The following is a 113,423-nucleotide window of genomic DNA, read 5'->3' as shown; positions in this document are numbered from 1 at the left end:
CGTCAATCAATTTGAACCGCAGATGAATACCAGTCTCAGAACCGGTTCAGAGGCATTCCGGCATTCTCTCCCGCATTGAAGGAGAGAGAAATGCTTGCCCGTCGCTTCGCAATCGTCTGCCTGCTGATGAGCCTGTTTGGCATGTTCTTCGCCATTCTCGTTGCGGAGGCCGGTCATTCGGCCCGCCCGTGGGAACGGCCGGTGCCTGCGTTGTCGGCCTCGTGAACCAATTCAAGCGTTGAAACGACCAAGCTGGAACGGGGACACCACTAAAATGAACCGCATCGCCGCCATCGCAACCAATGCCCTTCGGCTGCTGCCGCGGGCGACGCTCATCCTGATGCTGCTTGCCGCCCCCGTGTTGGCGGTGCCGATGATGCGCGCCGACACGGGCAACAGGATCGAGGCGCCGCCGCACAAGAACACCAGCGTCGGCTTCGTGCTGCTGATCAGCCTGCAGCGCGGATAAGGCAGCCGAAGAAAAACGACGCGCCGGACCGCTTGAGGCCTGGCTCCCCCTCCCAAGCGCTCTCCTGAGTCTCTATATTGAGCCATGGAAAAGCGAATCTACCCCCAAGCCATCGAATCGGTCGTCATGCCGGAGCCCTTCGGCAAGCAGAGCTTCCACGACGCCAAAAAGGCCGTTGCGGCGCTGCAGACGCTCTACGACCGCAACACAAAATTCCTGCGCGATTCCTTCGCCGCGCTTGCCGCTGGCGGGGACGAGAGCAAGCGCTACCGGGCCTTTTACCCGCAGATCGGCGTCACCACGACCTCGTTCAGCCAGGTCGACTCGCGCCAGGCCTATGGCCATATGCCGACGCCCGGGCATTTCGCCACCACGATCACCCAGCCGCAACTGTTCGAGAACTATCTCATCGAGCAGTTGAGGCTCATCATGCGCAATCACGGCGTGACGGTGACGGTGGCGGAATCGACTACGCCCATCCCGCTGCATTTCGCCTTTCTCGAAGGCACCTATGTCGACGGGGCGGCCGCCGAGCGCATCAAGCGGCCGATCCGCGACCTGTTCGACGTGCCGGATCTCGACGGCACCGACGACCAGATCGCCAACGGCACGTTCGAGGTGGCGTTTGGCGAGCCGCGGCCGCTGGCGCCGTTCACCGCGCAACGCATCGATTATTCGCTGCACCGCATGACGCATTACACAGCGACCAGCCCGCAGCATTTCCAGAATTTCGTGCTGTTCACCAATTACCAGTTCTACATCGACGAATTCGTGGCGCGAGCCCGCGAGCTGATGGCCAGTGGCGACAGCGGCTATGTCGAGTTCATCGAACCCGGCAATGTCGTGACCCGGAACGGGGCAACGGCATCGGAAGGCACGTCGCCGCAGCGCCTGCCGCAGATGCCGGCCTACCATCTGAAGAAGCCCGGCCATGGCGGCATCACCATGGTCAATATCGGCGTCGGCCCATCCAACGCCAAGACGATCACCGACCATATCGCGGTGCTGAGGCCGCATGCCTGGGTCATGCTCGGCCATTGCGCGGGCCTGCGCAACACGCAGGCGCTCGGCGACTATGTGCTGGCGCATGCCTATGTGCGGGAGGACCATGTGCTGGACGACGACCTGCCGGTCTGGGTGCCGATCCCGCCACTGGCCGAAATCCAGGTGGCGCTGCAGGAAGCGGTCGCCGAGGTGACTGGTTTGTCGGGCTACGACCTCAAGCGCATCATGCGAACCGGAACCGTCGCCACCATCGACAACCGCAATTGGGAACTGCGCGACCAGCGCGGACCGGTGCAGCGCCTGTCGCAGTCGCGCGCCATCGCGCTCGACATGGAATCGGCCACCATCGCCGCCAACGGCTTCCGTTTCCGCGTGCCCTACGGGACGCTGCTGTGCGTCTCCGACAAGCCGCTGCATGGCGAACTGAAGCTGCCCGGCATGGCGACCGAATTCTACAAGCGGCAGGTGGCGCAGCATCTCACCATCGGCATAAGGGCGATGGAGAAGCTGGCCGAGATGCCGATGGAGCGGTTGCATTCGCGCAAGCTGAGAAGCTTTTCCGAGACGGCATTCCAGTAGACGCGTGCCGGCCAGCCACCGGCGAGGCAATCGGTCGTCTTGCTTGAGCCGCAATTTGGCCGATAAGCGATCCGGGTGGAAGGCTGGGACAGTCGGAGCAAATGACAACGGGCGGCGCGCGCTTGAGCATGATGGCTCAACTGACATTCCTGGCGATGATGGCATGCTCGGCCGCGTTGCTGGCCGGATTCTTCGGCACGCTGCATCCGGCGTTCGATTCCTTCTCGCATTTCCGCATGCATCTGAGCGTGCTGACGGTCTTGCTCGCGCTGGCGCTGCTTGCCGGCCCCTACCGGCTGCAGGCGGTCGCCGCGCTGGTCTTCGCCATCGCCTGCTTCGCCACGACGACAAGCGCGCTGCCGAGATTGTCGACGCCGCAGGCGGTCGCAAAGCCGGCCGACAGGACCGTCTATAGCCTGCTGCAGATGAACTTGCGCTTCAACAATCCGACGCCGAAGAAGGTGCTGTCGCTGATCGGCCGGACCAATCCGGACGTCATCACGCTCGACGAAGTGTCTGGGATGTGGGCGAAGGAGCTCGGCTATATTGCCAGCGCCTATCCCTATCGGATCCTTTGCGACTATCCCTACGGCATATTCGGCGTCGCGCTGCTTTCGCGCCGCCCCTTCGCCGCCGGCACCGCGCCGCGTTGCGAGCCGCGCGGCGCGATGGCGACCGCCACGATCGATTTCGGCGGCATTCCGGTCAACGTCGCCGCGATCCATCTCAGCTGGCCGTGGCCGAAGGAGCAATACTGGCAGATCGGCGAACTGGCGGAACCGCTGGCCAGGCTCGGCGAGACCGCCATCATGGCCGGCGACTGCAACGCCGTGCCGTGGAGCGCGGCGGTGCGGCGGGTGGCGCGGCTCGGCGGCATGACGCTGATGCCGTCGGCCGGCCCGACCTGGATCCACCGCACGCTGCCCGACGTCCTGCGCCGCTATGCGGGCCTGCCGATCGACCAGGTGTTCAGCAAGGGCGGGGTGACGATCCTGTCGTCGGCCCGGCTGGAGGATACCGGCTCCGACCATTTGCCTGTGCTGGTCGAATTCACGCTGCGGTCCGACAGCAACGCGCCCGAGGACGAGCACAAGTCGGCGCTGGCGACGAATACCTCGTCCAGTGGGGCACGTGGCTAGACCACCTCGACAGGTTCCAAGTCGATCGGACTGTACAGTGTCTCAGTTTGAATTGACCGGATGATCGCCAGCGTCAATCGCCTGTCGCCACGAGCCGAACTTGGATATCCTTGCCGCAAAATCATGGGCCGGTGACATGGCGCGAGTTTGGAAGATTGTACGCCATGGGGCGGCCGACGAATGGGAAGACTCTATCCCAGAGAAGTTGCTGCCCGAAGGCCAGCTAGCTGTGCTTCTCTCGCGGCTAGTTTTAAGCCACCTGCCACCTGCCGCGACATTGCCACGAAACGCACCGCGCTACACGACCTCGCTTACAGTGAAGAATGACAGACTGGGCAACAAGAGCTTCGTCGTGTACGCGAGCGGCAGCCGAATACACTACATTGCGACCTTGGAGGACGCTTCGGGTGCCGACCGGACCTGAAGGCTGAGAAACCCACCGGACGTCGGCAACTGCGCGTCCGGCCAAGTAGACCACAGTTCAGCAGTGGCTTCTGGGCCTATTTCTTGATCAACGCATCGACCAGTTGCTCGACATGGCCGCCGTCGCGGTGCTCGCGCGCGTCGAAGGCGTTCTGCCTGGCCTCGTAATCGGCATAGATCGTGTCGATGCGACGCCTGGCGTCCCGGCGAAGACCGGTGCAGAACCAGTTATCCTGCCGCTTCAGCCCGGCAAGCGCCGTGTCGGTCGCCCGCATCATCTGCTTGGCTATGCGGCCATGGGTGTGCTCGTGCTGGCGCACGCCAGCCATGAAACGCTCCCAGCGCCTGCCCAGGGCCGGACCAGCCTGCGACATGCGGCGCGGAAACGTGTAGGTGATGTCGATCGTGCCGTTGGCCTGCCGCAGCCGGCAGATGCCGTTGTCGCGCGTCACATCGAGCTTCCAATGCACAGCGTAGCCAGTCTCGGCGATGGCGCGCGTGGCATGGCCGTGCCTCGGCCCCAGGCCGTCCATCGCCTCGATCAGTTCCGCGCCGGTCTTGCCGGCGACGTCGTAGGTGCGCACATGCACGGTCAGCCTGGTGCCGGCGGAGGCGGCCCCGCACAAAAGCACGCCGGCAGCAGCTAATATCGCCAGACTGGTCCGCCGCATGTCCGCCTCCTTGTTCGGGCGAAGCAGACCACACTCGGCGCGCGGCTTCAACGGCCTTGGCCGATAAGGCGCGGATCACACATGCGCCGGTAGACCGTGCCTTCGCCGGCTTTCTCTTTGGCGGCGGTCGAGACGGCCCGGTCGGGGCGATCACATCCCCTGATAAACCGGGCCCTCGCCGCCTTGTGGCGGCACCCAGTTGATATTCTGGTTCGGATCCTTGATGTCGCAGGTCTTGCAGTGCACGCAGTTCTGCGCGTTGATGACGAAGCGCACGTCCTTTGCCGCCGGATCGGCGGCGGCGTTGCCGTCCTTGTCCACCCATTCATAGACGCCGGCCGGGCAGTAGCGGGTCGAGGGACCGGCGAAGACATCGTGCTCGGAACGCTGCTGCAGCGCCATGTCGCCGACGATCAGATGGGTCGGTTCGTTCTCCTCGTGGTTGGTGTTGGAAAGGAACACCGAGGAGAGCCGGTCGAAGGTCAGCACGCCATCCGGCTTCGGATAGGCGATCTTCTGATGCTTGGAGGCCGGCTCGAGCGTCGCATAGTCGGCCTTGCCATGCTTCATGGTTCCGAAGGGCGAGAAGCCGAACAGCGTGTTCAGCCACATGTCGAGCCCGCCGATGCCGACGCCGACAATGGTGCCGAAGCGCGACCAGAGCGGCTTGACGTTGCGGACCTTCTTCAGGTCCTTGCCGATATCGGTACCGCGCCAGGCTTCCTCATAGGAAGCGAGCTCGTCATTGGCTCGGCCGCCGGCAATCGCCTCGGCCACATGCTCGGCCGCCAGCATGCCCGAGAGCACCGCATTGTGCGAACCCTTGATGCGCGGCACATTGACGAAGCCGGCCGCGCAGCCCATCAGCACGCCGCCGGGGAAGGAAAGCTTCGGCACGGACTGCCAGCCGCCCTCGGTGATGGCGCGCGCGCCATAACCGATGCGCTTGGCGCCTTCGAAGGTGCCGGCGATCGCCGGATGCGTCTTGAAGCGCTGGAACTCCTCGAAGGGCGAGAGATAGGGGTTCTTGTAGTTGAGGTGGACGACGAAGCCGACCGCCACCTGGTTGTCCTCGAGGTGGTAGAGGAAAGAGCCGCCGCCGGTCTTCATGTCGAGCGGCCAGCCGAAGGAATGCTGCACCAGACCCGGCTTGTGGTTCTCGGGCTTGACCTGCCAGAGCTCCTTGAGGCCGATGCCGAACTTGCCCGGCTCGCGGCCGTCGGCAAGCTGGTATTTGGCGATAAGCTGCTTGGCGAGCGAGCCGCGCGCGCCTTCGCCGATCAGCACATATTTGCCCATCAGCGCCATGCCCGGCGCGTAAGCCGGGCCGTGCGTGCCGTCCTTCTCGACGCCCATGTCGCCGGTGATGACGCCGGTGACGGCGCCGGCGTCGTTGTAGACAAGGCTTGCCGCGGCGAAGCCCGGATAGATCTCGACGCCCAGCGCCTCGGCTTTGGTGGCCAGCCAGCGGCACACATTGCCCAGCGAAACGATGTAATTGCCGTGGTTGTTCATCAGCGGCGGCATCAGGAAGTTGGGCAGGCGGAACGAGCCGGCAGGGCCAAGCACCAGGAAATGGTCCGCGGTCACAGGCGTCTTGAACGGATGATCGCCCTCCTCGCGCCAGCCAGGCAGCAGGCGGTCGATGCCGATCGGATCGACGACCGCACCCGACAGGATATGGGCGCCGACCTCGCCGCCCTTCTCAAGGACGACGACGGAAAGGTCCGGGTTGAGCTGCTTCAGACGGATCGCGGCGGCAAGGCCGGCGGGACCCGCGCCGACGATCACCACGTCGAATTCCATGCTCTCGCGTTCGATTTCGCTCATCGACCCCTCACTGGCTCGCCATGTTTTCGCATTGTGCTGGCTCACGCGCTGCATAGCGCATCAATTCGCGACGCGAAACCGGCGCCGACGTGACAACGCCGATTTCGACAAAAAGTCGCGGTTTTCCCTACGAAACGGTCGCGGCGCAGGCCATGGCCAAGCATAGGCCAGCGCCAAATGGATGAAAGGCCAGGCCGCGTCCGCATGTTTTTAATTGTTCGACGGCTTGGTTATCGGCAATACTTCGCACCATGCGCAGTCCAGAGCCAGCCGGCTTTCCATCAAAGCGCTTACTCTTCACGCCAGGCATGGCCTGGCGCGCGGTTCTTCCACTCCTCTTTTTATCCGTGCCGGCGCATACCGATCCGGTGAAGGTCTGGGCCACCGGCGCCTATTCCTTCTCCGACGAACTGGGCGGCTTCCGCATCACGGGTGCTTCCGGCATCGGCACCAGGGAAGACCCGCTGATCATCAGGGAGGAACTGAACACGGCGACGCCGGTGACGCTGACGATCCGCGCGACCAAGCCGATCGAGCCATTCGGCAAGGCAGGCCAGGTCGCCAACGGCGTGATGTATATGCGCATCGACGTGCTCAACAACAGCGCCCTGCCCTGGGTGGAATTCCAGTTCGAGCTGCAGGAAATCCTCGACCAGCCAAGCGTGTTCGGCGACGGCCTTTCCTTCGATCAGCGCAACAAGACGCCCGACAATATCTGGTCGAGCAATTTCGCCGATTTCGACCGCCGGTTCGAACCCTATGACCAGTTGCTGTTCAAGAACGGCAAGGTCGACCCGCTCAAGACGGCGACCTTCGACTTCCTGATCACCGACTACACGCCGCGCTGGACGTTTTACATCGTGCAGGATCCGCGCATCCCGACTGGGTGACCTCGACGAGGTTGCAAATCGGCGCCGCGCGGACGATGGTGGCGCGATGATTGCCGCCTCCCCCAGCACACCAGCCGAGATCGCCGAACTGCTCGCCTTTTATGCCAGCGCCGGCGTTGACGAGGCGCTTGAAGACGCGCCGGTCAATCGGTTTGCCGAAGCGGCGGCGAAGTCGGCCGAACGCAGGGCTGCCGAGCGGGCGCCAGCCGCACCGCCTCGCGACCCCAGATCCGAGAGCCGCCCGGTACCCGGGCAGGGCCCGGAGCGGCCCCAGGCGCCAGAGCCACAGACGCCATCATCCGGCCTCGACGCGCGCAATATTCCGGACGCTCCGGCGCGCATGCCGGCCGCCACCGTTCCCGACGAGGCGCAGGCGCTGCTTGCTCGGCAACTGGCCGCAAGCGCCTCGACGCTCGAGGAACTGCGCCAGCACATGGCCGGCTTCGACGGCTGTAATCTCAAATTCACCGCCAAGAACCTCGTCTTCGCCGACGGCAATCCGAAAGCCGACCTTATGTTGGTCGGCGAGGCGCCGGGCCGAGATGAGGACCTCGAAGGTCTGCCCTTTGTCGGCCGCTCCGGCCGGCTGCTCGACCGTATGCTCGCCGCTATCGGCCTCGACCGCAACTCGGCCTATATCGCGAACGTCATTCCGTGGCGCCCGCCGGGCAATCGCACGCCGACACCGCACGAGACCGAAATCTGCCGGCCGTTCATCGAAAGGCAGATAGAACTGGTCAATCCCAAGGTGCTGGTCAATCTCGGCGGTCCGTCGGCCAAGACGCTGCTCAACACGACCGAGGGCATCCTGCGCCTGCGCGGCAACTGGCGGGTGCACACGACGGCGTCGGGCATAGCCATTCCGGCGATGCCGACGCTGCATCCGGCGTACCTCTTGAGAACGCCGGCGCACAAGAAGCTGGCCTGGCGCGATTTTCTCGAGGTCAAGGCGAAGTTGAAGGGGTTGGCGATTGGCTAATCGCCCGCCCTTGTGGGGGAGATCGGACGTCGCCCCGGGCTTCGCCAATCTCCAACGCGGCAACCATAACCTCCGAGGTAATTGAAACGCTCCGCCCGCCGCCCTACTCATTCCCCCCATGACCATATCCGACCCTTCCGCCGGCAGCCTCATCCGCGAGTGGCGTACGCGACGGCGCATGAGCCAGCTCGACCTCGCCATGGAGGCCAATATCTCGCAGCGGCATCTTTCCTTCGTCGAAAGCGGTCGAGCCCAGCCGTCGCGCGACATGGTGCTGCATCTGGCGGAGCAGTTGTCGATTCCACTGCGCCAGCGCAACCAGCTGTTGCTTGCCGCCGGCTTCGCGCCGAGTTTCAGCGAGAGATCGCTTGGCGACGCAACGCTGGCGCCGGCAATGGCCGCGGTCGAGACCGTGCTCAAGGGCCACGAGCCTTTTCCGGCACTGGCGGTGGACCGGCACTGGAACCTCGTGTCAGCCAACGCCGCAATCGCACCGTTCCTCGCTGATATTTCCGAAGCGTCGCTGCTCCAATCGCCGGTCAATGTGCTGCGGCTCAGCCTCCATCCCGGCGGCGTGGCGCCGCGCATCGTCAATCTGGCGGAATGGCGCGCGCATCTGCTGGAGCGGCTGAAGCACCAGAACGATGCCACCGGCGATCCGGTGCTGATCGAACTGGAACGCGAACTGCGCACCTATCCGTCCGGCATGAGGAGCAGCCGGCCGGCGCCGGTCGAACCGAGCGGCATCGTGCATCCGCTGCGGCTCGCGCATGGCGATCAGGTGCTGTCGTTCATCAGCACGATCACGGTCTTCGGTACGCCGCTCGACGTCACGCTGTCGGAACTGGCGATCGAATCTTTTTTCCCCGCGGATGAGCAGACAAGGACGGTGCTGGTGCGATTGGCGAAAGAGCGGGCGACCGCTTCGTAGGCCTTCACCCCTGCGGCGGCGTGACGGTCCTGGTGCGCGTTCGCTCGAGGCCGAGCTGCCGCTCGCGCCAGATGATGAAGATGCCGGCGGCGACCACGATCACGCCGCCCGCAAGGGTGTTCAGCGAGGTCACGTCGCCGAAAACGAAATATCCGACGACGACGCCGAGGATCATCGAGGTGTATTCGAAGGGTGCCACGACCGAGGCTTCGGCATGGCGGTAGGCCGCCGTCATCAGGATCTGGCCGAGCCCGCCGCAGAAGCCCGCGGCAACGAGGAGCGCGGCCTGCATCGGTGTCAGCGCCTGCCAGCCGAAGGGCAGCGTGAAGAGCGACAGCACCGAAGCGGTCGAGGAGAACCACAGCACGATGGTTGCCGTCTTTTCGGTCTGGACGAGATTGCGCACCAGAAGCATGGCGACCGCCGAGATCGCTGCGGCGATCAGCGCGGCCATGACGCCCAGCACCTCGTGGTCGTCGAGGCCTTCATCGGAATTGAGCAGCGTCAGTTCGGGCCAGGAGATGACCAATACGCCGGCAAGACCGACCGCGACCGCGCTCCAGCGGTAGACGCGGATCGTCTCGCCGAGGAAGATCGAGGAGAACACGACGACCAGCAGCGGCTGGGCGTAGTTCAGCGTGATCGCTTCCGGCAGCGGCAGCCTGGTCAGCGCGAAGAAGCCGAGCCCCATGGCGCCGACGCCGACCACACCGCGCGCGACGTGGTTGAACGGCCGTCTCGTCGTGAATGCCGTGGCCAATTCACCCTTGAAGGCCAGGAAGGCGATGATCGGGAAGATGGCGAAGAAGGAGCGGAAGAAGACGATCTGCCCTGCGGGCACGTCGCCGGCCGCCTTGATGCAGGTCTGCATGCCGACGAAGACCGTCACCGAGACGATCTTCAGCGTAATGCCGCGCAGCGTGTTGTGGCCGATGGCATGATCGACGGTCATCTTGCCTCGTAAGGGTAGTCGGGAAACGAAGCCGCGAAATAGGCCAAGAGCAATTCCAGGAAAAGTGTGTAACGGTCTTCCGTCCGGAATTGCGAGACACAACCTATCCCGCAGTTTTGTCGAGTGGCCGTTTCGTGTAAAGAGCGCGCACCTCAGAATTCTTGGACCAGCCAAGCTGGCTGGCCGCCCGAAATCAACAGGAAAAGCCTAAGGAATGCGCACAGATACCGGCCATGTCTTCAAGCTCGAAGACTATCGCCCCTGCGACTATCTCATCCCGAGGACCAGCCTCGACTTCCGCCTGTCGCCGGACGCGACCCATGTGACCGCGCTGCTTACGATCGAGCGGCGCGCGGGCGTCGCCGCCTCGGCGCCGCTGGTGCTCGACGGCGACGGGCTGACGTTGCTCGGCATTGCCGTCGACGGGCATACGCTTCCGGCCAGCGACTATGAGGCGACGCCTGACCGGCTGACGATCCTGAAGCCGCCGGCGGCGCAGCGGTTCGAGCTGCGCCTGGAGACGGAGATCGCGCCTTCGCGCAACGAGGCGCTGATGGGCCTTTATCGCTCCAACAACGTCTATTGCACGCAATGCGAGGCCGAGGGCTTTCGCCGCATCACCTATTTCCTCGACCGTCCCGATATCCTGTCGGTCTACACGGTGCGCATCGAAGCGCCGCACAACGAGGCGCCGCTGCTGCTTTCGAACGGCAATCCCGTCGAACGCGGCGGGCTCGCCGGCGGTCGGCACTACGCGGTCTGGCACGACCCCTTCCCCAAACCCTCCTACCTTTTCGCGCTGGTGGCGGGCGCGCTTGGCAAGGTGGCGGGCAGCTTCACCACCATGTCCGGCCGCGAGGTCGAGCTCGGCATCTATGTGGAGCCCGGCAAGGAGCAGCTTGCCGGCTATGCGATGGACGCGCTGAAACGCTCGATGAAATGGGACGAGGAAGCCTTCGGTCGCGAATACGACCTCGACGTCTTCAATATCGTCGCCGTCTCCGACTTCAACATGGGCGCCATGGAGAACAAGGGCCTCAACGTCTTCAACGACAAATATGTGCTGGCCGACGAGGAGACCGCGACGGATGCCGACTTCGCCAACATCGAGGCGATCATCGCGCATGAATATTTCCACAATTGGACTGGCAACAGAATCACTTGCCGCGACTGGTTCCAGCTCTGCCTGAAGGAAGGGCTGACGGTTTACCGCGACCACGAATTCTCCGCCGACCAGCGCTCGCGGGCGGTGAAGCGCATCGCCGAGGTGCGCACGCTGCGCGCTCACCAGTTCCCGGAAGACCAGGGGCCGCTGGCGCATCCGGTCAGGCCGCGACGCTACCGCGAGATCAACAACTTCTACACCGCGACCGTCTACGAGAAGGGTTCGGAAGTGGTGCGCATGATCCGCACCATCCTCGGGCCGGAAACCTTCCGTACCGGCATGGACCTCTATTTCGAGCGGCATGACGGCGAGGCGGCGACGATCGAGGATTTTCTTAAAGTGTTCGAGGACGTCTCGGGCCGCGACCTGGCGCAATTCGCGCTCTGGTACCATCAGGCCGGCACACCGAACCTGACGGTGAGCTCCACGCACAATGCGGCGGCAAAGGAGTTCACGCTGGAGATCGAGCAGTCGGTGCCGCCGACGCCGTCGGAAAGCCGCAAGCGGCTGATGCATATCCCGCTGGCTTTCGGTCTTGTGGGCGCCAACGGCAAGCCCGTCACCTGGACTGCCGTCGAGGGTGCAATTGTGGATGACGGTGTCATCCACATCCGCAAGCGTCGGCACACGGTGCGCTTCTCGGGTATTTCGCAACGGCCTTCGGTGTCGCTCAACCGCGGCTTCTCGGCGCCGATCACGCTTTCGGTGCAGCAGAAGGCCGACGACCAGTTCTTCCTCGCGGCGCATGACAGCGACGCCTTCGCGCGCTGGCAGGCGGTCAACACGCTCTTGACCGATGCGCTGATCGCCGCCTTCCGCCAGATCCTCGGCGGCAAGGAGCCGGTGTTTGCGGCGCGGCTTGCCGAGCTTGCCGGCAGGATCGCCGGCGACGAAGCGCTGGAGCCGGCCTACCGGGCGCTCGCGCTGTCGCTTCCCGGCGAAGCCGATATTGCCCGCGACATCGGCAAGGGCATCGACCCAGACGCCATCTTTGCCGCACGCGAGGCGATGGCGCGGATGATCGCCGAGGCAAACCGCGAGGCCTTCCCGACGCTCTATGAGAGCCTCGCCGAGAAAGGTCCGTTCAGCCCGGACGCGGCGAGCGCCGGGCGCAGGGCCTTGCGCAACATCCTGCTCGACTATCTTTCGCTGCTGCCGGGCGGCGCGGGCCTCGCCGCAAGGCACTTCACCGCCGCCACCAACATGACCGACCGCGCCGCAGCGCTCGCCGTGCTGGCGCATCGCCATCCAGGCACGGCCGAGGCCGAAGAAGCTCTGGCCGCTTTCGAGGCCCGCTATCGCAGCGACGCGCTGGTACTCGACAAATGGTTCCAGATCCAGGCCGGTGTGCCGGGCGAGCGCACCGTTGACAAGGTGCGTGAGCTCATGCGGCACCCAGCCTTCTCGATCGCCAACCCGAACCGGGTGCGTTCGCTGATCGGCACCTTCTCAAGCGCCAACCAGACCGGCTTCCACCGCCCCGACGGCGAAGGTTACCGTTTCTTCGCCGAGACGGTGCTGGAAGTGGAGAAGCGCAACCCGCAAGTGGCCGCGCGTCTGGCCACGGCGCTACGCTCCTGGCGCTCGCTGGAGCCTGGACGTCAGGCCAAGGCAAGGCAGGCGCTGCTCGACATGGCGAAGGCCGAGAATCTTTCGGCGGATCTGCGCGATATCGTGGAACGGACGCTGGCGTGACTAGCAATCTACCCGATCGGCAGTTTCGACAAATTTCAATCAACTTTTAATCTTTTTCGCCCGCGCCACTGGACAAGGCGAATCAGCTTTGATTCTTTACTGACGATTCGGGCGTGCGGCGTAGCCGGATCATCCAAGTATGCGGCAGATCGGGGAGTGCCATTTATGGCCAAGGCGGACGCGTGGGGCGCGCCCGGAGGGAAGGCTTTTGCGCGTCGCAAGGCAAGGAGCGATGGACTTGCCGGCAATACGCGCCTGATCGCCGAACCCACTTATCAGCGGCTCCTGGCCGCCGAGCCGCTGCTGCGCCGGTCGATCCCGGCGCTGATCGTCGTTTTTCTCACCGTCATCGCCGCGCTGCGCTTCCTGTCGCTCATGAACGAGCATGACGAGATCGAGCGCGACGCCAAGGCCGTGCTGGCGCTGGCTGCCGGCCAGATGGCGCAGGCCGTCACCGCCGACCCCAGCGCGGCCGGCGTCAATGCCATAAGCCTCCTGGAGAACACCGGCCGCCAGGGCGCCATGAGCCGCGCCCATGTGCTCGCCATCACCGACGCCAACTTCAAGGTCATCGCCGTTTCGCCGCTGTCGACGGGCTGGCAGAGCCGCACGCTGGACAGCCTCGTGCTGGGCGGCCAGCCGCTGTTCATGTTCGGCGACCGCGCAGGCGTGATGGACGTCAGCATCTCGGGACAGGACTGGTTTGCCGCCGTCAGCCTCAGCGGCGACCGCAAACATGCGGCCGCCGTGCTGGTGCCGCAGGAAGCGGTGTTCGACAGCTGGCGCAAGTCGATGTCGCTCAACGTCACGCTGTTCGTGCTGACGGCGGGCGTGCTGATCGTCATCCTCTACGCCTATTTCGGCCAGGCGGCGCGCGCCCAGGCGGCGGACCGCATCTATCTCGAAGCGCATCAGCGCATCGACATGGCGCTGGTGCGCGGCCGCTGCGGGTTGTGGGACTGGGACATGGTGCGCGGCAAGATGTACTGGTCACGCTCGATGTACGACATGCTGGGCTATGAGCCCTGCGATACGATGCTCTCCTTCGGCGAGGTCGACGAGATCATCCACCCGGAAGACGGCGACCTGTTCGAGCTCGCCAACCGCATCATCGAACGCGAGATCGACCATATCGACCAGGTTTTCCGCATGCGCCATGCCGACGGGCAGTGGGTGTGGATGCGAGCCCGCGCCCAGGTGATCGACCCGGAGGCGCCGGAGATCCAGCTGATCGGCATCGCCGTCGACGTCACCGAGCAGCGGCACTTGGCGCTGCGCTCGGAAGCGGCCGACATGCGGCTCAGGACCGCGATCGAGAACATCAACGAATCCTTCGTGCTGTGGGATGCCGCCGAACGGCTGATCATGTGCAATTCGAAGTTCCAGAAGGACAACGGGCTATCGGACCGCGACGTGGTACCGGGCGCGACTCGCGATATGCTGGAGGAGCGCATGCTGGCCTTCGCCTCGGAGCGTAGGCTCGCCAATGCCAACGGGCCGCAGGGCGGCGTCAGCTTGGAGCGCCAGCTTGCCGATGGCCGCTGGCTGCAGGTCAACGAGCTCAGGACCCGCGACGGCGGCGTCGTTTCCGTGGGCTCCGACATCACGCAGATCAAGCTGCACCAGGAAAAACTGGTCGACAGCGAGCGCCGGCTGATGGCGACGATCCACGATCTCAGCCTGGCCCGCCGCGCCGAGGAGGAACGCGCCAGCGAACTGGTCGAGCTCAACCGCAAATACATGAAGGAAACCGAGCGCGCCGAGGCGGCCAATCGCGCCAAGTCGGAATTCCTCGCCAACATGTCGCATGAATTGCGCACGCCGCTCAACGCCATCATCGGCTTCTCCGAGCTGATGCAGCAGGGCCTGTTCGGGCCGCTCGGCTCCGAGCGCTACGAGGAATACGCGACCGACATCAACGGCAGCGGCAAATACCTGCTCGGCGTCATCAACGACATCCTCGACATGTCGAAGATCGAAGCCGGCCAGTTCTCGCTCGACCGCGAGGAGATCGACCTCTGCCCGCTGATCAAGGAGACGGTGCGCGTGATCTCGCTGCAGGCGGCGGAAAAGTCGATCAATGTCGAGACGCGCATCGCCGATGCGATGCGCGTCTATGCCGACCGCCGCGCGATCAAGCAGATCGCCATCAACCTGCTCTCCAACGCGGTGAAATTCACCGGACAGGGCGGCAAGATCACGGTCAGGGCTCGCAACACGTCCGGGGCGCTGCTGCTCACCATCGAGGACAATGGCTGCGGCATCCCCAAGCAGGCGCTGAGCAAGCTCGGACGGCCGTTCGAGCAGGTGCAGAACCAGTTCTCCAAGAACCACACCGGCTCGGGCCTCGGACTCGCCATCTCGCGCTCGCTGGCCGAATTGCAGGGCGGCGCGCTGAAGATCCGCTCGACCGAGGGTGCAGGCACCATCGTGTCGGTGCGCATTCCGCTGAAGAAGGCTCCGCCGACAGTGAAGGCGGCGGCCTAATTCATCCCGCGTTTCGACGCGCCCGCGCGAAGCAAGTGGCCAAAATCCTGCCTGACCTTCCGCGACGTCTCCTTGAGATGTGCTTCCAGCACGCCGAAATCCGGCAGGTCGGTGACCGCCAGCAGCAGATCCGAAAGTCCCGGCGGGACATCGTCGCGCTGGAACTCGCCGATGAGGCAAAGCCTGATCATCTGGGTCAGCGCCAGATAGAGCCGATAGGCCTCGCCAAGCTCTTCACGTACATCGGCTGAGGCGAAATCAGGAGAAAGCCGGGCCAAAATGTCGGCGGTCGCCGTGACCCGGCGACCGGGCTCGACATCGCCGGCGATGACCGCGACCTGGGCGATGAATTCGAGATCGATGAGCCCGCCCGGGATCAGCTTGATGTCCCAGAGGTCGCGCGGCGGCTTCTCCTTCTCGATCAGCGCGCGCATGTCCGAGGCCTCGGCTTTCACCTTGGCGGCATTGCGCGGCTGCGCCAGCACCACCGCCACCTCATCGTCGAGCTCGGCGCAGAGTACGGCATCGCCGCCGACGGCGCGGGCTCGTGCCAGCGCCATGTGTTCCCAGGTCCAGGCGTCCTGGCGCTGATACTTCTTGAACGCATCGATATGGGTGGCGACCGGCCCCTTGTTGCCCGAGGGGCGCAGGCGCAGGTCCAACTCATAGAGCACGCCTTCGGCCGTCGGCGCCGAGACGGCGGCGATCAGGCGCTGCGTCATGCGGGTATAGTAATGCGAAGGCGCCAGCGGCTTTTCGCCGTCGGAGTCCTCGGCATCCGCGTCGTGGTCGTAGAGCAGGATGAGATCGACATCCGAACCGGCCGTGAGTTCGCGGCTGCCGAGCTTACCCATGCCGAGCAGGGCCACCCTGCCGCCCGCGACCCTGCCGTGGCGCAGCGCGAATTCAGCGATCACCGCGTTCAGCGCCGCCTCGATGGTGAGGTCGGCGAGATCGGAGAAGGCGCGGCCGGCGCGCGCGGGATCGATCGAGCCGGCAAGCAGGCGCACGCCGATCAGGAATTTCTGCTCGGAGGCGAAGATGCGCAGGCGGTCGAGCACATCCTCATAGGCGCGGTCGCCCTCGATGAAGGCGGCAAGCCGCGCCGAAAGATAGGCGCGGTCCGGCAGTTCGGTAAGCAAGGCCGGGTCGAGCAGGCCGTCAAAGACATGCGGGCGGCGGGTGATGATGGCAGCCAGCCTCGGCGCCGCGCCCATGATGGTCGCCATCAGCTTCAAGAGCGCCGGGTTCGATTGCAGCAGCGAGAAAAGCTGGATGCCCGCCGGCAGGCCGGCGAGGAACTCGTCGAAGCGCATCAGCGCCTCGTCGGCGCGACGCGTCTGGCCGAAGGCTTTCAGCAGCGCCGGGGTCAGTTCGGTCAGCCTCTCGCGCGCCTCCGCCGACTGGGTGACGCGGTAGCGCCCGAAATGCCAGCCGCGGATGACGCGGCAGATGTCGCTCGGCCGCTGGAAGCCGAGGCCATGCAGCGTCTGCAGCGTATCGGGATCGTCGACATCGCCGGTGAAGACCAGATTGCCGACGCCGGCCGAGAGTTCGGGAGCGGTTTCGAAGAGCGCCGCGTAATGGCGCTCGACCTGCTGCAGCGAGGCGCGGAAGGCCTGCGTGAATTCCGCCTCGCCGGCAAAACCCATCATCAGTGCGATGCGTTTGAGCTCCTCGTCTTCTTCCGGCAGGATGTGCGTCTGCTCGTCGGCGACCATCTGGATGGCGTGCTCGACACGGCGCAGGAACCAGTATTGGCGGGTGAGCGCATCGCGGGCGTCAGCTGTGATCCAGCCGCGCGCGGCAAGCGCTGCGAGCATCGGCACGGTCTCGCGGCCGCGCAGTTCCGGGAAGCGGCCGCCGGCGATGAGCTGCTGGGTCTGGACGAAGAACTCGATCTCACGGATGCCACCGCGGCCGAGCTTGACGTTGTGACCCTTCACGGCGATCTCGCCATGGCCCTTGTGGGCATGGATCTGGCGCTTGATCGAATGAACGTCGGCGATCGCCGCGTAGTCCATGTATTTGCGCCAGACATAGGGTTGCAATTCCTTGAGGAAGGCGGCGCCGGCAGCAAGATCGCCGGCAACCGGCCGCGCCTTGATCATGGCGGCGCGCTCCCAGTTCTGCCCGCGCGCCTCGTAATAGCGAAGTGCTGCCTCGACCGGGATCGCCAGCGGCGTCGAGCCGGGATCGGGGCGCAGCCTCAGATCGGTGCGGAAGACATAGCCGTGCTCGGTGCGGTCCTGCAGGATGCGCACGAGACGGCGGGTGAGCCTGGAGAACAGTTCGGTCGCGTCGAGCGGATCGATGACGGCCGGCGCCTCCGGCTCGAAGAAGACGACGAGATCGATGTCGGAGGAAAAGTTCAGCTCATGCGCGCCGAGCTTGCCCATGCCAAGCAGGATCCAGCCTGAATCCCTGGCAGGCTCGGCCGGATGCGGTAGTTTGAGCTTGCCTTGCCGATGCGCGTCGAGCAGCAGGAAATCGACGGCGGCGCATGTGCAGGCGTCCGCAAGATCGCTGAGCCGGCGCACCGTCACGGAGGTCTCCGCCTCGCCTGAAAGGTCGGCCAGCGCGATCAGGAAATGCGCTTCGGTCTTCCATTGCCTGAGCGCCATCATCAGGCTCGCTTCCGAGGCGTCTTCCGCCTTGGCCGCGCCGCCGATCGCTTCGCCGATGGCATCGAGCCGCGCTTCGATCGTCAGGTCGAACAGCGTATCGAGGATCGCCGGCCGCCGGCGCGCCACATCGCGGAGGAAGGGCGAGAGGTCGAAGACGGCCGCCAGCAGATCCTGCAGCGGCCCCTGGCCCGCCAGGAACGCAGCGAGTCGGGAAAGCCCCTCCTCCTCGGCGGCGTCGGCGATTTCCGACAATTCGCGCCGGGCATGTTTCGCGTCCAGGGGGCGGAGCGCCAGTGTCGGGTTAAGCCGGAATTCGGATTCGATTTTCTTCTTCGCCATTTATCCGCGCCGTCAATGCGTCTCCCGCAATGGGAAACTCATGACCACGGACAATCCGGGATTGGCGGGCAAAAGATCAAGCCTTCCGTTGTGGAAAGTCATGATTGCCTTGGCCAGGCTGAGACCCAGGCCCGAGCCCGGCTGCGATCGGCTCTTTTCCAGGCGCACGAAACGCTCCGTGGCTCGGGCACGATCGGCGTCGTCCGGAATGCCGTGGCCGTTGTCGCTGACGGCAAGCTTGATCTCGTTGCCGATGCGCTCCAGCGCCACACGCACTTTCGGCGTCTCGGCGGCGTCGGTCGAGTATTTGATGGCGTTGTCGACGATGTTGGACAGCGCCTGGCCGATCAGCTCGCGGTTGCCGTTGATGGTAAAGGCCTCGGGCACTGTCGCTTCCAGCGCGACGCCCGCCTCTTCCGCCACCGGCTCGTAGAGTTCGACGACGTCGCTCACCGTCGCGGCGAGGTCGACGGGACCGGTCTGTTCCGAGGAATAGCCAGCCTCCAGGCGCGAGATCATCAGGATGGCGTTGAATGTCTTGATGAGCTGGTCGGACTCCGCGATCGTGCCTTCCAGCGCCTGGCGGTAATCTTCCGTCTTGTGCCTGCCGGCGAGCGTCGCCTCGGCGCGGTTGCGCAGCCTGGTCAGCGGCGTCTTCAGATCATGGGCGATGTTGTCGGAGACCTGCTTCAGCCCCTCGTTCAGCATGGCGATCCTGGCCAGCATCGAATTGAGGTTCGCCGACAGGCGGTCGAATTCGTCGCCGGCGCCGGTGACCGGCAGCCGTCCGGACAAATCGCCGCCCATGATGCGGCGGCTGGCGTCCGAGACGCTGTCGATGCGCTTGAGCGCCGCGCGCCCGACAAAGAACCAGATCAGGATGCCGCCAAGCCCCATCATGCCGAGCGCCAGGGTCAGCGCGCGGCTGATGACGGCGCGGAAGCGCTCGGGCTCGCCGAGGTCGCGGCCGACCAGCATGATCATCTGGTTGGGCAGTCTCAACACCAGCGCGATGGCGTTGTGGCCCTTTTCCCCCGTGGACTGGGGGCTGTTGCTGCTGTCGTTGGCCGGAGGCGTGGCCTGGTCCGAACCGCCGCTGCGCAGCCGATCGAGCTCGCCCTCGCCGAAGCGCTGGTAGGAAAACGGTTCCGTCGTCCAGCCCTCGGTCTCTATGACCCCCGGCTCCAGGCTCTGCACATTGCCGGTCAGGATCTGGCCGTTGGCGTCGGCGATCAGGTAAAGATTGGCGCCGGGCTGGCGCGAGCGGGCCTCGACGACGCGCACCAGCACCGGCAGGCCGCCGCGCTGATAGGCGCGGGCCAGGCCCAGCACCTCGTCGTTGATGGTCTCCTGCGTCTGCGCGGTCAGCATGCGCGCCGACAGCGACGTCATGTAGAAGACGAGCAGCACGGCGCAGAGCGCGAAAAGCAGAAGATAGAGCGCCGAGAGCCGGGCCGCCGTCGTCTTCATGATGGCCGGCAGGGAGAGAGCCATCTGTGGCTTCACCCGCCCTTCAGCATGTAGCCGGCGCCGCGGATCGTGTGCAGGATCGGCTTGTCGAAGCCTTTTTCGATCTTGCCGCGCAGGCGCGAGACGTGGACGTCGATGACGTTGGTCTGCGGATCGAAATGATAGTCCCAGACATTTTCCAGAAGCATGGTGCGCGTCACCACCTGCCCGGCATGGCGCATCAGATATTCGAGCAGGCGGAACTCGCGCGGCTGTAGCGTGATCTCGCGGCCGGCGCGCTTGACCGAATGCGACAGCCGGTCGAGCTCGAGATCGCCGACGCGGTAGACGGTCTCGGACTCGCGCGCGCTGGCGCGGCGGTTCAGCACCTCGACGCGGGCAAGCAATTCGGAAAATGCATAGGGCTTGGTGAGATAATCGTCGCCGCCGGCGCGCAAGCCCGTGACGCGGTCGTCGACCTCGCCCAGCGCCGAAAGGATCAGCACCGGCGTGGTGTTGCCGCGCGAGCGAAGTGCGGCGATCACCGAAAGGCCGTCACGGCGCGGCATCAGGCGGTCGACCACCATCACGTCATAGTCGCCGGCATCGGCGAGCGCGAAGCCGGTCTCGCCGTCGCCGGCGACATGGGCGGTGTGGCCCGCCTCGGCGAAGGCTTTCTGCAAATAATCCGCCGCCTCGCGATCGTCTTCCATGACGAGAATCTTCATGGAGCCGTTATACGCGATTTCACCGGAAGTTTGAGAGGCAGTCATTCTTCGTGCCTTGCCTTCATTAGTCGCATGTCTTCTTCCCAAAACCGGCAACCACTTTTGGGCGACATGCATTTCGTTCCGCATGTCGTGATCCCAAAACCGCTACCCACTTTTGGGCGACATGCATTTCGTTCCGCATGCCGTGATCCCAAAACCGGTACCCACTTTTGGGCGACATGCGATAAGCGGCAGCGGGTGATGGGAAACCCGCTGCCGCCAGGAGCGAAACACGGTGACTGACTTACGTGCTCGGCCCCATGTTTCCCGGCGGCGGCTCGGGGGTGTTGATACCGCCGCAGGGAAAAGTTGAAAGTTGAAGATCAGCCCTTGCCGACCGGCAGCGCGACGAAGCGGTTGGAGTCGTCGCGGGTGATCTGCATCAGCACGGCCTTGCGGCCGGCCTTGGCGGCATCGGTCATCGCCTTGGACACGTCGTCGGTGGTGTTCACGTCGTTCGAATTGATCGAGGTGATGACGTCGCCGGGCTGGATGCCGCGGTCGGCCGCGTCGCTGTCGGGATCGACGTCGGTGACCACGAGGCCCTTGCCGTTTTCCGCCTTGGTGACGGTCAGGCCGAGATCGGCCAGCGTGTCGGCCTTGGCGGCGGGCGCCGACTGCTTGTTGTTGTCGTCGTTCGAGGCCTGCTTGTCGCTTGCCGGCAGCGTGCCGAGATCGACCTTGACCGTCTCGTCCTTGCCGCTGCGCCAGACGGTGACATCGACGGATTTGCCCGGCGCGAATGCACCGATCATCCGGGCGAGTTCCTTGGGCGAGGCGACATCCTTGCCGTCGATCTGGGTGATGACATCGCCGGCGACGATGCCCGCCTTCTTGCCCGGACCGGAATCCTGGGCGCTCGAGACCAGCGCGCCCTTGTCCGATTTCAGGCCGAGCGACTCCGCGATGTCGGAGGTGACCGGCTGGATCTCGACGCCGAGCCAGCCGCGCTGGACGGAGCCGCTCTTCATCAGGTCCTGGACGACCTGCTTGGCGGTCGAGGCCGGGATGTCGAAGGCAATGCCGACGCTGCCGCCCGACGGCGAGAAGATAGCGGTGTTGATGCCGATCACCTGGCCGTTGAGGTTGAAGGTCGGACCGCCCGAATTGCCGCGGTTGACCGAGGCGTCGATCTGGATGAAGTCGTCATAGGGGCCGGCGCCGATGTCACGGCCGCGAGCCGAGACGATACCCGCGGTGACGGTGCCGCCGAGACCGAAGGGATTGCCGACCGCAACCACCCAGTCACCGATGCGGACCTTGGAGTCGTCGGCAAAGTCGACATAGGTGAACTTGTTGCCCCCGCCATCGACCTTGAGCACGGCAAGATCGGTGCGCGGATCGGTGCCGATCAGCTTGGCGTCAAGCTCCTTGCCGTCATTGGTGACGACACTGAAGTCCGAGCCTTCCGAAACCACATGGTTGTTGGTGACGAGATAACCGTCTTCCGAGATGAAGAAGCCCGAGCCCTGAGCGACCGGACGCGGCTCGCCATTGCCATGGTCGCGATGGTTGAAGCGGCGCATGCCGAACTGGCCGCCCTGACCCTGGTCGCCGAAGCCGCGGAATTCCTTGAAGAAGCGGCGCAGCTGCGGATTGTCAGGCAGGTTGTCGAAACCGTCCTGATCGTCCGAGCCGTTGTCGGCCGTCGGTTGGATCTTGGCCTTGACCTTGACGCTGACGACCGCCGGCGAGACGTGCTCGACGACATCGGCGAAGCTCGGCATCTGCGGGGCTTCGACGCGCACGGCATCAGCCAGCACGGGGGCGGTGCCGGTTGCGATCATGCCCGCGCCAACCGTGCCGACAAGGGCCAGGGAAGCGACGGCGGCCATCAGGCGCTTTCGGGTGCTGGAAAATGAATTGGGGGCGTTATTCATGGGGGTTCTTATCCTCTATCGACGTGGATGCGCTCAGGCGAAGCATCCTCGGGCAAGAGGATTAGAGAGCCGCACATTACGGCGCCATTTCCGGTACATGAAAGTTTTGTAATGTTGGACCGCAGGCGTGGTCTATTCGCGGCGCAGGATCGAGTCGAGAGCCGCCTGTTCCTCTGCCGAAAGCGCAGCTGTCGTCGAACGGCGCGAGCGGGCGCCGATGACGATGAAGGCTCCGCCAACGAGCAGCAGGAGCAGCGGCGTGCCCCACAACAGCGCGTTGCGCAGGCTGAACCGCGGCTTGAGCAGCACGAACTCGCCATAGCGCGAAACGATATAGTCCATCACCTGCTGGTCGGTGTCGCCGGCGACGAGGCGCTGGCGCACCAGGACGCGCAGGTCCCGGGCAAGGTCGGCATCGGACTCGTCGATCGACTGGTTCTGGCAGACCATGCAGCGCAGGCCTTCGGACAGCGCGCGCGCCCTCGCCTCCAAGGCCGGGTCCTGCAAGACTTCGTCAGGCTTCACCGCCTGGGCCGCGCCGGCGAAGAACAGCGCCAGCAGCAGGACCAGCGAGGCGAGTGAAAACCTTGCTTTCACGTCGGGGTCGCCAAGGCCGCGGCCGGCTTGCGCCGCTTCGCCGGCGCGCCGACGCGCAGGCGGCGGTCGAGCAGCGACATGGCCGCGCCCGCCATCATCACCAGGCCACCGCCCCAGATCAGCGTCACCAATGGCTTCCACCACAGGCGCACGACGACGGAGCCGTCGTTGTTCTCGTCGCCGAGCGACAGATAAAGCTGGCTCAACCCAATCGTCCTGATGCCGGACTCCGTCGTCACCGTCTGGCGCACCGGATAGAAGCGTTTCGCGGAGGTGATTGCGCCATCGGCGTTGCCGTCGGCGCCTATCATCAGGAAGCGGCCGCGATCCTCGGTGAAATTCGGACCTTTCTGCGGGGAGAGCCCTTCGAAGCGCAGCGTATGGCCGGAGAGCTCCACCGTCTCGCCGGGATGGATGGAGAGGATTTCCTCGGTGCCGAAGGAGAGCGTGCCGACGATGCCGAGCAAGGTCAGCCCAAGACCAAGATGCGCCAGCGCCGTGCCGAAGACCGAGCGCGGCAGGCCGACGAAGCGGCGCAGCATGACGGCCGGCGCCACCGAACCGAAACCGGATTTGACGGCAAGGTCGGTCAGTGCGCCGGCGACCAGCCAGACGGCGAGGCCGACGCCGAGTGCTGCGAAGACCGAGGCGCCGTCGATGAACAGGCCGGTGACCAGCATTGCGGCGATCGCCAGGGCGAAGGCCGCCATCAGCCGCTGCGAAGCGGCAATGACGTCGCCGCGCTTCCAGGCGAGCAAGGGGCCGAACGGCACGATCGCGAGCAGCGGCAGCATCAGCGGGCCGAAGGTCAGGTCGAAGAACGGCGCGCCGACAGAGATCTTGCCGCCGGTGATCGCCTCCAGCGCCAGGGGGTAGAGCGTGCCGACCAGCACCGTCGCCGTGGCGGTGGTGAGAAAGAGGTTGTTCAGCACCAGCGCGCCCTCGCGCGAGATCGGATGGAACAGGCCGCCCGCCGTCAGCCGCGAGGCGCGCAGCGCAAACAGCGCCAGCGAGCCGCCGATGAACAGCGTCAAGATGCACAGGATGAAGACGCCGCGCGCCGGATCGGTGGCGAAGGCGTGCACCGAGGTTAGCACGCCGGAACGCACCAGGAAAGTGCCCAGCAGCGACAGCGAGAAAGTCAGGATGGCGAGCAGCAGCGTCCAGATCTTCAGCGCCGAGCGCTTCTCCATGACGATCGCCGAATGAAGCAGCGCGGTGCCGGCGAGCCAGGGCATGAAGGAGGCGTTCTCGACCGGATCCCAGAACCAGAAGCCGCCCCAGCCGAGCTCGTAATAGGCCCAGTAGGAACCCATGGCGATGCCGCCGGTGAGGAACATCCAGGCGACCAGCGTCCAGGGTCGCACCCAGCGCGCCCAGGAAGCGTCGATGCGCCCCTCGATCAGCGCCGCGACCGAAAAGGAGAAGCAGATCGAGAAGCCGACATAGCCGAGATAGAGCATCGGCGGATGGATGGCGAGGCCGAGATCCTGCAGGATCGGATTGAGGTCGCGGCCCTCGATCGGCGCTGGGTTGAGGCGGATGAATGGATTGGACGTCGCCAGGATGAACAGGAAGAAGGCGGCGCCGATCATGCCCTGCACGGCCAGCACATTGGCCTTGAGCGTTGACGGCAGGTTGTTGCCGAAGACCGCGACCAGCGCGCCGAAGAAGGTCAGGATCAGCACCCACAGCAGCATCGAGCCTTCGTGGTTCCCCCAGGTGCCGGTGATCTTGTAGATCATCGGCTGCAGCGAATGGGAGTTCTCCCACACGCTCGCCACCGAGAAGTCGGAGCCGGCATAGGCGCTGGCAAGGGCGGCGAAGGACAGCGCGGTCAACGCGAAGCCGGTGACCGTCACCGGACCGCCGACCGCCATCAGGCGCTGATTGCCGGTGCGGGCGCCGACGAGCGGCACCAGCATCTGCACCAGCGACAGAGCGAAGGCCAGCACGAGCGCGAAATGTCCGGTCTCAACCATCAATTTGTGCTTTCCTGCCAGACGCCCTTGGCCTTCAGGCCGTCGGCGACTTCCTTGGGCATGTAACGCTCGTCATGCTTGGCCAAAACGCTGTCTGCGACGAACACGCCGTCCGGGCCGAAAGCGCCCTCGGTGATGACGCCCTGATCCTCGCGGAACAGGTCGGGCAGGATGCCGGTATAGGTGACCTTGACCGATTTCTGCTTGTCGGTGACCGAGAAGGCGACGGTGGCGCCCTGGCCGCGCACGATGGTGCCCTTCTCGACGAGACCGCCGAGCCGGATGCGTTGTCCGGGCGGCAAACTCGCCGTGGCGAGATCGGCCGGCATGTAGAAATAGGAGGCCTTCTGTCCAAGCGCATAGAAGGTGAGGCCGGCAGCGGCGCCGAGGAAAGCCAGCCCCGCCATGATCACCGACAATCGCTTCTGCTTGCGCGTCATTGCCTTACTCCGTCGCCGTTACGCCGAGCGAGGTGGCGAAGGCGGTGAATTTCCTGGCCTGTTCACTGTCCGCCCCGAAGGCGGCGACAGCGCGGCCGAGCGCGGCCCGCGCCTGGTCGGCCTTGCCAAGCACGACATAGGAACGGATGAGCCGCATCCATCCTTCCTCGTCACGCGGATTCTGCTTCAATTTGTCGTCCAACCCGGCGACCATGGTCTCGATCATCGCCTTCCGGTCCTGCGGCGACATCTGTTGCGCGGCTTCCACCTGCTGCGCGTCCGGCCCGTTTGCCGGCGCGGCCTCGGCGACAGCCGGTTCGCCGGCCTCGGCAAGCGCCTGCTGAACGGCGTTGCGCCAGGGCGAATCCGGCGCGAGCTGGCCGAGCATCTTTTGCCAGGCAGCAACTGCCTCGGCCTTCCTGCCTTCCTGGGCGAGGCCGACGCCCAAGTAGAAATTCGCCTTGGCGTTGGCCGGATCGAGCTTCAGGGCTGCCTCGAAGGCGCTTTGAGCGTCGGCCGAAACGATGCCGCCGGCAGCACTGGCGATCGCCTCGCCGAGACCCGACTGGCGCACGGCGCTGTCGCCGTCGAGGCGGATGGCGTTGCGATAGGCGGTCACGGCGTCAGGAAAGCGCTGCAGCCGAAGATAGATCGGCGCCAGCACATCCCAGCCCTTGCCGTCCGACGGATTGGCGGCGAGATGGGCTTCGGCGCGGGCGACCAGTTCGTCGACCGAGGCATCGGCCGGGTTCTTGGCCAGACGTTCGCCCAGCGGCTGCGAGGGCAGATCGGGAGAGCCGAGCATCCCGTAGAGTCCCCAGCTCAGCAGGGGAACCGCAAGCACGGCCACGCTGGCGACCCATCTGGCGCCGCGCGCGGGCCTGGGCGTCGCCGCGCCCGGCTCTGCAGCCGAGCCCAGACGCAGGATGCGGCGGCCGATCTCGGCACGCGCCTCCTCGGCCTCGCCCGGCTGGATCAGGCCGCGCGCCATGTCGCGGTCGAGCTCGGAAAGCTGGTCGCGATAGACTTCGAGATCATGATCGCCAGCCGGCGACGCGCCCTTCATGCCGCCGGTGAGCGGCAACAGCACCGCCAGGCTGGCGCCCAGCGTGAGGATTGCGGCTATGACCCAGAACAGCATGCCTATTCCAATAGCGGCAGAGCCCTGCCCTGCCAACACGACCATCGTGCGACGCTTTGACGGCAGGCGCCGTCGGCCACAGGCCTAATTCCGTTCGAAAGCCGTCAGGTCAGCGGCGTCCAGCTGCCATCGGCGTTGCGGCAGGCGGTGCCGCGCGCGGTGACGCCGGCGCCGCTGGTATAGACGGTGTGGGTGTACTGGCGGCAATCCTGCGAGCCGACCCGGTAGGGCTGGGCGGCGACGACCTCGCCATAATGCGAGGAGTTGTCGCTCTTCCACGTCACTTTCTGGCCACTGGTGTTGTATTCCAGCGCCTTGTACTCCGCTTCCAGGCCTTTGCGCTTTTCGGCATCGCTGAGGCCCGAGCCGACCGATCCGCCGATAAGCCCGCCATTCATGGCCGAAACGATGCCGGTCGAGACCTTGCCGCCGGCGGGCGGCGTGGAAACAGGCGTGACCGGAGAGGTTGGACCGCCCCTGCCGAGCGTCGTGCAGCCGGAAACGGCGAGCAGGGCGGAAACGAGCGCGACGCGGATCTTCATGCCAACAACCGGTTCTCTTGAGCGGGATGAGCTGGGGGCCGCGTCATCGGGGAGGACATCGAGCCCATAGTGTTGATATTTGTCGGAAATTTGGCCGCCAGCCCTTGCTCGAAAATCGATAAAAAACATCATTGAAGGCTCCGCAATCTCACCACCGCCCTCAAGCCGCCCATGCCGGACCGTTCCAGCGCCAGCCAGCCTCCATACTCGTTGACGAGGTCGGCGACAATGGCGAGCCCGAGCCCTGTTCCCGGCTTCGTCTCGTCGAGTCTCTTGCCACGCTTCAACACCTCCCGCGCACTGTCCTCGGGAATGCCCGGGCCGTCATCCTCTATAACGATTTCAAACAGGTTGCCGCTTCCCGAAATAGTGGCGATCGTCACGGCGACGGCGCCTTTGGCCCATTTCATCGCATTGTCGAGTAGATTGCCGAGCAGTTCCTCGAGATCCTCGCGCTCGCCGGCAAAGACGATCTCCGCCGGCGGCAGCGACAGCGTCAGCCTGGTTTGCGGGTTGAGTTTCCGCAGCACGCGCACCATGCGCTCGACCAGCGGCGAAACCGGCGTGCGGAAGACGACGCTGTCGCGCTGCGCGGCGACGCGGGCGCGCTGCAGATAGTGGTCGACCTGCCTCTGCATCGAGGCCGCCTGCTCGGCGATCAACTGGCCCTTGGCGCCGCCGAGCGCCCGGCCCTCATTGATCAGCACGGCGAGCGGCGTCTTCAGCGAATGGGCAAGGTTGCCGACCTGGGTGCGCGAGCGCTCGACGATGCGCCGGTTGTTCTCGATCAGCGCATTGGTCTCGTTGGCCAGCGGCTCGATCTCGGCCGGGAAGCTGCCGTCGAGCCGCTGGGCGGTGCCTTCGCGCACCATGGCCAGCGCATTGCGGACCCGGCGCAAAGGCTGGAGACCTAGGAGGATGGCGATGGCGTTGATGGCGATCATGCCGACGCCGAACAGCGACAGATAGGTGAGCAGGCGGCGCTGGAAGCTGGCGATCTCCTGCTCGAGCTCGCTGTGGTTGCCCATGACGCGGAAACGGGCGGCGCGGTTCTTCGCGTCCAGCACGAACTCGCTCTCGAAAACTTCGAGCTGCTCGCCCTTTATGCCCTCCATCGAATAGCTGCGCTGGAAGTTCGAGTTGAAGGGCACTTCAGCGACGCTCGGCGACAGGAGTGAAGTCGTCATCGAGGAGGAATGGATTTCGCCATGCACGCCTTCGGAAGCAGGCTCGACCGACCAGTACCAGCCGGAATTCGGCTCGGAAAAGCGCAGGTCGCCGAGGTCGGGCGAGCCGGTCAGCGCGCCGTTGTCGGAAATGCCGACGGAACCGATCAGGTTGAACAGATGCGCCGAAAGCAGGCTGTCGAAGCCGCGTTCGCTGGCCTGGCGGTAAAGCGTGGTGATGAGGGTGAAGATGACGACCAGCGTCAGGATCGCCCAGATGGTGGAAAAAGCGATGACGCGGAAGGTCAGAGAGCGCGGCCAAAGCCGCAGTCTCGAGAGCCGCGCGCCTGTGGTTGGCTTCAGCGGTTCCGCGTCACGCCTCCGGCTCACGCATGCGATAGCCCATGCCACGCACGGTTTCGATCATGTCGATGCCCATCTTCTTGCGAAGCCTGCCGACAAACACCTCGATGGTGTTGGAATCGCGGTCGAAATCCTGGTCGTAGAGATGCTCGACCAGCTCGGTGCGCGACACCACCTCGCCCATATGATGCATCAGATAGGCGAGCAGCCGGAACTCGTGCGAGGTGAGTTTGAGCGGCACGCCGTTGACGTCGGCCTTGGACGCCTTGGTGTCCAGGCGCAGCGGCCCGCAAGTGAGCTCGGACGAAGCATGACCGGCCGCGCGGCGGATCAGCGCCCGCACCCGCGCCAGCACCTCCTCGATGTGGAAGGGTTTGGTCACATAGTCGTCGGCGCCGGCGTCGATGCCGGCCACCTTGTCGCTCCAGCGGTCGCGCGCTGTCAGGATCAGCACCGGCATCTTGCGGTCGCCGCGGCGCCAGCGCTCGACGACGCTGATGCCGTCCATCTGCGGCAGGCCGATATCGAGGACCACGGCATCGTAAGGCTCGGTGTCACCAAGGAAGTGCCCCTCCTCGCCGTCGTAGGCGCGGTCGACGACATAGCCGGCGTCGACCAGCGCGTCGGCCAGCTGCCGGTTGAGATCCTTGTCATCCTCGACGACGAGCACGCGCATGGGTTGAAGCCTGTTGCTGGGAGACGTATAGGCCGATTCCGCCGGCCTGGGAAACGAGTGAGGTCAGCCCATCGGGACGACGATTTCCGAGCGGCGCGGACGCTGTCCGTCCTTGCCGGGGACCAGCACGACGATGACGCAGACCTGCTGACCGCCCCGCGTCGCCTGCGAGGCCTTGGCCAGCGTGCCGCCATTCTGCGCGGCGACCTGCTGGCCGATGGCATAGCAATCGCCGGCGGCAAGCACGACCGGTTGGTCGACCGACGGGTCGATGACCGGCATTGCCGTCGTCTGCGACGCAAAGAGGCCGGCTGCGGCAAGCGCCAGCACTGCTTTGCGGACATGGGAGCCAAGGTTGTTCATGATCACGGTTCTAGCCCATATGGGCTGAACGTGAAATGAACGGTGAACAATCGAAAATCCATGCCCGCCATTCCCCCTGCGCGAGACAAATGAATGCACTCTTGTGGACGCCAGTGCACTCGCCAGAGGCTCCCTGGTTCCGGATGCAAATTCATAGCCGGAAAATCAGTCGGCCCGCTACGCTTTTCGGATGCGGATTCTCCATCCAGCCCTAGCTAGTGCGTTTCACCGTTTCACGGAAACGGCGAACCGCCCTATCTCTCTAATTTAACGCAATTCCGGACGGAAAACCGATCACACTTTTCCTGGAATTGCTCCGGTGTGGGAACGCCGGACGACCATGGAGCATGCCATGATGCGCGAGGATATTGCCGATCTCTATCGGGGCTACATCGCCTGCCTGAACGACCAGGAGTGGGACAATCTCGGCCGCTTCGTCGGCGATGAGGTGCAGTATAATGGCGAGACGATCGGGCTTTCGGGTTATCGCCGCATGCTGGAAGGCGATTTCGAGGCCATTCCCGACCTGCGTTTCAACATCGAGTTCCTGATTTCGGAGCCGCCGCGCGTGGCGGCGCGACTGCATTTCGACTGCCGGCCCAAGGGCGTGCTGTTCGGCCTGCCGGTCCACGGAAGGCGGGTTTCCTTCGCAGAGAACGTCTTCTACGAATTCCACGACCGACGGATTCGCGAGGTGTGGTCGGTCATCGACAAGGCCGCCATCCAGGCGCAGCTCTGAGGTCCGCCAGCCTCTCAGGCGTCTTCCTGCGTCAAGGCGTGGAAGCGCAGCAATCCATGATGGACCGCAAGGTCCTCGTCATAGCGCGCCTCGGCGAATTCCAGCGACAGGCGCGTCTGACCGCGCGAGCCGATGGAAAGTGCTGCGCCATCGAGGCGCGCCTTGATGCTGTCCATGATGAGGCGTGTCTCGACCTCGCCTTGAGCTTTCGACCAGACGTGCAAGGTGATCAGTTGGTCGCCATCGTTGTCGGCGCCGGTGTCCAGGTCGAAGGCACTGGTACGGCCGTAGGTCACGTGTGGAAAGGCGGCCTTGTCGTTCGCCTGTTCGAGCAGGCCAGCGCCGCCGAGCAGCGCCGATAGCGACGCATCGGTCTTCAGCCTCAGGAACAAGGCCTGCATCAGATCGCCGGGCGCCGTCATCTACCGTCCATCGCCAACACATGTCTCCGTGCCGCGGCCCGACAACGTAGCCGCGCTCGCGATCCGATGCCAGATCGCGAATCGTCTTGACTATAGCGTGAAGGGCGAAGGTCTCGAATTTATTACGTTTTCGTCAAATCATGAGACCGGCGCCGCGCCACCCTCCTCGGTCCGCTTGGCAATGAACTCGTCGAGCACGCCCGCGGTGGCGGCAGCGGAGGCCGGCGGCTGGAAATCGGAAAGAATCCGCCTCCAGATACCGGTCGCGCGCTCCGTCGCGGTCTTCGAGCCGGATTGTGTCCAGTTGCCGAAATTCGACCAGTCGGCCACCACCGGCTCGTAGAAGGCGGTGCGGTAGCGCGCCATCGTGTGCGCGGCCGAGAAGAAATGGCCGCCAGGCTGCACTTCGGCGATCGCTTCGAAGCCGATAGCGTCGGCATCGCCCGGCGTCGTGGCGCAAAGCTCAGCGACCGTCTGCAGCGCTTCGATGTCGGTGATCAGCTTTTCCAGGGAAACGCTCAGGCCGCCTTCCAGCCAGCCGGCGGCGTGGATGCAGACGGTTGCGCCGGCAAGCACCGAGCCCCACAGCGCGAACTGCGTCTCGTGTGCCGCCTGTGCATCCGAGACGTTGGCGGCGCTGCCGCCGCCGGAGCGCCAAGGCAGACCGGTGAAACGCGCAAGCTGGCCCGCGCCGAGCGTGGCCTTGACATGCTCCGGCGTGCCGAAGGCCGGAGCGCCCGACTTCATGTCGACATTGGACGAGAAGGAGCCATAGACCACCGGCGCGCCAGGCCGCACGATCTGCGCGAGCGTGAGGCCGGCCAGCGCCTCGGCATGCTGCAAGGTCAGCGCGCCGGCAACCGTGATCGGCGCCATCGCGCCTGCCAGGCAGAAGGGCGTGATGATCGATATCTGGCCGGCGCGGGCGAAGTCGATGATGCCCTGCGCCATCGGGATGTCGAGTTGGCGCGGCGAGTTGGTGTTGATGACCGTGTAGCTATGGGCGCTGCCGGCAAACTCGTCTTCGGACAGGCCGCGCGCCAGCCGAATCATCTCGAAACTGTCCTCGACCTGAGGCGTGCCGCGGGCAAAGACGAAGGGCACCTTGTCGGACAGCGTCAGTTGCGCCCGGCCGGTGGCATAGTGGCGAAAGCGCGTGTCGACGTCCTGCGGCTCGACGCAGGGGCCGAGCATATGCAGCACGTCGAAATGCTGGATCAGCTTGATGAATTCCTCGAAGGCCTGGAGCGTGCCCGGCCGGCGGCCGCGCTCGAGATCGGTGACGTTCGGGGCGCCGGAGCCGGCCAGGAAGGTCATCGAGCCGAGCTCGAGCATCAGATCCCGCGAGCGGTCGCCGCCAAGGGCGGGAATCGCGCGCGGCGCCGCGGCAAGTGCTGCCTCGACCATGTCGCGGCCGATCCTGACCATCTGGCTGTCTTCGTCGACCAATGCGCCGGCCCTGGCGTAGATGGCGCGGGCCTCGGGCAGCAGCACCTTGATGCCGAGCTCCTCCAGCACGCGCAGCGCGGTAGCGTGGATCGCGGCGACCTGGTCGTCGGAAAAGATCGGCTGCGGCAGGAAGGGGTTCTTCAGCGACCGATAATTCGGATGCCGGCTAGACTCGCTGCCCGCCTCGCCGGTGCGTCCCCGCCGGCGCTCGCGCCTGAGATCACGTGCGGCCTCGTCAATCATGGCGGTTCCTCCTCATTGCCGCATCGCCTTGCCTTCAGCGTCGTAGGGCGAGGCCGCGATGACGCGCGCCGGCCGTTCGACCCCGACAATGTGTACGGAAAGCTCGGTGCCCTCCCCGGCGAAATCGTCATCGAGCAACGCCAGGGCGACGCTCTTGCCGAGCGTGTAGCCGTAGCCGCCGGAAGTGACGAAGCCGATGCGCCGGCCCTTGGACCAGACCGGCTCGAAGCCGCTGGCATCGGCGTCGACAGCGTCGACCTCCAGCGTCACGATACGCCTGGAAACACCGGCCTCACGCTCTTTCAGCGCCGCTTCGCGGCCAATGAAATCGCCCTTGTCGAAGGCGATGAAGCGGTCGAGCCCGGTCTGGCCGGGTGTGTAGCCTTGCGTGAATTCGCGCGACCAGATGCCGAAACTCTTTTCCAGCCTGAGCGAATTCAGCGCGTAATAGCCGATCTCGGCGAGGCCGAGGTCCTCGCCGGCGGCAAGCAGCGTCTCACGCAGGCTCGAATGCAGGGTGGCCGGGCAGTTGATCTCGAAGCCGAGCTCGCCGGCAATGGACAGCCGTGCGACCCGGGCGCGTGCCATGCCGATGTCGAACGCGCCGCAAGCCATGAACGGCAAGGCTGCCGCAGAGATGTCCTGATGGGTGGTGCGTTCGACGATCCGGCGTGCGTTCGGACCAGTGACAAGGAAGCCGGACATGGCGTCCGAGATGTCGGCGATGGAGACGCCTTCGGCGATGTGCGCCTCGAACCAGCGCATGTGGAATTCGCGCAAATAATAGGAGCCCATGATCCAGTATTCTCCGCCGCCCCAGTTGAGCACGGTGAGATCGCCCTTCAGCCGGCCGTCGGACCCAAGCATCGGCGCCAGCTTCGCGCGGCCGGGCTTCGGCAGCCGGCAGGCGAGCAACCGGTCGAGCCAGGCCTCGGCGCCGGCGCCCGACACGGCATAGCGCGAGAAGGCCGTGGTATCGACGAGGCCGGCGGCGCGGCGGACCTGCAGCACCTCGTCGCCGACAATCTCGAAAGCGTTGGAGCGCTTCAGCGTCGTCTCCTCGCGGAAACCCATCGGCGCGAAATAAGCCGGAATCTCCAGGCCCCACGACGCCGTCCATTCCGAGCCGGCGGCGCTCATGCCGTCATAGGCGCCCGGACGCTTCAGCGGCCGGCCGGCCGGCAGGCGCTCGTTGGGGAAGGTCATGACGAAGCGGCGGGCATAAAACTGGCCCGTGGTCTGCCGCAGATACTCGCGGTTGGCGGCGAAGGCGCCGTAGCGGGCGATGTCCATGCCGAAGATGTCGGCTTGCGGCTCGCCGTGGATCATCCACTCGGCCAGCGACTTGCCGACGCCGCCGCCCTGGCTGAAGCCGGCCATGACGCCGCAGGCGACCCAGTAGTTCTTCAGCCCCCTGACAGGGCCGACCAGCGGATTGCCGTCCGGCGTGAAGGTGAAGGCGCCGTTCACCCATTTGCGGATGCCGGCCTTCGCCAGGCAGGGAAAGCGCTGATAGGCCCTGGAGAGCTCCGGGCTGATGCGATCGATGTCCTCGGGGATCAGCTCGATGCCGTAATCCCAGGGCGCGCCGTCCATGTTCCAGTGTTTCGGGTTCTGCTCGTAGACGCCGAGCAGCACGCCTTTGCGCTCCTGACGCAGATAGGAGAAGCCGTCGAGATCGACGGCGAGGCCGAGCTCCTTGTCGAGGGCGGCGACTTCGGGAATGTCCTCGGTGACGAAATAATGATGCTCCATCGGCGTCACCGGCAGGTCGACGCCGGCCATCAGCCCAACCTGCTTGGCCCACAGGCCGCCGGCATTGACGACATGCTCAGCAACGATCGTGCCGTTTTCGGTGACCACGTCCCAGCCGCCATCGGCGCGTTGTTTCAGCTCGATGACGCGGTTGCGCAGGATCACATCGGCGCCGCGCTTTCTGGCAGCGCCAGCATAGGCGTGCGTGGTGCCATAGGGATCGAGATGGCCCTCGTTGGAATCATAGAGGCCGCCGAGCACGTCGCTGACATCGACGATCGGGCAGATCTCCTTGATCTCCTCGGGCGTCACCAGTTGGGCAGTCTCGATGCCGACCGACTGAAACACCGCCCAGGCCGATTTCAGCCATTCCCAGCGCTGCGGGTCGCTCGCCATGTTGACGCCGCCGGTCATGTGCAGGCCGGCATTCTGGCCGGACTCGGCCTCGATCTCGCGGTAGAGTTTGATCGTATAGTCCTGCAGCGCCGCGACATTGGGATCGGCGTTGAGCGCGTGGAAGCCGGCGGCCGCATGCCAGGTCGAGCCAGCCGTCAGCTCGGCGCGCTCGATCAGCGCGACGTCGCTCCAGCCAAACCGCGTGAGATGGTAGAGCACCGAGGCGCCGACCACGCCTCCCCCGATGACGACTGCCCGATAATGCGATTTCACGAGCCTCTCCCTCTCGTTGGAGGCTCTTAAGATACATATCCTGTACACATGTGTCTAGACACTTCTGTCCAGAACTTGCGCGCCACTCCGCGCCGTGCCACTTGTTCGGTCATGACCATGACCGCTTCCCAGGACGAGCCGGCGCCCGGCAACATCAAGGTGACCCGCGCCGACTGGATCAATCTTGCGCTGCAGACGCTGATTTCAGACGGTATCGAGAGCGTGCGCGTGCTGACGCTCGGCCAGAAACTCGGCGTGTCTCGCTCGAGCTTCTACTGGTATTTCAACAGCCGGCAGGACCTGCTCGACCAGTTGCTTGCGCATTGGCACGACACCAACACCACGGCGATCGTCGAGCGTGCCCGCCGGCCGGCGGACACCATCATCATGGGCGTGATGAACGTCTTTGAATGCTGGGCCGACGAGCGCCTGTTCGATCCCAGGCTCGATTTCGCCGTCCGCGAATGGGCCAGGCGCTCGGACGACGTGCGGCGCATGATCGACCGGGCCGACGGCGAGCGCCTCAGCGCCATCCGCGACATGTACCGCCGGCACGGCTATGACGGCGAGGACGCCTTCATCCGCGCCCGCGTCCTCTATTACATGCAGATCGGCTATTATGTGCTCGACCTCAAGGAACCGGTGGAGGCGCGGGTCAGCCATCTCGCCGCCTATCTGCGCTCCTTCACCGGCCAGGAGCCGACCGAGGCGGATGTGGCGCATTTCATGCGCTTCATCGCGGCGCGGTGATATAGTCCGCCGTCCACGGCCAGGGCGCCACCAATCAACAAAGCTTGTGCTGTTGCCTCGCTGCCCTTGTGAGCGACGCTAAAATGGTCGATTAGTCTTGTGGGGGAGGCGCCCGAAACTGCCATGCAGTTTCCAGGCGAAAGTGCGTTGGGGCGGAAGTCTGGAATGGCAAGTCCTTCGAAACCAAGCAAGAGAAGAGGCCGGGTCGCTTCGGCGCTGCTCGGCGTCGACGCATGGCTCGATTCCTCGCTCTATGAGATCAGCTTCAAGGCCCGCGAATTCTGGGAAGCGGCGACCATCTTTTCCCGCCGTTTCCGGGTGCATGGCTGGCGCCGCGCCATCATCGAGTTGCTGAGCGAAGGTTTCACCATGGGCGCCGGCGGCTTCGTGGTGCTGCTCGCGCTCGCCATGCCCGCCTTCGACATCACCACCGGCGACTGGCGCAGCCAGGGCGACTTCGCCGTCACCTTCCTCGATCGCTACGGCAACGAGATCGGCCAGCGCGGCATCATCCAGCGCGATTCCGTGCCGGTAGACGAGATGCCGGACATCGTCATCAAGGCAGTGCTGGCGACCGAGGATCGGCGCTTCTTCGACCATTACGGCATCGATGTGCTGGGCCTGTCGCGCGCGATCTTCGAGAATGTGCGCGCCAATTCCGTGGTCCAGGGCGGCTCCAGCATCACGCAGCAGCTCGCCAAAAACCTGTTCCTGTCGAACGAGCGCACCTTCGAGCGCAAGATCAAGGAAGCTTTCCTGTCGCTATGGCTGGAAGCGAATCTTTCCAAGAAAGAGATCCTGCAACTCTATCTCGACCGCGCCTATATGGGCGGCGGCACCTTCGGCATCGAGGCGGCGGCGGATTTCTATTTCGGCAAGAGCGTCAAGGACCTGAGCCTTGCCGAGGCGGCGATGCTGGCCGGGCTGTTCAAGGCGCCGACCAAATACGCCCCGCACATCAACCTGCCGGCGGCCCGTGCCCGCGCCAATGTCGTGCTGTCCAACCTTGTCGATGCCGGCTTCATGACCGAGGGCCAGGTGCTGCAGGCTCGGCTGCATCCGGCCAACGTCGTCGATCGTGGCGAGCAGAAGAGCCCGGATTATTTCCTCGACTGGGCCTTCGACGAGGTGAAGAAGATCGCCAAGCCAGGCCAGCACTCGCTGGTCGCCCACACCACTTTCGACGCCAACATCCAGAAGGCGGCCGAGGAATCCGTCGAGTTCCATCTTCGCCAGTTCGGCAAGGAATATAACGTCACCGAAGGCGCCGTGGTGGTCATCGAAACCAACGGCGCGGTGCGGGCCATCGTCGGCGGCCGCGATTATGGCACCAGCCAGTTCAACCGCGCCACCAAGGCTCTGCGCCAGACGGGTTCATCCTTCAAACCGTATGTCTACGCCACAGCGATGGAGCACGGTTTCACGCCGGACTCGGTGGTTTCCGGCGGCGCCGTCAGCTGGGGCAACTGGTCGCCTCACAATTACAGCGGCGGGTCGGCCGGCAACGTGACGCTGCTCACGGCGATCGCCAAGTCGATCAACACGGTGCCGGTGCGGCTCGCCAAGGATTATCTCGGCATCGGCCCGATCAAGGCGATGGCCGAATCGATGGGCGTCGAATCGCCGCTGGAAGCGCACAAGACCATGGTGCTCGGCACCTCCGGCATGACGGTGATGGACCAGGCGACCGGCTACAGCGTCTTTGCGCAAAACGGTTTCGTTGGCTCGCGCCACGGCATCACCCAACTGGTCACCCGCACCGGCGAGGTGGTCTATGACTGGGCCAAGGATGCTGCGCCGCTGCACCGCGTGCTGTCGGAAAAGGCGCTGAAATACATGAACGCCATGCTGGCGGCGGTGCCGGTTATAGGCACCGCGAGACGCGCCCAGCTTCCGAACATTGTCGTCGCCGGCAAGACCGGCACGACGCAATCCTATCGCGACGCCTGGTTTGTCGGCTTCACCGGCAACTACACCGCCGCCGTCTGGCTCGGCAATGACGACTTCACGCCGACCAACAAAATGACCGGCGGTTCGCTGCCGGCGATGGTCTGGCAGCGGCTGATGGTCTACGCCCATCAGAACATCGACCTGAAGCCGATCCCGGGCATCGATCATCCGTGGGTCGACCCGGAAGTCGCGGCCAAGGCCGAGGAAGCGGCGAAGAAGGAAGCCGACGCGGCGGCGGCGCAGGCCGAGGCCGAACGCCCGCCGGTGCTTTCCAGCCGCACCAGCCAGACGCTGCGGGAAATGAGCAAGGCGTTCCAGGCCGCGCCCGTGCTGGGCGCCCCCAGCCTGCCGGAGACGCTTTCGGCGCTTTAGGACCGCGCTGGCGCGAAGCCGGCTTGCCACGGCACCCCGCGCCGCGATATCCCGGGCAACCTCCTCTGTTTGCGGCTCTCATGCTCAAGAACGCCATCCTGACGCTGCTTTCGCTTGCCATGGCCATCGGGCTTGGCGGCTACAGCGTCTGGTATGCGCTCAACGCGCAGGACGGCGTCGGGGCGATCCGCATCGGCCAATGGACTGCCTTCCCCGAAGTCGGGACGCTGGCGGCCGACCCCTATTCCAAGGCGCGCGTGGCGCGCGAGGGCGTGCTGGCACTCGGCCAGGCCGAGGGGCTTGCCTTCGTGGCCGAGCGCGACGACGCGGGCGAGCCGCTGAAACGCGAATGCGCCTACACGATCGAGGGCGGTTATCCCACTGCCCGCTTCTGGACGCTCTACGCCGCCGACCAGTCGCTTGGCGTGATCGACACCGGCAAGCCGAGGCAGTCGGCGCTGCAATCCTACGAAGTGCTGCGCCAGCCCGACAATTCCGTCGTCATTTCCGTCGGCAATCGCCCGGCTCCCGGCAACTGGCTGCTGACCGGCGGCTCCGGCAAGATGTATTTCGTGCTGACCTTCTACGACACGCCGATCGCCTCGAGCACCGGCCTCTCGGACGTCACGCTGCCGCGCATCCTGAAGGCGGGCTGCAATGCGTAGCCTGCTGCACGCCCTCATCCTCGGCCTGCTCGGCGCCGGCATCGTACACATCGTGGTGCTGTTCCTGGTGCCGGAATTTTCCGAACGCGATGCCTGGTCGCGGCTGGCGATGGCTTCGGACCTCTACAAGATGACGCGGCTCGACGCCGAGGCCGGCGGCGCGCCGGTGGTGAAATCGGTCGATCCGCTGTTTTATGCCGCCGCCTGCCGATTCAATCTCACGGACGGACTGGTCAGGATCAGAGCGCCCGGCGACGTGCCGTTCTGGTCGGCCTCGGTCTATGACCGCAGCGGCCACAACATCTATTCCTTCAACGATCACAACGCCAATGGCGAAAAACTCGATGCCATCGTGCTGACGCCGGCGCAGATGATCGACGTGCGGCGCGACCTTCCGGAGGATCTGCAGGGCGCGATCTTCGTCGAGGCGCCGATCGATGAAGGCATCTTCGTCGTCCGCGCCTTCGTGCCGGACGAGAGCTGGAAGCCGATTGTGTCACGCTTCCTCGAGCAGAGCGCCTGCGAATTGCAGGATTACTGAGAAAGGCGCCCGATCAGTGATGCGGCTTGGCAGGTGGCGAGGAGCCCGGCCTGTCGGGGCCGCTCTCGCCGGGCCGTGCCTCACCGGCCTGCGGATGCAACTCATAGCGGACGCCGGGGAAAATGATGACCGCTGCCGCCGTCGTGGTGTCGTGACTTGCTCGATTTACAGGTGCCGCTCGCGGCACAAAAGACAGGACCATGCCCATGGTTCGCGCATTCCCTCTCGGTTTGACCGGAGCATAACGCAACGCCTCCAAAGTTGATTAAGGAGTGTAGAGGGTTAACGGAGCGCTAACGGATCGCGGCTAATTTGATGTTTGTTTTTCCTGGAGTTGCGAAACCGGCCCGGCCGGATTGCGCGGCTCAGCATTGTGTCGAGTGTCGGGCGTATCCTCCGTGTCATCTTCGGATTTCAGGCAAATCGCTATCCGGACCGAAGCTGGAAAGGCCGAAAGGCTGTTCCGCGCCGCCGTGTCGGCCTTCTGCTCGCTGACGCGCCCCTCGCGCCGCGAGATCGCCCAGCTCGAGGATCTGACGCTGCCGCTGTTCGACGAGGTTTCTGTCGAGTCGCGCCGCTATGTCGCCGCTGCCCTTTCCGAATGCGAATATGCGCCGGCCGCGCTGGTCAGGCGACTGGCCGAAGAGCCGGTCGAGACCGCAGCCCCCCTGCTCACCCGCTCCAAGGCGCTGAGCGACGTCGACCTCATCGCGCTGATCGGCCGGCACGGGCTGCCGCACGCGCGCGCCATCGCGCGCCGCAAGGAACTCAACCCGACGATCGCCGACCTGATCCGCGCGCTGGAAAGACCGACGCTGGTCATGACGCAGCCGCCCGAGACGGTCACGAGGCTTGCGCCGAAACCGGAGGTCATGGCCAAGGCGGACGCCGACCGTCCCGCGCCCGGCCATGCAGAGGAGAATGCGCGGCGGCGCCTGCGGTCGATGATGTGCCCGACCGGTGACAGCGCCGACGTCAATACCTTCCTCGCCCAGCCGGCCTATGTGAAACTGCGCGAGACGGCGCTGACGGGGAACGCGGCCTTCTTCCAGACCGCGCTTGCCGACGCGCTGGATATCGACTTCGCGACGGCCCGCTCGGTGACCGGGCAATCGAGCTATGCCGCCCTGCTTGCGGCGTTGCGGGCTCTCGACCTCGGCGAAGACAGGGCATTCCTGATCGCGGTCGCGGTCTATCCCGGCGAGTTCCCGCATCCGCAGGCGATCCGCCTGTTCCTCGACCGCTACCGGTTGCTGCATCGCGAGGCGGCGCTGGACAAGGTCCGCGCCTGGAAGGCCGAGACCCATTCGCGGGCGATCCGCGGCAATGCAGTAGAAACCGAAAGCCGCGAAGCCTCGAACAGCGACGAGGCGAGCGCCGGCCTCAAGGCCTCCTGACGCGGTTAATCCGCCTTCACGGAAAGAAGCTCTTCGACGGGAACGGTCCCGCCCTCGATCTCGACCACCCAGATGTCGGGATCGAATTTCTTCTCCCGCTCCAGCCGCGCATCGAAAGCCGAGCCATCGTCGCTCGTACCGAGCGCGGTGAAGAACCGGTCATCGGGCTTGGCCGAATCGTAGCTCGTCTGCGGCGCCGGCCCATAAAGGGCCACCTCTCCCATCCGACCTCGCGACAGCACGAAGACAGCGCCGGCCTCTGTCGCTCCGCGCTTGACGATGGCGGCAAAGCCGCCGGCGCCGAAGACGCGACGCACAAGGGCCGAGACCCAGAGATCGGCAGTTACGCGCATGGCAAGGTTCCGGATGTCATGCGCGGTTCCTTACAGCAAGAATGAAGGAACCGAAATGATCGGGCGCCGCCGCTCAGTTCGTCAGGCCGATCTCGCGCATCTTGACATAGACGGCCTCGTCTGGCTCGCCAGTCTCGGGAAGGCCGAAGAGGGCCTGGAATTCCTTGATTGCGGACTTGGTGCGGGCGCCGACCTTGCCGTCGAGCTGCATGTCGCTATTGCCGAAAGCCTTCAGGCCGGCCTGGATCCTGACGATGCGGGCGTCGGGAGATAATGTCGGGTCATCGGCCGGGGCCGAGACCGGAATTGCCGACGGCTTGGCCGACGGCGTCGCGGCTGCCGCGCCGGCCGGCCGCGGCGCCGGATGCGGGATGGCCGCCGTGGTCTGGCGGGTGCCAAGCTGGTCGAGCAGCGCCGTGTCGATCTCGCCCGACCCCGGCAGCCCGACTTTCAACTGATAGGCCTGGATGGCCTTGCGCGTGGCCGGCCCGGTGAGACCATCGACGGTGCCGTCGTAGAAGTTGAGGTCCTTCAGAATGCCCTGCACCTGCTGGACGACCGGATCCGGCTTGGCCACCGGCTGCGCCGGCGCCTGGCGCACGATGTTGATGGTGGTTTCCGGTTCGTCGGAGACGGTATGCGGGAAATTCACGATGGTCCGGGTGGCGAAGAAGGCGCCGGTATGCGGAAAGGGCTGATACCAGAGCGCATTGGCCGAGACGTAGAACAGCGTCACCAGGAAAGCGGTCGAGCCGCCGACCAGGACCGGATTGCTCGCGATCAGCTGACCGACGGCAACAGCGCCCTCGGCAAGGGCGCCGCGCTCTGGTTCGACCACCTTAGGCCGTTTTGCGGAGCGAGCCATTGCTGTCCCCATCTGCATCCCCCTTCGGCTTGGCCGCCGGCATGGCCAGCACGCCGGATGGCGCACCGGAACGCCGCTTCGGCCCGTTCACCGGCAGGCCGATCGTCACTGTGGTGCCCTCACCGGGCGCGCTCTCGATCGACATCGTGCCCTCGTGCAGCGCCACCAGGCCCTTGACCAGCGACAGGCCGAGCCCGGTTCCCTCGAAACGGCGCGTGTAGTCGTTCTGGATCTGCATGAACGGCTTGCCGAGATTGGCCATGTCCTCCTCGGCGATGCCGATGCCGGTGTCGCTCACCCAGAAATGCAGGTGCGAGCCGACACGCTTGGCGCCGATCACCACGCTGCCGCCATCGGGCGTGAACTTTACGGCGTTCGAAGCGAGATTGATCAGGATCTGCTGGACCGCCCGGCGGTCGGCATTGATCTCGCCCGCATCCGGGGCGATCTGCGTGGCAAGAATTATGCTCTTGGCGTCGGCCAGCGGCCGCATCATCGAGCGGCACATGTCGACGGCCTCGACGAAGCGGAACGGCTCCAGCTCGGTCGCATAGGCGCCCGCCTCGATGCGCGAGACGTCGAGGATCGAGGTGACGACGGACAGGAGATGCTGGCCGGAATCCCTGACCAGGCCGACATATTCCTTCTGGCGCGGATCCTTGAAGGCGCCGAACATCTCATGCAGCAGCATGTCGGAAAAGCCGATGATGGCGTTGAGCGGCGTGCGCAGCTCGTGGCTGACCACCGCCAGGAAGCGGCCCTTGGCCACTTCGGCGGCCGCAGCGGCCTCTCTGGCTTCCGCAAGCTCGTCGCGAAGTGCCGCGACGTCGTCGTTTTCGCGCAGGACCAGAGTGAAGACGTCGCGGTCGACTTCGCCGCGCAGCAGATCGAGGCTGAACGGGCGGAAATTGTCGGTCGCGCCGGAACCCTCGCGCGGCAAGCGGATGCGCAGATCAAGCCGGCGCTTCGGCGCGTCCTCGCGCATGTCGGCCAAAGCGGTGAGATAGGCGACGCGGTCGGAAAGATGGACGCGATCGAAAAGGCCGGTGCCGAGCAGGAGCTCCGGCGCCAATTTGAGGGTCGAACGCGCCCGGGCGGACGCGTCGAGCACTTCGCCCTGGCGGCCGGCGCGCAGCACGACAGCGTCGATGACGTCCTCGAGACGATCGCCGGCAGGCTGAGCCAGCCGCAAACCGGCCGGGTTGGCGAAGGCGGCGGCCCGCGGCACCAGCGTCAGCGCCCAGGCCAACGGCAGCAGCCAATGCCAGGTGGCGATTTCGCCGAGCGGCAGGATTTGCCCGGCGAAGGGCTGCAGCACGATAGCGGCAAGCGCCGCAACCGCGCCCCACAGCGCAGCGCGCTGCGATCCCGAGACCCACCAGGTTTCGACCGGCAATGCGACGGCAAGGAGTGCTGCCGGCGAGGCCAATCCGCCCGCCGCCGCGACGGCGCCGGCAAGGGCGAGGCCGCCGAGCGCGACCGCCATGCGGCCGGCAAGCGCCATGTGGCCGGTGGCGGCCACCAGAAGCGCTGCGAACCAGCACAGGCCAAAAGCAGCAAAGATCGCCGCTACCGTGACAGCCGCGCCGAGACTCGCGGTGACGAGCGTGACAGCCGCACCCGCGGCAAGGAAGGGCGCGGCGAGCATGACGCCGATGAAGCGACGCTGGCGCAGTCGTTCGGCCTCACCCGTCACGGTCGGGTGAACCATGCGCTCGCAGCCGGCGGCAACCGCGCCAGGCAATTGAACGTATCTGGCTGAAATCGAACTCAACGCACACGTACCCGGTCGAAAAAAAAGCCTGCCTGGCAGGTGACTCATCAATTGGCTTGAAACTCGCATCCAGCGTTTAAGGAATGGATAAGGCTGGCGAAGCCGGCGACCGCCCCAGGACAAATATTGCGATGCCGACCCCACAAAGCGCACCGAGTTGCCGCCATGGTAAACGGCGGGTTATCCGCGAGGCCTGTGCCAAAACGAGCCTAAACTTGACGCGGCTAATCTCTGTCGGGTATAAAATCGAGTAATTACAATATGATATATGGTTATCGTAAAGTTAATGTTGCCGATGAGATTCGAGGCAAGTCCGTTTCAAAACCAATTCCTTTCGAATTTGCCTAAAATTTGAGGAAAATTCGCGGCTTCGATGCAAGCCGTCCTTTGCGTGACCGTGCCATTGTCGTGCCCAGAAAAGAGGTCATGCCGATGGATGCATGATCCGTCACGGATGGATGCATCATTCCATCCCGGATGAGAGGCAAGTAAGATGGGCTTTCTGATCAGGATGGCTTTCTGGTTTTCGCTGGTGCTGCTGGCGCTGCCGCTCGGCGTCGGCCCGGGCCAGGACGGCCAGCAGAGCGTCGGACCGATCCAGGCGCTGTTTGCGGCGCGCGAGGCGGTCGGCGACATTGCCGAGCTCTGCGAGCGCAAGCCCGATGTCTGCGAAACCGGCAAATCGGCCATGTACACCATCACCGTTCGCGCCAAGGAAACGGCCAAGATCGCCGCTGCCATGATCGACGACCAGCAACAGCCCGGGCAGGCAGGCGCGTCCGAGACGAAGGTCGCGGATGGTTCCGTCACGACCACCGGCAGCGTCGCCGAAGACATCGTGCTGCCCGCCAAAGTCAACATTCCAGTGATGCTGACCGCCAAAAACTGAATTCTTTCCAGCCGTTCGCCCGGCTCTTGGTTTGGCGCAATTCCGGGCGGAGGGCTACGGCGAAGTCGCCGAGCCTGACCGCTACGCACTTTTCCTGGAATTGCTCTCTCTTTGGTTTCGGCGCAATTCCGGACGGAAAACCGCTACGCACTTTTCCTGGAATTGCTCTGTCTTTGGTTTCGGCGCAATTCCGGACGGAAAACCGCTACGCACTTTTCCTGGAATTGCTCTAACGCCGCGGGCCCGTCCGACCTCTCGACGCCCGCGGCGTCTTTCTTTTTCCGTGACGCGGCCGGGCCGGGCCACTATATGCGGATCAATGGCCACCTCGATCCAGACCATCCGCGACGACTTTTCCCTGCTCGACGAGTGGGAGGACCGCTATCGCTATGTGATCGAGCTCGGCGAGGGCCTGCCGGCCTTTCCCGAGGCGGAGCGCACGGCCGCGAACAAGGTGCCTGGCTGTGTGAGCCAGGTGTGGCTCACCACCGAGCAAGGAGCGGGCGCCGATCCGGTGATTGGCTTCCAGGGCGATTCGGATGCCCATATCGTGCGCGGTCTCGTCGCCATCATGCTGGCGCTGTTTTCAGGCAGGCGTGCAAGCGAAATCCAGAACACGGACGCCGAAGCGACCCTGAAGGAACTCGGCCTCGACGAGCATCTGTCGCCACAGCGCGCCAACGGCCTGCGTTCGATGGTCAAGCGCATCAAGCGCGACGCCGAAGCGGCGCTGAAGCAGACGGCCTGATCCGGCCGATATCGCTCCCATCAAGAAAAGCAAAACGGCGCCGCAAGGGCGCCGTCGAGCTGCTTGACGAACTGAGACCAATCAACGGCCCTTGCGCTTGCGGCCCAGACCCATCTTCTTGGCGAGCTGCGAGCGGGCGGCCGCGTAATTGGGGGCGACCATCGGATAGTTGGCATCCAGGCCCCACTTCTCACGGTACTCTTCCGGCGTGAGATTGTAGTGGGTCATCAGGTGCCGCTTCAGCGACTTGAACTTCTTGCCGTCCTCGAGACAGACGATGTAGTCGTCATGGACGGAGCGCTTCGGATTGACGGCCGGCTTCTGCTTCTCGGCCGACGGCTGCTCCGGCGAGCCGCCGACGCGACCCAACGCGGCATGGACGTCGGCGATAAGGTTCGGCAGTTCCCCAACCGGCACCGGGTTGTTGCTGACATAGGCGGCGACGACATCGGCGGTCAGCTCGATCAGCGCATCACCGTTTTTCGAAGGTGTTTCGACGATTTCCATAGTGCTAAGGCCCCAACGAGAGTTTGTTTCTAAAACTGCGCCCTTTTTGTAGGATCGGGCATCGCGCGAATTTCGTGCAGGAAAGCCTGCGATTCGCATCGCCTCATCTTAATGAGGCCGCATTGCAAGTAAGTCAATTCGCATATTGACTTATATTCGCCGATATTCATCAAATATTGCTGATTCAGCTTCAAAAATTCGTGCGCCGTGTAACTTCGCGAGATTTTTCTGGCCAGACCAGCATGCCGTGACGTTACGTCATCCGCGTGTTAGACATCCGATCGCTGCTCGACACGGCGTTCAATGCTTGGCCAATGCTTGGATGCCTGTCGCGCCGGCGCGACAAATCCTGCGGCGCAACAAGGCGCAAGGACGCCGCCCTGCCGATCCGGAACCCTGGGTGAACGATACCTTCTAGTGAGGCGCGATATATTTGCCGTAGACCCAGCCGGTGACGAAATGGCCATTTTGCGCCGGGTCGTGCCATATCTCGCACCAGCGATAGCGGATCGCCTGGCGCTGTTTCCATTGCGGCTGGCGGGCGATATCGAGCAGGTTCACACCGCCGGTGCAGCGGCCGGTCATCTGCAACGGGGTGCCGTTCGGATAGGCGGCCTGCTTTTGCGATGCGTTGGACGGATACTTTCGTGCATTGAGCGTGTCGCCGAACGGCACGCCCGCCACTTGCCAGGCGGCAAAGACGGTTGCATGAGACTGACTGGAAAAAGCCAGGCCTGCCACGAGGACGGCGACAGACATTGCGGTAGAAACACAGGATTTCATCTTTCCCCCTTCGACTTAGCTTCTATGGACCACCTTGAGCCACGCCCCTTGAACCGCCGCTGAGCGGCGTGTTCATTCGTCATTCAAGCAAATTCCGCAGCGAGACGTAATGACCAGAGCTTCCGCCTTGACTTCCGCCTTCCCGGCCGCCAACCCGCCGACGCCTGAGAAACGCCCGGTGTCCGACACGCATCACGGCATCACCCGCGGCGACGACTATGCCTGGATGCGGGCCGACAACTGGCAGGCCATGTTCCGGGACCCTTCCCTCCTCGACGGCCGCATCCGCGCCCATCTCGATGCCGAGAACGCCTATCAGGCGGCGCTGATGGCCGGCACCGCGGATCTGCGCGGCAAGCTGTTTGCCGAGATGAAGGGGCGCATCAAGGAGGATGACTCGACGGTGCCCATGAAGGACGGGCCCTATGCTTATGGCTCTTCCTTCCGGCTGGGCGGCGAGCAGCCGCGCTATTTCCGCACGCCGCGCGGCGGCGGCACCGAGGAGATCCTGCTCGACGGCGACAAGGAAGCCGAGGGCAAGGCCTATTTCAGGCTCGGCGGCGTCGACCATTCAGGCGACCACGGGAAGCTGCTGTGGGCCTTCGATGACAAGGGTTCGGAGTTCTTCACGCTGCGCGTGCGCGACCTTGCGAGCGGCAAAGAACTTGCCGACCAGATCCCGGATACGGGCGGCGGCGGGGTGTGGAATGCCAGCGACAGCGGCTTCTTCTACACCCGTCTCGACGACAATCATCGCCCATCAAAAGTGTTCTTCCACGCGCTCGGCGACAAATCGGAGAACGACCGGCTGATCTATGAGGAGACCGATCCAGGCTTCTTCATGGATGTCGGCGGCACGCGTGCCAATGACTGGATCATGATCGGCATCAACGACCATGAGACTTCGGAATACCGCCTGCTGCCCGCCAATGATCCAGCGGCCGAGCCCAAGTTGGTGGCGGTGCGCGAGACCGGCCTGCAATACGACCTGGAAGAAGGCGGCGACGTCTTCTTCATCCTCACCAACGCCGACGGCGCCAAGGACTTCAAGATCATGACCGCGCCGGTCGACAATCCGGTGCGCGCCAACTGGCAGGAACTGGTGCCGCACGAGCCCGGTCGGCTGATCCTCTCGGTGCTCGGCTTCAAGCATCATATGGTCAGGCTCGAACGCAAGGACGGCCTGCCTCGCATCGTCGTGCGCGAGCGCGAAAGCGGCGAGGAACATTTCATCTCCTTCGACGAGGAAGCTTTCTCGCTCGGCCTTTCCGGCTCCTACGAATACGACACGGAGACGATGCGCTTCACCTATTCGTCGATGACGACGCCGGCGCAGGTGTTCGACTACAATATGCGCAGCCGCGAGCGCGTGCTCCTGAAGACGCAGGAAGTGCCCTCCGGCCACGATCCAGAGCACTATGTCACGCGCCGGCTGATGGCGCCCGCCGCCGATGGCGAGTTGGTGCCGATCTCGCTGCTCTACCATCGCGATACGCCGCTGGACGGTTCGGCGCCCTGCCTGCTTTACGGCTATGGCTCCTACGGCATCACCGTTCCTTCCGCCTTCAACACCAACTGCCTGTCGCTGGTCGACCGCGGCTTCGTCTATGCCATCGCGCATGTGCGCGGCGGCAAGGATAAGGGCTATGGCTGGTACGATGACGGCAAGCGGGCGAAGAAGATGAACACCTTCACCGATTTCATCGCCTGCGCCCGCCATCTCGTCGCCGAGCGCTATACAAAGCACGACCGCATCGTCGCCCAGGGCGGCTCGGCGGGCGGCATGCTGATGGGGGCGATCGCCAACATGGCACCGGAGGATTTCGGCGGCATCGTCGCCGAAGTGCCGTTCGTCGACGTGCTCACCACCATGCTCGACGCCAGCCTGCCGCTGACGCCGCCGGAATGGCCGGAATGGGGCAACCCGATCGCCTCAGCCGCCGACTACGCTACGATCGCGGCCTATTCGCCCTACGACAACGTGGCGGCGCTCGACTACCCACCGATCCTGGCGCTGGCGGGCCTGACCGATCCGCGCGTCACCTATTGGGAGCCGGCGAAATGGGTGGCGCGGCTGCGCGACCGCAAGGCGGGCGGCAACCCGGTGCTGTTCAAGATCAACATGGAGTCCGGCCATGCCGGCGCATCGGGTCGCTTCTCGCGGCTGGAGGAGATCGCCTACATTTACGCCTATGCCTTGAAAGTGACCGGCAAGGCCTGATTTTCCGCTCGCAATTGGCAAGGGCGCGCGTTACCCAATGCCGCCCTTTTCGATATGGCTTCTCCCGGCCGCGACCATTCACCCGCAAGGATCCTCATGCTGCTCGTCGATACGTATCTCGACAAATCCGCCATTCAGGGCATCGGCGTCTTCGCCAAGAACCACATCGCCAAGGGCACGCTGGTCTGGAAGCTCGACCCAAGGTTCGACCGCCGGATCCCGGTCGACACCTACGAGGCCCAGATCGGCCCGGTGAAATCCTATCTCGACCGCTATTCCTATCCGGACCGGCACGATCCGAGCTTCATCGTCTTCGAGGCTGACGACGCGCGCTACATGAACCACGACGACGACCCGAACTGCGACGTCTCCTCGCCCGAGGAGACCTACGCGCTACGCGACATCGCGCCAGGCGAAGAACTGACCTGCAACTACAACCACTTCTTCGAAGGCGGCTTCGATTTTCTGGGCGATCGCCACCTGTAAATGGATTGCTGCCAGCGTAAGCGAGGTCAACTCGCCGGCTTGCGCGCCGGATAGCCGTTGGGATGCGGCGGAATGGCCTTGAGATAGGCGGCGATCGCTGCGCGGTCGTCGGCCGTCAGTTGCGCCATGTTGCGCTGCACATCGACCATGGCTCCGCCGACGGAATCGAAGTCGGGCGTAAAGCCGGTTTCGAGGTAGTTGGCGATGTCGGCCTCGGACCAGTCCTTTATGCCGCCCTCGCCCGAGGTGATGTTGGGCACGACGCCGGAGCCTTCGGCGGCCACGGCGCCCGCCAGCCACTCGCCCTTCCTGACGCCGCCGGCGAAATCGCGCGGCGTGTGGCATTCGCCGCAATGGCCGGGTCCCTCGACCAGGTAGCGGCCGGCAAGAACCTTGTCCGGTGTGCCGTCGGGCAGCGCTATCACCGGCTCTGGGCTGAGATAGAGAAGCTTCCAGAGGCCAATGCCGCGGCGGATGGTGAAGGGGAAGGAAAGCTTGTGGTCCGGCGCCTTGCCGGCAACCGCCGGCAGCGTCTTCATGAAAGCGTAGAGGTCGGCGATGTCGGCCGGCTTCATGCGCGCGTAGGAGGCATAGGGAAAGGCCGGGTAGAAATGCTCACCCGAGGGCGAGACGCCCCTCAGCATGGCGTTGGCGAATTCCTCCTCGCTCCAGGCACCGATGCCATCCTTCTGGTCCTGCGAGATGTTGGGCGGAACGAAGGTGCCGAACGGCGTCTTGAGTTCCAGGCCGCCGACGAGTTCGAGACGGGCGTCGCCCTGGGCGCCGGGCTTGGCGTGGCAGGAGGTACAACCCCCCGCATAGAAGATGCGCTTGCCCCTGGCGGCGTCGCCGGGGCCGAGCTGGGCAACGGCCGCAGCGTCAAGCCTGGCCGGCGCCGACAGGACCCAGCCGACGATTGCCGCGGCGCCGCCAAGTACGATGACGGCCCCGGCAAGCTTCTTCAGCCAGGCCATTTAGCGATCAGCTCTTCTTGATGCGGTAGGTCTGGTGGCAGGTGCCGCAATCGCCGCCCAGTGTGTTGAGCTGCGTCTTCAGCGCGTCGACATCGGCCGGCGGGGAAGCGACCGCGGCCTTGGCGTCGGCCAGGAACTTGTCCTCAGCCGCCTTGAAGCCCGCCATGTCTTCCCAGATCTTCGGCCCGGCCGTGGTGTCGCCCTTGTCGGAGCCGGTCGGGAACAGCTTGTCGGCATCGAATTTCTCGGCATTGGCCTCCAGGGCCTGCAATGCCGTCAGCACCGCGGCGGCGTCAAAAGGCTCCTCGCCCTTGACGACCTTCGAGATCTGCCCGGCGAGCTTGCCGCGCTCCTTCATCAGGGCCTGGCGATCCTTGATCGGATCGGCACAGGCGGCCGAACCGGCGAAGGCGAGCATAGAGATGGCGATGACAAGCATTCTCATTCAATTGGCTCCATGATGAAGAGAGTTCGCGACTACAGGTTAACGGGCGTCGCGGCGGGATTATTCCCTTTCGCCGTGACGATTGTGCTGGCTGCCTTGTGGCTTCTCCTGTCCCGAAAAAGAAAAACCCCGGCATGCCGGGGTTTTTCGTCAAAATCGCTTAACCTTTGGCCTTTTCATAAAGCTCCAGGACGTGGTCCCAGTTGATCAGGCTGTCGACGAAGGCTTCGAGATATTTCGGCCGCGCGTTGCGGTAGTCGATGTAGTAGGAGTGCTCCCACACGTCGACGCCGAGGATCGGCGAGCCGCCATGGACCAGCGGGTTCTCGCCATTCGGGGTCTTGGAGATTTCCAGCTTGCCGTTCTTGACCGAAATCCAGGCCCAGCCGGAGCCGAACTGGGTGGTGCCGGCGGCGATGAAATCCGCCTTGAACTTGTCGTAGCCGCCGAGATCGCTGTCGACCGCCTTCTGCAGCGCGCCCGGCAGCTTGTTGCCGCCGCCGCCCTTCTTCATCCACTTCCAGAAATGGATGTGGTTGTAATGCTGGGCCGCATTGTTGAAGAGCCCGGCATTCTTGCCGAAGGACTGCTTCACGACCTCTTCGACCGACAGGTCGCCCATTCCGGCCTCGGCCGCCAGCTTGTTGCCGTTGTCGACATAGGCCTTGTGGTGCTTGTCGTGGTGATACTCCAGCGTCTCCTTCGACATGTAAGGCTGCAGGGCCTCGTAGTCGTAAGGCAAAGCGGGCAACTCAAAAGCCATGGATGGTACTCCCTCGAGGAAAAAGCCGGTGATATTACCGAGCTAAGATAGGTCTGGAATGGGTCGGGGCAACTCCGGAATGGAGCGCCGAGCGACTTTTTAGAGCAATTCCGGGAAAAGTGCGAAACGGTTTTCCGCCCGGAATTGCGCAAAAACAACGAGGCGGAGCTGTTCGCCGTCTGCGTGAAACGGTGAAACGCTCCGGCGGCTCAGGCGGCGGACGTCGAATGCGCCCATTCCCAATAGAGCTCGCGCGCCTTCTTGGCGACCGGTCCGGGCTGCAGGTCGCGGTTTTCGATGCGGGTGATGGGCACCACTTTCGAGTGGTTGCCGGTCGAGAAGATCTCGTCGGCCTCGAGGAAATCGCGAACCGACAGCGTCTTTTCGGTGGTCCTGAAACCGTAGTCGCCGAGCAGGTTGATGGTGCGCGAGCGGGTGATGCCGGAGAGGAACGTGCCGTTCGGGGCCGGCGTCATCACATGGCCGTCCTTGACCAGGAAGATGTTGGAGGTTCCGGTCTCGGCGACATTGCCAAGCATGTCGAGCACCAGCGCGTTGTCGAAGCCGCGGTTCTTGGCCTCCAGGATGGCGCGACCGTTGTTGGGGTAAAGACAGCCGGCCTTGGCGTTGGTCGGCATGGTCTCGATGGTCGGGCGCCGGAACGGCGAGACGCCGACCGAAAAGCCGGATGGCGGGATCATCGGCGATTCGTAGAGGCAAAGACAGAAGCGGGTCGAGGCCGGATCGGCCGGCACGCCCATATAGCCGCCATGCTCGGCCCAATACATCGGCCTGATATAGACCGCCGTCTTGCCGTCGAATTTCTTCAGCCCATCCCAGGTCAGGCCGGCGATCTCCTCGGCGGTCATGGAGGGTTTCAGGCCAAGCGCCGTCGCCGAGGCGTTGACGCGGGCGGAATGAAGCTCGAGGTCGGGCGCCACGCCCTCGAACCAGCGGCCGCCGTCGAAGACGCTGGTGCCCAGCCACATGGCGTGGCTGCGCGGCCCGAGAATGGCGACGTTGCCCTCGTACCAGTCGCCGTCCACATAGGTCCAAGTCGCGGTTTGCGCCGCCGCCGCCAGTGTCATGTTCGCCGTCCAAATGAGTGATTTCAGACCGCCATAGGACGATGCTTTGACGGTTGGCGTCAACCGACATGGCCAAAAATCGTTGAGGCCAGCGATACTTACAGAGCGTCGCCCGAAACGGATCGGGCAACGCCCTGTAAATCTTTTGTTCGATGCATGTCGGTTTCCCAAACCGCGACGCACTTTTGGGCGACATGCATTATTTGTTTGATGCATGTCGGTTTCCCAAAACCGCGACACACTTTTGGGCGACATGCATTAAAAGCGCAATCAGCGCTTGCACGGGGCGCATCCTCGCCTCAAAACTCTCGTTATGCATCATGCGGCCTATGTCTTCGACGCCTATGGCACGTTGTTCGACGTGCACGCCGCCGTGCGCCGGCATGCCGGCGAGATCGGGCCGGACGGCCAGCTTCTCTCCGAAATCTGGCGCGCCAAGCAACTCGAATATTCCTGGGTGCGGACGCTGATGGGGGGCGCTTACGCCGATTTCTGGCAATTGACCGAGCAGGCGCTCGACTTTGCGTTGCGCAAGGTTCCCTCGGCCGATCCGGCGCTGCGGACGAAACTTCTCGAAGCCTATTGGCGGCTCGACTGCTATCCTGAAGTGCCCGCCGTGCTGAAAGCGCTCAAGGCCTCGGGCGCGAAGCTTGCGATCCTATCCAACGGCTCGCCCGAAATGCTCGACGCGGCGGTCAAGTCCGCAGCGCTCGACCAGATCCTCGACGGCGTGTTTTCGGTTGACCAGGTCAAACGCTTCAAGACCGACCCGTCGGTCTACGACATGGTGGTCACTGGTTGGCGGCTCTACCCAGGCGCGGTGTCGTTCCAGTCGTCGAACCGCTGGGACATCGCCGGCGCGACCAAGTTCGGTTTCCGTACGGTTTGGATCAACCGGACCAACCAGCCGGATGAATACCGCGACTTTCAGCCGGGCTTGATCCTGCCTTCGCTCGAAGGTCTCCTGGCAGGCGCCTGAGACCTCTGTTGCTGCAGCGCAACAGCTGTGGCGCGGTCACAGCTTCGCCTTTTTCTGTCCACCCTCAGGCCAGAATTGGAACCGCCTATCGCCGCCGACTGTTATGAATGCCGTCGGCGACGTGCCCGCGGATTCATGCTTTCTTGCGAATTAAGACCTAGAAAAGGCAACCATGTCAGACGCTTCCTTCCGCCTCAGCCGCCGTGGCTTCCTCAATTTCACAGCCCTTGGCGCTGCTTCGGCCGCCGTGTCCGCGTGCACCACCACCGGTCCGGCCCCCGCTCCCATCCAGCCGCCACCGCCGGCCTATGTCGAGCCGCCCCTCGGCGATTACGAGACGATGTATGGCGCGATGTCGGACAATGGCTTCGACCTGCCGGCCATCCCGGTCAACAAGATCGATCACAAATTCTTGCGCCAGATCGTCCCCGATCCGACCGGACAGCGCCCGGGCACCATCGTCGTCGATACCACCGGCCACTTCCTCTATCTGGTGCGCGAGGGCGGTCAGGCGATCCGCTACGGCGTCGGCCTCGGTCGCGCCGGCTTCGAATGGTCGGGCGACGCCGTCGTGCAGTGGAAGCAGAAATGGCCGAAATGGACGCCGCCGGACGAGATGGTCGCCCGACAGCCGGAACTGACGCAATACAGCGCCAAGAACGGCGGCATGCCGGGTGGCCTGAAGAACCCGCTCGGGGCGCGTGCGCTCTATCTCTTCCAAGGCAACCAGGACACGCTCTATCGCCTGCACGGCTCGCCGGAATGGTGGTCGATCGGCAAGTCGGTGTCGTCGGGATGCGTTCGTTTGATCAACCAGGACATCATCGATCTCTACGACCGCGTGCCGACCAAGACGCCGGTTATCGTGACGGCCAATATCGGCGCGCCGGAAGAGGACTTGCCGGAGCGCAAGGCCATCCCGATCGACAATGGCGTGCCGACGGGCTCGATCCTGCTCGGTCCGGTGAAGCGGCTCACCAACGAGATTTTCTAAGCGGTTGGTTTCGTCAGCGGTGCTCGGCCAATATGGTGGCCAGCACCGCAACGCCGCGCCGCAGTGCTTCCGCATCGAGCCCGGCGTAACCAAGAATGAAGCCGGCCGTTTCCGGCCGGGGCCCGCTCGGATCGTAGAGCGGCGACACGGGATAGAGACCGATACCGGCGGTGCGCGCTGCAGCGATGATCGCCGGTTCGCGTCCAGCATCGATGCCGTTCAACCAGACAACGACATGCAGGCCAGTCTCGGCCCCGGCGACGGTAACCCGCGACCCCAGATGTTCAGTCAAAGCCTGCAGCAGGATGCCCCTGCGCTCGGCGTTCTTCCTGCGAATGCTGCGCACGTGGCGCTCGTAGGCGCCGCTCGCCAGCAATTCGGCCAGCACGTCCTGTTCCAGCATCGGAGCATGCCGGTCGGTCAGGCGCTTGGCCTCGCTGAACGCCCGGCGCAGGCTGGCGGGGACGACGAGATAGCCGAGCCTCAAGGTCGGCGAGAGCGTCTTGGACAGCGTTCCGACATAGATGACGCTATCCGCGTCGAGCGCCTGCAGAGGCGGGATCGGGCTGATGTCGTGACGGTATTCGCCGTCATAATCGTCTTCCACAATATAGGCCCCCGCGCCAGCGGCCCAGGCCAGCAGCGAACGCCGCCGCGTCGCCGAAAGCACGCCACCGAGCGGAAACTGGTGCGAAGGCGTCACATAGGCGAGGCGGGCCGGCCGCAGCGTATCCGTCCTTAGCCCGTCCGCGTCGACGGCAACGGGCACGGCGACGCCTCCGGCCGCCACGAAGGCGTGGCGTGCCAATAGATAGCCGGGGTTCTCGATCACAAAGGGGTCACCGGCATCGAGCATGAGCCGCGCGCAGAGGTCCAATCCCTGCTGCGAGCCGTTGACGATGACGATCTGGTCCGGCGTGCAACCGATGCCGCGGGCCCGCCAGAGATAGGCCTGAAGCGCGTTGCGCAGAACGGAAGACCCCTGAGGATCGCCATAGCGCAGCCGCGCGGCGCGCCGCAGGATCGCCTTGTTCGACGCGCGCCGCCAAGCCAGCACCGGGAAGTCCGCACCGGACAACTCGCCATAGCGGAAATCCGCAAGCTTGGCTGGTTGCCCTTCCGTAGGCGCCGGCAAGGCCAGCAACCGTCGTGCGAATGCCGAGAGGTTGCGTGGCGAAGCGGCTGCGACGGGCGCCTCTCCCGACGCCCTCCCCAACCCCGGAGCGACGATGGCGCGCGCACCATGCCGGATGATCAAATAGCCTTCGGCGTCGAGCTGATTGTAAGCGGCCGTCACCGTGGTTCGCGAGGCGCCCCACTCGGTCGCAAAAGCCCGCGTCGACGGCAGGCGATCGCCTGGCCGATAGGCGCCGCTGTGGATCTGCTCCTTGATCGCCGCGATGATCCGCCGCGCGACGCCGTCCTGCTCCAACTGGACCACCAAAAACCTTCAGAACTGGATGTTCCAAGCAAGCCAGACATCCGGCATCTTTTCCTGGAACGCAAGGAGTTTTGCCATGTACACACCGCCCGCCTTTCGCGACGACGATCATGAGAGCCTCACCGCCACGATCCGCGCCGCGCGGCTGGCAATCCTGGTCACCGCCACGGCCGATGGCCCGCTGGCGACGCCTCTGCCGCTTTTCCTCGACGAGAACGAGGGCGAGCACGGCGTGATCTACGGCCATGTCGCAAAGGCAAACCCGCAATGGCGCATGCCGCCGCTGGGCGACGGCCTGGCAATGTTCATGGGCCCGGACGCCTATGTGACGCCGGCCTGGTATCAGACCAAGCAGGAGACCGGGAAGGTGGTGCCGACCTGGAACTATGTCGCCGTCCACGCCCATGGGCCGATCGAGTTCTTCGAGGATGCCGACAGGCTGCTCGAGGTGGTGACCCGCCTGACCAACCTGCATGAAGGCGAGCGCGCAGCACCCTGGGCCGTGTCGGACGCACCGGCGGATTTCATCCAGTCGCAGCTGAAGGGCATTGTCGGCCTGCGCATGCCGATTACGAAGCTCGAAGGCAAGCGCAAGATGAGCCAGAACCGTAACGCCGCCGATCGCGCCGGCGTCGTGTCCGGCCTGTCATCGAGTGATCGTCCGTCCGACCACGAGGTCGCTCCGCTCATTCCGGCGTGAAGACTGGCCGGTGTGAAGACTGGCCGGTCTGAAGACTGGCCGGAGTGAACCCGGCCCTGCACTTTCAAGAGAGTCCATCATGCCGGATTTGACCCAGTTCGCCTTGTACTTCGCCGCGGCATTCCTGCTTGCCATTACACCGGGGCCGGGCATCTTCTATGTCGCCGCACGCACGCTGGCAGGAGGACGCGCGGAAGGCATTGCCTCGAGTTTCGGGACGGGCCTCGGCGGCATGGTCCACGTGCTTGCCGGCAGCCTGGGTGTTTCAGCTATCGTGCTCGCCAGCGCGGAGCTGTTCACGGCGCTGAAGCTGATCGGCGCCCTCTACCTCGTCTGGCTGGGCTTCCGCACCTTCCAGTCCGCGCGCAGCGAGGCAAAGACGATGCTGGAAGGCGAGACGCTATCGCCTGCCGTCGGCACTGGCCGAGCGTTTCGCGAAGGCGTGCTGGTCGAGGCCTTGAACCCAAAGACGGCCGCCTTCTTCCTGGCCTTCATTCCGCAATTCGTGAACCTGGGCGCCGGCCACGTCGCCCTGCAATTCATGGTCCTTGGCTTCATATCGGTGACGCTCAACACAGTGGCCGATGTCGTGGTCGCTTTTGCGGCGAGCCGCATCCGGCAAGGCGCGGCCGGGCGCGCCAGCACAATACGCCGGCTGCGGAAGGCCTCCGGCGGCGCTATGATCGCGCTCGGCATGGGCCTGGCCATAGCCAAGCGCCCCGCCCTTTGATTGCCCGGCGACGTTCAGCGGACGGGTCGACGAGGCCTCGACGATCGCGTCGATGGCCACGACGTCGCATGTGTTGCACAACGCATGCTTATGCGACAGATGAACCAGCCATTCGGGCCGAAAGGAATTCCATGCGACCGGTTGCCAGCCGCCCCGATCCAGTCGCGATCGCCGTGGCGCCAAATGGCGGCCGGCGCACGAAGGCCGATCATCCCGCCTTGCCGATCACACCGGATGAGTTGGCGCATGTGGCCGCGGCTTCGCTCGACTCGGGCGCCGCCATGATCCATGTCCATGTCCGCGACCGCGACGGACATCACCTGCTCGACGCCGAAGCCTACCGGACCGTAACCGCGGCGATCAGGGCCAGTGTCGACGAACGGCTCGTCGTCCAGATCACCAGCGAGGCACTGGGCATCTATCGGCCCGAACAGCAGATGCGGGTGGTGCTGGAAGCGCGGCCCGAGGCGGTTTCACTGGCCCTGCGCGAGTTGTTGCCCGACCAAACTTACGAAGCGGGTTTCGCCGCATTCCTTGAAACGCTGCGCAGGGAGAAGATCACACCGCAGATCATCCTCTACACTCCCGAGGAGGCAACCTATCTCGCGATGCTCGCGGGCCGCGGCCTGATCCCCTTCGACAATGTGCCGGTTCTCTATGTGCTCGGTCGCTACGCGGTTGGACAGACGTCCCGCCCGGCCGACCTGCTGCCTTTCTTGGCCCCGGGCACTGCCGCTGCAAGCCATTGGATGGTCTGCGCCTTCGGCAACCAGGAGGCGGCGTGCGTGACGGCAGCCGCGCTGCTTGGCGGGAACGCGCGGGTCGGGTTCGAGAACAATCTTTTCCTGCCCGATGGAACACCGGCTTCGGGAAGTCAGGATCTCGTCGCGGCCACCAAGCGATCAGTCGAAGCCTGCGGGCTCACACTCGCCAATGCGGACACGCTTAGAGGCCAGTGGGACGCCGCCTGAAGGGCGCGCGAGCGGTTGATCGCCAAAATGGGCATCGAGATCGGCTGATCGCACTTCAACGCTAGAGATCCACTGCGGCCTTGAAAGCGGCAAGCTCCCCGTCGGCGATCGGCACGACGTGCTGCGGCTCGGGATAGGCGCCGGTGCGCACATCGGCGATGAACTCGCGATAGGCGGCGATGCGCTCGCGCTGCAGCCGCTCGAATTCGGCGGCGAAGTTGCGATAGGTCTTGGCGTGGCGCGGCTTGTGCCCGGCGGTGTGGCCAAGCAGGTCCTCACTGAAAAGATATTGCGCGTCGGCATGGGGGCCGGCGCCCATGCCGAGCATGATCATCGGCGTGTTCCTGGTGATCAGTTCGGCGATGCGGTCCGGCACCACTTCCAATTCGGCGCCGAAGCAGCCGATGGCTTCGAGGCGTTTCACGTGGTCCCACACCCAGCGCGCACTCTCGGCCGTCCTGCCGACGGCCTTGAAGCCGCCGGTCCAGGTGCATTGCGAGGGGATGAGGCCGACATGGGCGATGATCGGCACGGCGTTGTCGCAGAGCGTTTTCTGGATATCGAGCGAGGCGGCGCAGTAGAAGCAGTCGCCGCCCATGCGCGTGAAGTGATAGGCGGCCTTCAGATAGTCTTCCGCCGAGACCAGATCGCCGGCGGGGCCGTAAGGCAACCCAACTTGGACGAAGCAGCGGCCGGCCGCATCGCGCATCTCCGGCGAGAAGAAGCGACCCTCGATCGACAGCATGTCGACGCCGGCCGCGTTCGCCGCCGCCGCCTCTTCGAGCGAGGTGACATAGAGCATCGAAATCTTTTGTCCGCGCGCCTTCATGGCGCGGATGTCGGCAACGGTGGGACGGTTGTTCTTGGTGACCATTTTCCCCTCAGATGGTGAAAGCGTTGCGGAAAGCCTCGAGCGCCGCTTCGGGATCGCCGGAAGCGAACGCTTCCATGCCGACCGGCCCACGATAGCCCATATCCTTCAGCGCGCGGGCGATGCCGCGATAGTTGATCTCGCCGGTGCCGGGCTCCATGCGCCCCGGCACGTCCGCCACCTGGACCTCGCCGATCCATGGCAGGCAGGCGCGGCAGAGCTCGATCAAATTCCCCTCGCCGATCTGCGCGTGATAGAGGTCGAGGTTGAGGCGCAGGCCCGGCCGGTTGACGGCGGACACCAGCGCCAGCGTGTCCTCGGCGCGCGCGAAGGGCACGCCGGGATGATCGACCGGCAGGTTGAGGTTTTCCAGCGCGAAGGTAACGCCTTCCGCTTCGGCAAGATCGGCGACGCGGTTGAGTGTATCGCGCGCCTTGAGCCACATCGCGCCAGTGACCGTCTCGCACGGCCTGACCGGCAGACCGCCCTCGCCCAGTCCGGTGCCATGCAGGTTGAGACGCGCCACGCCAAGGCGCTTGCCGACGGCGGCCGTCTCCTTAGCTGTCGTCAAGAGTTCTTCCGCGCCTTCATCGTCGGCGAGCCGGCCGCGCAGATAGCCGTTCATGATCGAGAAGGTGGCGCCGGATTTTTCGAGCATGGCGAGATCATGCTCCGGCCAGTTCCACAGCCCGATTTGGAAGCCCAGTTCGGTCAACCGCCTGACGCGGAATTCCATCGGCCTGTCGCGCCACAGCATTTCGGCGCAGGCGGCGAGGATAAAGGTGTCGGACATGTCAGATCTCGATGTGCACGCGGCCGTTCTCGACCTTGGTCTTGTATGTCCTGAGGTTCTCGCAGGCCGGCGGCGTTTCGACTTCGCCAGTGGTGAAGTCGAAAACGGACGCGTGCTTGGGACACTCCACCGTATTGCCCATGACAAGACCGTCGGCAAGGTGGATCGCCTCGTGTGTGCATAATCCGTCCGTACAGTAATATTCGTCCGCATCGTTACGGAAGATCGCGAAGGTGCGGCCGCCATTCTCGAAACGCTTGGCTTCCTCGGCTTCGATTTCGTCAGCGGCACAAGCATCGACCCAGGGCATATACGTCTCCTCAGATATCTTGCGGTTTGAAGTCTGCGGGAGCCGACGGCATCACGCCCTGGAGCAGGGCAACCGACTTTTCGAGCCCCTCCAGCGAATTCAGAAGCACGTCCTCGTGCTCGATGGAGAGCCAGCCATCATAGCCGGCCATCTTCAGCCGATAGCAGAACTGCCGCCACCACTCCTCGCCATGACCGAAGCCGAGCGTGATGTAGCTCCAGGAGCGGGCCGGGATGTCCATCAGGCTGCCATTCTCGAGCAGCGAGGTCGTTGCCTGAACGGGCCGGTTCAGCATCGTATCCTTGGCATGCACGTGATAGATGGCCTCGCCCAGCGCTTCGGCGGCCGCGAGCGGATCGGCGCCCATCCAGAACAGGTGCGAGGGGTCGAGATTGGCGCCCACGACCGGCCCGACCGCTTGTCGCAGTTTCAACAGCGAGGGCACGTTGTAGACGCATTGATTGCCATGCAGTTCCAGCGCGATGCGCTCGACGCCGTTTTGCTTCGCCAGCGCAGCGATCTCGGTCCAGAACGGGATCAGCTTTTCTTCCCATTGATATTTGAGGATGGTCTGCGTTTCCGGCGGCCAGGAGGAGACAACCCAGTTCGGCATGCTGTCGCCGGCACTACCAGCCGGCAGACCGCTCATGGTGCAGACCGTGCGGATGCCCATCTCGCCGGCGACGCGGATCGTATCTTTCAAAGCCTCGCCCTGGGCCCGGTCGGTCGGATGCAACGGATTGCCATTCGCATTCAGGCTGATGATCTCCAGCCCGCGTTCCTCGAACGCTCCCATAAAGCGTCTCTGTGTTTCCCTGTTGCCCAGCATCGATGCGAGACGGAAATGGGGGGCGGTCGACCAGCCGCACGTGTTCACCTCGATACCGGATACGCCCATGCGCTGGGCATGATTGAGCACCGCCTCGAACGGCAGGTTGCCGAGACCGTCTGAAACGAAACCGAGCTTCACGCGTAGAACTCCGGCTTTGCAATCATCTGGACTTCTGTGCGGCGGCCTTCCTTGAGCGCCCTCACGCCGGCCTCGGCAACGACGGCCGCGCAGTATCCGTCCCAGCAATCCGAGGCGGTCGCCGGGAAATCGCCGGTCACGACGAAGCGCAGGAAGTCGCGGTTCTGGCGGCGATAGGCATCGTAGTACCGGGTCCGCCAATCGGCGTCGTAGCTGGTGCTTTGGGTAAGCGCGGACTCAGTGCGGATATAGGCAACATTGTTGGTCGCCAGGGCGCCCCGTTCGCCGATCAGCTCGGCACGCACGTCATAGCCGTAGGCGGCGTTGTTGTTGATCTCGATGTTGACCAGCTGGCCATCCATGGTTTCCAGCACCATGACAACAGGCGCAACACGCGCGTCCGAGCGTCTCGGCTGGAATGCGGAAATGGCGGCATATTCAGTCCCCAGCACATAACGCACGACGTCGAATTCGTGCGGGGCGGAATTGGTGATGGCCATCGCGCCGGTGAAATCGGCGGCCGGCGTTTCGACGTTGCGGTGGAAATTGTGCATCATCAACGCCCGGCCGAGACGGCCGTCTTCCAGCGCCCGCTTCAACTCCTGGTAGGAGCGGTCGTACCGGCGCATGAAGCCGAGCTGGACGAATTTCGCCCCGGCTTTCTGTTCGGCTGCCATCACCGCAATGCAGTCAGCCGGGGCTTGTGACAGGGGCTTTTCGCATAGAACCCGCTTGCCGGCGCCGATGCAGGCCATCGACAGCGGCGCGTGCGTGAAATCGGGGCTGGCGATGATAACGGCGTCAACGTCCTGCCGCGTGATGGCGCCCTCGGGGTCGGTGGCAATGTCGTTGGCGCCGCATGCATCGGCGACGAAACGAGCGCGCTGCTCATCCATGTCGCAAACCAATTGGAGGGTTGCGCCTGGCAGTTCCTCGGCGACTATCCTGGCATGATCCGCGCCCATGAGGCCGGCGCCGACCACTGCAATGCGAATTGTCATTTCTGTCCTGTTTTCGCTTTCGGGTTTATGGGATCGCGGTGAGCGGTGAGATGAAGCCGCGCCGGACTGGATAACCTCCCAAGGAAAGTCTAGTGAGCGGCTGGGATCAGGGACGGCGGATGGCCCGCATGGGTTTCCATGTAGCCTTCGACCTGGGCTTCGAGGTCGGCCATGGTCTCGCCGCCTGCCATCAGATCCGTAATCTCCTCGCGTGACTTTTCGCCCTTGCGGAAATCGGCGGCGATGGCGCCGCGGATCAGCACCGCGAAATGGTCGCCAACGGTCATGGCGTGCATGACCTGGTGGGTGATGAAGACCACCGCCAGGCCGCGCTTCTTGGCCTCGTTGACGATGCGCAGCACATGCGAGGCCTGCTTGACGCCGAGTGCCGCGGTCGGCTCATCCAGGATCAGCACGCGCGCTCCGAAATGCACGGCGCGGGCAATCGCGAGCGACTGGCGCTCGCCGCCCGACAGGCCTCCCACCAGCCGGTCGCCGTCGTCGATGCGGGTGATGCCGAAATCCCGGACCGCTTTCACCGCGATCTCGTTGGCGCGCTTGCGGTCGTAGATCCTGAACGGCCCCCAACCCTTGGTCGGCTCGACGCCGACGAAGAAAGACCGCCCGATGCTCATCAGCGGAAACGTGCCGCCGAACTGATGCACGGTGGCAATTCCGCGCCCCTGCGCATCGCTTGGGCCGGTGAATATAACGGGCTGATCATCCATCAATATCTGGCCGCTGGTTGGCTTGTGGACCCCGGCCAGGGTCTTGATGAGGGTAGACTTGCCGGCGCCGTTGTCGCCGAGCAGGCAAAGCACTTCGCCGGCGCGCACCCTTAGCGAGATATCGTGCAGCACGTCGATCGGTCCAAAGGACTTGTTGACGTTCCTCAATTCGAGAATGGCAGGTTTGTCGTTCATGGCGTCATCTCTTCATCTGCAATTCGACTGCGCCAGGGTGGCCTTCACCGAAGCGGGAAGTGATCTCAAACTCATCTCATGGGTTGGCTGGCTCCCGCGGCGCGGTTCGCTTGCGCCGCGGCCTGAAGTACAGCGCCAGGTCGCGGAATGACTGGTTCATCAGCACGGCCAGCAGGAGCATCACGCCGATAATCAAGTTCGACCAGTTTCGGTCGATCTGGGTGAAGTAGATGCCCTGGCTGACGATGGCGAAGGTGACGGTTCCCACGAAGATACCAACGACCGACCCGAAACCGCCGGTCAGCAGCACACCGCCCACCACCACGGACACGATCGCATTGAAGATGAAGCTCATGCCGCCGGAGACCTGAGCGGAGTTGAACAGGATCGCCTGGCAGATGCCGACGAATGTGGCGCTGACCGCGGACAACACAAACAGCGCAATGGTCATCCGGTTCGTCGGAATGCCGGCGTTGCGGGCGCTGACCTTGTCGCCGCCCATTGCAAACAGCCAGTTGCCGTAGCGGGTCTTGTGCACAACGAAGCCTATGATCGCAGCGAAGGCGATCCACCAGACGATGATCACCTGGTGACTGCCGCCGATCAGCTGGCCGAACAGGAACTTGGCCCAGTCCGGCGCGGTCACGGCAACGCTGGCATTGCCGGTCAGAAGCACCGACCCGCCGAGCACCACCCCTTGCATGGCGACCAGCGTGGCCAGGGTAATGATCAGCGAGGGCACGGAGGTTCGTATCGTCAGCAGGCCGTTGATCAGGCCAACCGCCACGCCGACCGCCAGCGCGCCGGCGATCCCTACGGTTATCGGCAGTCCGTAGTAGCCGGTCAGGATGGCCGTGGTCATCGAACCGGCGGGGATCAAGGCGCCGATGGAAATGTCGAGTTCGCCCGCGATCATCAGCAGGCCGACGGGAATGGCGACGATGCCGAGATTGGCCGCGAAATTGACCCAACTCGCCGCGCCAACCAGCGTGCTCAAATTAGCGCCGCCGAACAGAACGAAGAACAGCACCACGCCAATGAGGCTGAGGACCGATCCGGCTTCGGGGCGGCGCAGTGATGATTTGATTGCGTCCATCATGACTGTCCTCCCTTCTTCGACGAATAGCTGAGCGCCAACTGCCGGAACGTGTCGTTGGTCAACACCGCTATCAACAGAAGCGCGCCGATGATGACGCTGCCGACATTGGGATCGAGACTGGTGAAATAGATGCCCTGGTTCACGATCGAGAAGGTGAGCGTGCCGAACACGATGCCGACGATCGAGCCGAAACCGCCCGTGAGCAAGACGCCGCCGATGACCACGCACATGATGGAATTGAAGATAAAGGACTGGCCGGCCAGAACCTGCGCGCTTTGGTAGACCATCACCTCGCTGACCCCGACGAAAGCGGCGCTGAAGCCGGACAGCATGAACAGCCCGATGGTCAGGCGCTTGGTTGGGATGCCGACATTGCGTGCGCTTTCCTTGTCTCCGCCGAGCGCGTAGATCCAGTTGCCCATCGGCGAGACGTGCAACAGCCAGAACAGGCCAATGACGAACACGACCCACCACAGGATCGTGACCTGGAACATGCCGCCGAGATAGTCACCCAGGATTTGCTTGGTAAGCGGGTCCGGCACGAGCGAGACGCCGGTGCTGCCGGCGATCTTGACGGTGAGGCCCAGCGTCAGCCCCATCGTGCCGAACATGGTGCCGATGGTGATGATAAGCGACGGGATGGTTGTCCTCGTCACGAACAGGCCGTTGACGAGGCCGACGGCGAGGCCGAGGCCAAGCGCTGCCGTTATGCCAAGCCAATCGGGCAGCCCATAGTGACCCGAGACGATGGCTGCGGTGAGCGACGCCGCGGGGATCACCGCGCCGACCGAGATGTCCAGTTCCCCGGCGATCATCAGCAACCCTATCGGCAGCGCGATGATCCCGATCTCGGAAGCGATGTTCAGCCAGCTTGCCGCACCGGCTGCCGACATGAAACTGCTGCCGCCGAATACGCCGAAGAAAAGCAGGACTGCGACCATGCCAAGGAACGAGCCCGACTCCGGTCGACGCGCCAACCGGCCGAGGGCCAGTCCGGACTGCGAGCGTTCGAGCGCAGGCGTTGATGTGGAAGCGACGGGATGTGCCATTAGGGTAATCCGCGAGCACGCGGCTGGCCGTAATGCGCCGCCGCGGAGACAGGGAAAAAGGGCCGCCCGCCGCAAAACGCGGGCGGCCCAGGCGGGAGGATTATCGTGTCCCTGCTTTCACGCCAGCGATGGTGGCGTCGACGTTCGTCTTGTCGATGATGCCTGGTCCCGTAAGGATCTCGCGGGTGGGCACCGACAGGCCGTAATTGACGTGACCATTGAGGATCGCCACGGCGAGATATCCCTGCAGGTAACCCTGCTGGTCGATGGCGCAGTCCTGCTGGCCACCCTTGATGTTGTTGAGGATGGTCTCGTCAAAGTTCATGCCGCACAGGTGCACCTTTCCGACCTTGCCGGCCTGGGTGATCCCGTTCATGGCCGAGTTGGCGTCGACGTTGCCGATTGTAAAGACAGCGTTCACGTCCTGGTGCTGCAACAGATAGGCCTTCACCGCCTGGGCAACGGCGGTTGCCGAGCCGAAGGATGTGGCGGGCAATGGCAGCACGTCGGCTTCGCCGCCGCCGTTCTTCATACCCTCCTTGAAGCCACCGCAAAACGCCTCGATGTTGGCGGCGCCTGGCAGCGTGTTGATGCAGACGCCCTTCTTGTTGCCGGTCTTGGTAAGGTACTCGCCGGCCGCAACGCCGCCCTTGTAGTCATCGGAGCCGACATAGTTCATGGCGCCGAGACGGTCGGCCGCTTTCAACCCGCCGGCATTGTAGATAAGCAGCGGAATGCCGGCGTCTCGCACCGCCTTGAATGCAGGATCCATCGCTTCTGGCACCCAGTCCGGTCCGACGATAGCGTCGGCCTTCTGGTCGATCGCCTGGCGGATCAATTCGGCGGCGTCGACACCCAGATTGTCATAGTTCTGCGGCCCGAGCCAAGTCACCTTGCCGCCCTGAGCCTCGACGACCTTGCCGGCGTCTTCGGCACCGCGCTTGACGATCGACCAGAACGGATCGTCGGGCTTGCCGCCGACGACGAAGATGTTGGCGGCGAGCGTCGCGCCGGCGCTGAACCCGATCAGCACCGCTGTCGACACCAGTGTCTTGAAAAGCTTCATGGTATTCCTCCCAGATTACCCCGTAGGGTTCGACAAAAGTCTTCCTGTCCCGGGTACGCTCCTCACGGACCCAGCCGAAACGGCGCTTGGTTCGTTATTCCGCGGGCATTCCGGATGCCGGATCGCCGCGGCCTTCCTGCCGGCTCCGCACCTTTTCCTTCTTTTTGCGGAAGCGGGCCTTCATGACCTCGTCGGCTTCCTTGCTGCCGTCGTGCCAGGTGCCGAACAGCTTATCGAGTGGCACCAGCCCGTCGCCGCCGTAGTTCACCTCGAAGTACTTGTGGTGCAGGAAGTGCACGTAAGAGTGGCTATCGAGATTGACCTTGTCGGTGATCTCGAAGGTCTCGAAACCGAGATGGCCGTTGACGGCGCCGAAACCCGCTCCATGGAGCGTGAAATAGGCGCAGACCGGGTTGGACGGGATCAACAGGTGCAGCCAGGCTTCGGCATGATAGAGGAAGCCCTCGACCGGATGCATCGACAGCGACGACCACGGGCTCGGATTGATCGAATTGTGGTGGACCGAATGCACCCATTTGTAGAGCGGCGGCCAATGGATCGCCCGGTGCAGGAAGAAGAAATAGACCTCATGCACGGCAGGCGCGATAAGCACCAGGAACGACAGGTATAGCCAGTTCGTCGTCCATGGCAGCCAGACCGCCCAGCTGTTCGCATAGACCCACAGCATCACGATCTCGACCACCGTCCACAGCGGTATGGTGACGAAAAACGAGCGGGTGAAATTGTCGATATTCTGGCTTTGGAACCAGAACACATCGGACGGTGCGTCCGACGGAAATTTCGGATTGTACTTGAAGCGGTTCTGCTGCTTGCGCTGGACGTAGTAGCGCAGCTCGAAGAAGCCGTAGAAAAGAAAAATACCAGCGGCGTTGAGGCCGTACAGCCAAAGGAAGTTGAGCAGCGAGAGGCTCGCGAGGCTCTGCCAGCTCGGGATCAGCAGGTTGACCCAAATGAGCGACGTGGCGAGGTGGAACGTATTCCACGGCCAGAAGAACTCCGGAATCCAGGCCACGACTTTCTTTGCATTGAACGGGCGGTGCCAGATCGGCGCCGGCTCAGCGCGGCGGTGCGGCGCCCAATTGCCGCGTTTGTCGCGTGTTCCATACTGAAGGTCATCCATCGCGACAGCGCCTCCTCGGATCGATCCGGTGTTTGCGGGTTCAGACCTTGCCCTCAGTTCGGCTGACCGATCCCTAACTCGGCGCAATTCATATCGGAGGGTTGATATTCGGAGAAGGCAGAAATAATATCAAAATTGCATTTGTATCATTTGGTTTCAATCATGATGATACAGAGAAGGAAGGATGGGGCGTTCATGAAGCGGCCGACAATCCACGATCTTGCTACCGCGGCAGGCGTGTCGGTGGCGACGGTGAACAGAATTCTGGGCGGCACCGTTGCCGTGCGGCCGAAAACCGTCCAGCGCGTGCAAAGCGCCGCGGAAGAAATTGGCTTTTACGGCATCGGCGCGATCGATGACCGGGCGCGAAAAATCTCGCCGCATTACCGGCTGGGTTTCCTGCTCCAGCAGTCGACCCGCGACCTTTATCAACTGTTCGGGAAGAAGATCGTCACCGCCTGCCGCGAACGGCGGGACGAGATCATCGACCCTGTCGTCGACTTCGTGGATATTTTGACGCCGGAGACGATATCGAGCCGACTCATCGCGCTTGGCGATGCGTGCGACGCCGTGGCGGTGGTCGCGGCGGATCACCCGATCATTGGCCAGGCCATCCGTTCGCTGAAGGAGATGGGTAAGCCGGTCGTCTCCTACATCACGGATCAGTCCGCGCCGGAGAGAGCGGCCTATGTGGGCACAGACAACTGGAAGCTGGGGCGCACCGCAGCCTTCCTGATTACCCAGACCACGCAAGGTCCGGGTCGCATTGCTGTCTTCATCGGCAATCATCGCTACCAATGCCAGGATGTCTCGGATGCCAGCTTCCGCTCCTATCTGCGCGAGCACGCGCCTCGGCTCACAGTGGAGGAGAGCCGCCCCACTCACGAGGAATCGAGCGAGGCCTACCGCATGGTGGCCGAGTTGCTGAAGACGACGGACGATCTGGTGGGGATTCTAATTGTTGGCGGCGGCATCACAGGCGTGCTTCGCGCCTTGAGGGAAGTGTCTTCCGAGAGGCGATCGGGGATCAAGGTGGTATGCCGCGACATTGGGCCCGAAACCCGCAAGGGATTGTCGGAAGGGTTGATCACGGCAGCTCTGTGTCATCCACTTGAGGCCACCTCCGCCCTTCTCGTGCAGACGATGATCGATGTCATTGGACCGCAGGCGCCGTTAGCCACTCTTCAGCGGTCGATACCTTTCGAAATAGTCACACCGGAGAATATCTGAGGCAGCGGGCCGCTGCCTTCCGCTTCACGCGGCAGAACATCTAATGCAGGCTGCAGCGTTGTCGACGCTCAGGTGCAGACCCACTCGCGGATCTTGCACTGCTTTTCCTCACCGCCGCATTCGGCCTTGGCCTTGTCCTCGGCTTCGCGACGCGTCGTGGCGGACGCGACACCCCAGAACGGGGTCGCCGGGCCACGGCTCTTGCCGACTGAAAGCGCCGCGCAATGCTCATAGGGAAAGCCGGTGCCGTCATCATCGTCCCAATGGCGATGGTTGCGAAACACCTCGACCACCCTGCAGCCCGCGCCGTCCGCATTCTCGCAGTGCTCGAGCGCGATGTCTTCGGCTTCCTGCCGCTTGTCGGCGCCCCAGAAGAAGCCGTGCCTGCCGTCGCCCGGCGAGTAGGCGATCGCGCCCCAGATTCCCCTCTCCTCGCCGGTCTGCGCCGGCGGCGGCGCCACCAGGTCAGCGGCCTGGCTCGCCATTGTCAGTCCGACAAAAGCCGCCAGCAGCGGGAATGAGAGGCGACGGTTGATCAGCATTTTCGTAGCTCCCAATTGCAGCTGTCCAGGAATCGACCATCACGGCTGGCCGCTAGCCGCCCATGCGGGCCACCGAGACGACGACACAGGTATTGCCGGTGGGGACCAGCAGCGCCTGGCCGCCATTGTTGGCCAGGTTGAAAAGCATCGTGTTCGAAAGATTGTCCGCCAGCAGGCTGCCTTTCGGGAGCGTTCCGGCGACTTCCTGGCAAGAGCGCTGGAACGGCGCCACGCGCACGAAGCCGCCCTCGCAGGTCTGGCCGACGGGCGAAGCAAAGACGACACCCGCGGCCTGTGTCTTGTAGTCCGGCAGGTCGTAGCTCATCCCGGCCACGGCCTGCACCGCATGGGCATCCGGCGAAGTTTTGTCCCACTGCGTCTGCACCGCATAGGTCGACCCTGCCGTCAGCGCCTGTCCGAGCGTGGCAAAGAGATTAGCGCAGGTGCGGACGCCTGCCTGCGCGACATGCGCCTGAAACGGATCCTTGTTTGCCGAGGCGTCGGCCGGCGCGGGCACGGCTTCCGCCGGCTTGCCCTGCATGGGCGCCTGCGCTTGCGCGGAGGCCGTGCCCGCGACGAATGTCCCAAGCGCGGGATAGAGACGGAGCGACAAGATCACCGCCGCCGCGACCAAGACCGCGAACCCGCCGAGCAGCGCCGTGTTTCGCACCAGGCGCCAGCCTGGCGAACGCTGTGGCGGCGCACTTGCCGGCGGCTCCGGCAGCGCGACCGGTTGGGAGTGCGTCAGGATTCTGTCCTCGATGGATTGGCGTGTCATCTCAAAGTCTTTCTAGTTGATGGCCGACAGCGCGGTCTTGAGCCCCTTGAACGGGGCATCGAGGCTGACGGTCGCTCCCGACGGCAGGGAATAGGAAACCTGGACCATCGTCTCCTTGCCGATCTGCTCGCGAAGCACCGGGCCGACGGGTAGATAACCGACGCAAACCGACGCGTCGCAGCCTTGCAGTTGAACGTCGACCGGCTGTTTGCGGCCGGCAAATCTGAGCGAAAGCTTGCTGCCTGCCCCTGCCGCGCTGGGCGCGCGCAATATCATGAACGGCTTGCCCCTCTCGTCGGCCGCGAGCGACCAGCTGAAGACCATTGCCTGGCCCTGGTCGATGAAGGACTGGCTGATATTGCATACTTTCTTCCTGGCCTGCAGGTTCTCGTCGCAGATCAGCGTCCAGTTTTCGAACGGGCGCGTGGTCCGTTGATATTCGCCAAGCTTCACGTCCGGAGGCACCGCGACGTCGGAAGGTTTTATCCTGTAGGCAGGGGCCGCCCCTTGCCCGGCCGCATGCGGGCCGGACAGAAGGAGGCAAACCACCGATATTACGGCAAGGACTGTTTGCCTGGTCATCGACACACTCAGTTCAGGGTAAAGCTGACGCCCGCGCCGACACCCCAGTGCCCGCCCGCCGTCGTGCCGGAGAGATTCGCCCGGGCTCGGCCGTCCTCGCTGGTGTAACCGGCGCCGAACGCCACGGCGCCTTCGCCGCGCCAATAGCCGCCGCCGGCCGCGACGCTCAGCCTGCCGGGGCGGTCGTCGTAGCGCAGCGAAGCAGCCGCCAGGCCGATCGCGGCGGCCTGCCGCGCCTCGCCGCGCGCCTCGCCCATGTCCATGTTGAGCTGGCTGAGCTTGGAGTCGGTATAGGCGTTGGCCTGCTGCAGCGTGGTGGCCGCCACCTGATTGGTGTAGGTCTTGGAGTTGTCGAACGTTGTTGCCAGCCCGTTGTTGAGCTGCAGCACGTTGACTGCATCGGTGTCAGCTGTGCCGGCGCCGACATTGTGGATGACAACGGGCGCATTCACGTCACCGCCGACGAGCGTCAGCGAGTTCGACTTGGTGCCGTCCGGGTTCTTGTCATATTGAACGGCGAACTCATTCAGGTCGCCGACGCTTCCCTGCACTGCTTCGACAGCCTGATTGGTCGCGTAGAGCTGGCTGCCATTGATGGCATCGGTGGAAGTGTCGCTGATCCTGCCCGCGGCCACATTGGTGACGGTGCGTTCGTTGCCGACGCTGCCGACGCTCACCGTGCTCGTCGGATTGGTTCCGGCGAAGGTGTAGGCGACGCCGTTGATCGTCGTGCCGGTGGTGGCGACCGCCGCCGCCGTCGTCGAGCCGGCGCCGAGAGCGACGCTGCCCGGCTCGTTGGCCGTGGCACCGGCGCCGAGCGCCATTGACTGGGCGCCGTTGGCGGTCGAGTTCGTGCCTAGCGCGATGCTGTCTGCCGCATTGACAGTCGAGGTCTGGCCGATCGCGATGCCGCCGGGGGCCGTCTGCTGGACGATGGCGCCGTTGCCCATGCCGATGCCGTTGTCGCCATTGACGGTCGTGCGCGGACCGATCGCTACCGAATCGGCGCCGACCGCCAGCGAGTCCGAGGCGGTCGAGTTGGCGTGGAAGTACATGCTTCCGGTCACCGCGAAGGAACTCAGCGCACCCTTCAGCTGGCGAAGCGTGACGGCGTCTTGGTCCTCGGTGCCGTCGGCCACATTGATGATCTGGCGATAAGCGGTGGAGGTGCCCACCGAGACGGCGCCGAGCAGGGTCATGTCCGCGGTGTTGTAGGGAATGAGGCCGGTGCCGGAAAGGATCGACCCCGACACAGGTGCGACCGCACGGTCGGAAACCGAGCCGGAGCCGAGCGCCACACCGTCGGTTATGGTGACCGCGGTGCCCCGGCCCAGAGCCAGGGAATTGGCGGCGGACGCCGTCGCCTGGTAGCCGAGCGCCGAGGAGCCGATCCCTTGCGCGAAGGCATCGGTGACCGGAAGCGTCGTGTCGTTGGTGCGCACGTAGCGGATGCCTTCGCCGTTGGCGTCCGTGTAGGCAGTCGAGGTGTCGCCGGCAAAATTGTTGATGGTGTTGCCGAGCGTGGTGATGTCGGCGGTGTTGGCGGCGATGTCGGTGGTGTTCTGCGTCACCTGCTGGTTGGTGGCGAAGAGCTGCGAGCCGTTGACGGCATCGGTCGAGGAGCCGCTCAACCGCCCGGCGGCGACGTTCTGGATCTGACGCTCCGCGCCGACCGCGCCGACCGAGAAGGCGCCGGCCGGCGTTCCGCCGGCGAAGGTGTAGTTGACGCCGCCGATCGTCGTGCCGCCGACATTGGTCGTGGCGCCCGATACCGAATTCAAGCCGATAGCCACGTCGCCGGCGTTGTTCGCGATGGCATTCGGGCCAATCGCGACGGAGTCCGTCCCCAGCGCCTGAGAATCCGCCAACGTCGAATTGGCATGGAAATACTTGATGCCGGCGCCGGTGTTGATGTTGGTGATCGTGTTGCCGAGATTGGTGATGTCGGCGGTGTTGGCCGCGATGTCGGTCGTGTTCTGCGTCACCTGCTGGTTGGTCGCGAACAACTGCGAGCCGTTGACCGCGTCGGTCGAGGAACCGCTCAATTGCCCGGCCGCGACGTTCTGGATCTGGCGCTCCGCGCCCACCGAACCGACCGAGAACGCGCCGGCCGGGGTTCCGCCGGCGAAGGTATAGTTCACACCGCCGATCGTCGTGCCGCCGACATTGGTCGTGGTTCCGGATACGGAATTCAGGCCGATCGCGACGTCGCCGGCATTGTTGGCCACCGCATTGGGACCGACCGCGACGGAATCCGTCCCCAGAGCCTGGGAGTCGGGCAGCGTCGAGTTGGCGTGGAAATACTTGATGCCGGCGCCGGTGTTGATGCTGGTGATGGTGTTGCCGAGATTGGTGATGTCGGCGGTGTTGGCGGCGATATCGGTGGTGTTCTGCGTCACCTGCTGGTTGGTCGCGAACAGCTGCGAGCCATTGATGGCGTCGGTCGAGGCGTTGCTGAGCCGGCCCGCCGCGAGATTGGTGAGGGTCCGCTCCGCGCCCGGAGCGCCGATGCTGACGGTCGATGTCGGAGCCGTTCCGGCGAAGCTGTAGGCCGTCCCGCCGATCGTCGTGCCGCTCGTGCCGACCGCCGCGACGGTCACCGAGCCGGAGCCCAGGGCGACATCGCCGGACTTCGCCGCCGCGGTCGCGCCGTCGCCGAGCGCAACATTGCCGGCGAGGCCGGCGGCGCCCGCGGTAGAGCCGTTGCCCAGCGCCACGGAGCCCTGCCCGATCGCCTTGTTGTTGTTGCCGATCGCCACCGCGCCGGCAGCCTGGTTGGCGGCGGTGGCGCTGGCCGTTCCGTCGCTGTTGGCGATGTTGTTGGCACCGCCGGTGAAGGCGCCGGTGCCGCTGGCATAGCTCGGATCGCCGATCGAAACCGCGCCGTTGCCGTACGCGGTGTTGCCGGAGCCGATCGAGACGGCCTTGCCACCGGTGGCAACCGCATTGGTGCCCATGGCGACGGCCTCGGCGGAATCCGCCTTGGCATTGGTTCCAACGGCGATGGCGCTGGCAGCACTTGCATTCGCGGTATCGCCCATCGCCAGGCTCGAGGCTGCCAGAGCCTGCGACCGGTTGCCCAGAGCGGTGGCGTTCAGCGCCGCGGCCTGCGTGCCGCGACCCACTGCCGTCGCAAAATCCGCAGTTGCCTGAGACCCCTGGCCGAGGGCGGAAGATGACAGACCGGTCGCATTTGACGCAAAGCCGAGCGCCACAGCGTTGGTAAAGGTCGCCGTGGCCGATACGCCTAGCGCTACCGAACCGCTCGTACCGGTCGCCTGAGCGTTTGAGCCGACGGCGGTGTTATCAGTCCCGGTGGCTTGCGCACCGACGCCCAAGGCCGTCGACCGGACCGCGTTGGCGACGGATCCCCAGCCTCCGGCGAATGCATAGTTGGCGCCAGCCAACGAACTGGTGCCGACAGCAGTGGAATTTCCTCCCGAAGCGGTCGAGAAGGTGCCCAAAGCGTTGGCTCCGGCACCGCTGGCACTGGCTTGGACGCCGAGCGCGACAGAATTCACGCCGCTTGAGACCGTGCCCTGGCCCAGCGCCATCGCGCCGCCACCGCCCGAGGCATTCGCAAACAGGCCGAGAGCCACCGAGTACTGCGCCGAAGCAACGGACTGGCGTCCCATGGCGATGGCGTCGTTCAGGGACGCCGTAACGTCCGTGCCGATCGCGATCGCGCCAGGTGAGAGCGCGCCGGTTCCTGCGACTGTGCGCGAACCCAGATAGACGGTGTTTATCTGAGACGCGATCGCCTGGAAGCCGATCGCGACGGCATTCTGGCTGCCCGCGCTGGCATTGGTACCCTCGGCGATGGAATCGGCTCCGTTTTGCACGGCTCCAGATCCAAACGCGATACCGCGCACACCGTTTGCCGTGCCGCCGCCGCCGAAAACCTGTGCCGATGCCGGCGTGGCGATGCCACCGAATGCAATTGCACCCAGCGCCGCCGCCAGAATCCTGCCACCGCCGAGCGTGCCAAGCCCTAGCCCCTTGCGCTGCATGCCAAGCACGCGATGCGCTTTGCGCAGCGCCGCCATCAGGCGGCGCCGGAGCGAGCGGCTGTCGGCCGCGCCGGAGACCCAGTTTCCGGCAAATCGGGCCGACCCGCGCTGTGCGATACGTTCTTGCCTGAAGTTCATTGCGAGAGTGCCTCCTTTGGTGGGTCGCGCTCGATCACGGCAGGTTCCGCCGACCCTGCCGCCAAAGCGTGTCTGCTCGAAAATGGGATCACGATATCGGCGCCGCGCGCCAGCAGCGCATGGCCCTGTTTTTCACCGATCGCCTCGACGCGATCGAGCGTGTTTTCAAGCCAGGCGTCACCATCCTCGGGCACAGCCTGAAGCGCCGCCGCAACCCGCTCCGTTGGGATCAGCCGCTCGAGATAGGACCGCACCGCCGCCAGATGGACGGCAGGCGCGTCATGCGCGTGAACGACAGCCGTGAGGCCATAGAGATAATGGGCCAGCAGCATGTCCCGCTTGGCCAGGGGCACGCCATTTCCATAGCGCTTCTCAAGCGTCCGCGATGCCGACTCCAGCCAGTAACCGATCTCCTCGGAAAGGCTCCGGCGAATCGCCGTGTCGTCGCTCATGTCCCCTCGGCCAGCTTAGAATCCGAATACCGGATTTGCTGCAGAAAGACACGTTTTTCAGGGCTTCGTATTCCAATAAATTGCTGTTTATCTGAAAATATACCGCAGGTTTTCTGGAGGTTAACAGTAAATTACTTTAGCTGAATCTTTATAAGAGATCCGCTTAATTTTCCATACTGCTAAATTAGTTTCCCTATCCGGACCGCGACCGAACATGCCTTGCCCGCACCTGCTGTGGGGTGGCGTCGCGATATTTCTTCATCGTGGTGGTGAGGTGGCTCTGGCTCGAGAAGCCGCTCAGATAGGCGATGTCCGTGATCGAGATGCGCCTGTCGGCCAGCAGCTTCTCGGCAAAGTCAAGGCGAAGGGTAAGAACATATTGATGCGGCGTCATGCCGAACGTCTTGGAGAAAGCACGGGCGAAGTGGTAGGGGGACAGCCCGCACACAGCCGCCATCTCGGCGAGCGAAAGCTTGCGCGAAAAGTTCTCGCTCAAGAATTGCTGCATGAGGCGAGTGTGGCCGAACGACAGCCCGCCTTTCGCGTTTAGCAGTGGCCGCCTTTCAGCAGGAATTTCCGAATACCAAGCTGGCAGATCGTCATCGCGCCGCAACTCGGACTCCTGATGCTCAGCCCTCCGCAGCCTTTGCCCAACCTTGGAGGGCGTTTTCGGTTCCCTTGCCACAATAATTCGTGATCGCACGTGCTGTCGGCGCTATCGAGTTTGCCCCCCGGCAACAGCACGTCAAAGGCCATGATTTGGCGCGTCTGGTATTTCATGAAATTGCGGTTCCGCCGGGAAAAATTCCCTTGCGGAAAGTTTCAGTTGCCATTGATGCGGCTCACCCGTCGACGGGTAAGATTTGATCGTCGGGAGGTAACGCGGACAGCCTTCCGGGGCGGCGCATTTCCGTGACGGATACGCCCGACGGCAAGCGGGTCCTCGCCTGACATCAAAGGTTGCGGGGCGTGATTCGCGTCGCGCTCCGCTCGGTGCCGCCTCTTCGCTTCAGCGGCCTCGCGCAAGGCTTCCCAAAATCCCGCGTACGATGGCGCGGCCGACGGAGGAGCCGACCGAGCGCACCACCGACTTGATGGCGGCTTCGGCCACGGTCTGGCGGTTGGAAGACCGCCGGTTGCCTGTTCCCAAAACATCGTCGAAACCGGGAATGGTCCAGCGCGAGCCGCCGCTGTTCTGCTGCTTTGCCTGCGCCTCGGCGTCCTGCGCCTCCTTGGTCTTCTTCTGCAGAATTTCGAAGGCCGATTCGCGATCGACGGCCTCGTCGTACTGGCCGACGACCGGGCTCTCGGCGATGATCTTGCGGCGCTCGTCGGGCGCGATCGGTCCAAGCCGGGATGACGGCGGCCGGATCAGCGTGCGCTGGACCACGGCCGGCACGCCCTTGTCCTCCAGCATCGAGACCAGCGCCTCGCCGGTGGCGAGCTGGGTGATGGCGGTGGCGCAATCGAAATCGGGGTTGGGCCGGAAGGTCTCGGCGGCGGTGCGCACCGCCTGCTGCTCGCGCGGTGTATAGGCGCGCAGCGCATGCTGGACACGATTGCCGAGCTGGGCCAGCACTTTTTCGGGAATATCCAGCGGGTTCTGGGTGACGAAATAGACGCCGACGCCCTTGGAGCGGATCAGCCGCACCACCTGCTCGACACGGTCGATCAGCACCTTCGGCGCGTCCTCGAACAAAAGATGGGCCTCGTCGAAGAAGAACACCAGCTTCGGCCGGTCGAGATCGCCGACCTCGGGCAGTTCCTCGAACAGTTCCGACATCAGCCACAGCAGGAAGGTGGCGTAGAGCCTTGGGTTCATCATCAGCTTGTCGGCGGCCAGAACGCTGATCGCGCCGCGGCCGTCGCGCGTCGTGCGCATGATGTCCGCGATGCGCAGCGCCGGCTCGCCGAAGAGGTTAGCCGCACCCTGCTGTTCCAGCACGAGCAGCGTGCGCTGGATGGCGCCGACGGAGGGTTTGGTGACATTGCCGTATCGGGCGCTGAGCTGGTCGGCGCGGTCGGCCATGTTGGCGAGCAGCGCCTGCAGGTCCTTGAGATCGAGCAGCAGTAGGCCCTCCTCGTCGGCGATGCGGAAGGCGATGTTCATGACACCTTCCTGCGCCTCCGTGAGGTTCATCAGCCGCGACAAAAGCAGCGGCCCCATCTCGGAAATGGTGGCGCGGATCGGATGGCCCTGCTCGCCGAACAGGTCCCAGAAGATGACCGGGAATTCCTGGAACTGGTAGGGATCGAGCTTCACCTGATCGGCGCGCTTGACCAGGAAATCCTTGGCGTCGCCCATCATGGATATGCCGGAAAGGTCGCCCTTGATATCGGCGCAGAAGACCGGCACCCCGGCATTGGAAAAGCCCTCGGCCAGGATCTGCAGGCTGACCGTCTTGCCGGTGCCCGTGGCTCCGGTGACAAGGCCGTGGCGGTTGCCGTAGCGCAGCAGCAGCTCCTCCGCGCGCTGATAGGAATCGTCGGGTTTGCGGCTGGCGCCGATGAAAATGCCGGTCTCGTCAACCATATCCGGTCTCCGCAATCTGTTCCGCTCAAAGGCCTCATTCGGAGGTATAGTAACGCTCGTCGCATGCAGCAATGCCCGCCATCGATTTTGGGGCGCAGCGAATTCGGCCTTTGGCGCTTGCGGATTGCGCGCATGTTTGGCAATCGATTGGATGGCCGCGAGAGAACCCGGCCGGATGACGCATTGTGATATCCGGTTCCTGACCTTAGATTGGCTGGACCCGGCTGATGTGGCCGAAAAGCGAGGAGAGCGATGGGCGCCGGCGCCTTGACCAGGGATGTCGACCTTCCGAACCCAGACGCCAAGCGTTGGCAGGCGCTGGCGGAAAAGGCGCTTGCCGGCGGTTCCTTCGAGGAAAAGCTCGTCTCCCGTACCGATGACGGCATCCGCATCGAGCCGCTCAGACAACGCTCGGCGACCGCCGAGCCGTTGCCGCGCACAAATCCGACCGCGCCCTGGATCGTCAGCCAGCGCGTCGACGACCCGGACATTACCCGGGCCAGCGCGCAAGCCCTGGAAGACATCGCCCAAGGCGCCAGCGGGCTGTCGCTGGTCTTCGAAGGTGCGCCGAATGCCTTCGGCTATGGCCTGCCGCGCACCGCGGAAGCGTTGGAACGGGTGCTCGACCGCGTGCCGCTCAACCGCGTGCAGGTGCGCATCGACGCGCATCCCTGGAGCCGCGCCGTGGCCGACTGGCTGCTCGCTTTCCTGAGCCGCCGCCGCTCCGATCCGACCAAGCTCAACCTTTCCTTCGGCATCGACCCGGCGGCGATCTTCGCCGGCACCGGGCGGCTGCGCACCTCGATCGAGGCGCTGCAGGAATCGATGCCGCAGTCGCTGGCGCATTTCTTCTCGATGGGCGTGCCGGGCGTGCTGCTCGAGGCCGACGGCCGTGTCTTCCACAATGCCGGCGCCACCGAGGCGCAGGAACTCGGCACGATGATGGCTTCCGTGGTGTCCTATCTCAGGATGTTCGAGAAGGCGCGCCAGCCACTGGTCTATGCGGCACCGCATATCGGCTTCGCGCTCAGCGTCGACCAGGACCAGTTCCTCTCGGTGGCCAAGGTGCGGGCGTTGCGCAAGCTGTGGGCGCGCATCCAGGAAGCCTGCTCGATCCCGGCCTCGACGGCCAGCATCCATGCCGAGACCTCCTATCGCATGATGACGATGGCCGACCCGGAAACCAATATCCTCCGTACGGCGATCGCGGCCTTCGCGGCGGCAACCGGCGGCGCCGATTCGATCTCGATCCTGCCGCACACGATCGCGCATGGGCTGCCGGCCGGCTTTGCCCGCCGCGTTGCCCGCAACGCCCAACTGATCATGGCCGAGGAAAGCCATATCGGCCACGTCGCCGACCCGGCCAGCGGCTCGGGCGCGGTCGAAGCGCTGACCGACGATCTCTGCGCCGCGGCCTGGGATGAATTCCAGCGCATCGAGGCCGAGGGCGGCGTGCTTGCCAGCCTGCAGCAGGGCTATATCCAAAATCGCGTGCAGACGGCCGCTGCCAAGCGCAACGGCGCCTACCGGTCGGGTGAACGCGGCATTGTCGGCACGACGCTTTACCGCGTCGGCACAGAGCGCCCGGTCGAGACGCTGCCGCAGGAGCGGCGTCCGGCGCTGACGGAGGGCGTCGCGACCTGCGAGCCGCTGTTTCCGGTGCGCATCGATCAGTCGATCGGAGCCGGGTCATGATCCCGGATTTCAGCCAGATCGGCTGGTCGGCGCCGCGTCGCGCGCCGGTCGAGATCAAAGGCCAGCGGATGACGCCGGAAGGCATCGCCGTGAAGCATCTTTACGGCCAAGGCGACCTCAAGGGGCTCGCCAATCTAGACACGTATCCGGGCATGCCGCCCTTCGTGCGCGGCCCCTACCCCACCATGTATGTCCAGCAGCCCTGGACGATCCGGCAATATGCCGGGTTCTCGACGGCGGAGGAATCCAACGCCTTCTACCGGCGCAACCTCGCCGCGGGCCAGAAAGGCCTGTCGGTCGCCTTCGATCTCGCCACGCATCGTGGTTATGACAGCGACCATCCGCGCGTCGCCGGCGATGTCGGCATGGCGGGTGTGGCGATCGATTCCATCCTCGACATGCGCCAGCTCTTCGACGGCATTCCGCTCAACGAAATGACGGTGTCGATGACCATGAACGGCGCCGTCCTGCCGATCATGGCGCTGTACATCGTGGCGGCGGAGGAACAGGGCGTCGCGCAGAAGGATCTCGCCGGAACCATTCAGAACGACATTCTGAAGGAGTTCATGGTCCGCAACACCTACATCTATCCGCCGAAACCTTCGATGCGGATCGTGTCGGACATTTTTGCCTACACCTCCAGGCATATGCCGAAATTCAACTCGATCTCGATCTCCGGCTATCACATGCAGGAGGCCGGCGCGACGGCCGACCTCGAGCTTGCCTATACGATCGCCGACGGCATCGAGTATGCGCGCGCCGGCGTTGCGGGCGGTCTCGACATCGACCGTTTCGCGCCGCGCCTCTCCTTCTTCTGGGCGATCGGCATGAACTTCTTCATGGAGGTCGCCAAGCTCAGGGCCGCGCGGCTTTTGTGGTCGAGCCTGATGAAGAAGAATTTTGCGCCGAATGATGAGCGTTCGCTGTCGCTGCGCACCCATTGCCAGACCTCGGGCTGGTCGCTGACGGCGCAGGACCCCTACAACAACATCACCCGCACCATGATCGAGGCGATGGCGGCGACGCAGGGGCATACACAATCACTGCACACCAATTCCTTCGACGAGGCGATGGCGCTGCCGACCGATCATTCGGCGCGGATCGCCCGCAACACCCAGCTCATTCTGCAGAAGGAATCCGGCACCACGCGCATGATCGATCCATGGGGCGGCTCGGCCTATGTCGAGCGGCTGACGCATGATCTGGCGGCGCGTGCGCTGGCCCATATCGAGGAGGTCGAAAACCTCGGCGGCATGGCGGCGGCGATCGAGAAAGGCATCCCGAAGCTGCGCATCGAGGAAGCGGCCGCGCGCACGCAGGCGCGCATCGATTCCGGCGAGCAGGCGCTGGTCGGCGTCAACGCGCATCGCCCGGAAGCGGATATCGAGGTCGATGTGCTGAAGATCGACAATGCCGAGGTGAAAGCCCGGCAATTGGCGAAGCTGCAGCGGCTGAAAGGCACGCGCGACGTCGCGGCTCTGGAGGACGCCCTGGCCGCCCTCACCCGCGCTGCCGAGAGCGGCGAGAACCTGCTGGAATTCGCGATCCGCGCCGCGCGCGCCAACGCCACCGTGGGCGAGATCTCGCTGGCGCTGGAAAAGGTGTTCGGCCGCCACGCGGCCACGGTGCAGACCATCTCCGGCGTCTATCGCGACGCGCTCGGCGACAATCCGACGGTCGACCGGCTCAACGAGAAGATCGAGGCCTTCGAGAAGAAGACCGGCGGCAAGCCGCGCATCCTGGTCGCCAAGATGGGCCAGGACGGCCACGACCGCGGCCAGAAGGTGATCGCCAGCGCCTTCGCCGATCTGGGCTTCGACGTCACCGTCGGGCCGATGTTCCAGACGCCGGATGAGATCGCCAAGCTGGCGGTGCGGCACGATGTCGACATCATCGGCGCGTCGTCGCTCGCGGCCGGGCATTTGACGCTGATCCCCGAGCTTAAGGAAGCGCTGAAGAAGCTTGGCCATGCCGACATGCTGATCGTCGCCGGCGGCGTCATCCCGCCGCAGGATTATGACGCGGTGCTGGCGGCGGGAGCGGCGGAGATCTTCCCGCCGGGGACCGTTATCCCGGAGGCGGCGAACCGGCTGATGGATCGGTTGCTGGCTGAGAGTTAACCTCGTTATAATTCCAGTTGCAACATAAGTCACTTGACGTTATAATTATCGTTGCAACAGGATAATTCCGTCATGAACACCACCATTCGCAAGATCGGCAATTCCGAAGGCGTGATTCTGCCGAAGGAGCTTCTTGACCGCCTGAACATGAAGGCGGGTGACCAGCTTCAGATCGTTGAAACGGACAAGGGCATTGCCCTTGAGCCGGTGGACGACAGCTTCGAGCGGCAAATGGAAGCCGCCCGCAAGGTCATGGACAAATACAAAGTCGCGCTTCAGAAGCTTGCGGAATGAGCTGGCAGTTTCTGTCGCGTCGCGCAGTCGAAGCGATGCATGTCGAGCAATTGCGTCGGCATGGCGGTGCACAGGGTTTGAGGGACGAGAACGCCCTTGAATCCGCGCTAGCCCGCGCCGAGAACAAGGCCAACTATGGTGACCCGTCTATCGAGGATCTGGCTGCAGCCTACATCTTCGGCATCGCGAGGAACCATGCGTTCGTTGATGGTAACAAGCGCACGGCCACGGTTGCAGCCGGCGCGTTCCTGATCATCAACGGTTACGACCTGATGGCGGACAATGGCACGATCTACGAATTCGTCATGGGTGTCGCCGCAGGTGAGATCGATGAGGCTGGGGCGGCAGCCTTCTTCCGCGACCATGTCGTGAAGCTCGCAGACTAGTTCTCGGCCTTATCCGAGAGCTTGACGATCTCCCATTCCTTGCCGTTGACAGTGACGACCTCGCCGGTCTTCTTCCCGAACAGCGCCACGGCCATCGGCGAGACATGGGAAATGCTGCCCTTCGACGGGTCGGCCTCGTCCTCGCCGACGATGCGCCAATGCACCTTCTTGCCGTCGTCGCCTTCCAGCGTCACGCCCATGCCGAAGCGGACCACTTCGCTGCCGGGCTCCGGCACCGAAAGCTCCGCGTTCTCGCGCCGCGCGGTCCAGTAGCGCAGGTCGCGGGAAACCACCGCGATGCGCTCGCGGTCGCCCTTCCTTTCGGCCTTGGCCAGGATGTCGCGCAGGTCGGCGAGATTGTCCTCGATCATGGCCAGGCCGCGCTCCGTCACCAGATTGCGGTGCGTGCTGACCGGCCGTTCGCCGACGCCGGCAATGGCGTTTTCGCTGTCTTCTTCGCGGGTAAAAGCTCTGCTCATAGAGTGAACTTAGGCTTGGCGAGGCGACTGCACAAGCGGTTTGCCGACAGGCCACCCTGGCACGATTCCTGCGACGAACAGGACGAAACGCCAGGACCTGTGCCGATGTTGAACAGACGAACGCTGCTTGCCCGGACCGCGGGGCTTGCCGTCGCCGGCATCTTTGCCGGCAAGGCATCGGCGAAATCGCTGCCGGGCATCGAGATGGCCGCGATGCGCGGCTCGATCGACGCCACCGAGATCGGCGTACAGCCGGGCGCGGTGGACGACCAGAGCAAGGTTTTTGCCAAGATGCTGGCCGAGGCCAGCGACCGCGACCAGCCGGTGTTCCTGCCGCCCGGCACCTATCTCGTCTCGAACCTGAAACTGCCTGCCCGCGTGCGTCTGTCGGGCGTGCCGGGCGCGACGCGCATCGTCTATGGCGGCAACGGTCATCTGATGATGACCGAACAGGCCGAGCATATCGAGCTCAGCGGTCTCGTGCTCGATGGCGCCAACCGCTGGCTGGCCGACTATGCCCAAGGGCTGCTCGACCTGCGCCGCGTCGCCCATCTCGTGATCGACAATTGTCAGGTGACCGGCAGCGGCAAGAACGGGCTGGCGCTCGAACATGCCGTCGGCCGTGTCGGCCGCTGCGATATTTCGGGCGCGGCGCACGCCGGCATTTATTCGGTCGAGGCCGGCGGGCTGGAGATTTCCGGCAACACCGTGGCCGATTGCGCCAATGGCGGCATTCTGGTGCATCGCTGGCAGGCTGCGGAAGACGGCACCATCGTCAGCGGCAACCGCGTCCAGCGAATCGGCGCGCGCAGCGGCGGCACCGGCCAGAACGGCAACGGCATCAACGCTTTCCGAGCCGGCAATGTGATCATCTCCGGCAACGTTGTCTCCGACTGCGCCTTCACGGCGGTGCGCGCCAACAGTTCCAGCAATCTGCAGATCACCGGTAATACCTGCTTGCGCTCGGGCGAGACCGGGATCTATTCGGAATTCTCCTTCGAAGGCGCGATCCTCAGCAACAATCTGGTCGACGGCGCCGCCAACGGCATCTCGATCGTCAATTTCAACGAAGGCGGCCGCATGGCGGTCTGCTCGAACAACATCGTGCGCAACCTCTCAACCACCGGTCCATACACCGCCGACCCGCCCGGCTTCGGCGTCGGCATCAGCGCCGAGGCCGATACGACTGTTTCGGGCAATGTCGTCGAAAACGCCCCGCTCTATGGCATGCAGCTCGGATGGGGGCCCTATCTGCGCAACGTCGTTGCGACGGGAAACATCATCCGCCTAGCAGGCACCGGCATCGTCGTTTCCGTCGTCGAAGGCTCCGGCTCCGCGGTCATCTCGGACAATGTCATCGACGGCGCGAAAAACGGCGCCATCATCGGCCAGCGCTGGGCCGATCCGGTGACCGGCGACCTGTCCCAGTCAACCGATACCGGCTATGCGCATCTCACCGTCGAACGCAACAAGGTCAGCTAGGCCACGGCCACGATAATGTGCGCCTGGATCTTGGCGGCAATTTCGCCGCTGCCATGCCTTTCGGCGATCACGGATTCGGCGTAGTCGGTAGCGGACGCCAGCCGTCCGGCCTCCCTGGCCTCGATCTCGTTGCGAAGCAGCGTTCCCTGGCAATAGGCGACGGCGGGAACCCGCGGTGAGGATGCGCGGCTCTGCTCGGCTATGGTGTCGATCGCCACGTCGGAAAATCCGGCGGCAGCCAGATCGCTACGGATCAGCGCCTTGTCGTGATAGCCGTGCGGCGTGCGTGCCAGGAAACGCGGCGGATCGTGCGGAAAAATCCGGGCGAGAGCATTCGTCACGTCGTCGGCGAATATATTCTCCTCGATGCGATCCCAGACGCTGAACAGGAAATGCCTGCCGGGCTTCAGGACCCGCCTTGCCTCGCGATAGGCCGCGGCGCGGTCGGGAAAGAACATCGCGCCGAACTGGCAGCAGACGAGGTCGAAAGACGCATCGTCGAAAGGCAGGTTCAACGCATCCGCCTGGCGCCACGTGATGCGGCTGTCGAGACCCTGGCGCGACGCCGCGTAGTCGAGCATCGGCTGGTTGAGGTCGGTGACCGCGTAGCTCGCGCCGGGAGGAAGCTGTGGCGCCAGCGCGCGGGTGACGGCCCCGGTCCCCGCGGCAGTTTCCAAGACGGCAACAGGCGAGAAGGACGCCGCCCGGCGCGCGGTCTCGGCGGCATAGGCCTCGAAGATCAACGGCACCATATGGCGATCGTAATTTTCCGGGATCGACCCGGCAAACACCTTGTCCGCTTCCAGCATCGTCAGCACCCGGCGCCCGTTGATGGTGGAGGAGACTAGCACATAATTTTTATCTTGGGCTCACCCGCGCAGCAGGTGCGCGTTATTGGGCGGATGCACTAGGCTAGCGCCGCTGTCGGCCGCAGCGAGCCGACCTTGGCGCCGATGCGGCTTTCGACCGGAGGATGGGCGAGCTCGGTGAGCTTTGCCGCAACCGATTCATCGCCGCGCAGCAGCTTCGCCAGCACCGCGGCGATCATCGCCTCTGCCCCCCTGCCCGCGCCGTCATCGCATTTCAAGGCGATGCCGAGGCCAAGTTCGGGCAATGCCGCGCAATAGACGCCTTCGGCGCCGGTCTTGACGAAGATGCGGCCCGGCGCGGCCTGCATCAGCGCGACGTCGGCCTTGCCGGTTCCGGCGACGAGGAACGGCTCGGCCATGCAAGCCGAGATCAGCCGCTTCGCAGCCCTGGCGCGTTCGGGCGAAAAGCCCCTGCCTGTCGCCATGCGGGCAAAGCCCTGGGCAAAGCTCTTCAGCGGCACGGCATAGGTCGGGATCGAGCAGCCGTCAGTGCCGCAATGGTCGACGTCGTGCATCGCACCCGTCACGGATTGCATGGCGTCGCGCACCATCTCCTGCAGCGCATGACCAGCCTTGACGTAGCCGCCATGCGCGATGCCGGAATGGACGCAGGTGCAGAGGAAGCCGGAATGCTTGCCGGAGCAATTGTTGTGCAAAGCGTTGGGCACGCCGCCGGCGCGGGCGAGCGCGATGGTGGCGTCGTGGCTCGATGGCCAATGCGCGCCGCATTCGAGCGCCGTTTTGTCGAGACCGGCCCTGGCGAGCATCACCGAGGCCAACTCGACATGGGCCGGCTCGCCCGAATGCGAGGCGCAGGCCAGCGCCAGCTCGCGGTCGCCGAAACCCAAGGCGTCGGCAGCGCCTGATTCGACCAGCGGCAATGCCTGAATCGCCTTTACCGCGGAGCGCGGGAACACCGGGCGTTCCGTGTCGCCGATCTCCCAGACGGCCTTGCCGTCGGCGTCGAAGACCGAAACCGCGCCGCGGTGCCTGCTTTCGACCACCGCGCCGCGCGTGACTTCGACCAGAACCGGATTTGTCATGTTGCCTCCCGCGCGCGCACCCAAGGGGCGCGCCGCTTCAATGCGGGCCGCTTCTAGCGAATCCTGTCGAGAATGGAAACGTAGTTGGCGACGGCAGCACCCCCCATGTTGAAGATGCCGCCGAGCTTGGCGCCCGGCACCTGGATGCCCCCGGCTTCGCCGGTCAGTTGCATCGCGGTCAGCACATGCATCGACACACCGGTGGCGCCGATCGGATGGCCCTTGGCCTTCAGGCCGCCGGACGGATTGACCGGAAGGCGGCCGTCCTTCGCCGTCGAGCCGTCCAGCGCCAGTCTGGCGCCCTCGCCTGGCTTTGCCAGGCCCATCGCTTCGTATTCGATCAATTCGGCGATGGTGAAGCAGTCATGCGTCTCGACGAAGGAGAGGTCGTCGAGCGTGACGCCGGCCTTTTTCAGTGCCTGCTCCCAGGCACGCTCGCAGCCCTCGAAGGACAGGATGTCGCGCTTGGACATCGGCAGGAAGTCCTGGACATGCTCGTTGGCGCGGAAGGTCACGGCCCGGCGCATCTTAAGCGCCGTCGCGGTGTCGGTGAGCACAAGTGCGGCCGCGCCGTCCGAGACCAGCGAGCAATCGGTGCGCTTCAGCGGACCGGCGACGAAGGGGTTCTTCTCGCTTTCCTGGCGGCAGAACTCATAGCCGAAATCCTTGCGCATCTGGGCGTAAGGGTTTTCGACGCCGTTTTTGTGGTTCTTGGCGGCGATCATGGCCAGCGCATCGGACTGGTCGCCGTAGCGCTGGAAATAGGCCTGCGCGATCTTGCCGAAGACGCCGGCGAAGCCGGCAGGCGTCTCGCCGTCTTCAGGCAGATAGGATGCCTTGAGCAGGTTCTTGCCGATCTCGGGGCCGGGCGTGGTCGTCATCTGCTCGGCGCCGACCACCAGCACGATGCGGGCGGCGTTGGCGTCGATGGCACGGATGCCTTGCCGGACGGCGGCCGAGCCTGTGGCGCAGGCATTCTCGACGCGCGTCGCCGGCTTGAAGCGCAGCCGGTCATCGGCCTGCAGCACGAGGCTGGCGGTAAAATCCTGCGGCGAGAAGCCGGCGTTGAAGTGGCCAAGGACGATCTCGTCGACATCGTCCGGACCGATGCCGGCATGGTCGAGGGCCTCGACGGCAACCTTGGTGATCAGGCCCTCCAGCGTCTCGCCTTCGAGCTTGCCGAAGCGCGAATGCGCCCAGCCGACGATGCATGCGGTCATGGCAACCTCCATTTGCGCCGCAACCTAGCACGATCGCGCGCGGCACGTGATTCAATATTGTTCAACAATGAACCGTTTTCCAGCCCCATGCCATGGTCCAGAACGACACGATCGGTTGATCCCAGCGCCAGTTTTTTATTGATTGATGCGTCAATAAAAAATAATCTCGGCTCGAACCGGATCCCCAAAATGCCGAAAATCGGAATGGAGCCCGTGCGCCGCAAGGCGCTGATCGACGCGACGATCTCGGCGATCGGCGAGCGCGGATCGCTGGACGTGACGATGTCGGAGATCGCCGGCCGCGCCGGCGTGTCGTCGGCGCTGGCGCATCACTATTTCGGCGCCAAGGACGAACTGCTGTTCGCGACGATGCGGCACATCCTTGCCGAACTCAACGCCGACACAAGGCGCGCGTTCGGCCTTGCGGTGACGCCGCGCCAGCGCGTCTTGGCCGTCGTCGCCGTCAGCTTTTCCGACGACCAGTTCCAGCCTCAGATCATAGCCGCCTGGCTCGCCTTCTATGTCGAGGCGCAGAAGTCCTCGGACCTGCGGCGGCTTCTGCGCATCTATGCGCGGCGGCTGCATTCCAACCTGATGAGCGGGCTGACCGGCATCCTGCCCCGGGCCGAGGCCGACCGCGTGGCGGAAGCGACCGCGGCGCTGATCGACGGGCTCTATATCCGCCGCGCGCTGAAGGACGGCGTGCCGGATGCGCAGACCGCGATCGCGCTCGTGGAAGACTATCTCGAAACCAAGCTCAATGGACGGAGCCTGCCTTGACCACCCGGCGACCCAATTTCCTGATCGTCATGGTCGATCAGCTCAACGGCACGCTCTTTCCCGACGGGCCGGCGGACTTCCTGCATGCGCCGCACCTGAAGGCGCTTGCCGCGCGCTCGGCGCGCTTTGCCAACAACTACACCGCATCGCCGCTCTGCGCCCCGGGCCGCGCCTCGTTCATGAGCGGGCAACTGCCGTCGCGCACCCAGGTCTATGACAACGCCGCGGAGTTCGCGTCCTCGATCCCGACCTACGCGCATCATTTGCGCAGCGCCGGCTATCACACGGTGCTCTCCGGCAAGATGCATTTCGTCGGACCGGACCAGTTGCACGGATTCGAGGAGCGGCTCACCACCGACATCTACCCGGCCGATTTCGGCTGGACACCGGACTACCGCAAGCCCGACGAGCGCATCGATTGGTGGTACCACAATCTGGGTTCGGTGACCGGCGCCGGCGTCGCCGAGATCACCAACCAGATGGAATATGACGATGAGGTCGCGTTCCACGCGACGCAAAAGCTCTATGAGTTTGCCCGTGTTTCCGACGACGCCGGACGTCGCCCCTGGTGCCTGACCATTTCCTTCACCCATCCGCACGACCCCTATGTCGCGCGGCGCAAATACTGGGACCTTTACGAGGATTGCCCGGCGCTGGAGCCGGAGGTGGGTTTCATCCCCTATGACTGCCAGGATCCGCATTCGAAGCGGCTCTACAAGGCATCGGATTACGACAGCTTCGACATCACGCCGGAGCAGGTGCGCCGCTCGCGGCGCGGCTATTTCGCCAACATCTCCTATCTCGACGACAAGGTCGGCGAATTGCTGTCGGTGCTGGAGCGCACCCGTATGGCCGACGACACGATCGTGATGTTCTGCTCCGACCATGGCGACATGCTGGGCGAGCGCGGCTTGTGGTTCAAGATGTGCTTCTATGAAGGCGCGGCGCGGGTGCCCCTGATGATGGCCGGCAAGGGCATCAAGGCCGGGCTGACCCAGGCGCCTGTCTCCAATCTCGACGTGACGCCGACGCTCTGCGACCTCGCCGGCATCGATATGAGCGGGATCGCGCCTTGGACGGACGGCCAGTCGCTGCTGCCGCTTGCCGGCGGCGAGCAGCGCTCGGCGCCGGTGCTGATGGAATATGCGGCCGAAGGCTCCTCCGCGCCCATGGTGGCGATCCGCGAGGGCAAATACAAATTCGTCCATTGCGAGCTCGATCCGCCGCAACTCTTCGACCTCGATGCCGATCCGCGCGAGCTCGATAATCTCGCGACCAACCCGGCCTACGCCGATCTGGTCTCGACCTTCATGGAAAAGATCCGTGGCCGCTGGGATATGGCAAGCTTCGACGCCGCTGTGCGCGAAAGCCAAGCGCGCCGCTGGGTCGTCTATCCGGCGCTGCGCAACGGCGCTTACTACCCATGGGAGTTCCAGCCGCTGCAGAAGGCATCGGAACGCTACATGCGCAATCACATGAACCTCGACAATCTCGAAGAGAGCAAACGGTATCCGAGAGGCGAATGATGGCAGACATTCTCATCCCTACCCTCGATCATCTGAGGCAGGCCTATGCCGTCACCTCGACGGCCACGCAGGTGACACCGCTTTTGGAGTCGGCGGCCTTGGCCAAGGAGACCGGCGCCGCGCGCGTCTTCGTCAAGCCGGAATCGCTGCAATGGGCCGGCTCCTTCAAGGTGCGCGGCGCCTATTGGCGGCTGAACCGGCTTTCGGCGGGTGAAGGGAAGAAGGGCGTGGTGGCGTATTCCTCCGGCAATCTCGCGCAGGGGCTGGCGGCCGCCGGCCAGGCGCTGGGCATTCCGGTCACCATCGTCATGCCGATCGACGCGCCGGCCGCCAAGCGTGACGCGACGGCCGGTTATGGCGCGCGCGTGGTGCTGACCGATCATGGCGACCGCGCCCGCGAGGAGGTCGCCGCCGCCAAGGCGCGTGAGATCGCCGAGACCGAGCATCTCACCTTGCTGCATCCCTTCGACGACCCGGAGATCGTCGCGGGCCAGGCCGGCGCCGGGCTGGAGGCGCTGGAACAGTTGGCGATGGAGAAGGCGCATGCCGACCTGGTGTTCTGCTCGGTCGGCGGCGGCGGCCTGATCGGCGGCGTTTCGCTCGCCTTCCACTATGTGTCGCCCGGTACCGAGATCATCGCGGTCGAGCCGGAAGGTTTCAATGGCATGGGCTCTTCACTTGCGCATGGCGCTATCGAAACGATGCCGATCGGACCGAAATCGATCTGCGACGGGCTGATGGCGCGCAAGCCAGGCGACGCGCCCTTCGCGGCGGTGAGCGCCGCCGGCGTGCGCGGCGTCACTGTCGACGATGCCTCGGTGCGGCGCGCGATGAAGATCGCCTTCGAGCGGATGAAGCTGGTGCTGGAGCCGTCGGGCGCGGCATCGCTGGCGGCGCTGCTCGGCGGCAAGGTGGATGTGAAGGGCAAAACTGTCCTCGTGGTTGCAACCGGCGGCAATGTCTCGCTCGCCGACTTTATGGCGCATATGAACAATGCTTGAAGCGGATTTCGTCATCATCGGCTCCGGCTCCGCCGGCTCGGCCATGGCCTACCGGCTGTCGGAAGACGGCAAGCACTCGGTGATCGTCATCGAGTTCGGCGGCACCGACATGGGGCCGCTGATCCAGATGCCGTCGGCGCTGTCGATCCCACTCAATATGAGCCTCTACGACTGGGGTTTCGCCAGCGAACCGGAGCCGCATCTCGGCGGGCGCGTGCTCGCCACGCCGCGCGGCAAGGTGCTCGGCGGTTCCTCCTCGATCAACGGCATGGTCTATGTGCGTGGACATGCGCATGACTTCGACCACTGGGCCGAACAGGGTGCTGCCGGCTGGGCCTTCGCCGACGTGCTCCCCTATTTCAAGCGCATGGAGGATTCCGATGGCGGCGAGGATGGCTGGCGGGGCAAAAGCGGACCGCTGCATGTGCAGCGCGGCACGCGGAAAAATCCGCTCTACGGCGCCTTCGTCGAGGCCGGCCGCCAAGCCGGTTTCGAGCTCACCGATGACTATAACGGCTCCAAGCAGGAAGGCTTCGGACCGATGGAGCAGACCATTCTTGGAGGCCGCCGCTGGTCGGCGGCGAACGCCTATCTGAAGCCAGCTCTCAAACGCAGGAATGTGAGTCTGATCAAAGGCTTCGCCCGACGCGTGGTGATCGAGAATCAACGCGCGATCGGCGTCGAGATCGAAGCTAACAAACAGATTCAGGTCGTTAAGGCGCGGCGTGAGGTGATCGTCGCGGCATCGTCGGTCAATTCGCCGAAGATCCTGATGCTGTCCGGCATCGGCCCGGGCGCGCATCTCAAGGAAAACGGCGTCCAGGTGATTGCCGACCGGCCGGGCGTCGGCGCAAATCTGCAGGATCATCTGGAACTCTACATCCAGCAGGAATCGACCAAGCCGATCACGCTGAACTCGGTGCTCAATCCTTTCTCCAAGGCATTGATCGGCGCGCAGTGGCTGTTCTTCAAGACCGGGCTTGGCGCCACCAACCATTTCGAGGCGGCGGCCTTCGTGCGCTCGCAAGCCGGTGTGGACTACCCGGACATCCAATACCACTTCATCCCGGCGGCGGTGCGCTATGACGGCAAGTCGGCGGCGAAGTCGCATGGCTTCCAGGCGCATGTCGGGCCGATGCGCTCGAAGTCGCGCGGTTCGGTGAGCCTGCGCTCGCCAGATCCGAAGACGAAGCCGGTGATCCGCTTCAACTATATGTCGCATCCGGACGACTGGAGCGAATTCCGCCACTGCATCCGGCTGACGCGCGAGATTTTTGGCCAGAAAGCCTTCGACGGCTTTCGTGGCAAGGAGATTTCGCCGGGCAGCCATGTGCAATCGGATGACGAACTCGACGCCTTCATCCGCGACCATGCCGAGAGCGCCTATCATCCCTGCGGCACCTGCAGGATGGGCCGCGCCGACGATCTGACCGCCGTCGTCGATCCGGAATGCCGGGTGATCGGCGTCGAGGGGCTGCGCGTCGCCGACTCCTCGATTTTTCCACGGGTGACAAACGGCAATCTCAACGCGCCATCGATTATGACCGGCGAAAAGGCCTCCGACCACATCCTCGGCCGCACGCCGCTGGCGCCATCCAACCAGGAACCGTGGATCAATCCGCGCTGGCAGGTGGCGGACCGATAGGGCATTGTCGCGCGAACCGCCCGCTCGGCGAACAGACTTGGAGAAAGCCATGCGCGCCCAACCCACGGCATCGCATTACGTCAACGGCCGCTACATCGAGGACGAAGGCGGCGCGCCACTGCCCGTGATCTATCCGGCGACGGGCGAGACCATCGCCACGTTGCATTCGGCGACGCCCAACGTGCTGGAACTCGCCATCGAGGCCGCACGCGCCGCGCAGCCCGCCTGGGCGCGGCTGAAGCCGGTCGAGCGCGGCCGCATCCTGCGCCGCGCCGCCGACATCCTGCGGGCGCGCAATGCCGATCTCGCCCGCATCGAGACGCTGGACACCGGCAAGGCGATCCAGGAAACGCTGGTGGCCGACGCTCCGTCGGCCGCCGACTGCCTGGAATATTTCGCCGGCGCGGTCGCCGCCTTCAACGGCGAGATGATCGATCTCGGCGGACCCTTCGCCTACACGCGGCGCGAACCGCTCGGCGTGTGCGTCGGCATCGGCGCCTGGAATTATCCGATCCAGATCGCCGGCTGGAAATCGGCGCCGGCTTTGGCCATGGGCAATGCCATGGTGTTCAAGCCGTCGGAAAACACCCCGCTTTCGGCGCTGGCGCTGGCCGAAATCTACTCGGAGGCTGGACTGCCGGACGGGCTGTTCAATGTCGTGCAGGGTTACGGCGATGTCGGCGCCGGCCTCGTCGATCATGATGTCGTGGCAAAGGTCTCGGTGACCGGCTCGGTGCCGACCGGCCGCAAGGTGCTGTCGCTTGCCGGCTCGAAGATGAAGCACGCGACGATGGAGCTCGGCGGCAAGTCGCCGCTGATCGTCTTCGACGACGCCGATCTCGAGAACGCCATCGGCGGCGCCATGCTCGGCAATTTTTACTCGACCGGGCAGATCTGCTCCAACGGCACACGCGTCTTCGTGCAGAGCGGCGTCCACGACCGTTTCGTCGAGCGGCTGGTCGAGCGGACGAAAAAGATCCGCATCGGCGATCCGCTCGATCCCGAAACGCAGATGGGGCCGCTGGTCAACAGGGCGCAGCAGGACAAGGTCGTCTCCTATATCGAAGCCGGCAAGCAGGAAGGGGCCAGCCTCGCCTGCGGCGGCAACGTGCCGTCACTGCAGGGTTTCGACGGCGGCTTCTTCATCGAGCCGACGGTGTTTTCAGGCGTCACCGACACCATGCGCATCGCGCGCGAGGAGATATTCGGGCCGGTGATGAGCGTGCTCAAATTCCACGGCGAGGACGAGGTGATCGAGCGCGCCAACGACACCGAATTCGGGCTGGCCGCCGGCGTGTTCACGCGCGACCTGCCGCGCGCGCATCGGGTGATCGCCGAGTTGCAGGCCGGCACTTGCTGGATCAACGCCTACAATCTGACGCCCGTGGAAATGCCGTTCGGCGGCGTCAAGCAGTCCGGCATAGGGCGGGAGAATTCGCTGGCCGCGCTGGCGCATTACTCGCAATTGAAGTCCGTCTATGTCGAGACGGGAGATGTAGTGGCCCCCTACTGAGCCTCTGCTGAAGGGCGCGATTTGCCGAGAAGGCAGTTCTCCTTGCTGCCGGCTTGCCGTAGGTTTTCTGACGGGGGCAATCGAGGAAGCGAAAATGGCGGGCGAAGCCAAGGACAACAAGGCGGCCACGCTGCCGCTGCTGCTTAGCTTCAATGGAGGCTATGTCGATACCGCGGGCTTCCTGGCGCTGCAGGGACTGTTCACGGCGCATGTCACCGGCAATTTCGTCACGCTCGGCGCTTCGCTGGCGCTTGGCACGTCAGGCGCCTTTGCAAAACTTCTGGCTTTGCCGGTCTTCTGCTTCATGGTTATCCTTAGCCGACTTCTATCGTATCCGTTACACAGCCGGAAGCTGCCGGTCTTCCGGTCATTGTTGGCAATCAAACTGTTGCTGCTGACGGCAGGTGCGATCCTGGCAATCCGCCTTGGCCCGTTCCCCGACGGAAACAGCTGGGCCGCCATCGTCACCGGCATGGTGCTGGTTTCGGCCATGGCGGTGCAGAATGCCGCGCATCGCGTCCATCTTCCCAGTGCGCCGCCGTCGACGCTGATGACGGGCACCACGACCCAGATCATGCTCGACCTCGCCGATCTCATCCACGGCGCACTGCCCGAGAGCGAGGCCGCGTCCCGATCGCGCTTGGCGCGAATGTCGGCCGCCGTGTTCGTTTTCGCGCTGGGATGTGGGACAGCCGCTTTGCTCTATTCACAAGTCGGAATGTGGTGTTTTGCGCTGCCGCCGATCGTTGCGATCGTGCCCCTTGTCATGCAGGAAAGCGCACCCGCCACCGCGCCGTGACGTCAAGGTCCGAGCATGGGGCAAACGGCCTACGACTTATCGCTGGTGCCATCCAGATACTGCGTCAGCGCATAGACCAGATGGTAGAAGATACTGGCCGGCACGTCGGTCGCCAGTGAGCGGCCGCGTTCGTCGATGCGGTCGATCCACAAGCCCAGCGGCGCCGGGTCGATGTGCCAGCGGAACAGCCGGCCGACGCGCGCCTCGATCTCCGGCTTGAGATCCGGGCCGCCCGAACCGTCGAGCGCGATCGCCGCCTTCACCGCTTCGGCCTGCGGCCAGCTGCGCGAGACCGTGTCGAGCGGCAGGCCCTGGCGCGAGACGGCGCCATAGGCAAGGCCGGTGGCGCGATTGAGGCCGTTGGCGATCGCCGAGGCATAGAGTTTCCTGGCGAAGCCGCCGAGCTCCGTCTGGCCGCTGCGGGCGGCGAAATCGATGAGCAGCGAGGCCCATTCGAAATGATGGCCGGGCTCGGTCCAGGCGCCCTTGTCGCCGGCGGCGGGCTTCCAGCCGGCGTCGAAATATTCGCCCAACGTCCAGCTTTCCGTGTCGAAGAAATGGCTGCGGAAAAGATCGATGATGCGCGCGGCGCGGCGCAGATAGGCGCGGTCTCCGGTCGCCCGGTGCCAGGCAAGGAAGGCTTCGAGCAGATGCATGTGCGGGTTGGAGCGGCGCTCGCCCTCGCCATGGGAGGTTTCCAGAAAGCCGGTCATGCGGGCATCTTCCAGATGCGCGTCGAGGAAGGCGAACGTCTCCTCGCCGAGCCGCAACGCATCGGGATGGCCTGACATATGGGCGTGGGCAAGCGCCAGAAGCACGCAGGAATGGTCGTAGGCATCCTCGACCGGATCGGCGACCGAGCCGTCGATGTTGAGCGTGCGCACCCAGCCGCCTTTGTCGGTGCGGCCCTGACCCGCCATGAAGTCGATGCCGTGCGCAATCAGCGTGTCCGCCGGGCCGTCCCAGCCGCGCTCCTTGGCGACCGCGAAAGCATAGACCTGACGCGCCTGCGTGCGCATGCGCTTGGGTTTCATCAGCGGCGAGGCGTCGAAGCCCAGCGCCTCGTGGAAGCCGCCATGGCGCTCGTCGACGCCAATGGTAGACCATAGCGGCAGCGTCTCCTCGAACAGCCAGTGGCGCACGCGCCGCCGCCAGGCGCCGCTCTCGATGACGCGGTCATGCGCCGGCGTGAACCTGGTCTCGAGCCGACCGGATTTCTCCAACTGCTCGACGATCTTCTTGACGTGCTGGCTGTGGCTGACCGGCGCGACGAAAGTGGCGTCGGCGGTGGAGACGATCGCCACGTCCTTCATACCGATGGCCGACAGCAGGCGACCCTCGCTGCGGATATAGGAATTCTCGCAATCTATGGCGACGACGTCTCCGACGATGACGTTGCCCTGCCCATCGGACGGGCCGACATCGAGCAGCGACTGCCATGAACCGAGATCGTTCCAGCGGAAGCCGGCCGGCACCATGGCGATGTCTTTCGCGCGTTCCATGATGGCGTAGTCGATCGAGGTCGACGGGATCGCGGAATAGAGTTCCAGCGGCATATAGAGGCCGGACAGATCGCTGGTCGCAGCCTTGTAGGCGGCGTCCGTCGCCTGCCAGATTTTCGGTTCATGGGCCGCGAAAGCGTCGCGCATGGCGCCGGCACGGAACAGGAAGATGCCGGTGTTCCAGTAAAAGCTGCCGGCGTCCAGATAGGCCTGCGCGGTGGCGAGATCCGGCTTCTCGACGAAGCGCGAGACGTCGAAGACGCCGTGCTTGCCGGCCTCGACCTCGATATAGCCATAGCCGGTCTCGGGCTGTGTCGGTTTCAGGCCGAACACAACGAGCCGACCGGCATTTGCCGCGCCGGCGCCCGCCTCGATGCTTTGCCAGAACTGGCCAGGCGTCGATATTTCGTGGTCGGACGGCACCACCAGCACCAGCTCGTCGCCATATTCGGAGAGCGTGCGCAGGCAGGCCAGCGCAACGGCGGCGGCTGTGTTGCGGCCTGTCGGCTCGAACAGCGGTCCGCCGCCGGCAAGATCGAGACCGGCAAGGTCGGCATGGACGCGGTCGGCGTGACGTTCCGCGGCGATCAGGAAAATCGGCGTCTCGCCTTGCGGGCGCGCCGCCAGCCGGCGCAAGGTCTTGGCCAGCATCGAGCCGTCGCCCGAGAAGTCGTGGAACTGCTTGGGATTGTCCTCGCGCGATAGCGGCCACAGCCGCGAGCCGATGCCACCGCTCATGACGAAACTGACGATGCGCTGGCTCATGAACGACCCTGTCAAAAGTCTGGCTCCGATGGGCCGGACTTACGACAAAAGCCTTTAAGCCCACCTTTACCCCACAGCCAATCCTATGCCACTCGGGCAAGCTTCGCGAAAGAAAGGAAATGCGACGGAAGGACTGCCATTGCCGCTTGCAGGATCGGAAAGCGGCAGCTATAAGCCCGCGGTCTGGTCACGGAGTGTAGCGCAGTCTGGTAGCGCACCTCGTTCGGGACGAGGGGGTCGCAGGTTCAAATCCTGCCACTCCGACCAGAAAAAACAAGCACTTGGCTTTTCCCGAAATTGCTACCCGCCTGAAATCAGGACTGGCGTCAATCGTCGCCGTAGCTCTCCGGCAGATGACGCTGTAGTTCCATTGCGTCGTGGAGAACGCGGCCAATTCCGATGACCTGGAGCGTCATCCGATAGAGCAGGAAATGGCGCGGTCGTAGCACAATGCCATGTTCGGTCCGCGCGCGGTCCCGACTATGGCGCAGATGGTAGCTGCGGATCATGTTTCCCAGCTCCGCGCGGGCGATGCTGCCGGCCCGTTGGGGATCGGCGACAATGTCGCGCAGGGCGACCATCAGCAGCCGTTGGTAGCGAATACGCGCAATCTCGCCGAAATTGACTTCCGTGTAGGCGAGTATTTGAACGATGTCTTCCTTCGCGGCCGCGGAAAGCCGGTATAGGACCATGGCCTTACAAGCCGGTTTTTTTCGCGCGTAAGCTTGCCTGTTGCCCCAGGCCATCCATAAATTTTTCGACGCCGTCTTCAGTAACATCCTCGAAACGGCCTTGTTCGATGTCGTGGAAGCCGATGTTGGCGGCCTCCCTGAGCGCAGCGAGCTTTGCCTTCTCCCTCGCCTCGCGCTGCTCGACCAGCCGCAAGCCGTCACGCAACACCTCGCTCGCGTTCTGATAACGCCCGGTTTTCACCAACCGGTCGATCACCTCTTCGAGGTGTTCCGTCAGGACAACATTGCGTGTCGGCATTGCGATATCAGCTCCAATTCAACAGGCACGATACAGGGACATGGCATATTATGCCAATACTTATTGCGGTCAGTGCCGTCGAAGGATGGCCTGACCTTCGAAACAGAATCGCGCGGCAACGCTCGACAACAGTTTCTCAGTTTGGCCTAATGGCGACCCGCTATGCTTTCGAGATGCGCGGGAACTGTAAGACGGCGAACCAGGGTTGAGAGTATGAAGTTCACGCCGACGGCCATTGCACCGACACTCGTGTTCCTCCTGTTCGCGGCCGGCTGTTCATCGACCACGGCGTCGATCAGCCCGGCGAAATACGACAAAATGAACTGCCCCGAACTCAATAATGCAGTCGGCGACACCGCCACCGATATTTCACGGACCGCAATAGCCCGCGGCAAGGTGGCCAACACGAGCGTGCCGACGTGGCTGCTCGGCGGCGAGCGCGTGAAGACAGTGGTGGCCAATCGCGAAACCGCCCGGATCGACAGGCTGCACCAACAGCAGCAGGCGATCGTCGCCACGCGGAGGCAGAGGTGCCCATCCTCGCAGTGAGCGAGCGAGGCCAAACTGCCCGGCTTCAAGCGCTCATGCGGAACTTTGTCGAATCGATCGCCGCGTTCATCAGCGTCTGCGTGTAGGCTTCGCGCGGATTGTCGAAGATCTCTTGCGTCGGGCCCTCCTCGACGATCTTTCCCTGTTTCATGACGATGATGTAGTCGGCCATGGCGCGCACCACCGCGAGGTCGTGGCTGATGAAGAGATAGGACAGCTCGTGATCGGCCTGCAGCTTGCGCAACAGTTCGACGATCTGCTTCTGCACGGAGCGGTCGAGCGCCGAGGTCGGTTCGTCCAGCACCACCACTTTCGGCTTCAGGATCATGGCGCGGGCAATGGCGATGCGCTGGCGCTGGCCGCCGGAGAATTCGTGCGGGTAGCGGTTGCGCGCGTTGGGATCGAGGCCGACCTCGCGCAGCGCCTCGACGGCGCGCTGGTCGCGCTGCTTGCCGGTGAGCGAGGGCTCGTGCACCAAAAGGCCCTCGGTAACGATCTGACCGACGGTCATGCGCGGCGACAGCGAACCGAACGGATCCTGGAAGACGAGCTGCAATTCGCGCCTGAGCGGCCGCATCGCCTGGCGGTCGGCCTCGGAAATATCGCGGTCGCCGAAGCGGATGACGCCGTCGCTGGGCAAGAGCCTGAGCAGCGCGCGGCCGAGCGTCGACTTGCCGGAACCGGACTCGCCGACGATGCCGATCGTCTGGTTGCGCTTCAGCCGGACCGAGATCCTGTCCACCGCTCGCAGCATCAGCGGCTCGCCGCCGAAGAAGCCGCCTCCGATCTTGAACACCACCTCAACGTTGCGGCCTTCGAGCAGCACCGGCGAATTGGCCGGCGGCGCCGCCTTGGTGCCGGTCGGCTCGGCCGCGAGCAGCATCTTGGTGTAGCCATGCTGCGGGTTGGCGAAGAGCGCTTCCGCCGCGCCCTCCTCCACCACCTCGCCCTGGCGCATGACATAGACGCGGTCGGCGAATCGCCGCACGATGCCGAGGTCGTGCGTGATGAAGACGATGGCCATGCCGAGCTTGCGCTGCAGCTCGGCAAGCAGTGTCAGGATCTGCGCCTGGATGGTGACGTCGAGCGCCGTCGTCGGCTCGTCGGCGATCAGGATGTCGGGGTCGTTGGCCAGAGCCATGGCGATCATGACGCGCTGGCGCTGGCCACCCGACATCTCGTGCGGATAGGATTTCATCCGCCGTTCGGGATCGGGGATGTGCACCAGCCGCAAAAGCTTCAGCGCTTCCTCCCGTGCGGCCGCGGCGGCAAGCCCGCGATGCCGGCGGATCGGCTCGATCAGCTGGTTGCCGATGGTGTAGAGCGGGTCGAGCGAGGTCATCGGCTCCTGGAAGATCATGCTGATCTTGCGGCCGCGCACCTGGTTCAGCTCGCTCTTCGACATGGCCAGAAGGTTCCGGCCGCGATAATCGACATGGCCCGTCGCCTCGCCATTGGAGGAAAGCAGGCTCATCGCCGCCATCATCGTCTGGCTCTTGCCGGAGCCGGATTCGCCGACGACGGCGACCGTCTCGCCGGCATTGACGTTGATGTTGATGCCCTTGACCGCCTCGACCGTGCCGTCGAGGGTCTGGAAGCGGACGCGCAAGTCCTTGACGCTGAGGATCGTTTCGGTGGCCATGTCAACGGTCCTTCGGGTCAAGGGCGTCGCGCAGGCCGTCGCCGACGAAATTCAGCGCGAACAGCGTCGAGACGAGGAAGAAGGCCGGGAACAGCAGCAGCCAGTTGGCGTAGCCGATGTTCTTGGCGCCGACCGAGATCAGCACGCCCCAGCTGGTCATCGGCTCCTGCACGCCGAGACCGAGGAAGGAGAGGAAGCTCTCCAGGATGATGACCTGCGGCACCAGCAGCGTCATGTAGATGACCACCGGCCCGAGCAGGTTTGGGATGACATGGCGCAGCAGGATGCCGCGCTGGCCGACGCCCATGGCTTCCGCCGCCTGGACATATTCCTGCCTGCGGATCGACAACGCCTGGCCGCGCACGATGCGCGCCATGTCGAGCCACAGCACGGCGCCTACCGCGAGAAACATCAGCACGAAGTTGCGGCCGAAAAACACCACCAGCATGATGACGAAGAAGATGAAGGGCAGCGAATAGAGCACGTCGACGATGCGCATCATCACCTCGTCGACCCGGCCGCCGGCAAAGCCCGCGGTCGCGCCATAGATGACGCCGATGACGCCGGCGACAACGCCGGCGAGCAGGCCGATGGCCAAGGATATACGCCCGGCCATCAGCGTTCGCGAGAGCAGGTCGCGGCCGGTGTTGTCGGTGCCGAAGAAGAAATATTGCTGCTTCACGGCCGAGCTCATCGTCACTTCGAGACCGTCGGGCGACTTGTTCTCGATCCTGGTGTCGTCGAAGGCATCGGAGCGGTCGAGATAGCGGATGTTGCGGTCGTCGATCGGCTTGGTCGAGGTGACGGTGACGACGACGCGATTGCCGTCCTGATGCCACTCCTTGATGTCGGCGCGCATGCGCTTGATGGCGTCGCCCAGCGCACCCTGGATCATGTCAGGCTTCGGATAGGCCGAAAGGCTCGGCGGCATGCGCACATAGTCGCCATAGATGGTGGTGTATGCATGCGGCACGATCCACGGACCGCAAATGCTGACGACGGCGATGAAGGCCAGGTAATAGAGGCTGAGCATCGCGGCGCGGTTGCGCTTGAGCCGCGCCCAGGCATTGCCCCAGAGCGAGCGGCCGACGATCGGCTCGGGTACGGCGACGGCGAGGTCAGTCATAGCGCACCCTCGGGTCGACGACCGCATAGAGCAGGTCGACGATCAGGTTGAAGACGATGGTGAAGAGCGCGATCACCACCACGGTTCCCATGACCAGCGTGTAGTCGCGGTTGAGGGCTGCATCGACGAAGTAGCGGCCGACCCCTGGGATGGAGAAGATCGTCTCGACGATGATCGAACCGGTCAACAGCGCGGCCGCCGCCGGGCCGGTGAAGGAGACGATCGGCAGCACGGCGCCGCGCAGCGCGTGCTTGACCACCACCGACCAGTCGGAGAGACCGAGGGCGCGCGCCGTGCGGATATGGTGCGAACGCAGGCTCTCGATCATGGAGCCGCGCATCAGGCGGGCGACGATGGCGATCTGCGGCAAGGCCAGCGTCAGCACCGGACCGACCTTGTTGATCAAGGCGCCGTCGCCCCAGCCGCCGATCGGCAAGAGCTTCCAGGACAGCCCGAAGACGAGCTGGATCACTGGGGCGATGACGAAGGTCGGGATGGTGCTGCCGGCGGTGGCCAAGGCGATCACCGAATAATCGCCTATTTTGTTCTGGTTGAGCGCGGCGATGGTGCCCAGGATGGAGCCCAGCAGCAGCGCCAGCACCAGCGCCGAGGTGCCGATCTGGATGGAGATCGGCAGGCCCTTGGCGAAGAGCTCGGTGACGGTGAAATCCGGCAGATTGTAGCTCGGGCCGAAACTGCCGCGCAAAAGATTGCCGAGATAGTGAACATATTGCAGCCAGAGCGGATCGTTGAGGCCGAACTGGGCTTCGAGATTGGCCCTGATCTCAGGGCTCAGGCCCCGCTCCTGGTTGAACGGGCCGCCAGGGGCGACGCGGATCAGGAAAAACGCCACCGTCACGATGACGAACAGCGTGGGGATGGCGGTCAACAGCCGCCGGAAGACATAACGCAGCATCGGCGCCCCGCTTCAGCCAGGGCGACAGCTCTCCAGACGAGACCGTGGCGCGCTGGCATCTCTGATCTTCGCACCGGCATGCCCGAAAATCCAATCCGACTTTCGGCCCGGCAGGACGACAGACCGAGGCCGCCGCTCCCAAAAAGAGAGCGGCGGCACGGCCAAGGTTTCTTGTCAGTCCTTGGAGATGAAGCGGGACGGATGAATGTCCATGACATTGTCGTCGAAGCCATGCAGCTTCGACGAAACGATGTCGTGGTAGCTGTAGTAGAGAAGCGGGATCTCGCCGACATCGTCGACGAGGATGCGCTCGGCTGCGGCGAGGTCCTTCATGCGCTCCTCAGGCTTGCCGCCCGCGGCGGCCGCCTTGTCCATGGCGGCTTCATAGGCAGGGCTGTTGTAGTTCGAGTAGTTGTTGCCGCTTGCCTTGCGCGAGATGCCGAGGAAGGTCTCCGGATCCTTGTAGTCCGCGATCCAGGCGGCGCGGGCGACGTCGTAATTGCCCTTCTGCTCGAGGAAGCCGTAGTGGGTCTTGGTGTCGGTGTTGAGCAGCGTCACCTCGACGCCGAGCGGCTTCAGCTGTTCCTGGATGGCGACCGCGGTGTTCTTGTGGTTCTCCGAGGTGTTGTAGCGGATCTCCATCTTCAACGGATGCTCGGGTGTATAGCCTAGTTTTTCCAGGATCTTCTTGGCCTCGTCCTCGCGGTCGATCTGCGGCATGTCGGCGTATTTGGCCAGTGCCGGCGTGTAGCCCTCGATGCCCGGAGGCACCATCGAATAGCCGGGCAGCATCGAGTTCTGCCAGACCTTCTCGGCGAGGAAGTCGCGGTCGATCGCCATCGAGATTGCGTTGCGCAACTCGACATTGTCCCACGGCGCCTTGTCGGTCTTGATCGCGTAATAATAAGTGCCGAGATATGGCCCGACACGGACCTGGTCACCGAATTTGGTCTTGAGATCGGCGAGTTGTTCAGTTGGCAGGTCGCCATAGCTGTCGAGTTCACCGGCCTCGAAACGCTTCATCGCCGACGAGCGATCCTCGGTCGGGATGTAGTTGACCACGTCGAGCTTGACGCTCGCGGCGTCCCAGAACTTCGGGTTCTTGACCAATTTCATATGGTCGTTGGGAACCCACTCCGCCAGCGTATAGGCGCCGTTGGAGACCAGCTTGCCCGGCTTGATCCAGTCGGCACCGAGCTTGTCGATGGAAGCCTTGTTGACCGGATAGGTCGCCTGGTGGGTCAGCATCTCCAGGAAGTATGGTGTCGGAGCCTTCAGCGTGACTTCAAGCGTGTTGGCGTCGATCGCCTTCACGCCCATATCCTCGGCCTTGCCTTTTTTGGTGTTGAAGTCCTCCGCGCCCTTCACCGGATAGAGCATCGAGGCGTATTCCGCAGCGGTGGCCGGATCTTCCAGTCGATGGAACGAATAGACAAAGTCGTCCGCCGTCACCGGGGTGCCGTCCGACCAGAGGCCGTCCTTGCGCAGCTTGAAGGTGTATACGGTGCCGTCATCCGATACCGTCCAACTTTCGGCGGCGCCCGGAATGAGGTTCGTCTTCTGGTCATGCATGGCGAGGCCCTGGAACAGGTCGCGTATGATATCGGCTTCATAGACTGTCGATGTCTTGTGCGGATCGACCGTCTCCGCCTCGGCGGCGGCGCCGCGGTTGTAGACGGTCTCGGCGAAGGCCGGGATGTACAAGGTGCCGGCGGCCAAGGCCAATGTGGTGGCGAACACCGTCGCCTTCAGCATGTTTTTCAGCATGAAGTTTCTCCCAGTCGGCGCAGCCCCTCAGCCACGCCTTTTTAAGTTTTGACACCCGGAACCGTCGAAACGGCCCCGTTTCAGGCGTGCCGCCGGTCCCTTCCGGCGGCTGGTGGCAGGAGACTAGACAGAGCGAAATCTTATTTCAACCACTGCCTGCTTGACGCAAAGTGAGCGCCATCACGCTAAAACAGCGAAGCCTAAAGCTTAGAGCTTGCCTTCAACTTGGCACACCTGCCGGTTGTTCGATGTGTTTTCTGTTTTTGCAGGCAGGTGTTGGCATTCTCCGCAACATGCTGAAAAACCGAAAGTTCCCTGTTTCTTGGTCTCGTTTCCGGGCGGACGCCTCGGGCACGTCGGCAATCGAATTCGCCATGCTTGCGCCCATCTTCATCCTGCTTCTGCTCGGCATGGTTGCATATGGAATCTATTTCGGTGCCAGCCACTCCGTGCAGCAGATCGCCGCCGATGCGGCGCGAACGGCCATTGCAGGTCTCAACCAGACCGAGCGGCAGGCTCTGGTCACCGATTTCATCGCCCACGACGTCGCGGGCTACCCCTTCGTCGATCCCAACAAGCTGACCGTCAACGCGCAGGACAGCGTCGCCGATGGCAGCCAGTTCGTCGTCTCGGTCAGCTACGATGCGCGCAACCTGCCGATCTGGAACCTGTTCCGGACGCTGCCGTTGCCGGGCACGACGATCCAGAGTCAATCGACGATCCGCGTCGGAGGGATATGATGCGGGCCAAGGGGGGATTGACTGCGGCGACGCGTAGGCTGCTCGCCGACCGGAGCGCGAATTTCGCCGTGATGACGGCGCTATGCACGCCGGTGGCGCTGGCGCTGACCGCCTTCGCGATCGACGAAGGCTCGCTCTACAACGAGCGCCGGGCCGCGCAGTCGATCGTCGACCTTGCCGCCATCACCGCGGCTTCGAACATCACCAATGCCCAGCAGGCGGTGCTGACGACGCTCGCCGACAACGGCATCACCTCGGTCGCCGTGCAGCAACAAGGCACCACCGTGGCGCCAACCGCGAGCAAGGCGGTCGTCCAGATCGTGGCGGGGCGCTACACAGGCGTCAGCACCATTGCCGCCGGCAGCCGGTTCGAGGCGGGCAAGCTGCCCTACAATGCCGTGCAGGTGTCGCTGAAGAAGCAGGGCACGCTCTATTTCGCCGGCTCGATCATGTCGCCGCCTACTCTTGGCACGACCGCTATCGCCAGCGCGCAGCCGCAAGCGGCTTTTTCGGTCGGCTCGCGGCTTGCCAGCCTCAATGGCGGCATTCTCAACGCGCTTCTCGGCGGCCTCCTCGGCGGCAACGGCATCTCGCTCAGCGTGATGGATTACAATTCGCTGATCTCAGCTGATGTCGACGTTCTTTCGTTCACCGATGCGCTGGCGACGCAATTGCACCTGACCGGCGTGAGTTATTCCGACGTGCTTGCCTCCAAAGCAACGATCGGCCAGATCGCCACCGCCATGGCCAACGTGCCGGGGCTGGACCGCACGGCCAAGATCGCCCTGCAGACCATGGCTTCCAACGCCCCCAACACCGTCAAGATTCCGCTCAGCACCCTCATCGATCTCGGATCCGTCGGTGATCTCGGTATCGGGCAAAAGCCGGCCGGGCTCAACGTGACAGCCAGCGCGCTCAGCATGCTCACCACGGCAGCCGCTCTGGCCAACGGCACGAACCCGGTCGCGGTCAATCTCGGCACCAGCATACCGGGGCTGGCATCGACGACGCTGGCGATCGCCATCGGCGAGCCGATGCAGAACTCGGCCTGGCTGGCGGTGGGAGAAGCCGGCACCGTGGTGCGCACGGCGCAGACGCGCATCAAGCTCAACGCCGACGTCACCGTCGGCAATTCCAATCTCGGCGGCGGCAACAGTCTTGTCGCCGTCCACCTGCCGCTCAATGTCGAAGTGGCCTATGCCGAAGCGAGGCTGACCGATATCAGCTGCCCGACCGGTCCCTCCAGCATCAAGGTTTCGATCGCCGCGCAGCCGGGCGTAGTCTCAGCCCATCTCGCCAACAGCAGCGCAAGCGGCTTCGCGGATTTCACCAAGCCGCAGTCATTTTCCGCCGCCGATATCGCGGACCTGAAGCCGTTGCTCATCCCGGTGCTGCAGGTGACAGGCTCGTCGGCCTTCTCGGTCACCAACATGACGCCGACCACCCTGACCTACAACGCCACCGACATCGCCAACAAGGCGATCAAGACGGTGTCGACGAAGAACCTGACGCAATCGCTAACGACATCGCTGGTCGACAACCTGTCGCTTTCGGTCAATGCGCTGGGGCTAGGCCTCGAGGTGACCGCCCTGCTCGGCACGGTGAAGCCGGCGGTGACGACGCTGCTCAACGGCGTGACCGCGCCGGTCGACAGCTTGGTCTACAACGTTCTTGGGGCGCTTGGCGTCCGTGTCGGTGAGGCCGACGTCCGGGTGACAGGCGCGACGTGCGGACGCTCGGTGCTGGTTCAGTAAGCTGCCGTCAGCCGATCCTGCCGACGAAACTGCCCAGAGGCGGCAGTGCCAGCACTCTTTCCTCGACAACACCGGTAAGAACGCCGGCGGCGTCGACGTCAAATGTCGCTATCTCGGCCTCGCCGATCTCCGTGGGCAGCGCCCAGCCTGTTGCCTCGGCCGAGAAATTGAAAACGCAAAGCAGCCTTTCGTCGTCGCGCTCGCGGAGGAAAGCGAGCACATCGCCATCGGCATCAAGAAAGCGGATCGCGCCTTGGATCAGTGCCGGATGGCTCTTGCGCAAGGCAAGGATCGACCGATAGGCGGCAAGCACCGACCGCTCCTCGCCATCCTGGACGTCGACCGCCCGGGCGCGGTGCGCCTGCGGCACCGGCAGCCAGGGCTTGGCCGTCGAAAAACCGGCGTTCTCGGCCTCCGCCTGCCACACCATCGGCGTGCGGCAGCCGTCCCTGCCCTTCACGCCCGGCCAGAAACGGATGCCGACCGGATCGCGCAGATCCTCATAGGCTAGCTCGGCTTCCTCCAGCCCCAGTTCCTCGCCCTGATAGAGGCAGATCGACCCGCGCAGGCATGACAGCAGCGCGATCGAGAACTTGGCCACCGCGTCCGGGCTCTGGCCGGGCCGCGTCCAGCGGCTGACATGGCGCACGACATCATGGTTGGAAAAGGCCCAGCAGACCCAGCCGGCCGGGGCGGTCGTCTCGAACGCCTCCACGCAGCCGCGCACATGGGCGGCGGAAAATTGCGGGCTGAGCAGGTCGAACGTGTAGCACATCTGCAGTTTGTCGCCGCCGGATACATAGGCGGCGAGCGTCTGCAAGGAACGCTCCTCGTCACCCACCTCGCCGACCGCGGCACGATCGGGATACTCGTCGAGCAGCGCGCGGAAGCGTTTCAAGAAGTCGAGGTTCTCAGGCCGCGTCTTATCGAAGAGATGCTCCTGGAAGGCATAGGTGCTGGTCGAACCGTTGGTGCCGGCGACGCTTGACGCCAAAGGCGGGTTGTCGCGCAGCCAGCGGTCATGGACATAGTAGTTGACCGTATCCAGCCGGAAGCCGTCGACGCCGCGCTCCAGCCAGAAGCGCACGGTGTCGAGCAGCGCGTCCTGAACGTCAGGATTGTGGAAGTTCAGATCCGGCTGCGCGGCCAGGAAATTGTGCATGTAATATTGCCGGCGGGTGGCGTCCCATTCCCAGGACGGGCCACCGAAGACGGACAGCCAGTTGTTGGGGGCGTTGCCGTCCGGCCTGGCGTCGGCCCAGACGTACCAGTCCGCCTTGGCATTGTCGCGGCTGGCCCGGCTTTCGGCGAACCATTCGTGCTTGTCGGACGAATGCGAGATCACCTGGTCGATGATGAGCTTCATGCCGAGCCGATGCGCCTCGGCGACCAGCGCGTCGAAATCCTCCAGCGTGCCGAAGATCGGATCGACATCGCGGTAATCGGACACGTCATAGCCCATGTCGGCCATCGGCGACTTGAAGAAGGGCGACAGCCAGACGGCATCGACGCCGAGCGACGCGATATGGGCGAGCCGCGCGGTGATACCCTTCAAATCACCGCTGCCGTCGCCGCTCGTATCCTGGAAGGAACGCGGATAGACTTGGTAGATGACGCAGCCGCGCCACCATTCGGCGCCTTGCTCTGGATTGTCGCCAGCCATTACGACCCCTTCTTGCTCCGCGATTTAGCGGCTCGCCGCTCGATCATGAAACCGACGCTGCGGCCGGGCAACGGCCGGGCCAGATCGACCGGCTGCGTCTCGATTGCCGGGCGCCATTCAAATCCGTCCCGCGCGGGCAGGCTGAAGACACATTGGCGGCGGTCGCCGTTGATCACCACTGCCAGGCGCCCGCCCTCGGCGTCGCCGAGCAGCATGACGAGGCGATGTCGGCCGGGATCGTTCCAGTCCGTATCGCCGAGCGGCGCGCCGGTCTCGGTCAGCCAGGCCACGTCGGGGATTTCCGATCCGTCGGCGGGCTCGCCGGTCAGGAAATGCGGATCCGCCAGCACCGGGAAGGCCCGGCGCAGCGTGGCCAGCGACGATGCATATTGCTCCAGCGCCCGGTCGCGGCCAGCCCAGTCGAGCCAAGTGATGACATTGTCCTGCGCATAGGCGTTGTTGTTGCCTTTCTGCGTGCGGCCGAACTCGTCGCCGGCGGTCAGCATGATGGTGCCGCGCGAGGCAAAGAGCGTGGCGAGCAGCGCGCGCTGGTCGTTGAAGCGGGCCATGGCGATCGCCTCGTCGTCCGTCTCGCCCTCGGCGCCGTTGTTCCAAGACAAATTGTCGTTGTGGCCGTCGCGATTCTGCTCGCCATTTGCCTCGTTGTGCTTGCGCTCATAGGCGACGATGTCGGTCAGCGTCATGCCGTCATGCGCGGCGATGAAATTAACGCTGCGGCTCATCGGTTGGCCGTCCCTGCCGAAGATATCGGAAGAGCCGGCAAGCCGGGTGGCCAAGGCGCCGATCGCGTCGGTATCGCCGCGCCAGAAGCGCCTGACATCGTCGCGGTAGCGGTCGTTCCATTCCAGATATGGGGGACGGAAACTGCCGAGCTGGTAACCGTTCGGACCGATATCCCAGGGTTCGGCGATCAGCACGCGATCGGCGAGCACAGGATCGCCGGCGATGGCCTGAAGCAGCGGTGCCTCAGGATCGAAGGCGCCGTCGACGCGACCGAGCACTGGCGCCAGATCGAAGCGAAAGCCGTCAACGCCGGCGGAGCGGACGAAGTGGCGGAGCGTGTCGAGCACCATCTCGCGCACCACAGGATGGTCGCAGGCGACGGTGTTGCCGGTGCCGGTGTCGTTGACCAGCCTGCCGTCCGACTGATGCCGGTAGTAGCCTATCGCATCCAGTCCGCGCAGCGACAGCGTCGGCCCGAGCCGGTCGCTTTCGCCGGTGTGGTTGAAGACGAGGTCGAGGATGGTGCCGATGCCCGCCTTGCGCAACGCGGCGACGGTATCGCGCAATTCCTCGAGGCCACCGGGCGCGAGATGCGGATCGAGAGCCATGAACGTGACGGGATTATAGCCCCAGGCATTGCTGAGGCCCAATGGCGGCAGGTGCCGCTCGTCGATCGACGCGGTGACCGGCATCAGTTCGACGGCCGAGACGCCGAGACGCTGCAGGTGCTCGATGACAGCCGGATTGGCGAGCGCCGCAATGGTGCCGCGCTGCGCTTCCGGAACCTCCGGATGCAGCTTGGTGAAGGAGCGGACGTTGAGCTCGTAGATCAGCCCGCCGGCCTGGAAGAGCGGCGGTTTGGCCGGTTCCGGCTTGGGCAGCGGACGCGCAATCGCCTTCGGCATCAGCGAGGACGTGTCGGCGCCTTCATTGCGTTTGGCGGCAAGCCGCCAATGATATTGATATGGACGGTCCAACTCGACGGCGTAGGGGTCGGTGAGAAGCTTGTTCGGGTCGAACCAAAGGCCGCGCTCCGGCGCATAGTCGCCATCGGCGCGAAAGCCGTAATGCGTGCCCTCGCCAAGGCCGGGGACGAGGAGCGCGTGCACGCCCTCGCCTTCCGGATTGAGCTCCAGCCGGTCGAGTTCGCGCGCGCCGGTGTCGTCGAAGATCGAGACCCAGAGACGCCGCGCCGATGAGGACCAGACGGCGAAGCGGATGCCTTCGGGGGTGATGGTGGCGCCGAGCTGGGTCATGCGAGCGCCTCCCCTTCTCTCCTTGTGGAAGAAGGTGGATCGGCGCGCAGCGCCGAGACGGAGGAGGGGTGTTGGAAGAAATCAGGCGCCGGCGGTGCCACCGCCGGTTTGCGCCAAGCGGGAGCACCCCTCATCCGTCGCCTTCGGCGACACCTTCTCTCACAAGGGCAGAAGGGGGGGCCGCGCCGCGCCGCCACCCTCAAGTAATCACGCTCGGCTTGTTGCGGCCGGTGTGGCTCTTGATGCCGGCGATGTCGTCGGCGGCGGCGATGAGATCGGCGAGCGCTTCCTGGGTGTCGAGATCGTGCCTGGCCTTGTCCGGCTCGTAGCGCTCGATATAGACGCGCAGCGTCGCCCCTGACGTGCCGGTGCCGGAGAGGCGCAGGACAACACGCGAGCCGCCCTCGAACAGGATTCGTATGCCCTGATGCTCGCTCACGGAGCCGTCGACCGGATCGTGATAGGCAAAATCGTCGGCCTTGGCGATCTTGAGGCCGCGCACCCCGGTGCCGGCGAGCGAACCAAGCTTGGCGCGCAGTTCGTCGACCAGCGCATTGGCACGGTCGCTGTCGACCTCCTCGTAATCGTGGCGCGAATAGTAATTGCGGCCGTACGTCGCCCAGTGCTCGGTGACGATCTGCTTGCAGCTCTCGCCGCGCGCGGCGAGGATGTTGAGCCACAAAAGCACGGCCCACAGACCGTCCTTCTCGCGCACATGGTTGGAGCCGGTGCCGGCGCTCTCCTCGCCGCAGATGGTCGCCATGCCGGCGTCGAGCAGGTTGCCGAAGAACTTCCAGCCGGTCGGCGTTTCGTACATGCCGATGCCGAGCTTTTCGGCGACGCGGTCGGCCGCGCCGCTGGTCGGCATCGAGCGGGCGATGCCTTTCAGGCCGTCCTTGTAGCCCGGCGCCAGTTTGGCATTGGCGGCAAGCATCGCCACCGAGTCCGACGGCGTGACGAAGATGCCTCTGCCGATGATCAGGTTGCGGTCGCCGTCGCCGTCCGAAGCCGCGCCGAAATCCGGCGCGTCCGGCCCCATCATCTCGTCATAGAGGTGCTTCGCATGCACTAGGTTCGGATCGGGGTGATGGCCGCCGAAGTCGGGAAGCGGCTTGAAGTTGCGGCAGGTGCCGTCGGGCGCGCCGAGCCGGCGTTCGAGGATCTCCTTGGCATAGGGACCGGTCACCGCGTGCATGGCGTCGAAACGCATGCGGAAGCCCGACTTGAAGAGCTTCTTCAGCGCATCGAAGTCGAACAGGCTTTCCATCAATTCGGCATAGTCCTTGACCGGATCGAATATCTCGACCGTCATGTCGCCCGCCTTGACGGTGCCGATGGTGTCGATGTCGATGGCGCCTATATCGGCGATCTTGAAGCTCTTGATCTCCTTCGACTTGGCAAAGATCGCGTCGGTGATCTTTTCCGGCGCCGGGCCGCCATTGCCGGCATTGTACTTGATGCCGAAATCCTCGTGCGGACCGCCGGGATTGTGGCTGGCCGACAGGATGATGCCGCCGAAGGTCTTGTATTTGCGGATGATGTTGGAGGCGGCGGGCGTCGACAGAATCCCGCCCTGCCCGACCATCACCTTGCCGAAGCCGTTGCCGGCGGCGATCGCGATGGCCTTCTGGATGACCTCGCGGTTGTAGAAGCGGCCGTCGCCGCCGATCACCAGCGTCTTGCCCTCGAATCCGTCCAGCGCATCGAAGATCGACTGGATGAAGTTCTCGGCATAGTGCTCCTGCTGGAACACCGGCACCTTCTTGCGCAGGCCGGAGGTGCCCGGCTTCTGGTCGGTATAGGGTTTGGTGGGGACGGTTTTGATCATGCCTCAGGCAGCCCTTTTCGAAAGCAGCAAGCGATAGAGTTCGACGTATTTTTCGGCGCTCTTGTCCCAGGAGACATCGGCCTTCATGCCCTGGCGCTGGATCGAGGCCCAAGTCGCCGGCCGGGCATGCTGCTCGACTAGCCGCTGGATGGCATGCAGCATCGCGCCGCCATTGTTGGGCGCGAACTGGAAGCCGGTGGCGACGCCTGCCGACAACGCTGCTTCATTGGCGTCGATGATGGTGTCGGCCAGACCGCCGGTACGGGCGACGACCGGCACGCAGCCATAGCGCAGGCCATAGAGCTGGGTCAGGCCGCAGGGCTCGAAGCGGGACGGAATGATGATGGCATCGCAGCCGCCCTGCATGACGTGCGAAAGGCCTTCATCGTAACCGACGACGACACCGACGCGGCCGCGATGACGGGCGGCGGCGGCAAGCAGCGTGCCCTCGAGACCGGCGTCACCCGAGCCCAGGATGGCGAGGCGCGCGCCGGCGGCGACGATGCCGTCGACGACCGCGGCCAGGATGTCCATGCCCTTCTGCCACGTCAGCCGGCTGACGACGCAGACAATCGGGCTGCCGTCCGCCTCCAGGTTGAAGCGCTCTTCGACCGCCTTGCGGTTCTTGGCCCGCGCGACAAGCGTCTCGGCCGAATAATTGGCCACCAGATGCTTGTCGGTCTCGGGATTCCAGATGTCGACGTCGATGCCGTTGACGATGCCGTAGAGATCGGTGGCGCGCATGTTGATCAGCCCGTCGAGGCCCATGCCGAATTCCGGCGAGCGGATTTCCTGCGCGTAGGTCGGGCTCACCGTGGTGATCGCCCAGGCCGCCTGAAGGCCGGCCTTGAGATAGCCGACGCCACCATAATATTCGACGCCGTCGAGTTGCATAGCCACAGCCGGCAGGCCGAGTTCGCCGAAGATGCCGGCGCCGAACTGGCCCTGGAAAGCAAGATTGTGCACGGTGATCAGCGACGGCACCCCGACCGCCTTGCCGTATCGCATATAGGCAAGCGTCATCGCCGACTGCCAGTCGTGGGCATGAACGATGTCCGGCTGGTAGCCGGAGATCGCGCCGCCGGCAATGTCGCCGCCGACCTGACTCAAGGCCGCGAAGCGGCGCCAGTTGTCCGGCCAGTCGGCGCCGGAGACCGTGCCGTAAGGGCCGCCCTGGCGGTCGAAGAGATGCGGCGCGTCGAGCACGAAGAGATCGAGCTCGCCGATCTTGACGGCATGGACCGAAGCCTTGCCGCCTTGCAGCAGCGGGTACTGGTAAACGGCCTTCTTCTTGGCGAAGGCCGCCATCACGATGGGATAGCCGGGAACCAGCGTGCGCATCGCCACGCCCTTGCCGGCAAGGGCGATCGGCAGGGCGCCGGTCACGTCGGCAAGCCCGCCGGTTTTGACCAGCGGAAAGATTTCGGGCGTAACCGACAGAACCTGCATGCGCTCCACATTCCGATCTCAACGTGACAGGTCAAAGTGACAATCTGTTGATCAAGTCGTCAGCTTGCTGACCGACCCGACAGCTTGCCGATCAACCCTATCAGGTTGCCAGCTTGTTGATCATGTCCTGGGTGATGAGGCAGATGCCTTTCTCCGACACGCGAAAACGCTTGGCGTCG

100 protein-coding genes and 1 tRNA gene are annotated in these 113,423 nt (G+C 64.4%); 41 read left to right on the top strand and 60 right to left on the bottom strand.

Features of this window, described 5'->3' with window-relative positions; translation table 11 throughout:
* The first annotated feature begins 90 nt into the window (after positions 1-90).
* From FJ957_RS32425 to FJ957_RS10440, 5 genes are all read left to right on the top strand, one after another.
* Complete coding sequence (locus tag FJ957_RS32425) at positions 91-225, top strand: hypothetical protein (RefSeq protein WP_281407672.1); 135 nt, start codon at positions 91-93, stop codon at positions 223-225.
* Positions 226-274: 49 nt separating this feature from the next.
* Positions 275-469 carry a hypothetical protein gene (locus FJ957_RS10455; protein WP_140831063.1) on the top strand — a complete coding sequence of 65 codons (195 nt, stop codon included), beginning with the start codon at positions 275-277 and terminating at the stop codon, positions 467-469.
* A 126-nt stretch (positions 470-595) separates the two neighbouring features.
* Complete coding sequence (locus FJ957_RS10450) at positions 596-2,053, top strand: AMP nucleosidase (RefSeq protein WP_246685832.1); 1,458 nt, start codon at positions 596-598, stop codon at positions 2,051-2,053.
* A 101-nt stretch (positions 2,054-2,154) separates the two neighbouring features.
* Complete coding sequence (locus tag FJ957_RS10445; protein ID WP_140831059.1) at positions 2,155-3,192, top strand: endonuclease/exonuclease/phosphatase family protein; 1,038 nt, start codon at positions 2,155-2,157, stop codon at positions 3,190-3,192.
* A gap of 100 nt (positions 3,193-3,292) precedes the next feature.
* Positions 3,293-3,616, top strand: coding sequence for a hypothetical protein (locus FJ957_RS10440; protein ID WP_140831057.1), 324 nt, complete (start codon positions 3,293-3,295; stop codon positions 3,614-3,616).
* Positions 3,617-3,692: 76 nt separating this feature from the next.
* On the opposite strand, the gene FJ957_RS10435 is transcribed toward FJ957_RS10440, so the two are convergent.
* The gene (locus FJ957_RS10435; protein ID WP_140831056.1) at positions 3,693-4,286 is read right to left on the bottom strand and encodes a DUF922 domain-containing protein; all 594 of its coding nucleotides are present in this window, start codon (positions 4,284-4,286) and stop codon (positions 3,693-3,695) included.
* 150 nt (positions 4,287-4,436) lie between these two features.
* Positions 4,437-6,116, bottom strand: a complete 1,680-nt coding sequence (locus FJ957_RS10430; RefSeq protein WP_140831054.1) for an electron transfer flavoprotein-ubiquinone oxidoreductase — start codon at positions 6,114-6,116, stop codon at positions 4,437-4,439.
* A gap of 251 nt (positions 6,117-6,367) precedes the next feature.
* On the opposite strand from FJ957_RS10430, the gene FJ957_RS10425 reads away from it, so the two are divergent.
* From FJ957_RS10425 to FJ957_RS10415, 3 genes are all read left to right on the top strand, one after another.
* On the top strand, positions 6,368-7,006 hold the full coding sequence (locus FJ957_RS10425) for a hypothetical protein (protein ID WP_140831052.1): 639 nt from the start codon (positions 6,368-6,370) through the stop codon (positions 7,004-7,006).
* Between the two features lie 46 nt (positions 7,007-7,052).
* Positions 7,053-7,985, top strand: coding sequence for a uracil-DNA glycosylase (locus tag FJ957_RS10420; RefSeq protein ID WP_140831050.1), 933 nt, complete (start codon positions 7,053-7,055; stop codon positions 7,983-7,985).
* A gap of 118 nt (positions 7,986-8,103) precedes the next feature.
* Positions 8,104-8,916: a helix-turn-helix transcriptional regulator gene (locus FJ957_RS10415; RefSeq protein WP_140831048.1), complete on the top strand. Its 813-nt coding sequence runs from the start codon at positions 8,104-8,106 to the stop codon at positions 8,914-8,916.
* A gap of 4 nt (positions 8,917-8,920) precedes the next feature.
* Here the strand turns inward: FJ957_RS10415 and FJ957_RS10410 are convergent, their stop codons facing one another.
* A complete protein-coding gene (locus FJ957_RS10410) occupies positions 8,921-9,868 on the bottom strand; it encodes a DMT family transporter (protein ID WP_140831046.1) in 948 nt (315 codons plus the stop codon).
* Positions 9,869-10,082: 214 nt separating this feature from the next.
* Between FJ957_RS10410 and pepN the strand changes: the two genes are divergently transcribed.
* Both pepN and FJ957_RS10400 read left to right on the top strand, forming a co-directional pair.
* A complete protein-coding gene (gene pepN / locus FJ957_RS10405; RefSeq protein ID WP_140831044.1) occupies positions 10,083-12,728 on the top strand; it encodes an aminopeptidase N in 2,646 nt (881 codons plus the stop codon).
* 165 nt (positions 12,729-12,893) lie between these two features.
* A complete protein-coding gene (locus FJ957_RS10400) occupies positions 12,894-15,215 on the top strand; it encodes a PAS domain-containing sensor histidine kinase (RefSeq protein WP_140831042.1) in 2,322 nt (773 codons plus the stop codon).
* Here the strand turns inward: FJ957_RS10400 and FJ957_RS10395 are convergent.
* The 12 genes from FJ957_RS10395 to FJ957_RS10340 all read right to left on the bottom strand — a co-directional run bounded on the left by FJ957_RS10395 (position 15,212) and on the right by FJ957_RS10340 (position 29,550).
* Positions 15,212-18,181 (bottom strand): bifunctional [glutamine synthetase] adenylyltransferase/[glutamine synthetase]-adenylyl-L-tyrosine phosphorylase, encoded by a 2,970-nt coding sequence (locus tag FJ957_RS10395; RefSeq protein ID WP_140831041.1) that lies wholly within the window; start codon positions 18,179-18,181, stop codon positions 15,212-15,214. The genes FJ957_RS10400 and FJ957_RS10395 overlap by 4 nt on opposite strands.
* A 12-nt stretch (positions 18,182-18,193) precedes the next feature.
* Positions 18,194-19,675, bottom strand: a complete 1,482-nt coding sequence (locus FJ957_RS10390; protein WP_140831038.1) for a HAMP domain-containing sensor histidine kinase — start codon at positions 19,673-19,675, stop codon at positions 18,194-18,196.
* An 8-nt stretch (positions 19,676-19,683) separates the two neighbouring features.
* The gene (locus FJ957_RS10385) at positions 19,684-20,358 is read right to left on the bottom strand and encodes a response regulator transcription factor (protein WP_040991372.1); all 675 of its coding nucleotides are present in this window, start codon (positions 20,356-20,358) and stop codon (positions 19,684-19,686) included.
* A gap of 365 nt (positions 20,359-20,723) precedes the next feature.
* The gene (locus tag FJ957_RS10380) at positions 20,724-22,280 is read right to left on the bottom strand and encodes a Do family serine endopeptidase (protein ID WP_140831036.1); all 1,557 of its coding nucleotides are present in this window, start codon (positions 22,278-22,280) and stop codon (positions 20,724-20,726) included.
* Positions 22,281-22,412: 132 nt separating this feature from the next.
* A complete protein-coding gene (locus FJ957_RS10375; protein ID WP_140831035.1) occupies positions 22,413-22,877 on the bottom strand; it encodes a cytochrome c-type biogenesis protein in 465 nt (154 codons plus the stop codon).
* A complete protein-coding gene (locus tag FJ957_RS10370) occupies positions 22,874-24,859 on the bottom strand; it encodes a heme lyase CcmF/NrfE family subunit (protein WP_140831033.1) in 1,986 nt (661 codons plus the stop codon). The genes FJ957_RS10375 and FJ957_RS10370 overlap by 4 nt, the downstream gene beginning before the upstream one ends.
* A complete protein-coding gene (ccmE, locus tag FJ957_RS10365; RefSeq protein ID WP_140831031.1) occupies positions 24,859-25,299 on the bottom strand; it encodes a cytochrome c maturation protein CcmE in 441 nt (146 codons plus the stop codon). The genes FJ957_RS10370 and ccmE overlap by 1 nt, the downstream gene beginning before the upstream one ends.
* A 4-nt stretch (positions 25,300-25,303) precedes the next feature.
* On the bottom strand, positions 25,304-26,440 hold the full coding sequence (gene ccmI / locus FJ957_RS10360; RefSeq protein WP_140831029.1) for a c-type cytochrome biogenesis protein CcmI: 1,137 nt from the start codon (positions 26,438-26,440) through the stop codon (positions 25,304-25,306).
* A 104-nt stretch (positions 26,441-26,544) separates the two neighbouring features.
* Complete coding sequence (locus FJ957_RS10355) at positions 26,545-26,982, bottom strand: hypothetical protein (protein WP_140643565.1); 438 nt, start codon at positions 26,980-26,982, stop codon at positions 26,545-26,547.
* Between the two features lie 128 nt (positions 26,983-27,110).
* Positions 27,111-28,538, bottom strand: coding sequence for an ATP-binding protein (locus FJ957_RS10350; protein WP_140831027.1), 1,428 nt, complete (start codon positions 28,536-28,538; stop codon positions 27,111-27,113).
* Positions 28,522-29,187, bottom strand: coding sequence for a response regulator transcription factor (locus FJ957_RS10345; RefSeq protein ID WP_027164846.1), 666 nt, complete (start codon positions 29,185-29,187; stop codon positions 28,522-28,524). The genes FJ957_RS10350 and FJ957_RS10345 overlap by 17 nt, the downstream gene beginning before the upstream one ends.
* Before the next feature lie 63 nt (positions 29,188-29,250).
* Positions 29,251-29,550: a hypothetical protein gene (locus tag FJ957_RS10340; RefSeq protein ID WP_140831025.1), complete on the bottom strand. Its 300-nt coding sequence runs from the start codon at positions 29,548-29,550 to the stop codon at positions 29,251-29,253.
* A 352-nt stretch (positions 29,551-29,902) separates the two neighbouring features.
* On the opposite strand from FJ957_RS10340, the gene FJ957_RS10335 reads away from it, so the two are divergent.
* The gene (locus FJ957_RS10335) at positions 29,903-30,289 is read left to right on the top strand and encodes an ester cyclase (RefSeq protein WP_181177638.1); all 387 of its coding nucleotides are present in this window, start codon (positions 29,903-29,905) and stop codon (positions 30,287-30,289) included.
* Positions 30,290-30,303: 14 nt separating this feature from the next.
* Here FJ957_RS10335 and FJ957_RS10330 read toward each other — a convergent pair whose 3' ends face one another.
* The 3 genes from FJ957_RS10330 to FJ957_RS10320 form a co-directional block, all read right to left on the bottom strand.
* Positions 30,304-30,711 (bottom strand): DUF3168 domain-containing protein, encoded by a 408-nt coding sequence (locus FJ957_RS10330; protein ID WP_140831023.1) that lies wholly within the window; start codon positions 30,709-30,711, stop codon positions 30,304-30,306.
* 138 nt (positions 30,712-30,849) lie between these two features.
* Positions 30,850-32,403 carry a trimethylamine methyltransferase family protein gene (locus FJ957_RS10325; RefSeq protein WP_140831021.1) on the bottom strand — a complete coding sequence of 518 codons (1,554 nt, stop codon included), beginning with the start codon at positions 32,401-32,403 and terminating at the stop codon, positions 30,850-30,852.
* A 12-nt stretch (positions 32,404-32,415) separates the two neighbouring features.
* Entirely contained in the window at positions 32,416-34,827 is a 2,412-nt protein-coding gene (locus FJ957_RS10320) for an FAD-dependent oxidoreductase (protein WP_140831019.1), read from the bottom strand.
* Between the two features lie 111 nt (positions 34,828-34,938).
* Here FJ957_RS10320 and FJ957_RS10315 point away from each other — a divergent pair, with 111 nt between their 5' ends.
* The 5 genes from FJ957_RS10315 to FJ957_RS10290 all read left to right on the top strand — a co-directional run bounded on the left by FJ957_RS10315 (position 34,939) and on the right by FJ957_RS10290 (position 40,502).
* The gene (locus tag FJ957_RS10315; RefSeq protein WP_140831017.1) at positions 34,939-35,577 is read left to right on the top strand and encodes a TetR/AcrR family transcriptional regulator; all 639 of its coding nucleotides are present in this window, start codon (positions 34,939-34,941) and stop codon (positions 35,575-35,577) included.
* A 165-nt stretch (positions 35,578-35,742) separates the two neighbouring features.
* Positions 35,743-37,899 carry a penicillin-binding protein 1A gene (locus FJ957_RS10310; RefSeq protein ID WP_140831015.1) on the top strand — a complete coding sequence of 719 codons (2,157 nt, stop codon included), beginning with the start codon at positions 35,743-35,745 and terminating at the stop codon, positions 37,897-37,899.
* 80 nt (positions 37,900-37,979) lie between these two features.
* A complete protein-coding gene (locus FJ957_RS10305; RefSeq protein ID WP_140643545.1) occupies positions 37,980-38,564 on the top strand; it encodes a DUF1214 domain-containing protein in 585 nt (194 codons plus the stop codon).
* A complete protein-coding gene (locus FJ957_RS10300) occupies positions 38,557-39,105 on the top strand; it encodes a DUF1254 domain-containing protein (RefSeq protein WP_140831013.1) in 549 nt (182 codons plus the stop codon). Before FJ957_RS10305 ends, FJ957_RS10300 begins: the two co-directional genes overlap by 8 nt.
* Before the next feature lie 398 nt (positions 39,106-39,503).
* The gene (locus FJ957_RS10290) at positions 39,504-40,502 is read left to right on the top strand and encodes a DUF2336 domain-containing protein (RefSeq protein ID WP_140831009.1); all 999 of its coding nucleotides are present in this window, start codon (positions 39,504-39,506) and stop codon (positions 40,500-40,502) included.
* A 5-nt stretch (positions 40,503-40,507) separates the two neighbouring features.
* Here the strand turns inward: FJ957_RS10290 and FJ957_RS10285 are convergent, their stop codons facing one another.
* From FJ957_RS10285 to FJ957_RS10275, 3 genes are all read right to left on the bottom strand, one after another.
* The gene (locus tag FJ957_RS10285; RefSeq protein WP_140831007.1) at positions 40,508-40,855 is read right to left on the bottom strand and encodes a DUF1491 family protein; all 348 of its coding nucleotides are present in this window, start codon (positions 40,853-40,855) and stop codon (positions 40,508-40,510) included.
* Positions 40,856-40,928: 73 nt separating this feature from the next.
* Complete coding sequence (locus FJ957_RS10280; protein ID WP_140831005.1) at positions 40,929-41,720, bottom strand: peptidoglycan-binding domain-containing protein; 792 nt, start codon at positions 41,718-41,720, stop codon at positions 40,929-40,931.
* Positions 41,695-43,431: a PAS domain-containing sensor histidine kinase gene (locus tag FJ957_RS10275; protein WP_140831864.1), complete on the bottom strand. Its 1,737-nt coding sequence runs from the start codon at positions 43,429-43,431 to the stop codon at positions 41,695-41,697. Before FJ957_RS10275 ends, FJ957_RS10280 begins: the two co-directional genes overlap by 26 nt.
* A 556-nt stretch (positions 43,432-43,987) precedes the next feature.
* Here FJ957_RS10275 and FJ957_RS10270 point away from each other — a divergent pair.
* On the top strand, positions 43,988-44,383 hold the full coding sequence (locus FJ957_RS10270; RefSeq protein ID WP_140831003.1) for a DUF5330 domain-containing protein: 396 nt from the start codon (positions 43,988-43,990) through the stop codon (positions 44,381-44,383).
* A gap of 319 nt (positions 44,384-44,702) precedes the next feature.
* The gene (locus FJ957_RS10265; RefSeq protein ID WP_140831001.1) at positions 44,703-45,131 is read left to right on the top strand and encodes a SufE family protein; all 429 of its coding nucleotides are present in this window, start codon (positions 44,703-44,705) and stop codon (positions 45,129-45,131) included.
* Between the two features lie 81 nt (positions 45,132-45,212).
* Here FJ957_RS10265 and FJ957_RS10260 read toward each other — a convergent pair whose 3' ends face one another.
* A complete protein-coding gene (locus FJ957_RS10260; protein ID WP_027164827.1) occupies positions 45,213-45,638 on the bottom strand; it encodes a MucR family transcriptional regulator in 426 nt (141 codons plus the stop codon).
* A gap of 414 nt (positions 45,639-46,052) precedes the next feature.
* Entirely contained in the window at positions 46,053-46,397 is a 345-nt protein-coding gene (locus tag FJ957_RS10255; RefSeq protein WP_181180538.1) for an SH3 domain-containing protein, read from the bottom strand.
* Positions 46,398-46,530: 133 nt separating this feature from the next.
* Here FJ957_RS10255 and FJ957_RS10250 point away from each other — a divergent pair, with 133 nt between their 5' ends.
* Positions 46,531-48,642 carry a S9 family peptidase gene (locus FJ957_RS10250; protein WP_140830997.1) on the top strand — a complete coding sequence of 704 codons (2,112 nt, stop codon included), beginning with the start codon at positions 46,531-46,533 and terminating at the stop codon, positions 48,640-48,642.
* A gap of 96 nt (positions 48,643-48,738) precedes the next feature.
* On the top strand, positions 48,739-49,128 hold the full coding sequence (locus FJ957_RS10245) for an SET domain-containing protein-lysine N-methyltransferase (RefSeq protein ID WP_140830995.1): 390 nt from the start codon (positions 48,739-48,741) through the stop codon (positions 49,126-49,128).
* 26 nt (positions 49,129-49,154) lie between these two features.
* On the opposite strand, the gene FJ957_RS10240 is transcribed toward FJ957_RS10245, so the two are convergent.
* From FJ957_RS10240 to FJ957_RS10225, 4 genes are all read right to left on the bottom strand, one after another.
* Positions 49,155-50,102: a cytochrome c gene (locus FJ957_RS10240; RefSeq protein WP_140830993.1), complete on the bottom strand. Its 948-nt coding sequence runs from the start codon at positions 50,100-50,102 to the stop codon at positions 49,155-49,157.
* A 7-nt stretch (positions 50,103-50,109) separates the two neighbouring features.
* A complete protein-coding gene (locus FJ957_RS10235; protein ID WP_140830991.1) occupies positions 50,110-50,547 on the bottom strand; it encodes a cytochrome c in 438 nt (145 codons plus the stop codon).
* 160 nt (positions 50,548-50,707) lie between these two features.
* Complete coding sequence (locus FJ957_RS10230) at positions 50,708-51,310, bottom strand: superoxide dismutase (RefSeq protein WP_140830989.1); 603 nt, start codon at positions 51,308-51,310, stop codon at positions 50,708-50,710.
* 209 nt (positions 51,311-51,519) lie between these two features.
* Positions 51,520-52,398: a branched-chain amino acid aminotransferase gene (locus FJ957_RS10225; RefSeq protein ID WP_140830987.1), complete on the bottom strand. Its 879-nt coding sequence runs from the start codon at positions 52,396-52,398 to the stop codon at positions 51,520-51,522.
* Positions 52,399-52,711: 313 nt separating this feature from the next.
* On the opposite strand from FJ957_RS10225, the gene FJ957_RS10220 reads away from it, so the two are divergent.
* Together FJ957_RS10220 and FJ957_RS10215 are read left to right on the top strand one after the other, a co-directional pair.
* Positions 52,712-53,377 (top strand): haloacid dehalogenase type II, encoded by a 666-nt coding sequence (locus FJ957_RS10220; protein WP_140830985.1) that lies wholly within the window; start codon positions 52,712-52,714, stop codon positions 53,375-53,377.
* Between the two features lie 172 nt (positions 53,378-53,549).
* On the top strand, positions 53,550-54,371 hold the full coding sequence (locus FJ957_RS10215) for a L,D-transpeptidase (RefSeq protein ID WP_140830982.1): 822 nt from the start codon (positions 53,550-53,552) through the stop codon (positions 54,369-54,371).
* Between the two features lie 13 nt (positions 54,372-54,384).
* Here the strand turns inward: FJ957_RS10215 and FJ957_RS10210 are convergent, their stop codons facing one another.
* Positions 54,385-55,812 carry a PLP-dependent aminotransferase family protein gene (locus FJ957_RS10210; RefSeq protein WP_140830979.1) on the bottom strand — a complete coding sequence of 476 codons (1,428 nt, stop codon included), beginning with the start codon at positions 55,810-55,812 and terminating at the stop codon, positions 54,385-54,387.
* 76 nt (positions 55,813-55,888) lie between these two features.
* Here FJ957_RS10210 and FJ957_RS10205 point away from each other — a divergent pair, with 76 nt between their 5' ends.
* The 3 genes from FJ957_RS10205 (at position 55,889) to FJ957_RS10195 (ending at position 58,213) form a co-directional block, all read left to right on the top strand.
* Positions 55,889-56,512 (top strand): FMN-binding negative transcriptional regulator, encoded by a 624-nt coding sequence (locus FJ957_RS10205; RefSeq protein ID WP_140830977.1) that lies wholly within the window; start codon positions 55,889-55,891, stop codon positions 56,510-56,512.
* 79 nt (positions 56,513-56,591) lie between these two features.
* Complete coding sequence (locus FJ957_RS10200; protein ID WP_140830975.1) at positions 56,592-57,242, top strand: LysE family translocator; 651 nt, start codon at positions 56,592-56,594, stop codon at positions 57,240-57,242.
* A gap of 131 nt (positions 57,243-57,373) precedes the next feature.
* A complete protein-coding gene (locus tag FJ957_RS10195) occupies positions 57,374-58,213 on the top strand; it encodes a 3-keto-5-aminohexanoate cleavage protein (protein ID WP_140830974.1) in 840 nt (279 codons plus the stop codon).
* Between the two features lie 61 nt (positions 58,214-58,274).
* On the opposite strand, the gene FJ957_RS10190 is transcribed toward FJ957_RS10195, so the two are convergent.
* From FJ957_RS10190 to FJ957_RS10145, 10 genes are all read right to left on the bottom strand, one after another.
* Entirely contained in the window at positions 58,275-59,087 is an 813-nt protein-coding gene (locus FJ957_RS10190) for a 3-methyl-2-oxobutanoate hydroxymethyltransferase (protein WP_140830972.1), read from the bottom strand.
* Positions 59,088-59,094: 7 nt separating this feature from the next.
* On the bottom strand, positions 59,095-59,877 hold the full coding sequence (locus FJ957_RS10185; RefSeq protein ID WP_140830971.1) for a TIM barrel protein: 783 nt from the start codon (positions 59,875-59,877) through the stop codon (positions 59,095-59,097).
* A gap of 1 nt (position 59,878) precedes the next feature.
* Entirely contained in the window at positions 59,879-60,187 is a 309-nt protein-coding gene (locus tag FJ957_RS10180; RefSeq protein ID WP_140785275.1) for a MocE family 2Fe-2S type ferredoxin, read from the bottom strand.
* A gap of 10 nt (positions 60,188-60,197) precedes the next feature.
* Complete coding sequence (locus tag FJ957_RS10175; protein ID WP_140830969.1) at positions 60,198-61,157, bottom strand: sugar phosphate isomerase/epimerase; 960 nt, start codon at positions 61,155-61,157, stop codon at positions 60,198-60,200.
* Complete coding sequence (locus tag FJ957_RS10170; RefSeq protein ID WP_140830968.1) at positions 61,154-62,158, bottom strand: Gfo/Idh/MocA family oxidoreductase; 1,005 nt, start codon at positions 62,156-62,158, stop codon at positions 61,154-61,156. Before FJ957_RS10170 ends, FJ957_RS10175 begins: the two co-directional genes overlap by 4 nt.
* A gap of 89 nt (positions 62,159-62,247) precedes the next feature.
* On the bottom strand, positions 62,248-63,081 hold the full coding sequence (locus FJ957_RS10165; protein WP_140830966.1) for an ATP-binding cassette domain-containing protein: 834 nt from the start codon (positions 63,079-63,081) through the stop codon (positions 62,248-62,250).
* A 76-nt stretch (positions 63,082-63,157) separates the two neighbouring features.
* A complete protein-coding gene (locus FJ957_RS10160; RefSeq protein WP_140831863.1) occupies positions 63,158-64,177 on the bottom strand; it encodes an ABC transporter permease in 1,020 nt (339 codons plus the stop codon).
* Positions 64,177-65,229 carry an ABC transporter permease gene (locus FJ957_RS10155; protein WP_140830964.1) on the bottom strand — a complete coding sequence of 351 codons (1,053 nt, stop codon included), beginning with the start codon at positions 65,227-65,229 and terminating at the stop codon, positions 64,177-64,179. Before FJ957_RS10155 ends, FJ957_RS10160 begins: the two co-directional genes overlap by 1 nt.
* A 100-nt stretch (positions 65,230-65,329) precedes the next feature.
* On the bottom strand, positions 65,330-66,295 hold the full coding sequence (locus FJ957_RS10150) for a sugar ABC transporter substrate-binding protein (RefSeq protein WP_140830962.1): 966 nt from the start codon (positions 66,293-66,295) through the stop codon (positions 65,330-65,332).
* Positions 66,296-66,389: 94 nt separating this feature from the next.
* Entirely contained in the window at positions 66,390-67,436 is a 1,047-nt protein-coding gene (locus FJ957_RS10145) for a sterol desaturase family protein (protein ID WP_140830960.1), read from the bottom strand.
* A gap of 195 nt (positions 67,437-67,631) precedes the next feature.
* On the opposite strand from FJ957_RS10145, the gene FJ957_RS10140 reads away from it, so the two are divergent.
* Complete coding sequence (locus FJ957_RS10140) at positions 67,632-68,666, top strand: LacI family DNA-binding transcriptional regulator (protein ID WP_140830959.1); 1,035 nt, start codon at positions 67,632-67,634, stop codon at positions 68,664-68,666.
* A 68-nt stretch (positions 68,667-68,734) separates the two neighbouring features.
* On the opposite strand, the gene FJ957_RS10135 is transcribed toward FJ957_RS10140, so the two are convergent.
* From FJ957_RS10135 to FJ957_RS10105, 7 genes are all read right to left on the bottom strand, one after another.
* Entirely contained in the window at positions 68,735-69,151 is a 417-nt protein-coding gene (locus FJ957_RS10135; protein ID WP_246674356.1) for a DUF4189 domain-containing protein, read from the bottom strand.
* Between the two features lie 109 nt (positions 69,152-69,260).
* A complete protein-coding gene (locus FJ957_RS10130; protein WP_140830957.1) occupies positions 69,261-69,986 on the bottom strand; it encodes a hypothetical protein in 726 nt (241 codons plus the stop codon).
* A 12-nt stretch (positions 69,987-69,998) separates the two neighbouring features.
* On the bottom strand, positions 69,999-70,568 hold the full coding sequence (locus FJ957_RS10125) for an invasion associated locus B family protein (protein ID WP_140830955.1): 570 nt from the start codon (positions 70,566-70,568) through the stop codon (positions 69,999-70,001).
* 8 nt (positions 70,569-70,576) lie between these two features.
* On the bottom strand, positions 70,577-74,716 hold the full coding sequence (locus FJ957_RS10120; RefSeq protein ID WP_140830953.1) for a YadA-like family protein: 4,140 nt from the start codon (positions 74,714-74,716) through the stop codon (positions 70,577-70,579).
* Positions 74,713-75,168 carry a hypothetical protein gene (locus FJ957_RS10115; RefSeq protein WP_140830951.1) on the bottom strand — a complete coding sequence of 152 codons (456 nt, stop codon included), beginning with the start codon at positions 75,166-75,168 and terminating at the stop codon, positions 74,713-74,715. The genes FJ957_RS10120 and FJ957_RS10115 overlap by 4 nt, the downstream gene beginning before the upstream one ends.
* Positions 75,169-75,361: 193 nt before the next feature.
* A complete protein-coding gene (locus FJ957_RS10110; RefSeq protein WP_246672344.1) occupies positions 75,362-75,781 on the bottom strand; it encodes an AraC family transcriptional regulator in 420 nt (139 codons plus the stop codon).
* Positions 75,782-76,177: 396 nt separating this feature from the next.
* Positions 76,178-77,701 carry a helicase HerA-like C-terminal domain-containing protein gene (locus tag FJ957_RS10105; protein WP_140830949.1) on the bottom strand — a complete coding sequence of 508 codons (1,524 nt, stop codon included), beginning with the start codon at positions 77,699-77,701 and terminating at the stop codon, positions 76,178-76,180.
* Between the two features lie 252 nt (positions 77,702-77,953).
* Between FJ957_RS10105 and FJ957_RS10100 the strand changes: the two genes are divergently transcribed.
* The 4 genes from FJ957_RS10100 to FJ957_RS10085 all read left to right on the top strand — a co-directional run bounded on the left by FJ957_RS10100 (position 77,954) and on the right by FJ957_RS10085 (position 82,196).
* Entirely contained in the window at positions 77,954-79,396 is a 1,443-nt protein-coding gene (locus FJ957_RS10100; protein WP_140830948.1) for a methylmalonyl-CoA mutase subunit beta, read from the top strand.
* Positions 79,393-81,516, top strand: a complete 2,124-nt coding sequence (scpA, locus tag FJ957_RS10095) for a methylmalonyl-CoA mutase (RefSeq protein ID WP_140830946.1) — start codon at positions 79,393-79,395, stop codon at positions 81,514-81,516. The genes FJ957_RS10100 and scpA overlap by 4 nt, the downstream gene beginning before the upstream one ends.
* A gap of 72 nt (positions 81,517-81,588) precedes the next feature.
* Positions 81,589-81,810, top strand: a complete 222-nt coding sequence (locus FJ957_RS10090; RefSeq protein WP_140643466.1) for an AbrB/MazE/SpoVT family DNA-binding domain-containing protein — start codon at positions 81,589-81,591, stop codon at positions 81,808-81,810.
* A complete protein-coding gene (locus FJ957_RS10085) occupies positions 81,807-82,196 on the top strand; it encodes a type II toxin-antitoxin system death-on-curing family toxin (protein WP_140830944.1) in 390 nt (129 codons plus the stop codon). The genes FJ957_RS10090 and FJ957_RS10085 overlap by 4 nt, the downstream gene beginning before the upstream one ends.
* On the opposite strand, the gene greA is transcribed toward FJ957_RS10085, so the two are convergent.
* Complete coding sequence (greA, locus tag FJ957_RS10080; protein ID WP_140830942.1) at positions 82,193-82,675, bottom strand: transcription elongation factor GreA; 483 nt, start codon at positions 82,673-82,675, stop codon at positions 82,193-82,195. The two genes, FJ957_RS10085 and greA, sit on opposite strands and share 4 nt — an antisense overlap.
* Positions 82,676-82,780: 105 nt before the next feature.
* Here greA and FJ957_RS10075 point away from each other — a divergent pair, with 105 nt between their 5' ends.
* The gene (locus tag FJ957_RS10075) at positions 82,781-84,157 is read left to right on the top strand and encodes a TIGR03808 family TAT-translocated repetitive protein (protein WP_140830941.1); all 1,377 of its coding nucleotides are present in this window, start codon (positions 82,781-82,783) and stop codon (positions 84,155-84,157) included.
* Here FJ957_RS10075 and FJ957_RS10070 read toward each other — a convergent pair.
* The 3 genes from FJ957_RS10070 to FJ957_RS10060 form a co-directional block, all read right to left on the bottom strand.
* The gene (locus FJ957_RS10070; protein WP_140831861.1) at positions 84,154-84,966 is read right to left on the bottom strand and encodes a methyltransferase domain-containing protein; all 813 of its coding nucleotides are present in this window, start codon (positions 84,964-84,966) and stop codon (positions 84,154-84,156) included. The two genes, FJ957_RS10075 and FJ957_RS10070, sit on opposite strands and share 4 nt — an antisense overlap.
* A gap of 98 nt (positions 84,967-85,064) precedes the next feature.
* Positions 85,065-86,069: an asparaginase gene (locus tag FJ957_RS10065; protein WP_140830939.1), complete on the bottom strand. Its 1,005-nt coding sequence runs from the start codon at positions 86,067-86,069 to the stop codon at positions 85,065-85,067.
* Between the two features lie 53 nt (positions 86,070-86,122).
* Positions 86,123-87,289, bottom strand: coding sequence for an acetyl-CoA acetyltransferase (locus FJ957_RS10060; protein WP_140830937.1), 1,167 nt, complete (start codon positions 87,287-87,289; stop codon positions 86,123-86,125).
* A 189-nt stretch (positions 87,290-87,478) separates the two neighbouring features.
* Here FJ957_RS10060 and betI point away from each other — a divergent pair, with 189 nt between their 5' ends.
* The 6 genes from betI (at position 87,479) to FJ957_RS10030 (ending at position 94,553) form a co-directional block, all read left to right on the top strand.
* Positions 87,479-88,069 (top strand): transcriptional regulator BetI, encoded by a 591-nt coding sequence (betI, locus tag FJ957_RS10055; protein WP_140643450.1) that lies wholly within the window; start codon positions 87,479-87,481, stop codon positions 88,067-88,069.
* Positions 88,066-89,595, top strand: coding sequence for a choline-sulfatase (betC, locus tag FJ957_RS10050; RefSeq protein ID WP_140830936.1), 1,530 nt, complete (start codon positions 88,066-88,068; stop codon positions 89,593-89,595). Before betI ends, betC begins: the two co-directional genes overlap by 4 nt.
* A complete protein-coding gene (locus tag FJ957_RS10045; protein WP_181180537.1) occupies positions 89,592-90,596 on the top strand; it encodes a threonine/serine dehydratase in 1,005 nt (334 codons plus the stop codon). The genes betC and FJ957_RS10045 overlap by 4 nt, the downstream gene beginning before the upstream one ends.
* Entirely contained in the window at positions 90,589-92,241 is a 1,653-nt protein-coding gene (gene betA / locus FJ957_RS10040; protein WP_140830934.1) for a choline dehydrogenase, read from the top strand. The genes FJ957_RS10045 and betA overlap by 8 nt, the downstream gene beginning before the upstream one ends.
* Before the next feature lie 49 nt (positions 92,242-92,290).
* Positions 92,291-93,754, top strand: coding sequence for a betaine-aldehyde dehydrogenase (betB, locus tag FJ957_RS10035; protein WP_140830932.1), 1,464 nt, complete (start codon positions 92,291-92,293; stop codon positions 93,752-93,754).
* A gap of 94 nt (positions 93,755-93,848) precedes the next feature.
* Positions 93,849-94,553: a YoaK family protein gene (locus FJ957_RS10030; protein WP_140830930.1), complete on the top strand. Its 705-nt coding sequence runs from the start codon at positions 93,849-93,851 to the stop codon at positions 94,551-94,553.
* Between the two features lie 29 nt (positions 94,554-94,582).
* On the opposite strand, the gene FJ957_RS10025 is transcribed toward FJ957_RS10030, so the two are convergent.
* Positions 94,583-96,820 (bottom strand): AGE family epimerase/isomerase, encoded by a 2,238-nt coding sequence (locus tag FJ957_RS10025; RefSeq protein WP_140830928.1) that lies wholly within the window; start codon positions 96,818-96,820, stop codon positions 94,583-94,585.
* Between the two features lie 190 nt (positions 96,821-97,010).
* Between FJ957_RS10025 and FJ957_RS10020 the strand changes: the two genes are divergently transcribed.
* Positions 97,011-97,087: transfer RNA gene (locus FJ957_RS10020), tRNA-Pro, on the top strand.
* Between the two features lie 59 nt (positions 97,088-97,146).
* Here the strand turns inward: FJ957_RS10020 and FJ957_RS10015 are convergent.
* Entirely contained in the window at positions 97,147-97,566 is a 420-nt protein-coding gene (locus tag FJ957_RS10015) for a type II toxin-antitoxin system RelE/ParE family toxin (RefSeq protein ID WP_348642557.1), read from the bottom strand.
* Complete coding sequence (locus FJ957_RS10010) at positions 97,517-97,810, bottom strand: type II toxin-antitoxin system ParD family antitoxin (protein ID WP_140643434.1); 294 nt, start codon at positions 97,808-97,810, stop codon at positions 97,517-97,519. The genes FJ957_RS10015 and FJ957_RS10010 overlap by 50 nt, the downstream gene beginning before the upstream one ends.
* A gap of 213 nt (positions 97,811-98,023) precedes the next feature.
* On the opposite strand from FJ957_RS10010, the gene FJ957_RS10005 reads away from it, so the two are divergent.
* On the top strand, positions 98,024-98,359 hold the full coding sequence (locus FJ957_RS10005; protein WP_140830926.1) for a hypothetical protein: 336 nt from the start codon (positions 98,024-98,026) through the stop codon (positions 98,357-98,359).
* Between the two features lie 25 nt (positions 98,360-98,384).
* On the opposite strand, the gene FJ957_RS10000 is transcribed toward FJ957_RS10005, so the two are convergent.
* The 4 genes from FJ957_RS10000 to FJ957_RS09985 form a co-directional block, all read right to left on the bottom strand.
* A complete protein-coding gene (locus FJ957_RS10000; protein WP_140830925.1) occupies positions 98,385-100,001 on the bottom strand; it encodes an ABC transporter ATP-binding protein in 1,617 nt (538 codons plus the stop codon).
* Position 100,002: 1 nt separating this feature from the next.
* Entirely contained in the window at positions 100,003-101,127 is a 1,125-nt protein-coding gene (locus FJ957_RS09995; protein WP_140830923.1) for an ABC transporter permease subunit, read from the bottom strand.
* Positions 101,120-102,043 (bottom strand): ABC transporter permease subunit, encoded by a 924-nt coding sequence (locus tag FJ957_RS09990; RefSeq protein ID WP_140541606.1) that lies wholly within the window; start codon positions 102,041-102,043, stop codon positions 101,120-101,122. Before FJ957_RS09990 ends, FJ957_RS09995 begins: the two co-directional genes overlap by 8 nt.
* A gap of 174 nt (positions 102,044-102,217) precedes the next feature.
* Positions 102,218-103,810, bottom strand: coding sequence for a peptide ABC transporter substrate-binding protein (locus FJ957_RS09985; protein ID WP_140830921.1), 1,593 nt, complete (start codon positions 103,808-103,810; stop codon positions 102,218-102,220).
* Positions 103,811-103,980: 170 nt separating this feature from the next.
* Here FJ957_RS09985 and FJ957_RS09980 point away from each other — a divergent pair, with 170 nt between their 5' ends.
* Both FJ957_RS09980 and FJ957_RS09975 read left to right on the top strand, forming a co-directional pair.
* Positions 103,981-104,550, top strand: coding sequence for a TadE/TadG family type IV pilus assembly protein (locus tag FJ957_RS09980; protein ID WP_246685803.1), 570 nt, complete (start codon positions 103,981-103,983; stop codon positions 104,548-104,550).
* A complete protein-coding gene (locus FJ957_RS09975) occupies positions 104,547-106,304 on the top strand; it encodes a pilus assembly protein TadG-related protein (RefSeq protein ID WP_140830920.1) in 1,758 nt (585 codons plus the stop codon). The genes FJ957_RS09980 and FJ957_RS09975 overlap by 4 nt, the downstream gene beginning before the upstream one ends.
* 7 nt (positions 106,305-106,311) lie before the next feature.
* Here FJ957_RS09975 and FJ957_RS09970 read toward each other — a convergent pair whose 3' ends face one another.
* From FJ957_RS09970 to glgA, 4 genes are all read right to left on the bottom strand, one after another.
* Positions 106,312-107,967 (bottom strand): alpha-glucosidase family protein, encoded by a 1,656-nt coding sequence (locus FJ957_RS09970; protein ID WP_140830918.1) that lies wholly within the window; start codon positions 107,965-107,967, stop codon positions 106,312-106,314.
* On the bottom strand, positions 107,967-109,967 hold the full coding sequence (gene glgX, locus FJ957_RS09965; RefSeq protein ID WP_140830916.1) for a glycogen debranching protein GlgX: 2,001 nt from the start codon (positions 109,965-109,967) through the stop codon (positions 107,967-107,969). Before glgX ends, FJ957_RS09970 begins: the two co-directional genes overlap by 1 nt.
* 199 nt (positions 109,968-110,166) lie before the next feature.
* Positions 110,167-111,795, bottom strand: a complete 1,629-nt coding sequence (locus FJ957_RS09960) for an alpha-D-glucose phosphate-specific phosphoglucomutase (protein WP_140830914.1) — start codon at positions 111,793-111,795, stop codon at positions 110,167-110,169.
* Positions 111,796-111,798: 3 nt separating this feature from the next.
* Entirely contained in the window at positions 111,799-113,244 is a 1,446-nt protein-coding gene (gene glgA, locus FJ957_RS09955) for a glycogen synthase GlgA (protein ID WP_140830912.1), read from the bottom strand.
* Positions 113,245-113,423 lie beyond the last annotated feature (179 nt).

It is taken from the genome of Mesorhizobium sp. B2-4-6, from assembly GCF_006442775.1.
Classification (GTDB): Bacteria; Pseudomonadota; Alphaproteobacteria; order Rhizobiales; family Rhizobiaceae; genus Mesorhizobium.
The sequence above is the reverse complement of the archived record's forward strand: the minus strand, read 5'-3'. Positions and strand labels throughout refer to the sequence as shown.

What these genes read in the sequence shown, in the direction of transcription:
- FJ957_RS32425 (WP_281407672.1), top strand. Translation starts at nt 91, where the DNA reads ATGCTTGCCCGTCGCTTCGCAATCGTCTGCCTGCTGATGAGCCTGTTT.
- FJ957_RS10455 (WP_140831063.1), top strand. Translation starts at nt 275, where the DNA reads ATGAACCGCATCGCCGCCATCGCAACCAATGCCCTTCGGCTGCTGCCG.
- FJ957_RS10450 (WP_246685832.1), top strand. Translation starts at nt 596, where the DNA reads ATGCCGGAGCCCTTCGGCAAGCAGAGCTTCCACGACGCCAAAAAGGCC.
- FJ957_RS10445 (WP_140831059.1), top strand. Translation starts at nt 2,155, where the DNA reads ATGACAACGGGCGGCGCGCGCTTGAGCATGATGGCTCAACTGACATTC.
- FJ957_RS10435 (WP_140831056.1), bottom strand. Translation starts at nt 4,286, where the DNA reads ATGCGGCGGACCAGTCTGGCGATATTAGCTGCTGCCGGCGTGCTTTTG.
- FJ957_RS10430 (WP_140831054.1), bottom strand. Translation starts at nt 6,116, where the DNA reads ATGAGCGAAATCGAACGCGAGAGCATGGAATTCGACGTGGTGATCGTC.
- FJ957_RS10425 (WP_140831052.1), top strand. Translation starts at nt 6,368, where the DNA reads ATGCGCAGTCCAGAGCCAGCCGGCTTTCCATCAAAGCGCTTACTCTTC.
- FJ957_RS10420 (WP_140831050.1), top strand. Translation starts at nt 7,053, where the DNA reads ATGATTGCCGCCTCCCCCAGCACACCAGCCGAGATCGCCGAACTGCTC.
- FJ957_RS10415 (WP_140831048.1), top strand. Translation starts at nt 8,104, where the DNA reads ATGACCATATCCGACCCTTCCGCCGGCAGCCTCATCCGCGAGTGGCGT.
- FJ957_RS10410 (WP_140831046.1), bottom strand. Translation starts at nt 9,868, where the DNA reads ATGACCGTCGATCATGCCATCGGCCACAACACGCTGCGCGGCATTACG.
- pepN (WP_140831044.1), top strand. Translation starts at nt 10,083, where the DNA reads ATGCGCACAGATACCGGCCATGTCTTCAAGCTCGAAGACTATCGCCCC.
- FJ957_RS10400 (WP_140831042.1), top strand. Translation starts at nt 12,894, where the DNA reads ATGGCCAAGGCGGACGCGTGGGGCGCGCCCGGAGGGAAGGCTTTTGCG.
- FJ957_RS10395 (WP_140831041.1), bottom strand. Translation starts at nt 18,181, where the DNA reads ATGGCGAAGAAGAAAATCGAATCCGAATTCCGGCTTAACCCGACACTG.
- FJ957_RS10390 (WP_140831038.1), bottom strand. Translation starts at nt 19,675, where the DNA reads ATGGCTCTCTCCCTGCCGGCCATCATGAAGACGACGGCGGCCCGGCTC.
- FJ957_RS10385 (WP_040991372.1), bottom strand. Translation starts at nt 20,358, where the DNA reads ATGAAGATTCTCGTCATGGAAGACGATCGCGAGGCGGCGGATTATTTG.
- FJ957_RS10380 (WP_140831036.1), bottom strand. Translation starts at nt 22,280, where the DNA reads ATGAATAACGCCCCCAATTCATTTTCCAGCACCCGAAAGCGCCTGATG.
- FJ957_RS10370 (WP_140831033.1), bottom strand. Translation starts at nt 24,859, where the DNA reads ATGGTTGAGACCGGACATTTCGCGCTCGTGCTGGCCTTCGCTCTGTCG.
- ccmE (WP_140831031.1), bottom strand. Translation starts at nt 25,299, where the DNA reads ATGACGCGCAAGCAGAAGCGATTGTCGGTGATCATGGCGGGGCTGGCT.
- ccmI (WP_140831029.1), bottom strand. Translation starts at nt 26,440, where the DNA reads ATGCTGTTCTGGGTCATAGCCGCAATCCTCACGCTGGGCGCCAGCCTG.
- FJ957_RS10355 (WP_140643565.1), bottom strand. Translation starts at nt 26,982, where the DNA reads ATGAAGATCCGCGTCGCGCTCGTTTCCGCCCTGCTCGCCGTTTCCGGC.
- FJ957_RS10345 (WP_027164846.1), bottom strand. Translation starts at nt 29,187, where the DNA reads ATGCGCGTGCTCGTCGTCGAGGATGACAAGGATCTCAACCGGCAGCTG.
- FJ957_RS10340 (WP_140831025.1), bottom strand. Translation starts at nt 29,550, where the DNA reads ATGAACAACCTTGGCTCCCATGTCCGCAAAGCAGTGCTGGCGCTTGCC.
- FJ957_RS10335 (WP_181177638.1), top strand. Translation starts at nt 29,903, where the DNA reads ATGATGCGCGAGGATATTGCCGATCTCTATCGGGGCTACATCGCCTGC.
- FJ957_RS10330 (WP_140831023.1), bottom strand. Translation starts at nt 30,711, where the DNA reads ATGACGGCGCCCGGCGATCTGATGCAGGCCTTGTTCCTGAGGCTGAAG.
- FJ957_RS10325 (WP_140831021.1), bottom strand. Translation starts at nt 32,403, where the DNA reads ATGATTGACGAGGCCGCACGTGATCTCAGGCGCGAGCGCCGGCGGGGA.
- FJ957_RS10315 (WP_140831017.1), top strand. Translation starts at nt 34,939, where the DNA reads ATGACCATGACCGCTTCCCAGGACGAGCCGGCGCCCGGCAACATCAAG.
- FJ957_RS10310 (WP_140831015.1), top strand. Translation starts at nt 35,743, where the DNA reads ATGGCAAGTCCTTCGAAACCAAGCAAGAGAAGAGGCCGGGTCGCTTCG.
- FJ957_RS10305 (WP_140643545.1), top strand. Translation starts at nt 37,980, where the DNA reads ATGCTCAAGAACGCCATCCTGACGCTGCTTTCGCTTGCCATGGCCATC.
- FJ957_RS10300 (WP_140831013.1), top strand. Translation starts at nt 38,557, where the DNA reads ATGCGTAGCCTGCTGCACGCCCTCATCCTCGGCCTGCTCGGCGCCGGC.
- FJ957_RS10285 (WP_140831007.1), bottom strand. Translation starts at nt 40,855, where the DNA reads ATGCGCGTAACTGCCGATCTCTGGGTCTCGGCCCTTGTGCGTCGCGTC.
- FJ957_RS10280 (WP_140831005.1), bottom strand. Translation starts at nt 41,720, where the DNA reads ATGGCTCGCTCCGCAAAACGGCCTAAGGTGGTCGAACCAGAGCGCGGC.
- FJ957_RS10275 (WP_140831864.1), bottom strand. Translation starts at nt 43,431, where the DNA reads ATGGTTCACCCGACCGTGACGGGTGAGGCCGAACGACTGCGCCAGCGT.
- FJ957_RS10270 (WP_140831003.1), top strand. Translation starts at nt 43,988, where the DNA reads ATGGGCTTTCTGATCAGGATGGCTTTCTGGTTTTCGCTGGTGCTGCTG.
- FJ957_RS10265 (WP_140831001.1), top strand. Translation starts at nt 44,703, where the DNA reads ATGGCCACCTCGATCCAGACCATCCGCGACGACTTTTCCCTGCTCGAC.
- FJ957_RS10260 (WP_027164827.1), bottom strand. Translation starts at nt 45,638, where the DNA reads ATGGAAATCGTCGAAACACCTTCGAAAAACGGTGATGCGCTGATCGAG.
- FJ957_RS10255 (WP_181180538.1), bottom strand. Translation starts at nt 46,397, where the DNA reads ATGTCTGTCGCCGTCCTCGTGGCAGGCCTGGCTTTTTCCAGTCAGTCT.
- FJ957_RS10250 (WP_140830997.1), top strand. Translation starts at nt 46,531, where the DNA reads ATGACCAGAGCTTCCGCCTTGACTTCCGCCTTCCCGGCCGCCAACCCG.
- FJ957_RS10245 (WP_140830995.1), top strand. Translation starts at nt 48,739, where the DNA reads ATGCTGCTCGTCGATACGTATCTCGACAAATCCGCCATTCAGGGCATC.
- FJ957_RS10240 (WP_140830993.1), bottom strand. Translation starts at nt 50,102, where the DNA reads ATGGCCTGGCTGAAGAAGCTTGCCGGGGCCGTCATCGTACTTGGCGGC.
- FJ957_RS10235 (WP_140830991.1), bottom strand. Translation starts at nt 50,547, where the DNA reads ATGAGAATGCTTGTCATCGCCATCTCTATGCTCGCCTTCGCCGGTTCG.
- FJ957_RS10230 (WP_140830989.1), bottom strand. Translation starts at nt 51,310, where the DNA reads ATGGCTTTTGAGTTGCCCGCTTTGCCTTACGACTACGAGGCCCTGCAG.
- FJ957_RS10225 (WP_140830987.1), bottom strand. Translation starts at nt 52,398, where the DNA reads ATGACACTGGCGGCGGCGGCGCAAACCGCGACTTGGACCTATGTGGAC.
- FJ957_RS10220 (WP_140830985.1), top strand. Translation starts at nt 52,712, where the DNA reads ATGCATCATGCGGCCTATGTCTTCGACGCCTATGGCACGTTGTTCGAC.
- FJ957_RS10215 (WP_140830982.1), top strand. Translation starts at nt 53,550, where the DNA reads ATGTCAGACGCTTCCTTCCGCCTCAGCCGCCGTGGCTTCCTCAATTTC.
- FJ957_RS10205 (WP_140830977.1), top strand. Translation starts at nt 55,889, where the DNA reads ATGTACACACCGCCCGCCTTTCGCGACGACGATCATGAGAGCCTCACC.
- FJ957_RS10200 (WP_140830975.1), top strand. Translation starts at nt 56,592, where the DNA reads ATGCCGGATTTGACCCAGTTCGCCTTGTACTTCGCCGCGGCATTCCTG.
- FJ957_RS10195 (WP_140830974.1), top strand. Translation starts at nt 57,374, where the DNA reads ATGCGACCGGTTGCCAGCCGCCCCGATCCAGTCGCGATCGCCGTGGCG.
- FJ957_RS10190 (WP_140830972.1), bottom strand. Translation starts at nt 59,087, where the DNA reads ATGGTCACCAAGAACAACCGTCCCACCGTTGCCGACATCCGCGCCATG.
- FJ957_RS10185 (WP_140830971.1), bottom strand. Translation starts at nt 59,877, where the DNA reads ATGTCCGACACCTTTATCCTCGCCGCCTGCGCCGAAATGCTGTGGCGC.
- FJ957_RS10180 (WP_140785275.1), bottom strand. Translation starts at nt 60,187, where the DNA reads ATGCCCTGGGTCGATGCTTGTGCCGCTGACGAAATCGAAGCCGAGGAA.
- FJ957_RS10170 (WP_140830968.1), bottom strand. Translation starts at nt 62,158, where the DNA reads ATGACAATTCGCATTGCAGTGGTCGGCGCCGGCCTCATGGGCGCGGAT.
- FJ957_RS10165 (WP_140830966.1), bottom strand. Translation starts at nt 63,081, where the DNA reads ATGAACGACAAACCTGCCATTCTCGAATTGAGGAACGTCAACAAGTCC.
- FJ957_RS10160 (WP_140831863.1), bottom strand. Translation starts at nt 64,177, where the DNA reads ATGGACGCAATCAAATCATCACTGCGCCGCCCCGAAGCCGGATCGGTC.
- FJ957_RS10155 (WP_140830964.1), bottom strand. Translation starts at nt 65,229, where the DNA reads ATGGCACATCCCGTCGCTTCCACATCAACGCCTGCGCTCGAACGCTCG.
- FJ957_RS10150 (WP_140830962.1), bottom strand. Translation starts at nt 66,295, where the DNA reads ATGAAGCTTTTCAAGACACTGGTGTCGACAGCGGTGCTGATCGGGTTC.
- FJ957_RS10145 (WP_140830960.1), bottom strand. Translation starts at nt 67,436, where the DNA reads ATGGATGACCTTCAGTATGGAACACGCGACAAACGCGGCAATTGGGCG.
- FJ957_RS10140 (WP_140830959.1), top strand. Translation starts at nt 67,632, where the DNA reads ATGAAGCGGCCGACAATCCACGATCTTGCTACCGCGGCAGGCGTGTCG.
- FJ957_RS10135 (WP_246674356.1), bottom strand. Translation starts at nt 69,151, where the DNA reads ATGGCGAGCCAGGCCGCTGACCTGGTGGCGCCGCCGCCGGCGCAGACC.
- FJ957_RS10130 (WP_140830957.1), bottom strand. Translation starts at nt 69,986, where the DNA reads ATGACACGCCAATCCATCGAGGACAGAATCCTGACGCACTCCCAACCG.
- FJ957_RS10125 (WP_140830955.1), bottom strand. Translation starts at nt 70,568, where the DNA reads ATGACCAGGCAAACAGTCCTTGCCGTAATATCGGTGGTTTGCCTCCTT.
- FJ957_RS10120 (WP_140830953.1), bottom strand. Translation starts at nt 74,716, where the DNA reads ATGAACTTCAGGCAAGAACGTATCGCACAGCGCGGGTCGGCCCGATTT.
- FJ957_RS10115 (WP_140830951.1), bottom strand. Translation starts at nt 75,168, where the DNA reads ATGAGCGACGACACGGCGATTCGCCGGAGCCTTTCCGAGGAGATCGGT.
- FJ957_RS10105 (WP_140830949.1), bottom strand. Translation starts at nt 77,701, where the DNA reads ATGGTTGACGAGACCGGCATTTTCATCGGCGCCAGCCGCAAACCCGAC.
- FJ957_RS10100 (WP_140830948.1), top strand. Translation starts at nt 77,954, where the DNA reads ATGGGCGCCGGCGCCTTGACCAGGGATGTCGACCTTCCGAACCCAGAC.
- scpA (WP_140830946.1), top strand. Translation starts at nt 79,393, where the DNA reads ATGATCCCGGATTTCAGCCAGATCGGCTGGTCGGCGCCGCGTCGCGCG.
- FJ957_RS10090 (WP_140643466.1), top strand. Translation starts at nt 81,589, where the DNA reads ATGAACACCACCATTCGCAAGATCGGCAATTCCGAAGGCGTGATTCTG.
- FJ957_RS10085 (WP_140830944.1), top strand. Translation starts at nt 81,807, where the DNA reads ATGAGCTGGCAGTTTCTGTCGCGTCGCGCAGTCGAAGCGATGCATGTC.
- greA (WP_140830942.1), bottom strand. Translation starts at nt 82,675, where the DNA reads ATGAGCAGAGCTTTTACCCGCGAAGAAGACAGCGAAAACGCCATTGCC.
- FJ957_RS10075 (WP_140830941.1), top strand. Translation starts at nt 82,781, where the DNA reads ATGTTGAACAGACGAACGCTGCTTGCCCGGACCGCGGGGCTTGCCGTC.
- FJ957_RS10070 (WP_140831861.1), bottom strand. Translation starts at nt 84,966, where the DNA reads ATGCTGGAAGCGGACAAGGTGTTTGCCGGGTCGATCCCGGAAAATTAC.
- FJ957_RS10065 (WP_140830939.1), bottom strand. Translation starts at nt 86,069, where the DNA reads ATGACAAATCCGGTTCTGGTCGAAGTCACGCGCGGCGCGGTGGTCGAA.
- FJ957_RS10060 (WP_140830937.1), bottom strand. Translation starts at nt 87,289, where the DNA reads ATGACCGCATGCATCGTCGGCTGGGCGCATTCGCGCTTCGGCAAGCTC.
- betI (WP_140643450.1), top strand. Translation starts at nt 87,479, where the DNA reads ATGCCGAAAATCGGAATGGAGCCCGTGCGCCGCAAGGCGCTGATCGAC.
- FJ957_RS10045 (WP_181180537.1), top strand. Translation starts at nt 89,592, where the DNA reads ATGATGGCAGACATTCTCATCCCTACCCTCGATCATCTGAGGCAGGCC.
- betA (WP_140830934.1), top strand. Translation starts at nt 90,589, where the DNA reads ATGCTTGAAGCGGATTTCGTCATCATCGGCTCCGGCTCCGCCGGCTCG.
- betB (WP_140830932.1), top strand. Translation starts at nt 92,291, where the DNA reads ATGCGCGCCCAACCCACGGCATCGCATTACGTCAACGGCCGCTACATC.
- FJ957_RS10030 (WP_140830930.1), top strand. Translation starts at nt 93,849, where the DNA reads ATGGCGGGCGAAGCCAAGGACAACAAGGCGGCCACGCTGCCGCTGCTG.
- FJ957_RS10025 (WP_140830928.1), bottom strand. Translation starts at nt 96,820, where the DNA reads ATGAGCCAGCGCATCGTCAGTTTCGTCATGAGCGGTGGCATCGGCTCG.
- FJ957_RS10015 (WP_348642557.1), bottom strand. Translation starts at nt 97,566, where the DNA reads ATGGCCTGGGGCAACAGGCAAGCTTACGCGCGAAAAAAACCGGCTTGT.
- FJ957_RS10010 (WP_140643434.1), bottom strand. Translation starts at nt 97,810, where the DNA reads ATGCCGACACGCAATGTTGTCCTGACGGAACACCTCGAAGAGGTGATC.
- FJ957_RS10005 (WP_140830926.1), top strand. Translation starts at nt 98,024, where the DNA reads ATGAAGTTCACGCCGACGGCCATTGCACCGACACTCGTGTTCCTCCTG.
- FJ957_RS10000 (WP_140830925.1), bottom strand. Translation starts at nt 100,001, where the DNA reads ATGGCCACCGAAACGATCCTCAGCGTCAAGGACTTGCGCGTCCGCTTC.
- FJ957_RS09995 (WP_140830923.1), bottom strand. Translation starts at nt 101,127, where the DNA reads ATGACTGACCTCGCCGTCGCCGTACCCGAGCCGATCGTCGGCCGCTCG.
- FJ957_RS09990 (WP_140541606.1), bottom strand. Translation starts at nt 102,043, where the DNA reads ATGCTGCGTTATGTCTTCCGGCGGCTGTTGACCGCCATCCCCACGCTG.
- FJ957_RS09985 (WP_140830921.1), bottom strand. Translation starts at nt 103,810, where the DNA reads ATGCTGAAAAACATGCTGAAGGCGACGGTGTTCGCCACCACATTGGCC.
- FJ957_RS09975 (WP_140830920.1), top strand. Translation starts at nt 104,547, where the DNA reads ATGATGCGGGCCAAGGGGGGATTGACTGCGGCGACGCGTAGGCTGCTC.
- FJ957_RS09970 (WP_140830918.1), bottom strand. Translation starts at nt 107,967, where the DNA reads ATGGCTGGCGACAATCCAGAGCAAGGCGCCGAATGGTGGCGCGGCTGC.
- glgX (WP_140830916.1), bottom strand. Translation starts at nt 109,967, where the DNA reads ATGACCCAGCTCGGCGCCACCATCACCCCCGAAGGCATCCGCTTCGCC.
- FJ957_RS09960 (WP_140830914.1), bottom strand. Translation starts at nt 111,795, where the DNA reads ATGATCAAAACCGTCCCCACCAAACCCTATACCGACCAGAAGCCGGGC.
- glgA (WP_140830912.1), bottom strand. Translation starts at nt 113,244, where the DNA reads ATGCAGGTTCTGTCGGTTACGCCCGAAATCTTTCCGCTGGTCAAAACC.